The sequence below is a fragment of the Acinetobacter sp. TY1 genome, assembly GCF_048551395.1.
Lineage (GTDB): Bacteria > Pseudomonadota > Gammaproteobacteria > Pseudomonadales > Moraxellaceae > Acinetobacter.
Genome location: NZ_JBLYZK010000008.1, coordinates 1 through 115,343, shown reverse-complemented (window position 1 = coordinate 115,343; position 115,343 = coordinate 1). Strand labels below are relative to the sequence as shown.

110 protein-coding genes and 1 pseudogene (1 of these 111 running past the window's edge) are annotated in these 115,343 nt (G+C 37.7%); 47 read left to right on the top strand and 64 right to left on the bottom strand.

Annotated elements, in window-relative coordinates; all coding sequences use genetic code 11:
* From ACK2M2_RS07345 to ychF, 6 genes are all read left to right on the top strand, one after another.
* On the top strand, nt 1-92 hold the 3' portion of the coding sequence (locus tag ACK2M2_RS07345) for a LysR family transcriptional regulator (protein WP_409511492.1). Its footprint begins 808 nt before the window's first position; only the last 92 of its 900 coding nucleotides appear in the window; its start codon lies beyond the left edge, outside the window; it ends in the stop codon at nt 90-92.
* Nucleotides 93-219: 127 nt separating this feature from the next.
* Complete coding sequence (trmA, locus tag ACK2M2_RS07340) at nt 220-1,305, top strand: tRNA (uridine(54)-C5)-methyltransferase TrmA (RefSeq protein WP_419347080.1); 1,086 nt, start codon at nt 220-222, stop codon at nt 1,303-1,305.
* 250 nt (nt 1,306-1,555) lie between these two features.
* A complete protein-coding gene (locus ACK2M2_RS07335; RefSeq protein WP_409511494.1) occupies nt 1,556-1,783 on the top strand; it encodes a hypothetical protein in 228 nt (75 codons plus the stop codon).
* 316 nt (nt 1,784-2,099) lie between these two features.
* Nucleotides 2,100-3,347: a transporter gene (locus ACK2M2_RS07330; RefSeq protein WP_419347077.1), complete on the top strand. Its 1,248-nt coding sequence runs from the start codon at nt 2,100-2,102 to the stop codon at nt 3,345-3,347.
* Nucleotides 3,348-3,585: 238 nt separating this feature from the next.
* Nucleotides 3,586-3,831 (top strand): hypothetical protein, encoded by a 246-nt coding sequence (locus ACK2M2_RS07325; RefSeq protein WP_419347074.1) that lies wholly within the window; start codon nt 3,586-3,588, stop codon nt 3,829-3,831.
* Nucleotides 3,832-4,141: 310 nt separating this feature from the next.
* Nucleotides 4,142-5,233, top strand: a complete 1,092-nt coding sequence (gene ychF / locus ACK2M2_RS07320) for a redox-regulated ATPase YchF (protein WP_409511497.1) — start codon at nt 4,142-4,144, stop codon at nt 5,231-5,233.
* A gap of 88 nt (nt 5,234-5,321) precedes the next feature.
* Here the strand turns inward: ychF and ACK2M2_RS07315 are convergent, their stop codons facing one another.
* Complete coding sequence (locus tag ACK2M2_RS07315) at nt 5,322-5,804, bottom strand: hypothetical protein (RefSeq protein WP_419347071.1); 483 nt, start codon at nt 5,802-5,804, stop codon at nt 5,322-5,324.
* 101 nt (nt 5,805-5,905) lie between these two features.
* On the opposite strand from ACK2M2_RS07315, the gene ACK2M2_RS07310 reads away from it, so the two are divergent.
* The 6 genes from ACK2M2_RS07310 to ACK2M2_RS07285 all read left to right on the top strand — a co-directional run bounded on the left by ACK2M2_RS07310 (nt 5,906) and on the right by ACK2M2_RS07285 (nt 13,717).
* Nucleotides 5,906-6,646, top strand: coding sequence for an AzlC family ABC transporter permease (locus ACK2M2_RS07310; RefSeq protein ID WP_419347068.1), 741 nt, complete (start codon nt 5,906-5,908; stop codon nt 6,644-6,646).
* Nucleotides 6,646-6,987 (top strand): L-valine transporter subunit YgaH, encoded by a 342-nt coding sequence (gene ygaH, locus ACK2M2_RS07305; protein WP_409511500.1) that lies wholly within the window; start codon nt 6,646-6,648, stop codon nt 6,985-6,987. Before ACK2M2_RS07310 ends, ygaH begins: the two co-directional genes overlap by 1 nt.
* A 282-nt stretch (nt 6,988-7,269) precedes the next feature.
* Nucleotides 7,270-8,478, top strand: a complete 1,209-nt coding sequence (gene purT / locus ACK2M2_RS07300) for a formate-dependent phosphoribosylglycinamide formyltransferase (protein ID WP_419347064.1) — start codon at nt 7,270-7,272, stop codon at nt 8,476-8,478.
* A 26-nt stretch (nt 8,479-8,504) separates the two neighbouring features.
* Nucleotides 8,505-11,171 carry a [protein-PII] uridylyltransferase gene (gene glnD / locus ACK2M2_RS07295; protein ID WP_409511502.1) on the top strand — a complete coding sequence of 889 codons (2,667 nt, stop codon included), beginning with the start codon at nt 8,505-8,507 and terminating at the stop codon, nt 11,169-11,171.
* 530 nt (nt 11,172-11,701) lie between these two features.
* Nucleotides 11,702-12,352, top strand: coding sequence for a potassium channel family protein (locus ACK2M2_RS07290; protein WP_419347060.1), 651 nt, complete (start codon nt 11,702-11,704; stop codon nt 12,350-12,352).
* Between the two features lie 12 nt (nt 12,353-12,364).
* Complete coding sequence (locus ACK2M2_RS07285) at nt 12,365-13,717, top strand: TrkH family potassium uptake protein (protein ID WP_419347058.1); 1,353 nt, start codon at nt 12,365-12,367, stop codon at nt 13,715-13,717.
* Nucleotides 13,718-13,811: 94 nt separating this feature from the next.
* Here ACK2M2_RS07285 and ACK2M2_RS07280 read toward each other — a convergent pair whose 3' ends face one another.
* From ACK2M2_RS07280 to ACK2M2_RS07265, 4 genes are all read right to left on the bottom strand, one after another.
* Nucleotides 13,812-14,966, bottom strand: coding sequence for a phospholipase A (locus tag ACK2M2_RS07280; protein ID WP_409511505.1), 1,155 nt, complete (start codon nt 14,964-14,966; stop codon nt 13,812-13,814).
* A 140-nt stretch (nt 14,967-15,106) separates the two neighbouring features.
* Nucleotides 15,107-18,046: an insulinase family protein gene (locus ACK2M2_RS07275; protein WP_419347055.1), complete on the bottom strand. Its 2,940-nt coding sequence runs from the start codon at nt 18,044-18,046 to the stop codon at nt 15,107-15,109.
* A 163-nt stretch (nt 18,047-18,209) separates the two neighbouring features.
* The gene (locus tag ACK2M2_RS07270; RefSeq protein WP_419347052.1) at nt 18,210-19,004 is read right to left on the bottom strand and encodes a hypothetical protein; all 795 of its coding nucleotides are present in this window, start codon (nt 19,002-19,004) and stop codon (nt 18,210-18,212) included.
* A gap of 252 nt (nt 19,005-19,256) precedes the next feature.
* On the bottom strand, nt 19,257-19,709 hold the full coding sequence (locus ACK2M2_RS07265; protein ID WP_409511508.1) for a GNAT family N-acetyltransferase: 453 nt from the start codon (nt 19,707-19,709) through the stop codon (nt 19,257-19,259).
* A 140-nt stretch (nt 19,710-19,849) separates the two neighbouring features.
* Between ACK2M2_RS07265 and ACK2M2_RS07260 the strand changes: the two genes are divergently transcribed.
* The 8 genes from ACK2M2_RS07260 to ACK2M2_RS07225 all read left to right on the top strand — a co-directional run bounded on the left by ACK2M2_RS07260 (nt 19,850) and on the right by ACK2M2_RS07225 (nt 25,736).
* Nucleotides 19,850-20,854 (top strand): adenosine kinase, encoded by a 1,005-nt coding sequence (locus ACK2M2_RS07260; protein WP_409511509.1) that lies wholly within the window; start codon nt 19,850-19,852, stop codon nt 20,852-20,854.
* Between the two features lie 15 nt (nt 20,855-20,869).
* Nucleotides 20,870-21,181, top strand: coding sequence for a Rieske (2Fe-2S) protein (locus ACK2M2_RS07255; RefSeq protein WP_409511600.1), 312 nt, complete (start codon nt 20,870-20,872; stop codon nt 21,179-21,181).
* 51 nt (nt 21,182-21,232) lie between these two features.
* Nucleotides 21,233-21,847: an OB-fold-containig protein gene (locus ACK2M2_RS07250; RefSeq protein ID WP_419347049.1), complete on the top strand. Its 615-nt coding sequence runs from the start codon at nt 21,233-21,235 to the stop codon at nt 21,845-21,847.
* Nucleotides 21,848-22,388: 541 nt separating this feature from the next.
* Complete coding sequence (gene cydP, locus ACK2M2_RS07245) at nt 22,389-22,580, top strand: cytochrome oxidase putative small subunit CydP (protein ID WP_409511511.1); 192 nt, start codon at nt 22,389-22,391, stop codon at nt 22,578-22,580.
* Nucleotides 22,580-24,169: a cytochrome ubiquinol oxidase subunit I gene (locus ACK2M2_RS07240; protein WP_409511512.1), complete on the top strand. Its 1,590-nt coding sequence runs from the start codon at nt 22,580-22,582 to the stop codon at nt 24,167-24,169. Before cydP ends, ACK2M2_RS07240 begins: the two co-directional genes overlap by 1 nt.
* Entirely contained in the window at nt 24,166-25,311 is a 1,146-nt protein-coding gene (gene cydB, locus ACK2M2_RS07235; protein ID WP_409511513.1) for a cytochrome d ubiquinol oxidase subunit II, read from the top strand. The genes ACK2M2_RS07240 and cydB overlap by 4 nt, the downstream gene beginning before the upstream one ends.
* Before the next feature lie 23 nt (nt 25,312-25,334).
* A complete protein-coding gene (gene cydX, locus ACK2M2_RS07230; RefSeq protein WP_004653762.1) occupies nt 25,335-25,436 on the top strand; it encodes a cytochrome bd-I oxidase subunit CydX in 102 nt (33 codons plus the stop codon).
* A gap of 3 nt (nt 25,437-25,439) precedes the next feature.
* Complete coding sequence (locus ACK2M2_RS07225; protein WP_409511514.1) at nt 25,440-25,736, top strand: cyd operon YbgE family protein; 297 nt, start codon at nt 25,440-25,442, stop codon at nt 25,734-25,736.
* A gap of 53 nt (nt 25,737-25,789) precedes the next feature.
* Here ACK2M2_RS07225 and ACK2M2_RS07220 read toward each other — a convergent pair whose 3' ends face one another.
* From ACK2M2_RS07220 to ACK2M2_RS07190, 7 genes are all read right to left on the bottom strand, one after another.
* Nucleotides 25,790-26,323, bottom strand: coding sequence for a GNAT family N-acetyltransferase (locus ACK2M2_RS07220; RefSeq protein WP_419347043.1), 534 nt, complete (start codon nt 26,321-26,323; stop codon nt 25,790-25,792).
* Nucleotides 26,324-26,470: 147 nt separating this feature from the next.
* Nucleotides 26,471-27,166 carry a DUF2057 family protein gene (locus ACK2M2_RS07215; protein WP_419347040.1) on the bottom strand — a complete coding sequence of 232 codons (696 nt, stop codon included), beginning with the start codon at nt 27,164-27,166 and terminating at the stop codon, nt 26,471-26,473.
* A 183-nt stretch (nt 27,167-27,349) separates the two neighbouring features.
* Nucleotides 27,350-27,943 carry a nitroreductase family protein gene (locus tag ACK2M2_RS07210; RefSeq protein WP_419347037.1) on the bottom strand — a complete coding sequence of 198 codons (594 nt, stop codon included), beginning with the start codon at nt 27,941-27,943 and terminating at the stop codon, nt 27,350-27,352.
* 227 nt (nt 27,944-28,170) lie between these two features.
* A complete protein-coding gene (locus tag ACK2M2_RS07205; RefSeq protein ID WP_419347035.1) occupies nt 28,171-28,863 on the bottom strand; it encodes a nitroreductase family protein in 693 nt (230 codons plus the stop codon).
* 216 nt (nt 28,864-29,079) lie between these two features.
* Nucleotides 29,080-30,177 (bottom strand): signal recognition particle-docking protein FtsY, encoded by a 1,098-nt coding sequence (gene ftsY / locus ACK2M2_RS07200; protein WP_419347032.1) that lies wholly within the window; start codon nt 30,175-30,177, stop codon nt 29,080-29,082.
* A 239-nt stretch (nt 30,178-30,416) separates the two neighbouring features.
* Nucleotides 30,417-30,740: a hypothetical protein gene (locus ACK2M2_RS07195; RefSeq protein ID WP_419347029.1), complete on the bottom strand. Its 324-nt coding sequence runs from the start codon at nt 30,738-30,740 to the stop codon at nt 30,417-30,419.
* Between the two features lie 146 nt (nt 30,741-30,886).
* Nucleotides 30,887-31,240 (bottom strand): hypothetical protein, encoded by a 354-nt coding sequence (locus ACK2M2_RS07190; RefSeq protein WP_409511522.1) that lies wholly within the window; start codon nt 31,238-31,240, stop codon nt 30,887-30,889.
* A gap of 243 nt (nt 31,241-31,483) precedes the next feature.
* On the opposite strand from ACK2M2_RS07190, the gene ACK2M2_RS07185 reads away from it, so the two are divergent.
* The 3 genes from ACK2M2_RS07185 to ACK2M2_RS07175 all read left to right on the top strand — a co-directional run bounded on the left by ACK2M2_RS07185 (nt 31,484) and on the right by ACK2M2_RS07175 (nt 33,009).
* Nucleotides 31,484-31,717 carry a hypothetical protein gene (locus tag ACK2M2_RS07185; RefSeq protein ID WP_409511523.1) on the top strand — a complete coding sequence of 78 codons (234 nt, stop codon included), beginning with the start codon at nt 31,484-31,486 and terminating at the stop codon, nt 31,715-31,717.
* 302 nt (nt 31,718-32,019) lie between these two features.
* Nucleotides 32,020-32,397, top strand: a complete 378-nt coding sequence (locus tag ACK2M2_RS07180) for a DUF2750 domain-containing protein (RefSeq protein WP_409511524.1) — start codon at nt 32,020-32,022, stop codon at nt 32,395-32,397.
* Nucleotides 32,398-32,577: 180 nt separating this feature from the next.
* Nucleotides 32,578-33,009 (top strand): CBS domain-containing protein, encoded by a 432-nt coding sequence (locus ACK2M2_RS07175; protein ID WP_409511525.1) that lies wholly within the window; start codon nt 32,578-32,580, stop codon nt 33,007-33,009.
* Between the two features lie 84 nt (nt 33,010-33,093).
* On the opposite strand, the gene trpB is transcribed toward ACK2M2_RS07175, so the two are convergent.
* From trpB to ACK2M2_RS07130, 9 genes are all read right to left on the bottom strand, one after another.
* Nucleotides 33,094-34,302: a tryptophan synthase subunit beta gene (gene trpB / locus ACK2M2_RS07170; RefSeq protein ID WP_419347025.1), complete on the bottom strand. Its 1,209-nt coding sequence runs from the start codon at nt 34,300-34,302 to the stop codon at nt 33,094-33,096.
* Nucleotides 34,303-34,357: 55 nt separating this feature from the next.
* Nucleotides 34,358-35,545, bottom strand: coding sequence for a vWA domain-containing protein (locus tag ACK2M2_RS07165; RefSeq protein ID WP_419347022.1), 1,188 nt, complete (start codon nt 35,543-35,545; stop codon nt 34,358-34,360).
* Nucleotides 35,546-35,560: 15 nt separating this feature from the next.
* Nucleotides 35,561-36,412 (bottom strand): AAA family ATPase, encoded by an 852-nt coding sequence (locus ACK2M2_RS07160; protein WP_419347019.1) that lies wholly within the window; start codon nt 36,410-36,412, stop codon nt 35,561-35,563.
* Nucleotides 36,413-36,432: 20 nt separating this feature from the next.
* Entirely contained in the window at nt 36,433-36,849 is a 417-nt protein-coding gene (locus tag ACK2M2_RS07155; RefSeq protein WP_409511529.1) for a hypothetical protein, read from the bottom strand.
* The gene (locus ACK2M2_RS07150; protein WP_409511530.1) at nt 36,842-37,144 is read right to left on the bottom strand and encodes a YcgL domain-containing protein; all 303 of its coding nucleotides are present in this window, start codon (nt 37,142-37,144) and stop codon (nt 36,842-36,844) included. Before ACK2M2_RS07150 ends, ACK2M2_RS07155 begins: the two co-directional genes overlap by 8 nt.
* A 153-nt stretch (nt 37,145-37,297) precedes the next feature.
* Nucleotides 37,298-38,440, bottom strand: a complete 1,143-nt coding sequence (locus tag ACK2M2_RS07145; RefSeq protein ID WP_419347015.1) for a ribonuclease D — start codon at nt 38,438-38,440, stop codon at nt 37,298-37,300.
* Between the two features lie 290 nt (nt 38,441-38,730).
* Nucleotides 38,731-39,327, bottom strand: coding sequence for a recombination mediator RecR (recR, locus tag ACK2M2_RS07140; RefSeq protein ID WP_409511532.1), 597 nt, complete (start codon nt 39,325-39,327; stop codon nt 38,731-38,733).
* Nucleotides 39,328-39,339: 12 nt separating this feature from the next.
* A complete protein-coding gene (locus tag ACK2M2_RS07135; RefSeq protein ID WP_409511533.1) occupies nt 39,340-39,669 on the bottom strand; it encodes a YbaB/EbfC family nucleoid-associated protein in 330 nt (109 codons plus the stop codon).
* 27 nt (nt 39,670-39,696) lie between these two features.
* A complete protein-coding gene (locus ACK2M2_RS07130; protein WP_419347012.1) occupies nt 39,697-40,884 on the bottom strand; it encodes an O-succinylhomoserine sulfhydrylase in 1,188 nt (395 codons plus the stop codon).
* Nucleotides 40,885-41,024: 140 nt separating this feature from the next.
* Between ACK2M2_RS07130 and ACK2M2_RS07125 the strand changes: the two genes are divergently transcribed.
* From ACK2M2_RS07125 to ACK2M2_RS07105, 5 genes are all read left to right on the top strand, one after another.
* Nucleotides 41,025-42,116 carry an alpha/beta fold hydrolase gene (locus ACK2M2_RS07125; protein ID WP_409511535.1) on the top strand — a complete coding sequence of 364 codons (1,092 nt, stop codon included), beginning with the start codon at nt 41,025-41,027 and terminating at the stop codon, nt 42,114-42,116.
* Between the two features lie 72 nt (nt 42,117-42,188).
* Nucleotides 42,189-43,064, top strand: a complete 876-nt coding sequence (locus ACK2M2_RS07120; RefSeq protein ID WP_419347009.1) for an NAD(P)-dependent oxidoreductase — start codon at nt 42,189-42,191, stop codon at nt 43,062-43,064.
* A gap of 147 nt (nt 43,065-43,211) precedes the next feature.
* Entirely contained in the window at nt 43,212-43,478 is a 267-nt protein-coding gene (locus ACK2M2_RS07115) for a YARHG domain-containing protein (RefSeq protein WP_409511537.1), read from the top strand.
* A 32-nt stretch (nt 43,479-43,510) separates the two neighbouring features.
* Complete coding sequence (locus tag ACK2M2_RS07110) at nt 43,511-43,924, top strand: HIT family protein (protein WP_409511538.1); 414 nt, start codon at nt 43,511-43,513, stop codon at nt 43,922-43,924.
* Nucleotides 43,925-44,180: 256 nt separating this feature from the next.
* Complete coding sequence (locus tag ACK2M2_RS07105) at nt 44,181-45,260, top strand: porin (RefSeq protein ID WP_419347006.1); 1,080 nt, start codon at nt 44,181-44,183, stop codon at nt 45,258-45,260.
* Nucleotides 45,261-45,350: 90 nt separating this feature from the next.
* On the opposite strand, the gene ACK2M2_RS07100 is transcribed toward ACK2M2_RS07105, so the two are convergent.
* The 4 genes from ACK2M2_RS07100 to ACK2M2_RS07085 all read right to left on the bottom strand — a co-directional run bounded on the left by ACK2M2_RS07100 (nt 45,351) and on the right by ACK2M2_RS07085 (nt 49,608).
* A complete protein-coding gene (locus tag ACK2M2_RS07100; protein WP_409511540.1) occupies nt 45,351-45,692 on the bottom strand; it encodes a hypothetical protein in 342 nt (113 codons plus the stop codon).
* 50 nt (nt 45,693-45,742) lie between these two features.
* The gene (locus ACK2M2_RS07095; RefSeq protein ID WP_419347002.1) at nt 45,743-47,020 is read right to left on the bottom strand and encodes a serine hydrolase domain-containing protein; all 1,278 of its coding nucleotides are present in this window, start codon (nt 47,018-47,020) and stop codon (nt 45,743-45,745) included.
* A gap of 76 nt (nt 47,021-47,096) precedes the next feature.
* Nucleotides 47,097-47,954, bottom strand: a complete 858-nt coding sequence (locus ACK2M2_RS07090; RefSeq protein WP_419346999.1) for a MaoC family dehydratase — start codon at nt 47,952-47,954, stop codon at nt 47,097-47,099.
* Between the two features lie 262 nt (nt 47,955-48,216).
* Nucleotides 48,217-49,608: a 3-oxoacyl-ACP reductase gene (locus ACK2M2_RS07085; RefSeq protein ID WP_419346996.1), complete on the bottom strand. Its 1,392-nt coding sequence runs from the start codon at nt 49,606-49,608 to the stop codon at nt 48,217-48,219.
* A gap of 241 nt (nt 49,609-49,849) precedes the next feature.
* On the opposite strand from ACK2M2_RS07085, the gene ACK2M2_RS07080 reads away from it, so the two are divergent.
* Together ACK2M2_RS07080 and ACK2M2_RS07075 are read left to right on the top strand one after the other, a co-directional pair.
* The gene (locus ACK2M2_RS07080) at nt 49,850-51,379 is read left to right on the top strand and encodes an acetyl-CoA C-acetyltransferase (RefSeq protein ID WP_409511544.1); all 1,530 of its coding nucleotides are present in this window, start codon (nt 49,850-49,852) and stop codon (nt 51,377-51,379) included.
* Nucleotides 51,380-51,599: 220 nt separating this feature from the next.
* A pseudogene (locus ACK2M2_RS07075) lies at nt 51,600-52,086 on the top strand (hydrolase); the annotation flags it as partial.
* A gap of 115 nt (nt 52,087-52,201) precedes the next feature.
* Here the strand turns inward: ACK2M2_RS07075 and aceI are convergent.
* The gene (gene aceI / locus ACK2M2_RS07070) at nt 52,202-52,633 is read right to left on the bottom strand and encodes a chlorhexidine efflux PACE transporter AceI (RefSeq protein WP_409511545.1); all 432 of its coding nucleotides are present in this window, start codon (nt 52,631-52,633) and stop codon (nt 52,202-52,204) included.
* A 121-nt stretch (nt 52,634-52,754) separates the two neighbouring features.
* Here aceI and ACK2M2_RS07065 point away from each other — a divergent pair, with 121 nt between their 5' ends.
* From ACK2M2_RS07065 to ACK2M2_RS07050, 4 genes are all read left to right on the top strand, one after another.
* Nucleotides 52,755-53,645 carry a LysR family transcriptional regulator gene (locus ACK2M2_RS07065; RefSeq protein ID WP_409511546.1) on the top strand — a complete coding sequence of 297 codons (891 nt, stop codon included), beginning with the start codon at nt 52,755-52,757 and terminating at the stop codon, nt 53,643-53,645.
* Between the two features lie 89 nt (nt 53,646-53,734).
* Nucleotides 53,735-54,724, top strand: coding sequence for a transaldolase (gene tal / locus ACK2M2_RS07060; RefSeq protein WP_419346992.1), 990 nt, complete (start codon nt 53,735-53,737; stop codon nt 54,722-54,724).
* A 156-nt stretch (nt 54,725-54,880) separates the two neighbouring features.
* Nucleotides 54,881-55,540 (top strand): leucine efflux protein LeuE, encoded by a 660-nt coding sequence (gene leuE, locus ACK2M2_RS07055; RefSeq protein WP_419346989.1) that lies wholly within the window; start codon nt 54,881-54,883, stop codon nt 55,538-55,540.
* A 239-nt stretch (nt 55,541-55,779) separates the two neighbouring features.
* Nucleotides 55,780-56,952, top strand: coding sequence for a benzoate/H(+) symporter BenE family transporter (locus tag ACK2M2_RS07050; protein ID WP_409511549.1), 1,173 nt, complete (start codon nt 55,780-55,782; stop codon nt 56,950-56,952).
* Nucleotides 56,953-57,614: 662 nt separating this feature from the next.
* Here ACK2M2_RS07050 and map read toward each other — a convergent pair.
* Nucleotides 57,615-58,409 (bottom strand): type I methionyl aminopeptidase, encoded by a 795-nt coding sequence (gene map, locus ACK2M2_RS07045; protein ID WP_409511550.1) that lies wholly within the window; start codon nt 58,407-58,409, stop codon nt 57,615-57,617.
* A 320-nt stretch (nt 58,410-58,729) separates the two neighbouring features.
* Between map and brnQ the strand changes: the two genes are divergently transcribed.
* Together brnQ and ACK2M2_RS07035 are read left to right on the top strand one after the other, a co-directional pair.
* The gene (gene brnQ / locus ACK2M2_RS07040) at nt 58,730-60,022 is read left to right on the top strand and encodes a branched-chain amino acid transport system II carrier protein (protein WP_419346986.1); all 1,293 of its coding nucleotides are present in this window, start codon (nt 58,730-58,732) and stop codon (nt 60,020-60,022) included.
* Between the two features lie 423 nt (nt 60,023-60,445).
* On the top strand, nt 60,446-60,688 hold the full coding sequence (locus ACK2M2_RS07035) for a hypothetical protein (protein WP_409511552.1): 243 nt from the start codon (nt 60,446-60,448) through the stop codon (nt 60,686-60,688).
* A 108-nt stretch (nt 60,689-60,796) separates the two neighbouring features.
* Here the strand turns inward: ACK2M2_RS07035 and ACK2M2_RS07030 are convergent, their stop codons facing one another.
* Nucleotides 60,797-61,255 (bottom strand): hypothetical protein, encoded by a 459-nt coding sequence (locus ACK2M2_RS07030; protein WP_419346984.1) that lies wholly within the window; start codon nt 61,253-61,255, stop codon nt 60,797-60,799.
* A gap of 144 nt (nt 61,256-61,399) precedes the next feature.
* Here ACK2M2_RS07030 and ACK2M2_RS07025 point away from each other — a divergent pair, with 144 nt between their 5' ends.
* The gene (locus tag ACK2M2_RS07025) at nt 61,400-62,257 is read left to right on the top strand and encodes an alpha/beta fold hydrolase (RefSeq protein WP_419346981.1); all 858 of its coding nucleotides are present in this window, start codon (nt 61,400-61,402) and stop codon (nt 62,255-62,257) included.
* A 132-nt stretch (nt 62,258-62,389) separates the two neighbouring features.
* On the opposite strand, the gene ACK2M2_RS07020 is transcribed toward ACK2M2_RS07025, so the two are convergent.
* Nucleotides 62,390-63,943, bottom strand: a complete 1,554-nt coding sequence (locus ACK2M2_RS07020; protein ID WP_419346979.1) for a TerC family protein — start codon at nt 63,941-63,943, stop codon at nt 62,390-62,392.
* Between the two features lie 542 nt (nt 63,944-64,485).
* Here ACK2M2_RS07020 and ACK2M2_RS07015 point away from each other — a divergent pair.
* Nucleotides 64,486-64,803, top strand: coding sequence for a hypothetical protein (locus ACK2M2_RS07015; protein WP_419346976.1), 318 nt, complete (start codon nt 64,486-64,488; stop codon nt 64,801-64,803).
* 144 nt (nt 64,804-64,947) lie between these two features.
* Nucleotides 64,948-65,412 carry a MarR family winged helix-turn-helix transcriptional regulator gene (locus ACK2M2_RS07010; protein WP_409511556.1) on the top strand — a complete coding sequence of 155 codons (465 nt, stop codon included), beginning with the start codon at nt 64,948-64,950 and terminating at the stop codon, nt 65,410-65,412.
* Between the two features lie 138 nt (nt 65,413-65,550).
* Here the strand turns inward: ACK2M2_RS07010 and ACK2M2_RS07005 are convergent, their stop codons facing one another.
* From ACK2M2_RS07005 to ACK2M2_RS06995, 3 genes are all read right to left on the bottom strand, one after another.
* A complete protein-coding gene (locus tag ACK2M2_RS07005) occupies nt 65,551-67,713 on the bottom strand; it encodes a malate synthase G (RefSeq protein WP_409511557.1) in 2,163 nt (720 codons plus the stop codon).
* Nucleotides 67,714-68,098: 385 nt separating this feature from the next.
* Nucleotides 68,099-69,253 (bottom strand): cell division protein ZapE, encoded by a 1,155-nt coding sequence (gene zapE, locus ACK2M2_RS07000; protein ID WP_409511558.1) that lies wholly within the window; start codon nt 69,251-69,253, stop codon nt 68,099-68,101.
* Nucleotides 69,254-69,332: 79 nt separating this feature from the next.
* Entirely contained in the window at nt 69,333-70,373 is a 1,041-nt protein-coding gene (locus ACK2M2_RS06995; RefSeq protein ID WP_419346973.1) for a helix-turn-helix domain-containing protein, read from the bottom strand.
* A gap of 228 nt (nt 70,374-70,601) precedes the next feature.
* Here ACK2M2_RS06995 and ACK2M2_RS06990 point away from each other — a divergent pair, with 228 nt between their 5' ends.
* Nucleotides 70,602-72,125, top strand: coding sequence for a flavin-containing monooxygenase (locus tag ACK2M2_RS06990; protein ID WP_409511560.1), 1,524 nt, complete (start codon nt 70,602-70,604; stop codon nt 72,123-72,125).
* Nucleotides 72,126-72,167: 42 nt separating this feature from the next.
* Nucleotides 72,168-73,076 carry a lysine exporter LysO family protein gene (locus tag ACK2M2_RS06985; protein WP_419346970.1) on the top strand — a complete coding sequence of 303 codons (909 nt, stop codon included), beginning with the start codon at nt 72,168-72,170 and terminating at the stop codon, nt 73,074-73,076.
* Nucleotides 73,077-73,761: 685 nt separating this feature from the next.
* Here ACK2M2_RS06985 and pyrF read toward each other — a convergent pair.
* The 28 genes from pyrF to ACK2M2_RS06845 all read right to left on the bottom strand — a co-directional run bounded on the left by pyrF (nt 73,762) and on the right by ACK2M2_RS06845 (nt 96,339).
* Nucleotides 73,762-74,442, bottom strand: coding sequence for an orotidine-5'-phosphate decarboxylase (pyrF, locus tag ACK2M2_RS06980; protein ID WP_409511562.1), 681 nt, complete (start codon nt 74,440-74,442; stop codon nt 73,762-73,764).
* 180 nt (nt 74,443-74,622) lie between these two features.
* Nucleotides 74,623-74,988 carry a lipopolysaccharide assembly protein LapA domain-containing protein gene (locus ACK2M2_RS06975; RefSeq protein WP_409511563.1) on the bottom strand — a complete coding sequence of 122 codons (366 nt, stop codon included), beginning with the start codon at nt 74,986-74,988 and terminating at the stop codon, nt 74,623-74,625.
* A gap of 18 nt (nt 74,989-75,006) precedes the next feature.
* Nucleotides 75,007-75,312, bottom strand: a complete 306-nt coding sequence (locus tag ACK2M2_RS06970) for an integration host factor subunit beta (protein ID WP_409511564.1) — start codon at nt 75,310-75,312, stop codon at nt 75,007-75,009.
* Between the two features lie 159 nt (nt 75,313-75,471).
* Nucleotides 75,472-77,154: a 30S ribosomal protein S1 gene (gene rpsA, locus ACK2M2_RS06965; RefSeq protein ID WP_409511565.1), complete on the bottom strand. Its 1,683-nt coding sequence runs from the start codon at nt 77,152-77,154 to the stop codon at nt 75,472-75,474.
* Between the two features lie 121 nt (nt 77,155-77,275).
* The gene (cmk, locus tag ACK2M2_RS06960; protein WP_419346965.1) at nt 77,276-77,965 is read right to left on the bottom strand and encodes a (d)CMP kinase; all 690 of its coding nucleotides are present in this window, start codon (nt 77,963-77,965) and stop codon (nt 77,276-77,278) included.
* A 12-nt stretch (nt 77,966-77,977) separates the two neighbouring features.
* Nucleotides 77,978-78,409: an SRPBCC family protein gene (locus ACK2M2_RS06955; protein WP_409511567.1), complete on the bottom strand. Its 432-nt coding sequence runs from the start codon at nt 78,407-78,409 to the stop codon at nt 77,978-77,980.
* A gap of 69 nt (nt 78,410-78,478) precedes the next feature.
* Nucleotides 78,479-79,030, bottom strand: a complete 552-nt coding sequence (gene tadA / locus ACK2M2_RS06950; protein WP_419346963.1) for a tRNA adenosine(34) deaminase TadA — start codon at nt 79,028-79,030, stop codon at nt 78,479-78,481.
* A gap of 61 nt (nt 79,031-79,091) precedes the next feature.
* On the bottom strand, nt 79,092-80,213 hold the full coding sequence (locus ACK2M2_RS06945) for an enoyl-CoA hydratase/isomerase family protein (protein WP_409511569.1): 1,122 nt from the start codon (nt 80,211-80,213) through the stop codon (nt 79,092-79,094).
* Entirely contained in the window at nt 80,210-80,923 is a 714-nt protein-coding gene (gene ung, locus ACK2M2_RS06940; protein ID WP_419346959.1) for a uracil-DNA glycosylase, read from the bottom strand. Before ung ends, ACK2M2_RS06945 begins: the two co-directional genes overlap by 4 nt.
* A gap of 136 nt (nt 80,924-81,059) precedes the next feature.
* Nucleotides 81,060-81,656 carry a 6-pyruvoyl trahydropterin synthase family protein gene (locus tag ACK2M2_RS06935; protein ID WP_419346957.1) on the bottom strand — a complete coding sequence of 199 codons (597 nt, stop codon included), beginning with the start codon at nt 81,654-81,656 and terminating at the stop codon, nt 81,060-81,062.
* Nucleotides 81,657-81,842: 186 nt separating this feature from the next.
* Complete coding sequence (gene gspK, locus ACK2M2_RS06930; RefSeq protein ID WP_419346954.1) at nt 81,843-82,841, bottom strand: type II secretion system minor pseudopilin GspK; 999 nt, start codon at nt 82,839-82,841, stop codon at nt 81,843-81,845.
* Nucleotides 82,842-83,585: a type II secretion system minor pseudopilin GspJ gene (gspJ, locus tag ACK2M2_RS06925; protein WP_419346951.1), complete on the bottom strand. Its 744-nt coding sequence runs from the start codon at nt 83,583-83,585 to the stop codon at nt 82,842-82,844.
* The gene (gene gspI, locus ACK2M2_RS06920) at nt 83,582-83,971 is read right to left on the bottom strand and encodes a type II secretion system minor pseudopilin GspI (RefSeq protein ID WP_419346948.1); all 390 of its coding nucleotides are present in this window, start codon (nt 83,969-83,971) and stop codon (nt 83,582-83,584) included. Before gspI ends, gspJ begins: the two co-directional genes overlap by 4 nt.
* Before the next feature lie 21 nt (nt 83,972-83,992).
* Entirely contained in the window at nt 83,993-84,568 is a 576-nt protein-coding gene (locus tag ACK2M2_RS06915; protein ID WP_419346945.1) for a prepilin-type N-terminal cleavage/methylation domain-containing protein, read from the bottom strand.
* A 7-nt stretch (nt 84,569-84,575) separates the two neighbouring features.
* On the bottom strand, nt 84,576-85,196 hold the full coding sequence (locus ACK2M2_RS06910; RefSeq protein WP_409511576.1) for a TetR/AcrR family transcriptional regulator: 621 nt from the start codon (nt 85,194-85,196) through the stop codon (nt 84,576-84,578).
* A gap of 71 nt (nt 85,197-85,267) precedes the next feature.
* Nucleotides 85,268-86,041 (bottom strand): TatD family hydrolase, encoded by a 774-nt coding sequence (locus tag ACK2M2_RS06905; protein WP_419346943.1) that lies wholly within the window; start codon nt 86,039-86,041, stop codon nt 85,268-85,270.
* A gap of 30 nt (nt 86,042-86,071) precedes the next feature.
* Complete coding sequence (locus tag ACK2M2_RS06900; RefSeq protein ID WP_409511578.1) at nt 86,072-86,416, bottom strand: PilZ domain-containing protein; 345 nt, start codon at nt 86,414-86,416, stop codon at nt 86,072-86,074.
* Nucleotides 86,417-86,448: 32 nt separating this feature from the next.
* The gene (locus tag ACK2M2_RS06895) at nt 86,449-87,429 is read right to left on the bottom strand and encodes a DNA polymerase III subunit delta' (protein ID WP_419346938.1); all 981 of its coding nucleotides are present in this window, start codon (nt 87,427-87,429) and stop codon (nt 86,449-86,451) included.
* A 14-nt stretch (nt 87,430-87,443) separates the two neighbouring features.
* The gene (gene kdsB, locus ACK2M2_RS06890) at nt 87,444-88,205 is read right to left on the bottom strand and encodes a 3-deoxy-manno-octulosonate cytidylyltransferase (RefSeq protein ID WP_419346937.1); all 762 of its coding nucleotides are present in this window, start codon (nt 88,203-88,205) and stop codon (nt 87,444-87,446) included.
* A gap of 11 nt (nt 88,206-88,216) precedes the next feature.
* Nucleotides 88,217-89,233: a tetraacyldisaccharide 4'-kinase gene (lpxK, locus tag ACK2M2_RS06885; RefSeq protein WP_419346934.1), complete on the bottom strand. Its 1,017-nt coding sequence runs from the start codon at nt 89,231-89,233 to the stop codon at nt 88,217-88,219.
* A gap of 6 nt (nt 89,234-89,239) precedes the next feature.
* Nucleotides 89,240-90,964 carry a lipid A export permease/ATP-binding protein MsbA gene (msbA, locus tag ACK2M2_RS06880; RefSeq protein WP_419346933.1) on the bottom strand — a complete coding sequence of 575 codons (1,725 nt, stop codon included), beginning with the start codon at nt 90,962-90,964 and terminating at the stop codon, nt 89,240-89,242.
* 3 nt (nt 90,965-90,967) lie between these two features.
* A complete protein-coding gene (locus tag ACK2M2_RS06875) occupies nt 90,968-91,393 on the bottom strand; it encodes an ExbD/TolR family protein (protein WP_409511583.1) in 426 nt (141 codons plus the stop codon).
* 14 nt (nt 91,394-91,407) lie between these two features.
* A complete protein-coding gene (locus tag ACK2M2_RS06870) occupies nt 91,408-92,046 on the bottom strand; it encodes a MotA/TolQ/ExbB proton channel family protein (RefSeq protein WP_419346931.1) in 639 nt (212 codons plus the stop codon).
* A 113-nt stretch (nt 92,047-92,159) separates the two neighbouring features.
* Complete coding sequence (locus ACK2M2_RS06865) at nt 92,160-93,047, bottom strand: ParB/RepB/Spo0J family partition protein (RefSeq protein ID WP_409511585.1); 888 nt, start codon at nt 93,045-93,047, stop codon at nt 92,160-92,162.
* Nucleotides 93,044-93,826, bottom strand: a complete 783-nt coding sequence (locus ACK2M2_RS06860; protein WP_409511586.1) for a ParA family protein — start codon at nt 93,824-93,826, stop codon at nt 93,044-93,046. Before ACK2M2_RS06860 ends, ACK2M2_RS06865 begins: the two co-directional genes overlap by 4 nt.
* A 26-nt stretch (nt 93,827-93,852) precedes the next feature.
* Nucleotides 93,853-94,485, bottom strand: coding sequence for a 16S rRNA (guanine(527)-N(7))-methyltransferase RsmG (gene rsmG / locus ACK2M2_RS06855; RefSeq protein ID WP_409511587.1), 633 nt, complete (start codon nt 94,483-94,485; stop codon nt 93,853-93,855).
* A gap of 139 nt (nt 94,486-94,624) precedes the next feature.
* Complete coding sequence (murU, locus tag ACK2M2_RS06850; protein ID WP_419346925.1) at nt 94,625-95,326, bottom strand: N-acetylmuramate alpha-1-phosphate uridylyltransferase MurU; 702 nt, start codon at nt 95,324-95,326, stop codon at nt 94,625-94,627.
* Nucleotides 95,326-96,339 carry an aminoglycoside phosphotransferase family protein gene (locus ACK2M2_RS06845; RefSeq protein WP_419346923.1) on the bottom strand — a complete coding sequence of 338 codons (1,014 nt, stop codon included), beginning with the start codon at nt 96,337-96,339 and terminating at the stop codon, nt 95,326-95,328. The genes murU and ACK2M2_RS06845 overlap by 1 nt, the downstream gene beginning before the upstream one ends.
* Before the next feature lie 123 nt (nt 96,340-96,462).
* On the opposite strand from ACK2M2_RS06845, the gene ACK2M2_RS06840 reads away from it, so the two are divergent.
* From ACK2M2_RS06840 to ACK2M2_RS06815, 6 genes are all read left to right on the top strand, one after another.
* Complete coding sequence (locus ACK2M2_RS06840) at nt 96,463-98,970, top strand: LPS-assembly protein LptD (RefSeq protein ID WP_419346920.1); 2,508 nt, start codon at nt 96,463-96,465, stop codon at nt 98,968-98,970.
* Nucleotides 98,970-100,283, top strand: coding sequence for a peptidylprolyl isomerase (locus ACK2M2_RS06835; protein ID WP_409511591.1), 1,314 nt, complete (start codon nt 98,970-98,972; stop codon nt 100,281-100,283). The genes ACK2M2_RS06840 and ACK2M2_RS06835 overlap by 1 nt, the downstream gene beginning before the upstream one ends.
* Nucleotides 100,284-100,483: 200 nt before the next feature.
* Nucleotides 100,484-103,135, top strand: a complete 2,652-nt coding sequence (mutS, locus tag ACK2M2_RS06830; protein ID WP_419346917.1) for a DNA mismatch repair protein MutS — start codon at nt 100,484-100,486, stop codon at nt 103,133-103,135.
* A 322-nt stretch (nt 103,136-103,457) separates the two neighbouring features.
* Entirely contained in the window at nt 103,458-103,781 is a 324-nt protein-coding gene (gene fdxA / locus ACK2M2_RS06825) for a ferredoxin FdxA (protein ID WP_409511593.1), read from the top strand.
* 140 nt (nt 103,782-103,921) lie between these two features.
* The gene (locus ACK2M2_RS06820; protein WP_409511594.1) at nt 103,922-104,638 is read left to right on the top strand and encodes a peptidase M15; all 717 of its coding nucleotides are present in this window, start codon (nt 103,922-103,924) and stop codon (nt 104,636-104,638) included.
* Between the two features lie 281 nt (nt 104,639-104,919).
* Nucleotides 104,920-105,585, top strand: coding sequence for an O-methyltransferase (locus ACK2M2_RS06815; protein ID WP_419346913.1), 666 nt, complete (start codon nt 104,920-104,922; stop codon nt 105,583-105,585).
* 373 nt (nt 105,586-105,958) lie between these two features.
* On the opposite strand, the gene ACK2M2_RS06810 is transcribed toward ACK2M2_RS06815, so the two are convergent.
* The 4 genes from ACK2M2_RS06810 to ACK2M2_RS06795 form a co-directional block, all read right to left on the bottom strand.
* Complete coding sequence (locus ACK2M2_RS06810) at nt 105,959-106,801, bottom strand: universal stress protein (protein ID WP_409511596.1); 843 nt, start codon at nt 106,799-106,801, stop codon at nt 105,959-105,961.
* A gap of 120 nt (nt 106,802-106,921) precedes the next feature.
* Nucleotides 106,922-107,563, bottom strand: a complete 642-nt coding sequence (locus tag ACK2M2_RS06805; protein ID WP_419346910.1) for a DapH/DapD/GlmU-related protein — start codon at nt 107,561-107,563, stop codon at nt 106,922-106,924.
* On the bottom strand, nt 107,532-108,143 hold the full coding sequence (locus ACK2M2_RS06800) for an IMPACT family protein (protein WP_419346908.1): 612 nt from the start codon (nt 108,141-108,143) through the stop codon (nt 107,532-107,534). Before ACK2M2_RS06800 ends, ACK2M2_RS06805 begins: the two co-directional genes overlap by 32 nt.
* A gap of 168 nt (nt 108,144-108,311) precedes the next feature.
* A partial coding sequence (locus tag ACK2M2_RS06795) for an Ig-like domain-containing protein (protein ID WP_419346905.1) occupies nt 108,312-115,343 on the bottom strand: 7,032 nt, incomplete at its 5' end.

The following is a 115,343-nucleotide window of genomic DNA, read 5'->3' as shown; positions in this document are numbered from 1 at the left end:
TTCTCCATGCAGTTTATCCATCACGCCGTGGACAACTCCCTGCTGTGCGGGTGTTTATTGACTATTTAGTTGAGCATTTGACCAAACGCTAAATTTGTCCAAGTCGTATACATTTATATTAAATCCTTGATCGCAAATATTTGCAGTCAAATTAAAGAAATTGACTGCATTTTTTGATACCATCGCTACTGCTTTGTCTCAGTATGTATCTAAATTTTTATGACTTCAGTTTATCAGCAACAGCTTGATGCCAAAATCGACCGTATCCGTAATCAATTCAGTGCGTTCAATCCACCTACATTAGAGGTATTTGAATCTCCTGAACAACATTTCCGTATGCGTGCCGAATTCCGCATTTGGCATACTGATGATGACATGTTTTATGCCATGTTCGAGCGCAGTGAAGATAATCAGCAAAAAACTGTGGTGCGTATTGATGAATTCCCCATTGCAGATCAAAGCATTAACTCCTTAATGCCAATTTTATTGGCTGAACTGAAAGCCAACCCAGTTTTATCTAAAAAATTATTTGAAGTACATTTCCTTGCGACACTCAAAGGTGAAATGTTGGTGTCTTTGGTTTATCGTGCGCCACTCACTGATGAATGGGATACTTTAGCCAAGCAGTTGGCAGAACAACTTAATGTTAAAATCATTGGTCGTAGCCGTGGTGTTAAACGTGTTTTAACTGAAGAATATATAGTTGAAGAACTTCAAGTTTTTGACCGTACTTTCCAATATCAACAAATTGAAAGCAGTTTCACACAACCGAATGCGCAAGTGTGCCAAAAAATGTTGCAATGGGCATGTACAGCTGCTGAAGGTTCAAGCAAAGATCTACTTGAATTATACTGTGGCAATGGTAATTTCACCCTACCTATGTCTTTAAAATTCAACCGCGTATTCGCAACTGAATTGGCTAAATCATCAGTTTATGCAGCACAGTGGAATATTGAAAAAAATAACATTGATAATATTCAAGTTGCACGCTTATCTGCGGAAGAATTTACCCAAGCTTATAATGCAGAACGTGAATTCCGCCGTTTACAAGAAGCTAATATTGATATTCAAAGTTATGATTTTGATACTGTTTTTGTCGATCCACCACGTGCGGGTATTGATGATGACACCTTAAAATTATTGCAAGGCTTTGAACGTATTATCTATATCTCATGTAACCCAAATACTTTACATGACAACTTAAAAACATTAGCGCAAACTCATAAAATCAGTAAATTTGCCATGTTTGATCAATTTCCATATACGCATCATGTTGAATCAGGTGTATTACTCGAAAAGATTTAAACAATTTATTTCAAAATCAAATCATGAAAAAAAGGTGTTGTTTCTATAGCACCTTTTTTCTTATATTTATTTCATTGATAATTATCATTATAAATTAAATATTACAAAACTCCTGTCAACTTTCATTCTTTTGTCACAATTATTCCATCATTTTTACGTTCAATTTATGACGGATGGTTCAGTTACAAACTTGCATTTATATTTAAACTCGCTATATTTCAAATCATGTTAGGTTGCGAATGAATGCTCTATGAGTTTTTGGCATACGTTGTTCTCTCCAAATGAACAACAAAATGAACATAAGAATCAAGTTGCTTGTATTGAAAATGATTGTTCATGTAAAACAAATGATCAGCTGTTATCTCTGTTAACCCAAGCCACCGATGAAGATGTCATTGCTGGAATTAAAAAAGTTTTAGTCTCTCGAGGCTATAGCAAAAAAGAGTTAAATCAACTACAGCATCCACCGATTCAATAGTCATGGATGACAACAGTCGATGAAAAAAGGCATTCAGTTTACTGAATGCCTTTTTTATAACAGAAATAATCAAGTAAATGCATTTTCAATAGACAATACTTCAATCAGCAAAAAATACCGATACACGACATTAAAATCTAAAAACAATTCTATGACCGATGCGCCCCCCATTAAATGGTCAATCTCCCCCTTTCGTATGATGATTAAAAATGATTCACTTTGTTTTATAAGATTTTTTTCAAATTTCTTAAAAGATATTAAAACTAAGAAGATATAAGTTTCTGCATAACAACAGCATGATACAAGGAAGAACATCATGAAAATAAAACCACTACTACTCGGTATGCTCTATATCATGCCCGTAATGTACAGCGCGACAAGCCACGCATCTGCTATGGATCAATCGGGTCAGTCTATTTTGGCTTTTCTTGAAGATAAAAATTATTTTGAAGCAAATATTACAGTCGCTGATCCTGATGTTTCAGGGAAGGTCCGCAGTAATCGCCCAGATTTGGTCAATAGCACCGACCTCAACACAGGTGATATGGCAGAGTCATTTCAGTATTACAATGCTGCCTTAAAATTACAAATTGCACCACAAGTTTCATTTGGTCTGATTTACGATCAGCCTTTTGGTGCAGATGCTGCCTATCCCTTACGTAGTAACAATACTTTGTCCGATAATGAAATAACGATGCAAGGTACATCTGCTGATGTCGATAGCCAAAATATCAGTATGCTTTTTGGTTTCCAACCCCACCCATCTTTTAACCTCTATGCAGGTGGTGTATACCAAACAGTAAAGGGAAAAGTTTCTCTTCGGGGTAACTCAATGAGTATCTTTAACGGTTATGATGCTAGTTTTAAAGAAGATAGCTCTGTTGGTTGGTTAGCAGGTATGGCTTATCAAAGCCCCGAGATTGCACTCAAAGCAGCAGTTACCTATCGTTCTGGAATCAAACATCAACTTGATGCCAATGAAACCATTTTTGGACAACCTCTTAAGTTAACGGGTTTATCCACCACTGATATTACTACCCCTCAATCGGTCAATATCGACTTTCAAACAGGAATTTTTAAAGACACTATTGCCTACTTAAATGCACGTTGGGTCAATTGGAAAGATTTCACCATTCGTCCAACACAGTTTGGTGCTCTTAGCGAGCTTGCAACAACTGAAATGAGTCAAGGCACTTATACAGGCGGTTTTAATTTAGACGATCACCAAAAAGATCAATGGAACGCAACACTTGGTATCGGTCATCAATTTACTGAGAAATGGAGTGCATCCACTGATGTGAGCTGGGATTCAGGAACAGGAAATCCGTCTAGTGTGCTGAATCCAACTGAGGGCGGTTGGGGTGTGGGCTTAGGCATACAATATAACCCCGCACCAAACTACTTTATAGCAGGTGGCATAAAATATTTTTGGATTGGTGATGCTGTTGCACAAGATGGTACGTATCACATACCTGTAGCAGGTGCTGCTGAAATGGCTGAACATGCGGATTTTAATAAGAATAACGCAATGGGGTATGGCTTAAAAATTGGCTATCGCTTTTAAGGCTAATGACATTTTCACTTTTCTATAAAAAGAAATATTCAAAAAATTGTTTAATCAAAACAATATGGGCAGCTCACTGAATTACTCATATTGTTTCCGATGAAATTCAATTTTTTTATCAAATTCATAAAAATAGCTAAAATCTTCTGTTATGATCGACGCATACATTGAACGAACTTATCTCAATAATAAAATCAAAGATTTAAATGAAATAAACACTAAAGACAAGGAAAATTAAATGAAAAAGTCTGCCGTTATACTACTTACAGGCTTAAGTATTCTACTGACAGCCTGTAGTAAAATGCCTAAAGAATGTGAACAATCTTGGGAGCATATTGCTGATATAGCAAAAAAAAGTGGTATTCCAGATGATGCCATTGAAACACAAAAGAAAGAATTTGAACGTAATGTTCAAGAGATGCCAAAAGATAAAGCCATTGAAGTATGTAATGCTCAAAATTCTATTTTTGGTTTGGTTAAATAATTTAAGATACCTAATTTAGGCATGTATTTAGATACTATTCGATACATGCCTAAATTCCTCACTACTCACTAAAATAAATCACCAATCCATGACTGTTATGATTATCCCTAATATTGTCGCAACAATTTTTCTTCATCTTTTCAATTTAACACTAATATTTAGCCATATTTTAGCCTATTGAACCCTCATAAAAATTAAGTCAATTAAGTACTATTTTATAAATTTTCAATCTTCATACTTTCACCTGACTTTATCACGGCTTTCATGTAAAATCATGGGCAATTTTTATAGAACACTTTGTGAGTTTTTCATGGGTTTTAATTGCGGTATTGTCGGCTTGCCGAACGTTGGTAAATCTACTCTTTTCAATGCATTGACTAAAGCTGCTATTGCTGCAGAAAACTTCCCATTCTGTACGATTGAACCTAATACAGGCATTGTACCTGTACCTGACCAACGTCTGGACAAACTTACTGCCATTGTAAAACCACAAAAAGTTATTCCAACAGCAATGGAATTTGTTGATATTGCAGGTTTAGTTGCAGGAGCATCTAAAGGTGAAGGCTTGGGTAACCAATTCCTTGCAAACATCCGTGAAACTGATGCGATTGCGCACGTAGTTCGTTGTTTCGAAGATGAAAATGTCATTCACGTCAATGGTAAAATTGATCCCTTAGATGACATTGCAACTATCAATACAGAACTTGCACTTGCCGATTTAGACACAATTACTAAAGCTATTACACGCTTAGCAAAATCTGCAAAAGGTGGCGATAAAGATGCCATTGCAACCAAAGCTGTTTTAGAAAAAATCTTACCTTTACTTGAAGAAGGTAAACCTGCTCGTGCAGCTGATTTAGATGATGATGAACGTAAATCGGTACGTGGTTTTGGTTTAATGACTTTAAAACCAACCATGTACATTGCCAACGTAGCCGAAGATGGTTTTGAAAACAATCCACACTTGGATGCTGTTAAAAAATTAGCGGCTGAAGAAAATGCAATTGTTGTTCCACTTTGCAACCAAATTGAAGCTGAAATTTCATTGCTTGAAGATGAAGACCGTGCCGAATTCCTTGATGCTTTAGGCATGGAAGAACCTGGTCTAAACGTCGTAATCCGTGCAGGTTATAGCCTTCTTGGTCTTCAAACTTATTTTACAGCAGGCGTCCAAGAAGTCCGTGCTTGGACAGTTAAAGTCGGTGCAACTGCGCCACAGGCAGCAGGTGTAATTCACACTGACTTTGAAAAAGGCTTTATCCGTGCTGAATGTATTGCCTATGATGACTTCATTCAATACAACGGTGAAGCAGGTGCAAAAGAAGCTGGTAAATGGCGTTTAGAAGGTAAAACTTACATCGTTCAAGACGGTGATGTTCTACACTTCCGTTTTAACGTATAAGCCTTCTTAAACACCGTTTAGATACGATAAAAAATGCCCTGATTCTTCAGGGCATTTTTTTAGGTAATGATCTTCTATAATCGTGGATTTAAAAAAGATTGTTATACGCTTTGGTATTCCCTTGGCTCGGATTATCAATTGCATCTTTACACTGTGCTTTATCACGTTCATATTCTTGTTGTTTTTGCACAAGTGAACCATCTTTTTGCAATGTTGAACGTGCAAAATTATCAAGAGATGTTAAGGCTTTACGACATAAAGCATATTTCCCCTCTGTCACTGAATCTGTCATTTTTACATTAATGCGCCAATCTGTACTAAGCTTACGAATAGGTTTACGGACATTTTCTTCAATTAAATTCAATTGCTTACGATAGACAAAGGGTTCAACCTGATTAATCAATTTCCATGCTTCTTTAGCATAAGTCGTTGCATCATTGGTCAGTTTCGGTGCAGTTTTAATTTCAACCTGCTGTTTTGGTTGTTCAGATGATTGACCACAACCTTGCAGTAAAAATATTATTGAAATTAAGCCCATCATCAAGATGGACGGTAACTTAATCACAGACATATATGCGCCTAATGGATGAAAACGATTCGCTAATATGCTAATAAATTCGGGTACAATACTCAACTTCATTTTATCCTTTGATCAATTCTTCATGGTGTACCGTGTCTGAGCACAAAACTCCTCCAGTCGATCCTGCTGGTTTTTGGCAAGGCGCTAAAGATAGTCAAGCCATTATCTTTACTTACCTCCCAGTGTCATTTGCCTTTGGCGTATCTGCAACCCAATTTGGTTTTAGTGCTTGGGAAGCTCTATTTTTATCCTGTTCTATGTATGCTGGTGCAAGTCAATTTCTTGTTGTTGCATTACTTGGCAGTGGAACCTCCATTTGGATGACCGCTTTAACTGTCATCGCTTTAGATATTCGACATGTTCTATATGGCCCTGCTCTACAAAATCTCATTCAAGATCGTTTGAATATGAAAAAAACTGCAGTTTGGGCGTGGGGCTTGACCGATGAAGTGTTTGCAGCAGGCATGATTAAACTGTCACAACGTCGTCAGGAATGGTCTGAATCTTGGATGTTAGGTTTAAGTTTATTTAGTTGGCTTTCATGGGCATTAGGCTCATTTTTAGGTGGTTTATTTGCCGATCAGGTCAGTAATATGCCTCAATTTTTACAGGCCGCACTCGACTTTTTACTTCCTGCACTGTTTTTGAGTTTCTTACTTGCAGCCTTTGAAAAGAAACATACTTTTGTCGTTGCTGTATGTCTTATTGTTTCTGCTCTTGCGTGTTATTTCATCAATATGTCTGCCGCTATTTTTATTGGTATTACATCGGGAATTTTAGCAGGCTTATTTAAACATTATGTTTTAAAGCAACATAATGAGGTTAATATCTAATGGATTTACAGATTATTTTAGTCGGTATTTTGGTGGGTATTGCCAACTTTGCATCGCGTTTTGGCCCCTTTTACGTGATTCAAAACAGTCAAAAAACTTCTCAGAATCGTGGCTCAACTTGGCTCAAAATTGCATTAGGTAGTATAGGAATTTCAGCAATTAGTTCTATGCTCATTGTCGCAACACTGCCACCACTCATTGAAACACCGAATAAAAGTTTTGCCATGTTGGTCGGTTTTGTTGTACTGATAGGGTTATATTTTAAATTTAAACGGATTGTTTTGGCGACATTAACGGCAGCTTTGGCATATGGCTTGGTTTATACTTATTTACCTCTTTAAATGATGATATGCCAATAAAATCGTAAAACTAAATAAACAATAATAGGCTAAATATCCAATAGTTTTTAGCCTATATTTTTCCGATTTATAAAATAATAAGTTAAATCAAATGATTAATTAACATTCATAAATATTTACTTATGAATGATGTTGTAACTCAAAGTCAGATTCATAACCATTGGTTGTCTAACAAAATCTATTATTTTATGTGAATCTGCCCTTAACACAGCGATCAGTTCTGCTATGCTTAAAGCCCCTAGAAATCAGGCATGGAAGAATAACATGAGCGTCACTTTGGGTACTCCACTTCAATCATCAGCATTTAAAGTTCTACTTCTTGGCTCTGGTGAGCTTGGTAAAGAAGTGGTCATTTCACTACAACGACTTGGTGTGGAAGTCCATGCTGCTGACCGCTATGAAAATGCCCCTGCCATGCAAGTTGCTCATTTTTCTTATGCCTTAAATATGGCAGATCCTACAGAACTCAAAGCACTGATTGAAAAAGTAAAACCTAATCTTATTGTTCCTGAAATTGAAGCAATTGCAACCGAAGTTCTTATTGAGATTGAACAACAAAATATTGCAACTGTTATTCCTTCTGCAAAAGCGGTCAACTTGACCATGAACCGTGAAGGCATTCGTCGTTTGGCTGCAGAAGAGCTTGGTTTACCGACCTCAGCTTATCGTTTTGCAGATTCATTAGAAAGTTTCCGTGCTGCGTGTGATGACATTGGTTATCCAAATTTTGTTAAACCCGTGATGTCATCTTCAGGCAAAGGACAATCTCGTGTTAAAGAATATGCCGAAGTTGATGCAGCTTGGGAATATGCGCAAACAGGTGGCCGTGTCAATCAAGGTACAGTCATTGTTGAATCGCAAATTGATTTTGATTTTGAAATTACCTTACTCACAGTTCGCGCTAAAAACGCACACACGGGTGATATTGAAACCCATTTCTGTGATGCCATTGGACACCGTCAAAATGCTGGTGATTATGTTGAAAGCTGGCAACCACAACCGATGAGCGATGCTGCACTGACTGAAGCCAAACGGATTGCCAATAAAGTCACTGTTGCACTTGGTGGTTGTGGCATCTTTGGTGTTGAACTGTTTGTCAAAGGCGATAAAGTATGGTTTAGTGAAGTTTCACCACGCCCACATGATACGGGACTTGTGACACTTGCATCTCAATTTCAGAGTGAATTTGAACTACATGCTCGTGCCATTTTAGGTTTACCAGTCAATACTGAGCGTCATAGTATCGCAGCAAGTGCCGTAATCTATGCTGGTGTGGATGCAAGTAATTTGTCTTACAGTGGTCTAAATCTTGCTTTAAAAAATCCTGCGACCGATTTACGTTTATTCGGTAAACCCGAAGGATTTAAACGTCGTCGTATGGGCGTAGCAACTGCGCGTGCAGAAACCATAGAACAGGCACGTCAACTAGCTCAGGAAGCAGCCGATGCTGTCACTGTCAACTTGAACAACTAATTGATAAATTTGCGGACAATTTTTTCATGATCGATACTATTCCACTGTTATCCTGCGTTGCAGACATTCACGATATCAAAGCCATTAACCAATGGCGCACAGATGTCGAAAAGCAATTACAGGAAAGCTTTGAGTCGGGTCACTCTATTCGAGAAATTGTCCGTAGCCGTTCAGACATTATTGATGAAGCACTGATTTTTTTGTGGAATCATGCTGAACTTGATCAAACTGACTTAAGCCTCTTTGCAGTCGGTGGTTATGGTCGTCGGGAAATGTTGCCTTATTCTGATGTCGATATCATGGTCTTATCGGAAGATGAACTCACACCTGAACAAGAAGAACAAGTCACTGCCTTTATTGCGTCACTTTGGGATGTTGGTAATTTTAAACCAGGAATTAGTGTACGTACCATTAAGAGTTGTTTTGAACAAGCCACCAATGATTTAACGGTTGCTACGGCATTAATTGAAGCACGAACAATTATTGGCAATCCGCACCTTGCCAAATGGCCACGTCGTATTGTGTCGCAAACATGGACAGATAAAACCTTCTTTGATGCAAAAATAGCTGAACAAGCGCATCGCTATGCGCAGCATAACCATACCGAAAGTAATTTAGAACCTGACATTAAAAATGCACCCGGCGGTATTCGAGATATCAACCAAATTGGTTGGATTGCAAAACGTCATTTCCGAGTCAATCGTATTTATGACTTGGTGCATTTGGGTTTTATTTCTGAATTTGAATTGCGTGTTTTAGAAGAAGCTGAAAACTTTTTATGGGAAATTCGCCACCATTTGCATCGCATTACAAAACGTGACGAAAACCGTTTATTATTTGATTATCAACGTGAAATTGCAGCAAAATTTGGATATACCCGCACTGAAGATCAACATCCAAATTATCCTATTGAACAATTTATGAAGTGTTACTATCGTACTGCACAGTCGGTTTCGACACTCAATGAAATGTTATTGGCGTATTTTAATGAGTCCGTCATTACCCCTCGCCTTCCTAATTATGAACGTAAAATTGAAAACATCAATGAGCGCTTCAAAGTTGTCGATGGCAAACTTGCCGTACAACATCATAAAGTTTTTTCAGAAAAACCAAGTGCGATTTTAGAAATTTTCTATTTGCTTGCTAATACACCGAATGTGGAAGGTATACGCGCCCGTACTTTACGTTTACTGATTTTAGCCGCTAAACGCATTGATATTAATTACCGTAATCATCCTGACAATCAGGCATTGTTTATGGCAATTTTACGTTCCCCACAGCGTCTATATGAAACATTAGTCGCCATGAAACGCTATAGCGTTTTGGGTAATTATATTCCCGCATTCGGTCAAATTATGGGACTCATGCAATATGATCTATTCCATATTTATACCGTTGATGCACATACATTGCTTTTATTGCGCAATTTAAGTCGCTTCAAAGAACCTGAATTTGCTAAAGATTATCCTGTAGTCAGTTCTGTGTATCAGCGTTTACAACGTCGTGATTTAGTCCTTCTAGCTGCACTATTCCATGATATTGCCAAAGGTCGTGGTGGAGATCATAGTGAACTCGGAGCTGCCGATGCCATTGAATTTTGTCGTGCACATGGTTTGACTGAACGTGAATGTAATCTTGTCGCATGGCTCATTCAAAATCATTTACTGATGTCCATAACTGCACAGAAAAAAGATATATCAGACCCTGATGTGGTAAAAACATTTGCTGAAAAATTAGGTGATATGGAGCATCTCGATCATCTATATACGCTGACAGTTGCTGACATTAATGCCACCAATCCAAAGTTATGGAATACATGGCGTTCTTCACTGATGCGTCAACTGTATACGCATGCACGTGACATCATCCGTTCAGGTTTAGATCGTCCTGTGGATTATCAAATGCTGATTGAAGATACTAAATTTGCAGCAAGTGAAAGTTTAGTGAATGAATTTTCATTTGATCAAGTCCAAAGTGTGTGGAAAGAACTCGGTGATGAGTACTTCATTAAAGAATCTGCCGATGAAATTGCATGGCACACACGCGCCATTTTACAACACGGTGATAATCCTGCACCTTTAGTGCTCATGCGTGCGCACCGAAAAGCAGCACAAGATGCCGTTCAACTATTCATTTATACCCGTGACCAACCCAATTTATTTGCAACCACTGTCGCTGTACTCGACAAAATGAATCTTGATGTTCAAGATGCACGTATTATTACTGCAAGTACGTCATTTAGCCTAGACACCTATGTGGTTCTTGATCGTTTTGGCACTTTACTGACCGATCCTGATCGTGAATTAACCGTTAAAGAAGCACTCGTCAAGGCATTGAGTAATTCCGATGTTTATCCGGGCTTAATGCAACGACGTATACCCCGTCAGCTACGTCACTTCGAAATCGAAAATACAGTTGATGTCACGCTCAACGAAGTATTACAACAAAATATGGTCGAAATTTCTACGCTTGACCAACCCGGTTTACTTGCAAAAATAGGCGGGATCTTTATGATGCAAGGGCTTGATATTCATTCTGCACGTATTGCGACACTCGGAGAAAAAGCCGAAGATATTTTCTTTGTGACCAAAAAAGATGGCATACCACTTAATGCAGAAGAAGCACAAATTTTTGCTGAGCAACTAAAGTCTGCACTCGATGAAGCATCGAGTCAGGTCTTTAGTCAGCACTAAGACTTTGGCTTGAATATTCAAGCTAAATAAAATGACTTAAGTATTGTTCATAAAAAAGCGAGTCAATTAAAATGCCTCGCTTTAATTTTCTAAACTTTATATCAAGGCACTTTTATTGATTCCGACACTTGTATTCATTCCAATGTAACTTGCCATCAAACTTCACGCTATCAATGCCTATCCAACCATTTGATTCGTTGCATCCTTAACCATCTTCATACCAAGATAGACCGCAGAATATAGGGTTATGAAATGGATATCGTTTAAGGTTTTAATAAATATCAGGTTTAAATTTTTTTAGAATCAGGTGATTGGAATTCACGAGACCAAGTCGCATTACTAATTATAGGAATAATAATCAATACCTAAAATCCTATACGACCTCATCCAATCTCTATCCACATCTATTTCTCTGTGTCAATTGATTCCAATTGCACTGAAAAATACTTAAAATGCCAACAATTGTTAAAACATTAACGCATTGATATACAATTCAACAGAGTATGGCGTGAGTAAGGATTATTAAGTATATGGCATTATTTGCAGTCATTGGTTTAGGTAGTTTCGGGGAAGCGGTTGCACTCGAACTCACAAACTTAAATCACGATGTCATCGGAATTGATACACTCAAAAAAAATGTAGAAAATATTGCCGATAGAATCAGTCATGCCGTCATTGCTGATGCAACTGATGAGCACGTGCTGGACGAACTGAATATCAAAAATTGTGATGCCGTTGTGGTCGCGATTGGTGAGGACATTGAAGCAAGTATTTTATGTGTATTACATTTAAAAAATCTTGGTATTGAAAAGATTTTTGTAAAAGCCAAATCAAAATCTCATCACATGATTTTATCGCATTTAGGTATTACTAAAATTATTCATCCTGAAGAAGATATGGGAATCCGTATTGCGCAGAACCTGAGTTATCCGATGGTTCGACGCTATATGGCGCTCAACAATGAACACTATATTGTGAAAATTGAAATTGGAATCAATTTACAAGGTGCTCAATTTGCAACACTAATGGAAGAAGCTGACGGACTTAAAACATTATTATTACAACGTGGCTCGCATGTACTATATGAAATTGCACCAGGAACAATTTTGCAGGAAAAAGATATTCTGATTATTGAAGGGCCTGTCGAAATGCTCCGTAAACTCTCCACACGTTTCCTGTAAATAAGGAAGACTATGAGATTATCTAAACATGAGTTGATCGATAAAAAACAAAACCGCATCAATCTCAGCCCACCAAGTCTACTTGCATTCGGCTTTTTAAGTTTTATCATTGTTGGAACAATTTTACTCAAATTGCCTTTTGCCAATCATGGCGATGTCGATTGGATGGAAGCCCTTTTTACAGCGACTTCTGCAACGACAATTACAGGCTTGTCAGTAGTCAATGTAGGTGATGCTTATACCTTGTTTGGCAAAATTATCATCATGCTACTCATTCAATGCGGTGGCTTAGGTTTTATGACTTTTGCCATTTTAGCAGCACTTAGTTTGTCGCCTAAAGTGGGCTTAAAACAACAAATTATGGCGCAAGAAACCATTGGGCAGACAAGTCTTGCTCGAGCAACCTTCACTGCAAAAGGCGTACTCATCTATTCTTTATTTTTTGAAGGCGTAGGGACGATTATTCTCACCATGGCATGGATGGAACATTATGATTTTAAGCATGCTTTCTTCTATGCCTTGTTTTACAGTATTTCAGCTTTTAATAATGGTGGATTTTCCCTTTTCCCCAATAGCTTGATGAGCTTCTCCGATCAATATATGGTCACATTTACCATCAGTATGCTTTATATGGTGGGTGGTTTAGGCTTTCTTGTCCTCATGGATATTAAGCGTGCTAAACGATGGAAAACGCTTTCCACCAACAGTAAACTCATTTTATCGACCATTGCAGGACTTAATCTCTTTGCATTTATCACCATTTGGGCTCTTGAAGCAGGAAATCCACTGACGCTTGCTCCAATGTCGATTGGCGACCAAGCTTTAAATGCATGGTTCCATGCCACAGTACCACGCTCTTCAGGTTTTAACAGTCTAGAAGTCAGTAGCATGACCGATGCTTCAACGCTCGTTACCATGATGCTGATGTTTATTGGTGGTGGTTCACTCAGTACCGCAGGTGGGATTAAAGTCGGTACATTTATTATTATGGTACTCAGCGTAATCACCTTTTTAAGGCGTTCAGATGAGTTAACTGTCTTTAAGCACAGTATTCCCCATCATACAACCTTTAAAGCCTTAGCGGTAATTGCCATTACGTCTACACTTATTTTGATTGGCTTTTTTACTCTACTCATTCTTGAACCCAATAAACGTTTTTTAGACCTATTGTTTGAGGCTGTTTCCGCTGCCTGTACTGTTGGTTTATCTCGTGGTGTGACCGAAGATTTAGGGCATGCCAGTCAATTTGCCTTAATCCTACTCATGTTTGCAGGACGACTTGGACCGCTTACCCTCGCCTATCTAATTGCAACACCGAAAAAGAGTCGAGTCAGCCATCCTTCGACAGAAATTCAGATTGGTTAATCATCTAACTATTCACCTAATCAAAATTAAAGATATAAAAATACCGCTACAAGACTTTTTCTTATAGCGGTATTTTTATGCAATATAATTCAGATTAATAAGCATTCATCAAAGAAACACCCAACCCGACATAAGTCGCACGATGGTTATAATCAATTAGACTTTCACCATATCCATCAAAGATTTGGAAGTTACCACGCAGTTTACCTTTAATTGGGAATGTCCAATCAAATTGCACTGCACCATGTGAATCATCACCACCTTTAAGTGAATGACGCAACATCAAGGAGAAATCATGTTCATTCCAACGGTAGAATCCAGTGATATCACCACGCCCGACATAATCTTTAATATCAGGATTATTATCATCCTTAAAGTCTTCATCAAGACGATACCAAGGACGCACCATTAAGGCAAAATTATCTTTTTCAAAACCGAGATTTAACATTACACGGTTCCAACTACGTGACAGTGGATCTGAACGACCATTAGATTGATGGTTCAATGTCAAACCAAGTAAGCGACCATTTAAACCTAAAAGATTATAATTTGTACGGAAAATTAAGCTTGCTTCAGGTTCATAATTGGTTTCACGAAATGGACGAGATTCGTCTTCATTATAAACCTGCCAACGTGATGACTGGGTATAACCAATCCACAAATCACCATTATCTCCAATCAAATTTTCAACCGCTTTAGTTTTCAAAGAAATTTGAAACTTTGCCTCAGTCGATTTTAAATCTTGATCTTCTGTCACCGTATTGTCAGGATTTGGGCTATGTGGAAATTCATTTTTATTGCTCGTCCAAAACGCAGGCAATAAATAAACAGGTTGATTAGCACGAATATTCCATGTCCCCAATTTACTATCTGCTGCAAGCTCCCATCGTTTATCCAATAGCGATGAGTTGGGATCTAACCGATCACCATGAATGGCGAATAAGTTTTCAACCTTCTGTCCAATTTTACCTTTCAAAGTATCTGGTTCTGACTTCACAACTTCAGTTGCTAACACTTCAGCTGCACGCTGTTCAGATACAATCACGGGGGCAACAACATTCGGGGTACGAAATATTTTATCGTAACACACTAAACGATCTGCATTTGACTCCAAAGCAGCACATGCTTGGCTACTCGCTGGGTTAATCAATATAGAATCATCTGCATGTGTTGCAGTCACAAAACCAAAACTGAGCATCATTAAGACGCTCAGATTTAATGGTGTGCGTTCAAAAGTGCTGAACGACATAAGGCTCTCCTGATATAAATATCAAAGAATAGGCACACTCTGTTCCATCCTCTATTTTCTTCATGCTGCTTTGAAAATTTTCCAAAGCAGCATCAAGAAAAATAGAGCAACGATTAACCCTGATGGATGGTGCCTAATAATTAATTTACTTTTTTAATTTCAAAGCCAAGTTGTTCCAGTGTTTCTTTGCGAGCAACGGGAGCAACCACAGCTTTTACCGGTTTTTGTTCTACTAAATACGTCTGTGTAACACGCTTTAAATCTTCTAACGTTACATTCAACAAGCGAGCACGTAAGGTTCTACGGAAAGCTGGCGTTCGACCATGTAGTAATGCATAACATGCTGTAATTGCCTCACCTGCAGGCGAACCTGGTTTATCCATACTTGAAACAAGACCCAAAATTGCTTCTTCAAGCTGATGTGGTTTCTGTTCTGTATTGAGCAGCCAATGAACACTTGCTTCAAAATCTGCAAATGTTTCTGCTAAACGTGGATCACGGTAGCTATAAAAACGGAAAGCACAAGCATTGCCGTCATAGCTTGCACCACCGCCATAAGCACCACCTTTTTCACGAATGGCGCTATGCAAGAATCCATTACGTAAATAACCTGCTAAAACCATCAGAGGTGCAGCATCTGCATGTGCAACTTCCACAGCAGGATATGCCGATGCACAAAATTGTACATTGGCTTGAATCAACCATGCTTGGTCATTCTGACTAACTTCAGGCTCAACTTCAGTCAATAATACAGGCGAACGATCTACCGCTAATTTATTCCAAACTTCCTGAACTTCTTCAACAAGATGTTCAGACTGATGTTCTTCACAAACGAGTAAAAATTGCTTTGGTGCAAGAAGTAAACCACGGTGAATGGCTTGTAACTCATTGATCAAGTTTTGATAAGCCGATTCATCTTGCTCAATATTGGTCACTAATTGGGTTAACCAATTTAATGCACCCAAACCCGTATTATCATAATCACGCTTTGCGAGCGCACTCATATTACGCGAGGCAATTTGCATCGCATAACTATGTCCTGAATCTGACAAACGTGATGCCCAACGTGTTTTACGTTGCTGCAATAGTTCAACTATACGATCTTTCTCATCAAAACGTAGTTGCTCAAATGCCAATTTCAACAGTTGAATGGCATCCAACTTCCCTGTCAATGATTTTGTGGTTAAGGTCAACCAAGCGGTAATTTTACCTTTATCATCAACTTTTGAACGCAGTGATGCGCCCATGCCTAAACCACCACTCACTGCAGTTTGTCGTTGTTGGAATTCTAAATAACCATATTCACCTGCTCCCACTTCTCCCATCAAAATAGACAGTAAATTGAAATATGGTGACAATACAATTTGCTCAGGAATCTGTACCAAAACTTGTTGATAATAGATACCGTTAGTTCCCGCATGATACAAATTCAGTGGAAAATCTGTGCCATTAGAAATAATTTCACGCAATTGACCTGAAACAATTGCCAATTCAGCAGGAATATCATCTAAACCCACTTTAGGCAATAAATCTAAATCATCAGGCGTTTCTTGACGAATTTTCAATGCTTCAGTCTGTTTAATGATTTCAGCTTTTTCTTGCTCTGTTAACTTTTGACCCAGTTCAGCTAAACGCGCTTTTTCAGCAGCAGCTTCTATTGCCGATTTTTCAGCATCAGGCACTAAAGTCATTTGTACACGGTGAGGATTATCTAACAAATAGGTTTGTATCAAATTTGACAACCACATTGGGTCTTGCAATTCTTCTTTCACACTCGCAATTGCGGTATCAACATCCCACACATCTACAGGATCATTGTGGTGAATTGCACTACCTAAACCATTCAGAATTAGGCTTAAACCATATGGAGTACCATCACCATTAATTTCACGTTGATGTAATTCTATTTGATGTAAAATTGCGTCAACCATTGCAGGGTCGGCAGGTTTTGATGCCATATCTTTAAGGACATCCAACACACCATTTTTAAAGGTTTCAGCATGTTCAGGGTTAGAACCTTGTACAGCACAATAGAACGTCATTTCAAAGTTGGAATCATCCACACCCATGAAAGGTCCTGTCGACTGTGCATAACCGCATGTTTCTAAATAATGACGCAGTGGTGAAGCTGAATCTTCAAGTAGAATACCTTCCACCAAACGCATACCTAAACGCAATTTGATTTCACTCGCTTTAGGTAATAACCATGCAAGTACATGATAGGTTTTATCTGTTAAATCTTCGGCATCAACTGCATAATTTTCAGTGACTTCAATTGGTGCAACCAAACGTTGTTCTTCAACCGAATAAAGCGTTTCACCTTTTTCAAAACGTGACAATGCCAACTGTTCAAACTGATCTTGCAAATGATATGCCGTTTGATTACCAAAAGTCATAAACACCGCATTGCTTGGGTGATAATGCGATTTGTAAAAATCGACCAATTCCTCATAAGTTAAATCAGGAATGTCTTTTGGATCACCACCTGAATTGTAGTGATAAGTCGTTTTAGGAAATAAATGATGCGCCAATTGATGATACAACTGATCTGAAGGTGAGCTCATTGCCCCTTTCATTTCATTGAATACGACACCTTTATATACAGGCTCGCCATTTTCAAGTTCAACACGAATGCCTTCTTGAGCAAAATCAAGCGGATTTAAATTGGCTGCAAATGCTGCATCCATATACACTTCAAGTAAGTTTTGAAAGTCTTTTTTATTCTGCGTTGCAAATGGATACGCAGTCCAATCTGCTGCAGTAAATGCATTCATAAACGTATTAAGTGAACGACGAATCATTAAAAAGAATGGATCACGTACGGGAAACTTTGCTGAACCACACAATGCTGTATGTTCTAAAATGTGCGCTGCACCCTTAGAATCCATAGGTTGCGTGCGAAACGCAACAAGAAAAACATTTTCATCGTGCTCAGTCGCCAAATGAAAATGCATTGCACCAGTCACTTTATGTTTATATTCGGACACCAATATGTCTAAAGCGTCTACATGGTGTTGACGTACCAGCTGAAACGCAGGATGAACAGTTTGAGTTAAGGTTTCAGTGACATCTACAGTCATGCGATCTCCAATAGGAATGATTATTTATTATCGATCAGTATACCTTAAACTCTAATTATTGGGCTTCATTGTTATGATTAATTCATAGTTGAATTGTCAAGATTTAATCTAGATAATTTAATCTGTCTAAATCTTACGATTACTGAGATTTCAAGATCACAGTTTAACCCGCAGATTCTCGTAAATCTGGGTTGGGATTAAACTTTTCAGCCATCCAAATACACAGTAAAATTGCCAATAAAAGTACTGCTGATGCAGTGAAGCGGCTTAAAGCCAAACCACCATGATCAATCGGCTTATCAAGAAAGTCCCCAACTACTGCACCAAGTGGACGAGTCAATACAAATGCACTCCAAAACAACAAGGTTCGTGAAATATTCGTCCAAAAATATAATGCAAGAATAACTAAAATGAGCCCTGTATATAAGAAGATTCCGCCACTATATCCCAAACCTGCAGTATCAGCAGACCAATCACCCAAGGCTGTACCGAGCGTTTGTGAAAAAGTAATAGTTAACCAATAAAATAATTCTGCTCGTGGATAATTGACACTATGCGGTGAAATACTGCCTTCGACTTTGTACCATATAAACAATGATATCAGCACTAGACTGAGTAAAAGTGAACTTCCTCCAACATAACCAATGCCGAGCGAACGATCGACAAAATCTGCCAAAGTTGTACCCACAGTGGTACTTGCAATAATGGTGAACCAATACAAATACGGATGATAGCGTTTCGAGCGGATTTGTGAAAAGACCAGTCCAATAAAAATCACCGCGAATATCAGTGTCCCGACCAAATATCCCAAATTTAACGACATCGATACCGCATCACCTGCGGTTTCACCGAAAGTAGTAGCAAAAATTTTGGTCACCCAAAACAAAGCGGTAATTTGCGGGACTTTACTCAACAGATTTGAAAAATCGGGTTGATTTAAAACAGTTGTATTATTCATTTTTCTAACCACTGCATACATCATTATAAATTATAATTATTTTGATCTACTTTGCTTAAACGAATATGAAGCTATCATGAAAGCCACATGAATACGGTCATTGCTCAATATTCACAATCAAACCAAAAAGTGAACTATAAAAACAAAAAAATCAGCCTCATAATAATGAAACTGATTTTATGAATGAACCTTTAATAGGCTTAAATATTAGCCTAAAATCATTGAATCAACTCAATATATTTTGAATTAAAATTACTGAATTAAGTACTTGAAATAATTATAGTTTGAGTGATTTTCCACATAAACATAATTTTGCTTTTGATAAAAAATTTCCGCTTGCTTGGTGTGCGTATTTAGACACAAAGCTGAAAACTGCGGTTTTGCCATACTTTCAAGTTTTAACAATAACTGTTTCCCAATGCCATGCTTACGATACTCAGGCAATACATAGAACAAGCGCACACGACCAATACGGCTTGGCTCACCATTATCGCTGTGTTGAATGTTTAAACCACCACATGCCACTAATTTTTCATCATCATATGCCGTTAAAAAAAATTCACCCGTCTCTGTAAAACGATTTTTACCATTTGTATAATCTTCAATTAAACGATGTAAAAACTGAAAACCATCCTGTGCAGCACTGTCCGCAAGTACTTGCATTTGTGTAGGTAAAGTTTCAGCTTTTTCAATCACGATATTCATTTGCCTATATCCCTAAAGACTTCCGTCGCCTAGATTACTCAAAAAAACAAAAGCAGTGCTGAATTTTATTCAGCAAACTACAGTAAAAGTTAGCATTAGTGTAAACTTTGCTTTTTTAACATTATTGTGTGATGACGAACATGGCTACAGTTGACTTTTTTGCAATTGGTAACGCGCTTATCGATCAGGAATTTCGAGTATCTGACGACTTTTTAAATCAACAGAACTTGCAAAAAGGTACAATGCAACTGACAGATGGTGATACACAGGCGACTTTATACCAACTATTACAAGCAAACCAACAATACAAAGGACAAGCCTCAGGTGGTTCTGCTGCTAATACAACCGTAGCATTTAGTGCGCTTGGCGGTTCAGCATTTTACGCATGTCGTGTCGGTAATGATGACTTGGGCACTTTATACTTAGATGGTTTGAATGAAGCAAAGATTCAAACAACTGAAAAATCAATCAGCGAAGGTGTTACAGGTACTTGTATGGTACTCGTAAGTGATGATTCTGAACGTACAATGCATACTTATTTGGGTATTACCGCAGAACTCAGCGCAGATCAAATTGATTTTGAACCACTCAAAACTGCAAAATGGCTCTACATTGAAGGATACCTTGCAACGAGTGATACCGCTCGTTTAGCCGTAAAACAAGCGCGTCAAATTGCTCGTGAATGTGGCGTCAAAATTGCATTAACACTGTCTGACCCTGCTATGGTGCAATATGCACGTCAAGGCTTAGATGAATTGCTAGATGATGGGGTTGATCTAATTTTCTGTAATGAAAATGAAGCTTTATTGTATACAGAAACTGACCATATTGATGTTGCTCTAGAAAAATTGAAATTACTAAGTAATGATGTTGTCATTACACTAGGTAGTAAAGGAGCTTTAGTGGCCAATACTGAACAGCACCTTCAAGTTGCTGGTCGTAAAGTAATAGCTGTCGATACCAATGGTGCTGGTGATGCATTTTCAGGTGCTTTCCTTTATGCTCTAAACAATGGCGAAGATATTCAAACTGCTGCTGAATTAGCGATTCTAATTTCAAGCGAAGTTGTTTCTCAGTTTGGTCCACGCCTTGATATTCAAGACTATGCCAAGTTACAGGCAACACTTAAAAGAGAAGCTGTATAAATGAATAAGATTGCCATGACAGAAGAAATTCCAGAGCGTGAAGCACGTGCATTTGATACAGATGATGGTAGAACTATTTTCATCACACAACGCGATGGTGCGTACTATGCCTATAATAATTTATGTCCGCATTTACAAACTGAATTGGAATTTCTCGAAAACCAATTTTTAGATCGTGATGGTGAATATATCGAATGCTCAACTCACGGCGCACTCTTTGATGTCGAAAGTGGTGAATGTATTTCAGGGCCATGTCAGGGTGATTTCCTTGAAAAAGTCAAAATTGATGTACATTCTGATGGCGGTATTTATATCGTTAAAGACTAAGTCTAAACTAGCCCATTTCATATAATGGGCTTTCATTTATATAGGACAGCCATGCTTGAATTCTTTTTAGAACCAGACTTAATGCCTTTTCATATCAGTGTATTGATATTAATTCTACTTAGCATGGCGGAAACCTTTGGTTATTATATTGGATTACGTCCAAGCACATTCCTCAAGCGAATTTTACCCGATTGGCTCACCCACTCCCCCCTGATTCAGGTCAAATTTGCCAGAGTACTGATTTTTGTTTTCTTACTCATCAATTTCAGTTTTGCTGGCTACTTTTTACAACTAAGCCTTTATGCCATACAAAATCAATTTTCGACTTGGTACTACGTCATTTTACCTGCATTATTGATTGCCATTTTCTTTACTGTTTTTATGATCCACTGCCTAGATCAGGTTATTAAGCCCAAGCTATATGCAACTCAGACTAATCTACTCGGTCGCTTAGCCACAGTATCGAGTGGCAATGCCCGACCGGGCTTTTCTGCTCAAGCACGCGTCCGAGATGAATTTGGACAACTGCATTACATTCAAGTTGAACCTGAATTTGGGGAACTTGAATTTCAATCTCAAATCATTTTAATTCGCTTTAAAAAATCACATTACATTGCGAAAAAAATCTCACATTCAAATGAACTTTCAAACCTAGACCAGTTCTAAATGTTTTGTCATTTTTATAAAACAATACTATGCATATCAGTACATCTATCTTTTTCAGCACTACAATTATATAAGTTTTAAACATATAGCAGTGGGTTTTGGCTGCAATTCAATAAACTCAAAGCACAAATTTGTTTAAAATACAAACAAATTTTAAATTACTGATACTAAAGACAATAAAAATAATTCATTCAAATTATTATTTAATGTGTCTAATTTTATATTTTAACTTACATTCAATCTTCCTCAATTTAAATAGGAAAATGAGCTCTACGTGTGCAAAAAAATCACATATCAAACCATTTTAGTTGGTTTTAATTTTTTAAATATAAGCATTTTAGTCGGGTTTATATTCATTAATTCCAAGCAATTCAATCAACTTTAAAAACAAATACTTATAGTATATTTTTTATTTTAAAAAACCATAACACATTGAATTAAATAACAAAAATAATATAATTTTATTTTAATTATTTTATCTATTTATTTTATATCTCATTTCGTTTAATAATATAAATATATTCAGACAGTAGGCTTAATCATGAGCTTAAAATCCCCTGATTTAAATCGCCAATTAGTCAAAGAAATTACAATCATTTTAATAATTAAGATTGTGCTTTTAATGACTATCAAACACATTTGGTTTGATGCACCGACGATTCCAAAAAATTTTGATAACCAAGTTGCTGAGCGTATTGCTGGCAGTCCTTCCCAAATCAAGGAGACACGTTGATGATTTCTGAAAGCGTGGTCGATCTTTCGCGGTTCCAATTCGCAATGACCGCAATGTATCATTTTATTTTTGTACCTCTGACTCTAGGCCTAGCTTTCCTGCTTGCCATTATGGAAACGACTTATGTCATTTCTGGCAAAGAAATTTATAGGGATATGACTAAATTTTGGGGCAAACTCTTCGGTATTAACTTTGCCTTAGGTGTGACGACTGGTTTAACCATGGAATTCCAGTTCGGTACAAACTGGGCGTACTATTCCCACTATGTAGGGGATATTTTCGGTGCGCCACTTGCTATTGAAGGATTAATGGCATTCTTTTTAGAATCAACTTTTATTGGTTTATTCTTCTTTGGCTGGGATCGCCTGTCTAAAGTTCAACATTTAGCGGTAACTTGGCTTGTTGCATTAGGTTCAAATTTATCTGCATTATGGATTTTAGTTGCCAATGGTTGGATGCAAAATCCTGTCGGTTCAGAATTCAATTTTGAAACCATGCGTATGGAACTGGTAGATTTTGGTGCACTGATTTTCAACCCTGTTGCCCAAGTAAAATTTGTTCATACAGTTTCTGCGGGTTATGTCACGGGTGCAATTTTTGTATTGGCTATTTCAAGCTATTACATGTTGAAAAAACGTGATTTACCCTTTGCTCGTCGCTCTTTTGCAATTGCCGCAATCTTTGGTTTAGCGTCGACACTTTCTGTCATTTTGCTCGGTGATGAATCTGGCTACGAGTTAGGTGATGTACAAAAAACAAAATTGGCTGCAATTGAATCTGAATGGGAAACACATCCAGCACCTGCACCATTTACATTGTTTGGTATTCCAAATCAGGAAGAACAACGTACTGACTATGCTATAAAAATACCTTATGCAATGGGGATTATTGCCACTCGTTCACTTGACAAAGAAGTGACCGGTCTGAAAGATTTGATGGTTCAACATGAAGTCCGTATCCGCAATGGTATGATTGCATACAGTGAACTTGAACAGCTTCGTGCTGGCGATCGCTCTCCTGAGCTGATGGCTTCTTTTAAAGAAAATCAAAAAGATTTAGGCTATGGCTTACTTCTGAAAAAATATACTGACAAAGTAACTGATGCTTCTGAAGATCATATCAAAGCAGCAACAAAAGATACGATTCCAAATGTGACTGCATTGTTCTTCTCTTTCCGTGCCATGGTTGCTTCTGGTTTCCTTATGCTTTTACTGTTTATCCTTGCAACCTATGCAGTGGCAAAACGTAATGCAGAAAATAAACCCTGGTTACTCAAATTTGCTTTGTTTGCCCTACCACTTCCTTGGATTGCAGCACAAACAGGTTGGTATGTGGCTGAAGGTGGTCGTCAACCGTGGACGATTGGTGAAGTACTCCCTACACACTTATCAGCCTCTAGCTTAAGTACGGGTGATGTATGGGGCTCAATCATCGCCTTGGCAGCGTTCTATACCGTGTTACTGATTATCGAAATGTATTTGATGATTAAGTTCTCACGCCTTGGACCAAGTTCGCTACATACAGGAAAATATCACTTCGAAAAACTTGAAGCGGCACAACAAGAAAAAGTTGAAGGAGCGCAATCATGATCGAATATGAACTGCTCAAAATAATTTGGTGGGTGTTGGTTGGTGTATTGCTTATTGGTTTTGCGCTTACTGATGGCTTTGATATGGGCTCAATGGCACTTATGCCATTTGTCGGTAAAAATGATGAAGAACGCCGTGCTGCAATCAATACGATTGCACCACACTGGGAAGGCAACCAAGTTTGGTTTGTGACTGCAGGTGGTGCTCTCTTTGCTGCATGGCCAATGGTTTATGCAACAGCCTTTTCTGGGATGTATTGGGCGCTATTATTGGTTTTATTTGCACTGTTCTTACGACCAGTCGGTTTTGACTACAGATCTAAACTCCACAATACACAATGGCGCACATCTTGGGATTGGGGGTTATGTGTAGGTGGTGCTGTACCCGCTTTAGTCTTCGGTGTAGCCTTCGGCAATATGTTCTTGGGCGTTCCATTTACCCTAGATGAAACTGTTCGCTCAACCTATACTGGCAGTTTCTTTGCACTCCTCAATCCATTTGCATTGGTCTGTGGTCTAGTCAGCTTATCTATGCTGTGTGCACATGGTGGTGCGTGGCTCATGCTTCGTACAGATGGTGATTTACGTAAACGCTCTGCGAAAGCAACACAATTGATGGGTATCATCTTTCTTGTTTGCTTCTTAGGTGCAGGCGCATGGTTATACTTCGGTAATATCGAAGGTTATACTTTAGCGCAACCCTTCAACACCAACGGTGTCGCAAACCCACTTGCAAAAGAAGTATTAACAACAGGCAACCATGGTTGGATGAATAACTACACACTCTATCCAATCACTATGCTTGCTCCTCTTGCTGCAATTTTAGGTGGAATTCTCATCGTCTTAGCTGCAGGTAAAGACAAAGCAGGCTTGAGCTTTATGGGTTCAACATTAGCAGTGACTGGTTCTATTTTAACAGCAGGTTTTGCTTTATTCCCATTCCTCATGCCTTCGAGTATTAATCCGACTGCAAGTTTAACCATGTGGGATGCTGTTTCTAGTAAAAATACACTCACTGTAATGACCGTAGTTGCGGGTATTTTTGTTCCACTGATCTTGCTCTATACAACTTGGTGCTATTATAAGATGTGGGGCGTAATCACAAATAAACATATTCAAGAAAATACACACACCCTCTATTAAGGCTGTGTTCAAGGAGAATAAATATGTGGTATTTCGCTTGGATTCTTGGAGTTTTGATGGCATGTTTCGCAGGTGTATTGAGTGCACTATATATCGAGCATCATCAAGACTTAGATGAGGAATAAAATATGACTGAAGTGACAATGACAACTGAAGAAAAAAAGCCGAATAAGATCGCAATGGCCGTTTCATTTTTGTTGGCATTGCCTCTTGCAGCTGTATTATTAATACATCCAGGTGCCATGTTGGATGCGAATGGTGAATATAGCCACAGTGCGATGATGTATATCATGATCGGCATTTCAGGTGGCTTTATTCATGGTGTTGGTTTTATTCCTAGGTTTTGGCTTTGGAAATGGTTATTTAGCCCATTTGTTGCATGGCCACTCATGTTATGGGGCTATTACACTTGGTTCTTTGCCTAGTAGTACATTAAATAGAAAAACCCTGATAATTCAGGGTTTTTTTACAGTCTATTTTAAATTCTATTTTTTGAAATCACTTTTTTCATCTCGACCAAATATAAATCTACAATTGGAGTTCCAACATTAGCATTTAAAGGATACTCATCCACCACACCTGTTAATACATAACCACGGCGTTCATAATAGGATATCAACTCAGAACGTACACTAAGCACCCACATTACCAATACGTTTATATATTGATGCTCATTCGAAACATAATCTTCTGCAAATGCCAGTACTTTTCTACCTAAACCTAGGTTTTGATGATTTGGCGAAATAGCAAAAGTACCTATTTCCACATCTACTTGGTCAAATGTCAGACCTATACAAGCAACAATTTCATTAAATGACTCAACCACCCATAACTGAAAATGCTCCTGTTCAAGTGACTGCTTCAACTGCACAAAGTTAATTCTCTCTCCAACAACAATATCAGCCTCACTCGTCCAGCTATGACCTTCAGTCTGCCGATAAGCCAAATTAATCAGCTTAACCAAATGATTTAAATCGGATGATTGTGCAATGCGGAATTTTAGTTCGCTCATATTAAATCTTTATTTTTTGCAAAATTTAAGAATAAATATCACAACTTCATAACTAATTAAAAAGAATGATAAAAATTAAATACTGTTCTTCAACTTATCGAAAAGAAAAAAAGACCACGTTCATGGTCTCAAAACTTTATTCAATTGTTATTGAGTTGCAAGCCAACTCATAAATTTCTGGCGTTCAACTTTGGAAGCTTTTTGCCAAATCTGAATCAATTGCTGATCTGCAGTAGAAATTGCACTACGTGAACCACCTACTACCACTGGGGTCACTGTTTCTACAGCAACAGGTACATTCGCATTAACTGTATTATTTGCATATATGGGTGCAGGTTGATTATTGGCTGTTTTATTTGTTCCTGTTAAGTCTACAACTTTAGCAAAGATACCCGAGCTGAGCCACGACTTTGCTTCATTATTCACACCTGTTTGCTGCACGATCATTTTTTTATTTTTATCATAAATTGCAACTGTAGGTTGTATTGCAAAAGCCTTGCCTTCATCAAAATTACGAGGTGCATTAACCAACGCCAATTGATAAGTCTGCCCATCTTTTAAATCTGGCGCAGTTACTGTGACGATACCTGATTTCAAAATATCGTGCTCGCCACTTAAATGTTCAAAATACTGCTGATAACGCACACTCAGTGCAACCTGTCCAGCATCTACTTTATATTCATTTTTTTTTGAACGAAATAATCCCGTATTCACTTCTTGATCATTCACTGCCAATAATACAATTTCTTCAGGTGCAGAAATCGTCACTGCTGCAAAAACCGATCCACTCAGTAGCGAACCACAAACTAAACCTAACGCTGCAATGCCGTATTTAAAACCCATATCATTTTTCTCTTTTGTCAAAAAACTTTAAAAATCACATTATGCATGGCACTATGCCTCGTCTGAATGACAGTTTTATGACAATCTTAAAATCTGAAACAGCTAGATAAAATAATCTATACTTTTTAAATACATAAAAAAGAGTGCCTAGGCACTCTTTGAAATTCATAATATCAAACTAAATTAGTTAAACGTTTTAAAACGATGTTCATCATTAATAAAGGCTTTTTCACCTGCAGGTGCTTCAATTGAACCAAATACTAATTGTGCACGAAGTTTCCAATCAGCAGGAACATTAAATGTTGCAGCAACCTCAGCATCAACGATTGGATTGTAATGTTGTAAAGATGCACCAACGCCTGCTTCAGACAATGCTGTCCATGTTGCAAATTGTGCAATTGCTGTTGAATGCTCAGACCATACTGGGAAGTTATCTGCATAAAGTGCAAACTGTTCTTGTAAGTTTTTGATCACACTTGTATCTTCATAAAATAAGACTGTGCCAGCGCCTGCAATAAAGCTATTAATTTTTGCACTTGTACTTGGAAAAGCAGCCTCAGGAACCATTTTACGTAAAGTTTCTAACACGATTGTCCAAAATTTAACGTGAGAGTCACCAAATAAAATCACAGCACGAGAAGACTGCGAGTTAAAGGCTGATGGGCTTTGTTTAATTGCTTCTTTTACTATAGTTTCAATTTTTGCATGATCAATTGGAACATTTTTACCAATTGCATAGATTGTACGACGTGCTGTAATTTGATCGATAAATGACATTGGTTGCTTCCTATTTTATAACCTTATTTCGGTGTTCGTTTTTAAGATGAAGTCAGTGTATGCGATGTTAATGACACCGTCAGCAGTATTCAAATAACAAAGTGTTCTATTTATGCAACAATATTGTTATCACTTACAATCTAATCGGCTCAATTTATTTAGAAGCAAATACTATATACGTGACTATTTATACTATTCATTTGAAATATAAATTATCATCTTCCAAATTAAACTGAATCACTAAAGACTTTAAATAAACAATCATCCTCCAATTCAGATTTAGCAATAGCAGGTTTTACAATTGAGCCAAAAACCAACTGTGATTTAAACTGCCAACTATCAGGCAAATCAAACATTTTTGCCGTTTCATGATTAATATTAGGATTGTAATGATGTAGTGATGCACCTAATCCTGTACTTGATAATGCTGTCCATACTGCAAATTGCACCATGCCTGAGGTTTGTTCAGACCAAATTTCGAAATTATGTGCTTGTAGAGGCTTCTGTTTTTGTAATGTTTGAATGACCGCCTGATCTTCAAAAAAGAGTACCGTCCCATATGCCGAACTACAACGATCCAATTTCACCGATGCGCCTTCAAATATACGTTCAGGTAATTGGTTACGTTGAATATTACGTACCATTTCCCAAAATTTATAATGTGCATGTTCAAGTAATATAACAACACGCGCACTCTGTGCATTTTGTGCCGAAGGACAACAGCGTACAGCTTGCTTAATTAATTCAGTTAAATATTCAGGACTATGACTCACACGATTACTTAAGGCATAAATACTGCGACGCTTACGCATATCAGCTAATAAATCATATTCTTTTTCTTCAATATTTTTCTTTTTAAAAATTACATCGGTCGATATATCAGTTTTGAGTACTTGCCCCAAGCGCGTTAAAATTGTCATTTAGAATCCCTCTCAGTCAGGCAAATAAACCCATAAATTTTATATGGATATATTAGCTTGAATGTGAATATTCAACTAATTAAAGCACAATCTAATGTATATTTTTAAAGCAGTTAAATCACTCAAAAACAAAAAACCCCACTATTTGTAGGGTTTTTCATCAATCAACTATTTTATTTATCTTTTAATGCATTAAGCACCATTCAAAACAATCAATTATTTATCCGTTTCAAATAATGCAGCAACAAATGCTTTTGCTGAGAATGGGCGTAAATCATCAATTTTTTCACCTACACCAATGAAACGAATAGGTACATGTGTACGACTTGCAATATTAAATAACACACCACCTTTTGCTGTACCATCCAACTTAGTAATGGTTAAACCCGTCAAACCGACCGCCTCATCAAATGTTTCCACTTGATTTATGGCGTTTTGACCTGTTCCAGCATCAACAACGAGCATTATTTCATGTGGCGCAGTCGCATCAATTTTTTGCATCACACGTTTCACTTTAGTCAATTCTGACATTAAGTTACTTTTGTTATGTAAACGCCCTGCTGTATCGGCAATAAGAACATCAACACCCTTAGCACGCGCGCTTTCAAATGCATCAAAGATTACAGAAGCTGAGTCAGAACCATGTCCCTGCGCAACCACAGCAATGTTGTTACGCTCACCCCAGATTTGTAATTGTTCAGTTGCTGCAGCACGGAATGTATCACCTGCTGCTAACATAACTGTTTTACCTTCACCTTGTAGGCGTTTCGCAAGTTTACCAATAGTCGTAGTTTTACCTACACCATTTACACCTACCACCAAAATCACATATGGACCTTTATTTGGATCAATATGTAAAGGTTTCACACGTGGTGCAAGTAATGCAACCAATTCTTCTTGCAGTGCTTTATATAAAGAATGCGAATAAATCAAATCACCACGCGCAGTACGCTCAGTCAAATTGGCAATAATCGTTTTGGTTGCTTCAACACCAATATCAGCAACCAATAATTGCTCTTCAACTTCTTCAAGCAATTCGTCATCAATCTCTTTACCGCCAATCAGGATATTGACCATGCCATCAGCAAGATTTTTACGGGATTTCGTTAATCCTTCTTTCATACGGCTAAAGAAACCACCTTTAGATGAACTGTCTACCTCAGCTTCAGCCTTCACCTCGGTTGTTGCTTGTATTGCAGTTTCTACCGTTTTATTTTCAATAATTGGCACATTTACAGCGGGTAAACCTGGTAAAGTGACATCTTCATCACCCATGTCCGCATCTATCAAAAACTTATTTTGCTGTTCTTGCATGCCGAATCCTTGAAAAGCATTATGATCAAAAAATTGATTTTAACATAAATCAAAGGCTTTTTAATTGACGTAAAGGATTAAAGCGCATCACATAAATAAACACGTTTATTTTATAGACATAAAGAACTTAAACATTTGTTTATCATGCTGATTTAAATACATTTGAAATAGATTAAACTATAACTCAAACTTTACATTGCGTTTTCATTTTTTACTTAAAATATAAAGATATCCAAACACTATTGATCTTCACTTTCTATGGCTGGATATTGTTTAACGCTCATTTCTTCACGTTGGTAGGCATGCATTAAACGGAAATAATCTGCAGCACAAATATCAGGAGTTTTCATTAAATTTTGTGCCATTTTCTGTGTGTATGGATAAGTCGCCTGCTCTGAAAGTTGTTTAATTTTTTGAAAGTGCACAACACTCACAGGACGTACCAATGCGAGCCCTGCAATGATCAATATTGCAAGAATCATCGCTAAAACTACGCCATTTAACACAGTTTCTAGCTTAAATTGAGTTTTGAATTTTGAATAAATATCTTTAAAAATGAACATGAACTACCTCGAACACTCGGTAGTCTAATCGTGCGAGCACTAAAAATATAGTACTGAATGAATTGATGAGCCTAAAAACTTAGACTCATCAGGCAGATTTAAATTTTGTACCTGTACTCTATATCGTTTATAGATCATTGATTAGATCAATGAATCACCGTTTGAGCAAATAGATATAAAACAACTGCAAGTGCAATAATACAAACTGTAACTGCAAACATTGACATTGGATTGTCATATGAGTCTGCATGTAAAGTGGGATCGTTTAAGCCTCGCATCTGATCGTCATAAACATGTTCCAAAGCTAGCCGTTGTGTTGGTTGTAAATTTCGTGTATAATCGTGCAGTATTTTGCGCTGTTCGATGCCTAAGTTACCCAAATGGACGCCCTGATGGAAGACCGCATCGTGAAGCTGCTGATGATGGTACTGAGCTAAAGCATTTATTTGCAACTCAGTCGGAGGTACTTCAAAATTAAAACCGTTTAATGTGTTTTTCATATTGTTCTCCTTTTATTTGTATGTCCCATCTTTATTTTAATAAAAATTACGACCGATTAATGTTTAATCATGTAATCTTGAAATATTTCAGCCCAGCCCACATATTAGTTGACAAGTTAAGCAATTTGTCATATTAGTTTAATATAACTTGTTTATATTTTTGAAAAGACTTGTAGATCAGTCTTTAAAATTAAACAGTTTTGCAAACAAAGTAGCAATCATAATTACAATAAGGAGTTATCTATGATTCATCAATTTTCTCAACATGATCTCGAGCATGTTTATGCAACAGCGGTAAACACAATTCAATGTGAAATGAATTTTACCAACGCTGTAGAACAACTCGAAGATGTTGCTCGTGCAGGTCACGGCAAATCAGCTACGTTCTTAGCTGAACTTTACTTTCAAGGTTTCCGTGTAGAACGGGACTCAATGAAAGCACAATATTGGCAGAACATGGCAACCATGCAAGCATAAAAAAACGTCACTCAGGTGGCGTTTTTATTCCCCTTTTAACTGTAGTTTCAATTTTATTATTAATCAAACCAACACAACATTTACTCATCCCATCTCAAACAAACACATAACACTTAAATACTTTCTTCAATTTTAATTTATTGCGTTATGCAAACCACCAAATCGGTGGTTTTTTTGCATTTTAATCAGAATTAACTTTGTTAAAATATATTTACTTACGATTCGATACCACTTTGTCACTGTCTTTTTCATATGAATCGCTATCCTGTAACAATCCAGTCAACATTGGAGCAAGACCGAACATGAAAAAGTACACTGCAATCCCGCCTGTATCACGAGAAGCCTATATCAAAATTTCAATTTTCAAATCTATGATGTATTGTGGTGTTTTATGGGGACTTTACAACGAAGGATGGGCTATTACGTCTGACCAAGACAACAATATCTTTCCATTTTGGTTCAATTCAGTACAAGCACTACAATACGCAAAACAACATTGGCCACAATATACCCCACGTAAAATCAGCTCAAAGGATTTTAAAGACTCACTACTTCCACTGCTTCTAAAAATGGAGGTCGTACCTGTGTTGTATAATGCATCTAACCAAAAATTTAAACTTTCTACACCACAGTTTCGACATTTCTTTTTCAAACAGAATATTGCTTTCATGACAGCTTAATATCTTTCTAAATCAAAGCATTAAGTATATTTCAACACTAGGCTTTAAAATAATGACTGCAAAGTATTTGCAAAATTTTAAAATCGAGCTAATTTAAAAGAGGTAATACACAAAAAATACCAAAATAAGCAGCATAATAAGCCACATTATTTAGCATCAAACAAAAGAAGGACACATAAGATGACCACAGTCGCACAAGTCATTCAAAATAAATTAGGTCAAGAAATCCACACGATTTCACCTGATTCTACCGTATTACAAGCCATTACACTCATGGCTAATAAAGGCATTGGTGCTGTTGTGGTCACTGAAAATGATAAGGTGGTTGGCATACTTTCTGAACGTGACTACACGCGTAAGATTGCTTTAATGCAACGAACATCAGACCATACCACCGTCGCAGAGATTATGACACCCAAAGTTATTTCGGTTACACGCCACAACACTGTAGATGAATGTTTAGGTTTAATGACCGATCGTCATTTGCGCCATCTTCCTGTAATGGATGGAGAAACCTTAATTGGATTTATTTCAATTGGTGATCTTGTGAAAGCTGCAATGGAAGATCAACACAAACTCATTGAACAATTACAGCAATACATTTCAGGCTAAGGCTGGAAATACAAAATATAAAAGTCAGACATATAAAAAAACTGCTCAATTGAGCAGTTTTTTTATGATCAAATTTTTGAAAAATTAATACAAACCCAACTTAGCAGCAACATAATCTGAATCTTTATCACCGCGACCTGATAAATTCACGACTATTCTAATCTCTTTTGCCATTTTTGGTGCTTCACGCAATGCCCAAGCAACTGCATGTGAACTTTCAAGCGCAGGTACAATACCCTCCACACGTGACAACGTCATAAATGCATTCAAACACTCTTCATCTGTCGCCGTTGAATATTCCACACGACCCAAATCTTTCAAGAAGCTGTGTTGCGGTCCCACACCAGGATAATCCAACCCTGATGCAATCGAATGCACAGGCAAAGGTTCGCCCCGCTCATCCTCAAGCACATAACACGCCATACCATGCAATTGACCAGGTTTACCAAGTGTTAACGTTGCAGAATGCATGGCTGTATCCAAACCAAAACCTGCCGGCTCTACACCCACAAGTTTAACTTCAGGCTCATTCAAGAATGCTGTAAACGCACCCATCGCATTTGAACCACCACCAACACATGCCACAATATAATCAGGTGCAGAACCAAAACGATCTTGAGTCTGAACTTTAATTTCATCACCAATAATCGACTGGAAATCACGAACCATTTTTGGAAACGGATGTGGTCCAACCACAGACCCAATCGCATAAATAAAGTTTTTTGGATCTTTCAAATATTCTTCAAAAGCACTATCTACAGCGTCTTTAAGTGTTGCTGTACCACGTGTCACCGAAATTAAATGCGCGCCCAAAATTTTCATTTTTACAACATTGGGATGCTCTTTTTCAATATCAACTTGACCCATATGAATTTCACATGGAATACCGACCAATGCACACGCTGTCGCCAAAGCCACTCCATGCTGACCCGCACCTGTTTCTGCAATCACTTTACTTTTGCCCATATACTTTGCAAGTAAAGCCTCACCCAAACAGTGATTGATTTTATGTGCACCAGTATGGTTTAAATCTTCACGCTTCAAATAAATTTGTGCACCACCCAATTGTTCAGACAACCGTTTCGCATGAAATAATGGACTTGGACGACCGACATAATGAGTGAATAAATCATTCAATTCATCTTTAAACTCAGCAGTGTGGCGAATTTCCTCATAAGCCACATTAATTTCATCCATCGCTTCTTTTAAGTGCGGTGGAATAAATTGACCACCATATTCACCAAAGAAACCTGCTTCGTTTGGTAATGCAATTCCATTAATTTGATGATCCATGTCAGCCTCTGTACTGCGTTTACTGAAAAAAATTAACGAACTTAAATCTATCCGATCAACGTGCCAAAAGTTTGGTTAAATCTTCAATTCCCTTCAAGGTCATTGGATACATATGATCTTCAAAAATCTGTTTAATCTGGTTAATGGTCTGCGTATAGTGCCAATAGTTCTGTTCTTCAGGATTCAGCCAAGCTGTTTTTTCAAAATGATTTCGCAAACGATGTAGCCACACTTCGCCTGGCTCTTCATTCATATATTCCACTGAACCACCAACAGACTTCAACTCATACGGCGCCATACTCGCATCACCAACCACAATCACACGGTAATCACGACCATAAGAATTCAACAAATCCCATGTGTTCATTTTGGTTGATGAACGGCGAAAATTATCTTTCCACACATAGTCATACAAACAATTATGAAAATAAAAATATTCAAGGGTTTTAAATTCTGTCTTAGCTGCACTAAAAAGCTTTTCACACTGTGCAATGTGTGAATCCATTGACCCACCAACATCAAACAACATCAGCACTTTGACACGATTACGACGCTCAGGCACCATCTGTACATCTAAAATGCCCTGCTTCGCCGTTTCATAAATCGTGCTGTTAATGTCGAGTTCTTCTGCAGCACCTTGACGGGCAAACTTGCGTAAACGGCGTAAAGCCATTTGCATTTGCCGTGTTCCCAAAATTTGTTCATCATCTAAATTTTGATAATTACGCTGTTCCCAAACTTTAACCGCAGACTTTTTACGGCTCGGCCCACCAATGCGCACACCCTCAGGATGATCACCAAATGCACCAAATGGCGATGTGCCACCTGTGCCAATCATTTTATTGCCACCTTGATGCTTTTTATGCTGCTCACGCAATCTCTCTTCAAGCATTTTCAATAGTTCTTCAAGCGAACCAGCTTTAAGCAATTCAGCACGTTGCTCAGGTGTCAAATGTTTTTCAAGTAGCTCAAGATCAAACCAATCTTTTGGCAATTGATGGACTTTTTTTAGTAAATCATCCAAATCAAAAGTTTGGATACCATCAAAGTAGTCTTTCATGGCACGGTCAAATTTATCAAAAAAACGCTCATCTTTAACCATGACCGTTTTAACAAGCTGATAAAAATCGTTTTGATCTGCAAAGACCAAACCCTCACTGACCGCTTGATTTAAGTCGATCAGTTCACGTGTCGATACAGGAATGCCATATTTTCTAAGGGTATAAAATAATCGCACAAACATGTTGCGATCTCCCCATTAACGACGCGACATAAAGGCTAAACGTTCAAGTAATTGAACATCTTGCTCATTTTTAATCAAAGCACCATATAAAGGTGGAATCGCTTTTGATTTGTCATGGTTACGTAATACATCTTCAGGCATATCATCTGCCATCAACAAACTCAACCAATCAATCAACTCAGATGTTGAAGGTGGTTTTTTCAAGCCAGGTACTTGACGCAATTTGAAAAATACTTGTAAAGCTTCATTGACCAATGTACTAGCTATATTAGGGAAATGAACCGCAATAATTTCTCGCATCGTCGCTTCATCAGGGAATTCAATATAATGAAAGAAACAACGACGTAAGAATGCGTCAGGTAACTCTTTTTCATTATTTGAGGTAATGATCACGATTGGACGCTGAGTCGCTGTTATTGTTTCACCTGTTTCATAGACAAAGAATGACATTTTATCGAGTTCATGAAGTAAGTCATTTGGAAATTCGATGTCCGCTTTGTCAATTTCATCAATCAACAATACACAACGCTCTTCACTTGTAAATGCTTCCCACAATTTACCTGGTTTAATATAATTTTTAATATCATAAACACGGTCATCACCCAACTGACTATCACGTAAGCGTGATACCGCATCGTACTCATATAAGCCTTGCTGAGCTTTAGTGGTCGACTTAATGTGCCATGTGATGAGTTTTAAACCTAAATTTTCTGCAACCTGTTCAGCCAACAGGGTTTTACCCGTTCCCGGCTCACCTTTAACCAATAATGGTTTTTGCAGTGCACGTGCAGCCTTAACTGCAAGTTTTAGACTATCCGTCGCAATATATTGCGCCGTACCAATAAATTGTTGTACATCAACAGACATAAATAACCTTTATTTTTAATTTAAAGTGGTGAAATATTTTTCGCTGTGCTGCTTTTTTCTAGTGTGGTTTTATTAGATTTGTATTTTGACCAACAATAGCCAATGAGCAAGCCTAAGCCAATGACAAAGCTAATTAATGCTAAATTAGACCAAATGAGTGGTGAGTCTTTGGTTAAAACCCCAAAGAGCAAGCCAAAAGTTGCTGGTGCTAACGCAGAGTTTGGTCCTTCAGAAATCGTAGGGGTTGCAATCACTGCAAATACAATAATCCATGTAATACCACCTAATGGTGCGGGTAAGCGCTTACAAATACCCGCCCAACACCATAGAATTATCAATGCCCCAAGAATATATACAGTGACAGCGATACTGTCTTCTGGAATGGTATCTAACAATTCCAAAAAATTTGCCCATATTCCGGATAATTGATCAAGCACCGCGTAATCCTTCTGGCTCTACCGCATTTGGATTGATTAATCCTTCTGGCGGTACTTGGATAAAGAAACCTTTGGTTTGCAATGAGTCCATCACATGCAGGACATTGACTCGTGCAAGTTTTCGAGTTTCGCTGAGTTCTAAATGCATCACGAATGTTGCACGACCAAATGCCGTACGTAAAGCATCAGAAAGAACATCTAAAGGATCTGAGTTGTCATCTTCTAAAATTGCCGGGCGGGCAACGTAAAGATACATCTCATCCTTCTTACTCGACTTATAAATATTACAATGCATATCAAAAAACAGCGTCTACAAAATCAACGAACAGCATACATCAAAACAGCACAGGATTCATTAGCGTTTGTTAACCTAAGTGTCGAGATTTTTGCTAGTTGATAATTGTTTAATCAATTTAGCATGCTATTTATTTTGTAACATCCATCTCATTTATTCAATTACTTGCATTTGTGTTGTCAAATATAAGGCATCTTTTTTAAGTAATTCAATCAGTGGCTTGGTCAGTATTTCATAACGCCAACCGAGCAAATATGCTGGTAAATTTTGCTCATCACCATGAAAAACCACATGCTGATATAAAGTATTTAACCACTTTTTACGTATTAATACTTCTTTTGGAACAATGCATTGTTGCGCAATTTGTTCAATCAACTCATCGACCGCTTGCGTAATGCCTTGTGATGAATGACGAATTGGACGTGCCAAACGCAGTGGCCAACTTTCAGCTTCTGGTATAAATTTGAGTAAATCTAAAATAGTCTTGCCATGCTCACGAATAACATTTTGGCGAATATCTTTAATACCTGACAATTGAAAAATATTTTTGGGATTTTTTTCAACCAAATCAATCATTGTCGAATTTTTTAAAATAAAGCTACGAGGCTGATTAACCGCTTTGACCATTTCTTCACGCCATACAGACAATTGTTGCAATTGCATCAATTGTTTACGTGAATGACGATAATTTCCAACATCGGTATATAATTTTTCTTGCGGGGTTTCAAGCGCAATTTCTTGAGTTAAATGCTGACAATCTTCAAGCACACATGTATAAAGATTTTTAGCTTCAAGTTCAGCTTTCAGCTTATCTGCCAACTGCATAATATATAGCACATCATTGGCTGCATATTCCATTTGTGCAGCACTCAAAGGACGAGCAAGCCAATCTGAACGTGTCTGATCTTTATCAATTTCAATATCTAAAACGAGTTTAAGTGCATTTTGATAACTCACTTGTAAGCCATGCCCTAAAAATGACAATGCAACTTGCGTATCAAAGACATTGATAAGCGGTTGTTTGTCGGCATAGTGATAAATGAGATCAATGTCCTCACCACAGGCATGAAAAATATTTTGTTGTGCTGCAAAAATTTTTTGCCAAAAACAAGATAAATCTAAGGTTGTGCCATCCAATAAAAAAACATGATCATTCACATTAATTTGAAATACACCAAGTTTCGGCCAAAATGTATCCACTTTAATAAATTCTGTATCTAGCCCATACACACACCCCTGCGCCATTAAAGCGATTACAGTGTCAAGGTCAGCCTGTTCGGTGATAAATTTGGACATATCAGGTTCTATCAAAATCTTACATTTAAACTATGTTTATTTTACAACATTATATAAAATATGAATATATTTTTTTGGGCAAATTACTGGTCAAACATAGCTTATAAACACCTTATTGATCGCTATCATCTATAATAAAAAATAAACAAAGCAGGCTTTTTATTTCAAAATTAATTGCTTTTTCTCTTTAAGATATTTCAAGTAATCTTTAAATCAAAATACAGCGCTCTCATCATTGCCAATTTAAAAAATGAATACAAGTTATTTATAAAAAAAGCACTTTACAGTGCTTATTTCATTTTCATCCGATTATGCAGTGCCTGGCTAAGTGTATGACTATCAACATATTCAAGCTCTCCACCTTGTGGAACACCTTGTGCAATCCGTGTCATTTGAATATTCAAATGTTTGGTAGCTTCCACCAAATAGTGCGCAGTTGCTTGTCCTTCAACAGTAGCATTGGTTGCAAGAATAACTTCATCCACCTGTCCTGAACTTAAGCGTTGTAACAAATATGGAATACCAATTTCCTCAGGTCCAATCCCATCTAAAGGTGATAAATGTCCACCCAATACATGATATTTCCCACGAAAACTGCCACTTTGTTCAATCGCCATGACATCTGCAGGTGATTCAACCACACATAACACTTGTTCGTCACGATCTTTGGAAGCACAGATATCACAGACTTCATTTTCAGTCAGTGAATGGCATAGTGTACATTCATGAATATATGAGGTTGCTTCATTGAGCGCATGCGCCAAAGCAACAGCACCTTCACGATTTTTCATGATTAAATGCAATGCCATGCGTTGAGCCGATTTTGGCCCAACACTTGGCAAAATACGCAAGGCTTGTACAAGTTGATCAAAACGATCACTAAACACTAAGCGTATTCCTTAGAACATACCTGCAAGACCTGGTGGCAAGCCCATACCTGAGTTTGCGCCTTTCATTTTTTCTTCAGTGATCGCTTCTACTTGACGAGCAGCATCATTCATTGCCGCAGCAATCAAATCTTCAACCATGTCCGCATCATCTTGAAGTAATTCAGGATTAATTTCGATACGCTTAACCACGTTACGGCAAGTCATCGTCACTTTCACTAAACCACCACCAGCTTCTGCATGCACTTCTGTTTGCGCAAGCTCTTCTTTGGCTTTTTTAACATTGCCTTCCATGTCTTTTTGCATACGTTGTGCTTGTTGCATTAACATATTGATGTTCATAAAATTCTCCGAACATAAATTAAATAATTAGATAAGGTCTAAACCACGTTTAATATCACGAATAATATCATCAATATCTTCAAGACCAACAGAAATACGAATTAAACCTTCAACAATTCCTGCGGCTTGTTTAGCTTCGGCTGACATTCTGCCATGCGATGTCGTTGCTGGATGGGTAATGGTTGATTTTACATCACCTAAATTACTCGTAATAGATAAGAAGCGTGTATTATCAATCACAGTCCAAGCCGCTGTACGTTCACCTTTTACGATAAACGAAACAACTCCACCAAAACCACTTTGTTGTTTTTTTGCCAATTCATGACCTTCATGATTTGGTAAACCTGCATAATAAACTTTTTCAACTTTCTCATGTTGATCAAGCCATTCCGCAAGTTTTTGCGCGCCAATACAATGTGCTTTCATACGTAGGCTTAACGTTTCTAAACCTTTCAAGAAAATCCAAGCGTTAAACGGACTCATAGAATTGCCAAGTGTGCGAATCACACCATTAATTTCTTCTACAAGTTTATCTTTACCAACAACCGCACCACCTAAAGCACGACCTTGACCATCAATATATTTAGTTGATGAGTAGATAATCAAGTCCGCACCAAATTTAATTGGTTGCTGTAAAATAGATGTACAGAATGTATTATCAACTGCAAATAATGCATCATTAGCATGAGCAATATCTGCAATTGCTTGCATATCACCCACTTGTGCCAATGGATTTGATGGGGTTTCAATAAAAAGTAATTTTGTATTTGGACGGACTGCTTGTTTCCAAGCATCCAAATTTTCTAATTCAACAAATGTAACGTCAACACCAAATTTCACAACATATTTTTCAAAGAGTGAAATAATCGAACCAAATACAGCACGTGAACACACAACATGATCACCGGCTTTAAGGTAAGCCAAACAGATCGCATGCACAGCCGCCATACCTGAACTAGTTGCAACGGCACGTTCTGCACCATCCAATATAGCTAAGCGTTTTTCGAAAGCCTGCACCGTTGGATTGGTATAGCGTGAATAGGTATTTCCTGCGATTTCACCTGAAAATTTAGCAGCGGCATCGGCAGCATTTTCACAGACAAAAGAAGAGGTCAAGAAAATAGGTTCACTATGCTCACCCTCGAAAGTGCGATCATGCCCCGTACGAATGGCTAAAGTATCCAGTTGATATTCAATTTCGTCGTGTTGGCTCATCTCTAAACTCAGTCCGAAAACTGCCTTTGTAAATTATTGCCAATATTTTGAGCGTCTAATGTATTTAAGGTCAAGGTAAAAACGTAAATTATCGCTTAGACTTCGAACAAACTTCCACTCATCTGAGTTCAAAATTCATTATGGAACAACTCAAAAGTAAATTTCAGGAACGTAAGGCAAAAATTAAAAATTTGTCGACTCGAATTTTCAATGGAAAATCATTAGTTTTATCACAAAGTACACCTTATGAAGTGATTGCAGAACGTCATCAAACACGTGTACGCTACTACGCATCAGCAAATAAAAAATATAAAGAACCTTTAGTTTTTGTTGCACCTCTTGCAATTAGTATGGCGATCTATGACCTTTATCCGTATCGCTCATTGGTCAAATATTTTTCTGAACAAGGCTTTGATGTCTACCTGATCGATTGGGGAAAACTCACCTACAATGACCGTAACTTAACCTTCCTCGATTTTATTAAAACATCAATTCCATACTGCATCGAACACATTCGCAATCATTCTAAAAGTGAGCAAATTTCACTTCATGGTTGGAGTATGGCGGGTATTTTTGTATTGCTTTATACCGCACTCCATCAACCCAGTTATATTAAAAATCTTATTGTTTTAGGTAGCCCTATCGATAGTTATAAATCTGGTGGTATTGGACGTTTATACCGTAAAATCAATGCGTATTTAGCATATAATCAAAAACTTAAACATACACTTTATAACGGTGGTATTCCTCGAACATTCTTGCATACCCCTGGTATTATCAATGCGATTGGTTTTAAAGTTTTAGACCCTAAAGGTTGGTATGATGGTCACAAGAACCTATTGCAAAATTTGGATGATCAAAAAACCTTAATTGAACACGCCACACTTGGACATTTTCTCAATCATATGATTGATTACCCAGGTGGTGTAAACCAAGATATGCTATTTAATGTTTGGCTACAAAATCCACTCAAAGATGGAAAAATCACACTCGGTAAAACCATAATTGAGCTCAATAAAATTGATTGTTCACTCATGATTGGTGCTGGTAAAGGCGATCAAATGGTCACTGTAGCTTCTGTTCAACCCTTAGTCCAATTGACAAATAGCCAAGATGTCACGTTTACTCTCATTCCTGGTGGACACTTGGGTCTGATGTCGAATCAGAAAAGCGCTGATGAATTTTGGCCAACACTCTCAACGTGGCTATCGAAACGATCAAGTCCAATTTAAACAATCACTTCTCAGTTTAAATTGCGCTGATGATTTATTTAAATAATTTTAATTCCTGATTCGGGTGATGTCATGACGCAAACAGTTGCATTTATTGGTCTAGGCGCTATGGGTTGGCGTATGGCTGCGCACTTACCTCAACATTTCGATAGTGTTTATGTATGGAATCGAAATTTTAGCAAAGCTGAGCAACATGCTGAACAGTTTGGCACCATTGCGGTAAAACTAGAGCAAGCAGTACAAGCCGACATTATTTTTTCTTGCTTACCAACGAGTCAGGATGTTGAAGATTTGATTCAGCCTCTCAAGCTAAAAGCAGGCTCTATTTGGGTCGACTGCACAAGTGGCGTACCCGAATCTGCCAAAAAACTACAAACAACACTCGCAACACAACAGGTGCAGTTCCTTGATGCACCAGTCAGTGGACAAACCATTGGTGCTGAAAATGCAACCCTCACTTTTATGGTGGGTGGCCATCAAGATGCATTTAATCAAGCACTTCCTGCTATGCAAACGATGGGTAAATTAATTAAACGTGTGGGTGATGCAGGTGCAGGTTTTGCAGTCAAAGCTGTCAATAATATGATGATGGCAATTCATTTATGCGCAGCAGCCGAGGGCTTTACCACACTAAAAGCACACGGCGTAAATCTTAATGAAGCACTCGACTGTATTAATGCTTCAAGTGGTAAAAGTGGCGTGACCGAATCTGCATTACCACAGCGCATTTTAAACCGCAGTTTCCCTTTGACATTTGCTCTACCACTTCTCGCTAAAGATACAGGTATTGCGATTGACTTGATTCGTGAAGCACGTTTATCTGCACCTGTGACGGGCTTAACTTACAGTTTAATCCAATCTGCGAATGCACTTGCCGAACCTAACAGTGATTTTTCTACAGCAGTCAAACTTTATGAATCTTGGAACAATATTATTTTAGAATCATAATCTTAGAACTTTAAGTATAGAATTATCTTACTTATATCTATAAAACTCATCAAAACAACATAAGGATAATTTTTCACCATTGTATTCAGAAGAATCATCCTTATAATAAGATGAGACAATGTAATATGTCAGTTTTGAGGGAAACTCATGAAAAAAATTTCAATTGCATTACTAAGCATGGCAACTTTATGTGCCAGTTCAGTCTATGCTGCGGATGCAGCACAAGAATGTAAGAAATTACAAGATGACTCAAATGTCATTTATGCAGCAAAAGGTTTTTGTTTTAAAGACCCAGAGGCTAAAGCTAAGTACGGCAATGATAATTGCTTTACAAGCAAACCAAAATTTTCTGAAAAAGAGCAACAACGACTTGACGCGATCAAGGAACGTCAGAAAGAATTGAACTGTAAATAATTACAGCACAATTCAACTTTTAAGGAAAAAACATGTCATACGATGATCAGAATATTTTTGCCCGCATTCTTCGTGGTGAACTTCCTGCAATCAAGGTCTATGAAGATGATCAAGTTTTGGCATTTATGGATATTATGCCTCAAGCCGAAGGTCATACTTTGGTGATTCCAAAATTACCTGCGGTTACATTACTTGACCTTACCCCTGAGGCAGCAGCATATACCATTCAAATTGTACAGAAGGTTGCGAAGGCAATGGAGACTGCACTTGATGCAAAAGGTATTGTCTTAATGCAATTATCAGGTGTTGCGGCAGGTCAAACTGTTCCACATGTTCATTTCCACTTAATCCCCTCTTCGATTCATGAGTTGGGCCGCCATGCAGCTCAAATGGGTGATCAAGAGAAAATTGCATCGCTTGCAGAGAAAATTAAAGCCGCGCTCTAAGTACCTTATCTGATTCATAAAAAATGAGGCTCAATGCCTCATTTTTTATGTTCAAAAATCATCAAACGTCTTTTTATTTTAAAGTTTAAAAAATCCTCCATGTAATCAACGTCATCAAACTGTCATTGAACTTTCACTTTTTAGTAACACTGTTTGCAGATACTGCATGCACGTTAGTCAGTACCCACCTGCTGATCAACGCCATAAAAAGCGAAATAAATAAATGCCGTTTTGAACATGTTTTGGAGAATTTTGAATGAAAAAAATGCTACTCGCTGCAACAATTGCATCACTAGGCTTAAACGCAGCGCAAGCAGCGCCAACCATCTACGGTAAGCTCAACGTATCTTTAAACCAAGTAGACAATAAAGACTACAAAGGCACAGATGAAACTCAATTAAATTCAAATGCTTCCCGTATTGGGATCAAAGGCGAAGAAAAGCTAACTGATAATGTCGGTGTGGTCTATCAAGCAGAATGGGCTATTTCTACGGATGGTTCTGGTTCTGATACAGACCTCAGTGCACGTAACCGCTTCCTTGGCTTAAAATTTAAAGATATTGGTACAGTAAAAGCAGGTCAATATGACTCATATTTCAAGACCTCTGCTGGTAAATATCAAGATATTTTCAATGATGACACTAATCTTGATATCACCAAAACCATGTATGGCGAAGAACGTTTAAAAAACGTTGTCGGTTTTGAAACTGATAAAAACCTCATCGTTCCAGGTTTACAATTTAACGTTCAAGCACAAATGGGTGAGAATAATAACTCAGTATACTCAAGCAAAGAACGTGACAGCATTAATGGTGTTTCTACATCGTTAACCTATGAAAATAAAGACTATGGTATTGCGGCTGGTCTAGCAGGTAATTTTGCAGTTGCAGGTGCATATAATGCCCTGAGTTTAAAAGATATTGAATCGGATGCTTACCGTATCACGGGTTCCGTTGATTTAAGTACAATTGGTGCAAAAGGTCTAGTTTTCGGCGCATTATATCAATTTGCAGAGCCTTCTAACTCTCCTTCTGCAGATGCCCTTACAGCTGCAAAACTTGATACTCGCGTTGCTACACTCGAAGAAAAAGCTTGGTTGATTTCTGCTGGTTACACCATTCCAGAAACACCTTGGACAGTAAAAGGTCAATATCAATCTGCTGAAACACAATGGTCAGGTGGCGACCGTACCATTGACCAATATGGTCTCGGTGTTGACTATAACTTTAACAAACAAGCGCGTTTCTACGGTGTAGTTGCACAACAAAAACGCGATTGGCAAACTGATGATGACAAGAAAACGGTGTTTGGTTTAGGTATGGAATACAATTTCTAAATCAACCATTCCATTCAAAAAAAGGAACTCACCATAAGTAAGTTCCTTTTTTATATTCAGCTAGTAACTAAAAAATAACTCAAAAATGAATTAAGCATCAATCGCTGTTGCTGAAATACCAATATAACGCGACATGTCTGCAGCACCTAAATCTGACTGATAAACCACATAATCCGAATAAGTTGCTTGTTTTAAATCTTCCAATATATTGATTTGAATATCATGTGCGTGAACATCATCAACCGAGCGTTGCATAGTCGATTCATAAGCATCCGATATATATTCAAAACCTAAATCAAATGCAACAAATAAGGTATGTGGGCACGGTTGTACGTACTGCTCTTCTGCCCAATTGATAATATTTTGTTGGCAATGTGGACAGGCAATATTGCTATCTGCCTGAATGTCGAGCTTGATTAATTGAAAACTCATCGCAATATCATCAAAATTTAAAAATGCATTGTAAAAGATTCAATCGGTGATTAAAACCAACCTTTATGTCCTTTAATTACTGCATCTGCACAGCGTAACGTTTCCTGTGTTAAACCCCACAAACGATAATCCCCTGTAATTGAACCTGTCATAAAGTTATGCGTATAAGCAAAACTTAATTGACGCTGTGGATCACACCATGCACCTGAACCGTTATAGCCAATATGCCCAAAACCTTGTTTGGCTCGTTTCCCCATACTAATCACACGGTGATAACCCAAACGCCATTTCATTGGAATTGGCATCACACGGTCACGGCGGATACTTTGAATCTTACTCAACTCTGAAAATACGTGCGGTTGTATGAGTTGTTCCCCTTGCCTCTCCCCACCGTTTGCCAACATGGCATACATTTTCGCAAGACTGTGCGCATTAAATACACCATTGGCAGCAGGAATAATCGCTTGTAAGCCTTGATCACTAAAAAAACTAAAATCTTTCATGCCTTTCGGCACCATTGCATCTAAAAAATCTTGCGGATTTTGTCCACTAAACTCCGCCAATCTATCTGAAAAACTTGCTTTATGATGCTTTTTGACTTTATTTTTCGTTGTTTGCTTTGCACTTTGAGCAGCGTGCTGTTCAGGCGATTTTTCTTTAGGCAATATTCGAGCAACTCGACTTAATTGATCTTGAGGTACACCAAAATATGCACCATCCAACGCTAAAGGCTCAACCAAATAATGTTGCATCAAACCCTGTAAAGACTGACCTGTAGCCTTTTCCAATACTCCCCCGACTAACCATCCAAAAGTTAATGCTTGATAGGCGATATCCTGCCCCACAGCAAAACGAGGTGTTGCTTGCTCCATTACATGTAGCATATGTGCCCAATCAGCCATTTCTACAGCGTTTTGAATTACATTACGGATATCATATAAACCCGATTGATGGCTCAAAATATGACGCAAGGTCATCTCAGCTTTACCATTTTGAGCAAACTCAGGCCAATAGTGACTGACAGGAGTATCATAATTGAGTAAACCTTCACTTACGATAATATGTGCAAGCGTTGCAAGTACACCTTTACCAGTGGAATAACATACAGATAAAGTATCACTGCTCCACTGCTCAGTCAGAGATTTACGACCCGTGCAGATATCGACAACCTTTTCACCCTGAAAATACACCGCCAATGCAGCACCACCGTGCATCGTTCGACTGTCCTGCAAACGACTGAATTGCTCAGCAAGATCTTTAAAACGGTCATCTACAGTCCCTGTATAGTTGTTTTTGACTGCAAATAAAATATCCGTTAAACCACTCATGCCCTTTCACCTTTTGTTTTATGTTGATTATCCATTCAATTGAAAAAGCCTGCATTTCACAACGCAGGCTCTTGTCTTATAATTCTTTTAGAATACCACTGACATGTGGTTTTTGCGATGACTGATTTCGAATCAAAAAGGCTGTTTCGGTTTTTCGATTTTCGGTGAGTAGCTCAACTGTCGATGGTAAATAAATTGGCAACTTAAAAGACACATCAGCTTCATAAGCATCAGGTAAAGTTAGACTTGCTAAAGCCCGTGCTTTACTCCACATACCATGCGCAATGGCTTGTTTAAAGCCAAAAGCTTTTGCTGTTAATGCATGAATATGAATTAAATTATAATCGCCCGAAATACGTGCATAACGGCGACCTGTATCTTCTGAAATATTCCAACTTGTTAACACTTCATATACAGGTGTAGATGCTTCTTGTTTATTTTTTGATACACTTGAACCATCGGTTTTTTGACGAATTAAATAAGTGGTTACGCCTTCCATCACCACATCACCTGAAACTTTTGCTATGGTTAAGAAGTCAAACTGTACACCTTTGTCATGTGGCTTCAACTCACCAAATGTACATGTAAGCGTCAATTGCTCATTAACACCTACTTTACGGTTTTGTTTTACAGTATTACGAATATGCACCAAGCCTAAAATTGCAAATGGAAATGGCTCTGAAGTCATCATATGCATTTGTAAACTTTGCGATAACACTGCCAAATAAATTGCAGGAATATAGCCATTATTTTTAAAACCACAAACTTCGTTATACGATTTTAAATGATCGGTATCAATTTTGAATGAATCCACCACATACTCAATCTGTGGCAAAACTTTTTCACCTTTAGGCTTTTTAAAAATCAAACCTTGAATGACTTTTGGATATGCTAAGTAAGGCTTAGGCAATTGATTAAAGTGACGGCTATTCATATTTTACCTTTCTAATATTTGATCAATTTTGATTCTATTAAATAAAAAAATCAGGGATGTTTCAAGCACAGCCCTGACTCTTCTAACATTTAATGTGATGGTGTGGATAGGTTAAAATACTGTATTCTAGAAAATACAATCTAACCACTATTCTAATAACCATCACCACTAAAAATTTCTAATCTGATATTTCATGATCCATGAAAAAAAAACAATCACATCACATGAAATATCTTAGGACTTTAAATCTTTATATAGAATTTTATGCGCCCAATAAGCTCTGACCGCACACACGAACCACATTACCATTTAAACCAGTAGATGCTGATGATGCGAACAATGCAATCGTTTCAGCAACATCAACAGGCAAACCACCCTGACTCATCGAGTTCATACGACGACCCGCTTCACGAATAGCAAAAGGAATCGCCGCAGTCATTTGAGTTTCAATGAAACCAGGTGCAACTGCATTGATCGTAACGCCTTTTTTCAAAAGTGGTGCAGTAAATTTAACTAAACCAATAACACCAGCTTTCGATGCTGCATAGTTCGTTTGACCTAAGTTACCCGCAATACCTGAGATAGAAGATACACAAACAATACGACCATTTTCGTTCAGACCACTGTTATTTAACAAGTAATCATTAATACGTTCTGCCGCAGACAAGTTAATATTGATCACGAGATCCCACATGTCTTGTTTCATATTGGCAAGGGTTTTATCACGTGTAATACCCGCATTATGCACAATAATATCGAGTCCACCTTGTGCTACCGCAGCGGCTTTAATTTGTTCACCTGCATCTGCTGCTGTAATATCAAGAGCCACAGCAGAACCACCAATTTCACTAGCAACACGATCAAGATCAGCTTGTTGTGGTGGAACATCTAAACAAATCACATGTGCACCATCACGTGCCAATACATGGGCAATCGCTTCACCAATACCACGGCTTGCACCTGTTACCAATGCTGTTTTTCCTGCTAATGGTTTTGCCCAATCGACATTCACTACAGCCGCTTTAGATACACGAATCACTTGACCTGAAACATATGCAGAACGCGGTGAAAGTGCAAAGCGTAAAGACGATTCAAGGTTTGCAGCCGCATCTGCATCGACATGAATGAGATGTGCAGCAATGCCTTTTTTAAACTCTTTACCGACTGATTTAACAAAACCTTCTAAAGCACGTTGTGCAATAGCTTGCTTAATGGTTGATGCTGTTTCAGGCGTTAAACCGACAACAATAACACGACCTGAAGGTGCAATTTGGCGTGCTATCGGGCTAAAGAACTTGTGTAATTCATTCAACTGTTCAGAATTTTGAATACCTGATGCATCAAAAATAACCGCTTTAAATTTTGACTCTTTATCGCCTTCATTGAATGCATTTAAAGTTAAACCTGATTTTGCTGCTGCTTGTTGCAGTTCAACATTATTCCCTGCATAACTATTTGCATGCACATTGCTAAGTACTTGAGAAATTGAATCAGACAACATACCACCTGGCGCAGCACCAACAAGTACAGCACCTTTAATTACAGGTGTTGCAGATTCAAAACGATCTAGCGCAAGTGGTGATGGCAAACCTAAATTTTTAATGACAAATTTACCAATTGGAGATTTTGCAAATACTTGGTATTGGTCAGACATGTTTATTATCTCTCTGAAAATTAATTTTTGAATGAATCTGTTTATATGTCCGAACTTCAATGTAATGTCAGATACTTATATTTCAACAGATGCATGATGCTTGTTCTGAATCATACTTGACTCAGCTACTATATGTCTTGACCTGAAAGCATCCGTAAATGTCATTTCAGTCAATACGACCCTCTCAACAATATGCTAATGTACGTCTTAAGAATAGCGTAAACATGCTTGGAAAAGCCTTATGAGCAAAACAACTCAAGAAAATCCAACAGTCGAGGATTCTGCTGCGGAAGCGGTGTCAAAACCATCAAAACAGCGTACGAGTGCCAACAAAAGTACCACAGTTGCTTCTAAATCAGAAAGTACTTCACGGACACCACGTACCCGTGCTGCTACATCGACTCGAAAATCCACAGCTTCAGATACCAATAAAGTAAAAGTAGATGCGCCTTCAGCACCTACAAAACAAACATCCACATCTCAGGGAAAAACCATGACTCAAACTGTTCGTCGTGTAGCCATTCTTGGCGGTAACCGTATTCCATTCGCTCGTTCAAATGGTCCATATTTCCAAGCATCCAATACAGATATGTTTACTGCGGCGTTAAATGGCTTAATTGAGCGTTTTAACCTTCAAGGTCAATGTCTTGGTGAAGTTGTTGCAGGTGCAGTATTGAAGCACAGCCGTGATTTCAACATGACCCGTGAATGTGTTTTAAATACTCAACTTGCACCTGAAACACCTGCTTATGACATTCAACAAGCATGTGGTACGGGTTTACAAGCAGCATTCCTTGTGGCAAATAAAATTGCTTTAGGTCAAATTGAAGTGGGTGTTGCAGGCGGTGTAGATACCACGTCTGATGCGCCTATTGCATTTGGTGATGGCTTACGTAAAGCAATGCTTGAACTAAATATTGCTAAAACTGCAAAAGACCGTTTAAAAGCATTGTCAAAAATCAATGTTAAAGATTTACTTGATGCCCCTAAAAATGGTGAGCCACGTACAGGTTTATCAATGGGCGAGCACCAAGCTATTACAACGCTTGAATGGGGTATTTCTCGTGAAGCGCAAGATGAACTTGCAGCAACTTCACATCAAAAAATGGCAAAAGCCTATGATGCTGGTTTCTTTGATGACCTCATGACACCATTTTTAGGTTTAAGCAAAGACAATAACTTACGTCCTGATTCTTCAGTTGAAAAATTAGCTAAACTAAAACCAGCGTTTGGTAAAGGCGAAAATGCAACCATGACTGCGGGTAACTCTACTCCGTTAACCGATGGTGCATCGACTGTATTACTTGCTTCTGAAGAATGGGCAAAAGCCAATGGTCATGAAGTTTTAGCGTATTTGACTTTCACAGAAACTGCTGCTGTTGACTTTGTAGGTAAAAAAGAAGGTCTATTGATGGCACCTGCTTATGCTGTTCCACGTATGCTTGATCGTGCAGGCATTACGCTGCAAGATTTTGATTATTACGAAATTCATGAAGCATTTGCAGCACAAGTATTGTCTACACTCAAAGCATGGGAAGACACAACTTTCTGTAAAGAGCGTTTAGGTCGTGATGCACCATTGGGTTCAATCGATCGTAGCAAACTGAATGTCAATGGTTCTTCTTTAGCAGCAGGTCATCCATTTGCTGCAACAGGCGGTCGTATCCTTGCAAGTGCTGCAAAACTACTTAACCAAAAAGGTTCAGGTCGTATCCTTATTTCGATTTGTGCTGCTGGTGGTCAAGGTGTAACAGCAATTATTGAAAAATAATTCGATCATTACACAGCGAAAAATATTAAGCACCTCTCAGTTCGCTTAGAGGTGCTTTTGTTTTAAAACATTAATGCAAAATAGTTACCGTTTTGTAGTATTAAATACCCAATTATTTTATTTATCTATAGCGATTACTAAGGTCAATATTCCAATAACACTCACTCACAATAGGATATAAAATGACAAGTGAAGCTATTCGTAATCAGTAAGATGATTTTTATTAACTAACCCAAATTCAGTATTTATTTGTATCGACTTTCAAACCCATTCAAGTCAATTCGATTGCTTCAATTGATCGCCAATTACTTGTCAACAACATTGTTGGTGAAGTAAAGGTAGCACTTGTATAAGATTTATCAATCACTCATTCTACGTTAATGTTTCAACCAGTTTAAATAAGCCACCGATTCCGCAATTACGTAAAGTATTAAAAGGCATTCCAACCTATGACTGCACTTTAAACAGAGGCATGTTTAATCTTCCATGCACTTGATGCACTCAAAAGGTTTGAAGTATATGTTGTTGTCGATGCTGGAGGTGGCACATCTGTTACGATATATTAAGCAGCTTTACGCCGAATTGAATTATTCTGTGAATTACAACTTGATTGGAAACGTGCTAAAACCGTTACACAATTTATGGATCTATTCATCAAAATAGATGGCACGGCGGGTATTCAATTTGTATCTAAAAAACCAGATTAATTTCCCTTTAATTGCTGTAAAAAAACCGTATCAATGCCTATCGATACGGCTTTTAGCGAAAGATTATCTATAAATTTTAAAATAAATACATTCATTTTTCTAATATGACAATTTCTTATTTCATAGTCACCATAGAACTAACTCCCAAACGTGCCTCAATGTAGTCATAACACCATTGGAAAATAAAGGTATATACCAAAATACACATCGTCATACTAAAATCGAGCAAAATAGCTTCAAGTAGACTCATATTCAAAGCATAAGCAACCATTGGAATAGTCGCCAACATTAAACCACCTTCAAAACCAATCGCATGCATAATACGAACAGGCACAGTACGTTTAAGCTGATGCTTCTTTTCATACTTTTCAAAAAAATGATTGAAAATCATATTCCAAATCACAGAAGTGACCGCCATAGCGATACCTAAAGTTCCTGTAATTTCCATTGGTACTTCAAAAATAAAACTTAATGCAATTGCGATGATCACTAGAAGAATAATCTCATAAGTCAACGCATGCACGACTCTTCTTTTTGAAATCATCATAAATCATTTCCTCTAAACTACAGATGGAATCATTTTATGTGCTTATTATTGATTAATCGAGTTAGATTCTTTCAATTTTTTTGATAGGATAGATGTTAATATTTTTACTCACTTACGACCAATGAACATCAACCAAGAACAATTAATCATTTTCAAAACGGTAATGGAAACAGGTTCATTCTCTGCAGCGGCACGTAAGCTCGGTAAAGTTCCCTCTGCCGTAAGTATGTCAATTGCGAATATGGAAATTGATCTCGATTTAAAATTATTTAGCCGTGAAGGTCGTGAGCCACTGCCTACAGCACAAGCACAAACTTTGTTTGAACGTACCGAACAGCTACTCACAGAAATGAATCAATGGAAACAACATGCCTATGCGCTAAGTGTTGGGCTTGAATCGGCATTAAATATTGTGGTGGTATCTGAGTTACTACATACTGATTGGACAAGTTATATTGCACTGCTTGAACAACAATTTCCCGAATTACAGATCAATATTTTTTCTGCACCGCAAGAAGATGCTATTAAAATGCTGATGAATAAATCAGCTCAACTTGCGCTAATGTTTGAGCGAGAGCAACTTGAAACAAGTGAGCAATTTGTTGAATTAAAACGTGAAGCTCTGGTTCCTGTCGCATCAATACAACATCCTCTTGCCCAATTGGAATATATTGCATTTGAAAAAATTCTGAAAAATCGTCAAATAGTAGTGGCAAGCCGTGACCGCACGATTAAACCCGAACTGCTCTACTCACAAAAATATTGGCGCACTGACAATCATCATTCAGCTTGCGTGATGATTTGCCAAGGTCTCGGTTGGGGTGTACTCCCTCTGGAAATGCTGAATGAAAACCCACTGTTACAGCAACAATTAAAAATTTTAAACTTTTCTGATTTCACACCGAAATTTGAATATTATGTCGATTTGGTTTGGAGTCGTGAAAGTGAACTCGGGGCTGCTGCTCGTTTTTTGATTGATTACATCCGAAATCAAAGAATTCAAGCAAATTAAAAGCCGTTTCAAGACTTTTTTTACTTTTGCTCAAAGCACAATGTGCTATAAATAAATACACAAGTATTTTAACCAAGAATTAAATCGTAATGACACAATCCTCTTTAGCACAATTAAAAGCACTCACAACTATTGTTGCCGACACAGGTGATTTAGCTGCAATTGAACAGTTTCGTCCATTGGATGCTACCACCAATCCATCTCTGATTACGGTTGCAGCCAATCAACCTGAAAACCGTGTACTCATTGAAGATGCATATACTCAAGCCAAAGCAGAAGGTTATCTGCATGATGAACTTATTGAACGCACCATCGATATACTTACGGTTAAACTTGGAGTTGAAATTTTAAAGATTGTTTCAGGGCGTGTTTCAACTGAAGTCGATGCCTCTTTATCTTATGATACAGATGCAACGGTTGCCAAAGCACATGAGTTATTAAAACTATATAAAGAATATGGCGTTGAACAAGATCGTATTTTAATTAAAATTGCTTCAACTTGGGAAGGTATTCAAGCAGCAAAAATATTAGAAGCTGAAGGTATTCATTGTAATTTGACATTACTCTTTGGTTTACACCAAGCCAAAGCCTGTGCAGATGCAGGGGTAACCCTAATTTCACCGTTTGTGGGACGTATTCTAGATTGGTATAAAAAAGCTGAAAATGTTGATCATTACCCTATCGAAAAAGACCCTGGTGTTTTATCAGTTAAACAAATTTATCATTACTACAAACAGCACAGCATTAAAACAGAAGTGATGGGTGCAAGCTTCCGCAGTGTCGATCAAGTCCTTGGGCTTGCAGGTTGTGACTTATTAACCGTTGCACCGAATCTGTTGGCAGACTTGAACAATGAGCAACGTGTAGTCACAGCACAATTGACTGTTGATCATGTCCACTCAAATCATGAAGAAACACATCAAGTAATTCAAAAAGATGATTTTAAGTCACAACTTGAACATGACTTGATGGCATTCCAACTGCTTCAAGGTGGCATTGATGGTTTTATTCGTGCCCGTGATCAACTAAGTACCTTATTGCGTCAATCTTTTGGTATTGATGCAACAATTCACCACTAAACAACCATGTAAAATATTGATATAAAATTACGTTATAAATACCCTAAAAATGTACGCTTTATGTGTACAAGTTAGCCGAGTTTGTTATGATGCTTCTCGGCTTTTTTATTGAATGAGCCAATAGCTTTCCAATATTTTATCAAAAGGTGAGACATAGTGTTTGGCGTTATAGATTATTGGACCTATATCATTGGAACCATTTTCATTGTTATTTTACCAGGTCCAAATTCATTGTATGTCATGTCCATCGCCTCACGCTTTGGTGTGAAAACTGGCTATATTGGGGCGCTCGGTGTTTTTACAGGCGACTTAATTTTAATTTTATGCACTATTTTAGGTGCAGCATCATTATTGCATGCATTTCCTTGGCTCTTTATTTTACTTAAAGTCGTTGGTGCAAGTTATTTGGCATATTTAGGAATACGCCTTTTAATTGCAGGTTATCAGACATGGTTCAAAAAAGCCGAAAAGATCGTGGCTTCCACGACAACAAATCAAACTGAACAACAAGACTTTCATCCCTACCGTACAGCGCTGACTATTAGTGTGTTGAATCCGAAAGCTATCTTTTTCTATTTATCGTTTTTCGTACAATTTGTAGATCCAAACTATCCGTATCCTGCAATGAGTTTTGCAGTACTGTCTGTCAGTTTACAAATCATTAGTATGGGCTATTTGACTCTGCTCATTTTTTCAGGTGTGAAACTCGCAAACTTTTTTAATACCCGTTATAAAATTGTAGCTATTGGTGTTGCCTGTGTCGGAATCTTATTCTGTGGCTTTGGTCTAAAACTTGCAACCTCGACTATGGTTTAATTTTTTGTTTCTATTTCCACCAATATTCCGATGATAATCAAAAAATATCATCCTGCTCATTTTTATGTATATTTCCAATGATGACTTTTACATATTTTGCGCATATGCGTGATGTTCATCGGTTATGCTTTCGCTCAGTACTATATTTTGGCATCGCTGAAAGTAAGTGAATATCAAGCTTGATTAAATCTAAAAATTGAATATTTGTTAAAATTTAAACATGTAAGCAGAAAGGAATCATGCAAAAAATCATTCAAGACTTCTCCATCCCCGCCGTATTTGCAGGTTTTATTACTTTTCTAATTGGCATTAGTGTTTCCGCAGTATTGGTCATTCAAGCGGCACAAATTTTAGGTGCATCTGCGGAGCAAATTACTTCTTGGTTTTGGGCTTTAGGCTTAGGCATTGGTCTTAGTGGACTCATTCTCTCTTGGAAATTTAAATACCCCGTTGCAACAGCATGGTCAACCGCAGGTCTTGCCCTCATTATGGCAACAGGCAGTGGCTACAGCTTATATGAAGCTATTGGCGCATTTTTAGTCTGTGGATTATTAACAGCTATACTCGGTTTCATGGGTATTTTTGAAAAAGTCCTCTCTTATATTCCGCAAAGCCTCACGAGTGCTATGCTTGCAGGTGTATTGCTCAAATTCGGCATCGCACTTTTTACAAGCATGCAAACCGATTGGGCTTTTATTTTATCTCTCTTAGCCGTTTATATTATCTCGAAACGCTTATGGGCACGTTATTGCATTGTTATTACCGTCATTGCAGGGCTGATACTCTGTCCAATATTTATGGAATTCCATATGCCTATTGTACATTGGTCATTGGCAAAACCTGTATGGATTAGCCCTGAATTTACATGGTCGGCTATTCTTGGACTTGCTCTACCTTTATTTGTCATCAATATGGCTTCTCAGTACCTTCCAGGGATTGCAATGATTAAAAGCTATGGTTATCAACCGCATGTTAAACACCTCATTGGCTGGACAGGTCTGACCCAAGCTTTACTTGCACCTTTTGGTTGTTATAGCGTAAATATTGCTGCCATTAGTGCAGCAGTTAGTCTTGATGATCAAGTCCACCCTGATCCAAGCAAACGCTATATTGCAGGTATCAGTTGTGGATTTTTTTATATTATCATGGGCTTATTTGCAGCAACACTAACTAGTTTGTTGATGTCATTCCCTAAATTATTTATTATTGTACTTGCAGGAATCGCACTTTTTGGCACCATTAGCCACAATATTGCCATTGCCTTTCAAGATGTCGCAGATCGCGAAGCGGCATTACTGACCTTTTTATTTTGCGCGTCAGGTGTACAGTTTTTCGGTATCGGTTCCGCATTTTGGGGACTATTGTTTGGATTTTTGGTTTCATTCATTCTGAAATTTAAAAATAAAACCTAACAAATTCTCAATACGCTTAACAACGGCATATTCATCACATAAATTTTGAATATAAGATAATCAAGATTCAGGTAAATCATCTTCACAATTTTAGTTGAAAATGACTGCCTGATCTTGTAGTTACGAACATCCAAGCAAGGGTATTGTGCGTGATTAGGCTCAATTGGCAATACATTCTATAAGCTACTACAATAATTACTTAAATTAATATCTACATGGTTCAAAGCACATATGTAAAATAATAAATATAGATTCAAATTTGAACACACAATGGATTGATCTATCTGTTCAGGAGAAACCTGATTTAAAAAATCTTATCATATTGGACAAATAATCTAATTCATTTTTATTATGTAACTTTATTCATTATGATTTTTATAATAGAAAAATAAAAATATCGCCTAAATTTAGGTCAAAAAAAAGCTTATCCAGTGATGGATAAGCTATAAAACTTGAATACAATAAAAAGAAACTACAGCTAGATTCTTGAGATAATTATATAAAATTTAAACTATATTGCCAATATTTAAAAACTATAAAATGAGATAGATTGGATATTAAAAAGTAAAATAACCCAAAATAATGTGATGCAAATCACATTATAGTAGCTTTGGATTTTAAAAATACAATTACATAGACTAAAGTCTAGTTAAAGTAATAATCTAAATCGCTGGATAAATTCCTGTACCTTCAGGCCAAGGTGATAACAATTCAAAACCATCGTCTGTGACCAAAACCATGTGCTCCCATTGTGCAGACCATGATTTATCTTTGGTAACCACTGTCCAACCATCATTGAGCTCTTTCACAGCCGCCTTGCCCATATTGACCATAGGTTCAATGGTAAAAACCATACCTTTTTTCAAGACCATACCCTGTCCTGCTTGACCATAATGCAAAACATTCGGCTGTTCATGATAAACCTTACCAATACCATGACCACAATATTCACGTACAATGGTATAACCATCTCTCTGTGCAACTTGCTGAATTGCATGACCTACATCACCCAACGTTGCTCCTGGTTTTACCGCATGAATCCCTGCAACCATTGCTTCGTATGTTGTATTAATGAGTTTTTTTGCTTCAGGTTTGACATTCCCAACACAGTACATACGGCTGGTATCACCAAAATAACCATCTTTAATAATCGCAACATCAATATTAATAATATCGCCATCTTGTAAAACAATTTTTGCCGATGGTATACCGTGACACACGACCTCATTTGGCGAAATACAAGTCGTTTTGGTATAACCGTAATAACCAATATTGGCAGGTATGACTTTCAATTCATTGACAATAAAGTCATGGCACAAGTCGTCTAAATATTCTGTCGTCACACCAGGTTTGACATAAGCTCCGATCATTTCTAGTACCTGAGCAGCAAGACGCCCCGATATACGAAGTTTTTCAATATCCTGTTCAGTTTTAATAGTGACTGCAGAAGCTTTCATGACTTAACCCTCTTTTGAGAAACATAAGTATACGCTTTCCTATCCAATAGGGCGAACCGAATATATAAAGTACATATTAAATGGGAAATAGTATGTATTAGTCTAATTTGTCCAAACAAAGTACATACAAAAATAAATTCGCATATTCAATAATCACTCATTTTCAACTTCAAATATCATATTTTTAGCTTAGATATCATTTGTTTATTTAGAATTTAATGGAATAATACATAACTAAATTATATGTGATTGATAAAATAAAATACAAAAGTAGTTGTATTTACTCTAAAATTATTTCCTTTTGCAATATCTTTCCTTTTATGACTAGTCTCCGCACACGGGATATTATTGCATTAGGGTTCATGACCTTCGCCTTATTTATTGGGGCAGGCAATATTATCTTTCCACCGATTGTTGCTCAGCAAGCCGGTGAACATGTTTGGTTAGCTGCTTTTGGTTTCTTAATCACAGCCGTTGGCTTACCCGTTTTAACGATTATGGCGCTGTCTAAAACAGAAGGTTCCATCGCTATTCTAAGTTCTCCGCTTGGAAAAGTGGCAAGTCTACTCTTGACTGTAGTTTGCTATCTTTCTGTTGGGCCATTATTTGCAACACCACGAACAGCCACTGTTTCTTATGAGATTGGTTTTTCTTCGTATTTTGGTGATTCAGCAAGCAGCTTATTCATTTATAGTGTTATTTATTTTGCGATTGTCACAGTCGTATCGCTGTATCCAAATAAATTGCTCGATACTGTTGGACATTTTCTTGCACCGCTTAAAATTATCTCCCTTGCGATTTTAGGTATTGCTGCATTTATTATTCCAGCAGGATTAGTCCCACCAGCAATTAACAACTATGTTACAAGCCCGGTATCTGAAGGTTTCGTCAATGGTTATTTAACCATGGATACTTTAGGTGCATTGGTTTTCGGTATTGTGATTATTCATGCCATCCATTCACGTGGCGTTACTGATCCTAAACTCGTGACTAAATATGCCATTATTGCAAGTTTAATTTCAGGTGTAGGCTTAACCCTTGTTTACTTAAGTTTATTTAAACTTGGGCTTGGAAGCCATGAAGCCGCACCAAATGCCGCTAATGGTGCCATAATTTTACATGCTTATGTACAGCATGCTTTTGGTGATATGGGATCAATCTTCCTCACCATTCTCATTTCTCTTGCCTGTATGGTCACTGCAATTGGCTTAACCTGTGCTTGTGCTGAATACTTTTCGGAACTTACTAAAATTCCCTATAAGATTTTAGTTTTCATTCTCGTATTATTCTCCTTAATTATTTCAAATCTTGGTTTGACTAAATTAATTGCAGTATCTGTACCTGTACTTAGCGCAATTTACCCACCAGCAATTGTGGTTATTATTTTAAGTTTCTTTTGGAAATTCTGGAAAAAACCATCACACGTTGTTGCACCTGTAACAGCTATTGCATTTGCATTTGGAATTATTGAAGGCATTAAAGTTACTGCTTTTGCAGATATTTTACCCGATGCTTTACAACATCTACCACTTAATGCACAAAATCTCGCATGGTTATTACCTTCAATTGCTGTATTGATCGTTTGTATTGTGATTGACAAAATTCGAAATTAAGACATTTCTTATTTTTATGCCGTAAAGTTAAATCTTACCCCGATTTAATTTGATTTGTGACCAATACTTGCCATTTTACCCAAATGTGCAACTATTGCTTACACTCGGTGCAAGTGCTACGATCCAAATATCAGATGAAAATACCCCCGAATATCGAGATCAACCCATTTAGGATTGATGCTTTGGTATTTCTCTTTTTCAGTGATTTTGTTTTAACTTAACTTATTGTGTAATTTTCAATCAAAATAATACTAATTTAGTAAATAAATAAGCTATTCCATTTTTGTCATAAATATGTCACAATTAATTCACATAATAGTAGTATTTTCTCTTGAAATATTCCCATATTGTGGTAAAACTAGAATACAAATCAGACTAAAACACATGGTTTTTTAGTCAAACATAACAATAGGAGGTATGGAGATGTTATCAATACATTTCAACAAGCAATTCTTCATTAATTCTTTAAAGACCAATAGCAAATTGGTCATTTATATAAGTACGACGCTTGCCATTTTTTTAATGATTCTTATGCATGGTTTAATTCAAGGCAATTTACAACCTGAATTCTTTGGTTATGCACTTATTGTAACTGCTGTCTTTTATATTTGGGACATCATTGACCACAGCCAGCGTAAACAACGTCGCATCAGTCCTTCTGATTAAAAAAGGGATGACTTTGTCATCCCTTTTTTGTAGCACAAATTGAATAATAAAAATTCAAATACTTTTTTCATCTATTTAATTTTCAATCTTTTTTTCTTAGCTTTACATTTAAATCAAAGCCAATGTTGCACCCCACAATAAACCACCTGTTGCAACAATCTCTCCAATGACCAATAACAACATCGCACAGCGCATCAACCATACAGGTAAACTTAATTTTCCTAATTTATGCGGTTGACGAAATTGGTTTGTCGTATCTTGTAAAAAGCCATGCACAATATAGCTTAAGATTGAAAAGCTAAAAAACAGGACATTAATCAATACAAAAGCAAGATTAAGTTCTGCCGACCATACTGAAAAATAAGCTAAAACCGCTAAAATTAATGTCGCAGGTGCATACAGCAGACTACTTCTATGTGCAATATCGACATAATAATGTGCCTTAGCATGTACAGAACGACTGATCTGCCAATACTTCCAAACTCCTGTGAGCATACCGACCCACAAATATAGACCACTAAAAATAATGGCAATCTTAACGGCAAAGCTCAATTGTTCAACATCCATATCATTTTCCTCTTTATTTTTTATGCCCCATCTTAACAAGCTCTGCAAATATTTTATGACTTTTCGGTCACACTCAAACCTCAGTTTCTTTTTAGAACTCATGTATGTTTAAGCTATCTTCTCTAGTACAATACGATGATTATTATGAGCAGTTATGAAAACATGACCATTACTTGTAAAGATGGTTATACCCTAAATGCAAAATTTTACCCATCACAAGGTGACACAACCCAACTGCCTATTCTACTTTGTCCCGCCACAGGAATCACAATGGGTTTTTACCACTCATTCTGCGAGTGGTTAGCAACACAAAATTATCATGTTATGGTGTTCGACTTTCGTGGCATTGGACAATCTTTATATACGGAATTAAAAAAGAGTGAAGCGAGCATTCAAGATTGGGGAATTTTAGATATTCCGGCTGCCATTGATAGCTTACTGAACAAGACACAACAACAAAAAGTTATTTTGATTGGTCACAGTGCAGGTGGACAGTTACTCGGAATTACACCTAATTTTCAGAAAGTTGCTCGATTAATTGCAATTGCAGGTTCAACAGGTCATGTTAAAGGACTCAAAGGACGTACCAAAAAAATGGCGCCTGTGATGTTTAATGTTGTGTTCCCCGTATCGATTGCGCTGAAAGGTTATGGCGCAACTCAAATGCTAGGCATGGGCGAAAATTTACCAAAGAATGTTGCACGCCAATGGGCACAGTTCTGTAGTAAGCCTGGTTATGTAATCAATGCTATTGGTAAAACCATTTTTAATGATTATCATCAGCAAATTCAATGCCCTATCACAGCTATTTATGCTTCAGATGATGAAATTGCTACCGAAGCTAATGTCAATGATTTACTGCGTTTATATCCAAATGCGAAAACAAATAAAATTGAACTTCAACCGACTCAGTATGATCAAAAAGCCATTGGTCATATGTTGATGTTTAAAAAATCACATCACCATATTTGGGCTGTTATTGCCGAACAAATTGCAGCCTAAGTTTTCTATAGTTTTCTTTAAATCGACTTTAAAATAGTCTTTTACATATTTCTAAATAAAAAAAATGCCTCAAATTTTGAGGCATTTTTAATATCAATTTTAAAATTAAATTATTTCAATGAGTTAAATACCTTAACCTCTAGATTCAGGCTTAGTGATTTTTACCCATTTAATACGATTTTCATCCATTTCCAGAATTTCAAACCAAATACCATCGTGTTCAATCTGTGTGCCTTGTTTTACTTCACCTTGAGTTTTATCCAAGATTAGACCTGCAACACTAAAGTATCCTGAATCTTCATGTACCAGATCTAAATCAAGCATACCCATTTCAAGCTCAAGCTGATACAGATCAAGCATTCCCGATGCTTTCCATGTATTTTCATCAATTTTCGTGAGTTCAAGCTGCTCATCGGCATCAGGAAATTCACCTGCAATTGCTTCAAAAACATCGAGCGGTGAAATCAAACCTTGGATATTACCAAATTCATTACTAACTAGAACCAGTGAACCTTTTGAACTACGCAATGTATTAATCGCATCAATCACTTTCATTTTTTCAAAAATGAAAATCGGACGACTGCGTTTTAACAGTTTTTGCAATTGTTCTTCGTCATCCAAAGCATCAATCAATTCTTTAGCACGCGCAATAGTCACAACTTTATCTAATTGACCACGACATACAGGAAATAGACTGTGCGGAACGGCTAGAATTTGCTCACGAATTTTTTCATGATCATCATCAAGATTAATCCATGAAATTTGCAGACGAGGTGTCATAATTGAAGCTACGCTTCGTTCAGCAAGTGTTAAAACACCACCAACCATATAGCGCTCTTCATCACCAAAGGCTTTTTGTGCAGCCAATGATTCACCTGTTTGCAACATCAAATCATCATCAAGCTTACTTCCCATCAATTTCAAGATGGAGTCTGCAGTACGGTGACGCAGTGGAATTTTAGACTGATGCTTTTCTACATTTCGGTTTGTAAATTGGTTAAATGCTTCAATCACAATCGCAACCCCAATACCTGAGTAGATATACCCTTTCGGAATATGAAAGCCAAAGCCTTCAGCGATTAAACTAATACCAATCAATAATAAGAAACTTAAACATAGAATAATGACGGTCGGATGACGATTTACAAAGTTGGTTAATGGTTTCGATGCAACTAACATAACAACCATTGCGACAATCATCGCAACCATCATTACATAGATATTGTCGACCATACCAATTGCAGTAATCACTGAATCTAAAGAAAAAACAGCATCAAGCACGACAATTTGAGCAACAACTGCGGCAAAGCCTGCATAGACAACATTATTTGTTGTTACCTGAACTTCAATTTTACCTTCCATTCGCTCATGCAATTCACTGACTGCTTTATAGAGTAAGAATAAACCACCAAATAGAAGAATTAAATCACGCCCAGAGAAGGTCAAGTTAAAGACCGTAATTAACGGCTTTGTAAGCGTAACAAGCCAAGAAATGGCAAATAATAAGCCCAAACGCATAATTAATGCGAGGCTGAGACCCAAAATACGTGCTTTATCACGTTGTTCTGGAGGAAGTTTATCTGCCAAAATGGCAATAAAAACAAGATTATCAATACCAAGTACAATCTCTAACACAATCAGCGTTAACAGACCAACCCAAATACCGGGATCCATTAAAAATTCCATTGATTAGAACCCCTGCACTGTATTTTTTTACAGCTAAAACAATTTAACCCACACGGCGATGGATCCATGAAAGATACCTTTTTCAATAAAGTGACTTTTATTATGCATAAATGGATACATTTGTAATTCTTTTTTTTTGAAATGTTACATTCTGAAATAATAATATTTTAACCTAGACCCAATCTGAGCTTTGCACGCCATCTTCATGTTGTTTTTAAATGAAATATCACTGTACAAATCGATAATATTTAAACATCTGATCATTCATCCATTTTTTTAAATCTTTTTTCATTTTGATTAATACATAAATGACTTTTTTATTTATATAAAAATATCCTATAAATATTTTTGATATTTCATTTATGTATATGACTTTCTAGACATCATTTTTTGACCATTGACCAAATATTAAAGTGCTTAAATTCCTGTAAAATAAAAAATAGTCCTCTTAATGATGATTAGAAATATTTTCTCAACTCACTTAAAGTTTTTAATTTATTTTTAACTTTAAATTAATCATAAACCTAATGGAATTTTCAGCCATGACAATTGCTCATGCCTTAACGTTCAAACGCATATCAAAGGACATTACACATACATGTTATGAAGGCACCTATCTCAATCATGATGAGGTTTTAGAACAACATCAGATCAACATTAGGGTAATGCACAAGAATCAACAACAAGAACTTACGTATCAGGTTATTCTTGAAAATACACAACCGACAGCACAACTGACGCAAGTGAATATTATAAATTCTCAAATACTTACAGAAGCAACACGATTTGCGCAAAGTATTATCGCATTCCATCAAAATCATGACAGTTATGCCCTGTCATTACTGAATGAACATGTGTAGTTTAATGCCTAGGAGAAATCTTTATAGTGGATTTCTCCTGTTTTTTCAGATAAATGACTGAACAATTATTGATACATCTATCTAATTTCAAATAATATAAGTAATATAGCGATCAGACGATAATTAAAAAAATGGGATTTAAGAATGTCTAAGAAGTACTCGAAATTTTTACCTACATCAGACGAATTTAATTTGGAAGAATTTCCATTTTATTGGGTAACGCAAGTGCATGCACAATACGTTTTAAATGTAGATCATGCTTTGAAAAAATATGGCGTTGATAACTCTCGCCGTCGCTTGCTACTTGCTCTCAATGCAAAGCCACATGCGAGTGTTTCCGATCTTTCAGATATGATTGTGTCTAAAATGTCGACCACTACAAAAATCGTGTATCGTTTGAAAGATGAAGGTTTTGTTGACACCTATTCATGCACCGAAGATGCACGTATTACTCGTGTACATTTGACAGATTCAGGCAAAAAAATGACTGAGAAAATCAATGATCTCATGAGTGTTGTACTTGAACAATCATTTGAAGGCTTAACACCATTACAAATTGAAAAAATGATGGAATCGTTAAAACATATTTTTAAAAATCTTGCACATTAAAACAAGCATATAAATGTTTGACCAAAACTGCTTTAAATCAACCAGGATTAAAAGCAGTTTTTTATTTCCTTTAATGTAAACGAAATAAAAAAACCTCCGAAGAGGTTTTTTTATTTATTAAAGATACAACAACTCAAATTAGTCGCCTGTATACCCTTTTAACTTTAAACGGTAAGCATGTAACAATGGCTCTGTATAACCTGATGGCTGCTCTGCACCTTTGAATACTAAATCATAAGCTGCATCATAAGCATAACAATTAAATGCTGGACCCATTGGTGTATATAAAGGATCATCCGCATTTTGACCATCAACAATAGTCGCCATACGTTGCATTACTTCTTCTACTTGTTCTTTGGTTACAATACCGTGACGCAACCAGTTTGCAACATGCTGAGAAGAAATACGTAATGTTGCACGATCTTCCATTAAACCAACATTATTGATATCTGGAACTTTAGAACAACCTACACCTAAATCTACCCAACGAACAACATAACCTAAGATACCTTGAAGGTTATTTTCAAGCTCTTTAGTTTTTTCTTCATCAGACCAATTTGTATCGGTCGCCAATGGCGGTGTTAATAAGTCATCTAAAGGTAAAGCTTCTGTTTGTAAAAGCTCTTTTTGGCGCTCAGAAACATTACATTGATGGTAATGAATCGCATGAATCACTGCACCTGATGGTGATGGCACCCAAGCACAGCTTGCACCCGCTTCAGGATGTTCAATTTTGGTATTATACATATCAAGCAATAAATCTGGTTTTGGCCACATGCCTTTACCAATTTGCGCTTTACCACGTAAACCAGCTTTAAGACCAATCATTACGTTACGGTTTTCGTACGCTGGGAACCAAGTTTGCGCTTTCACTTCGCCTTTACGAACGAATGGACCTGCTTCCATAAAGGTATGAATTTCGTCACCAGTACGATCCATGAAACCAGTATTAATGAAGATAGTACGGTCTTTCGCTTGCGCGATACAATTTTTCAAGTTTACAGATGTACGACGCTCTTCATCCATAATACCGATTTTAAGTGTCTTCGCAGGTAAACCAAGAGCGTGCTCAGAACGCTCAAACAATTCAACAGCAAAAGCAACTTCTTCAGGGCCATGCATTTTCGGTTTAACGATATACATCGAACCTTTACGAGAGTTATGATTTTCGTTCTGACCTTTAATGTCAGCGAAAGACAATAACGGTGTAATTAACGCATCCATGATTCCTTCGTAGATTTCAGCACCATCTACAAGAATCGCAGGATTCGTCATCAAATGACCTACATTACGAAGAAGCATCAATGAACGACCATGAAGTTTCGTTTCACCGCCAATAAGGTTTTTGTGCGTACGGTCTTTGTTTAAAGTACGCGTAACTGTTTTACCGTTTTTCACGATAGACTCAGTTAAATCACCTTTCATTAGACCTAACCAGTTACGGTAGCCTTCAACTTTCTCTTCTGCATCTACTGCTGCAATTGAATCTTCTAAATCTTGAATAGTCGTTACAGCGGCTTCAAGAACCAAGTCTTTAACGCCTGCAGCATCAGTTTGACCAATCGGGCTTGTTGCATCCACTTCAATGATAACGTGCAAACCATTGTTCAATAGAACAATTTCAACAGGTGCAGCTTCATCACCATTAAAGCCAACAAATTGTGCTTCTTTTGCAAGTGTTGTTGTAGAGCCATCTTTCAAGCTTACAACTAATTTTTTACTTTCCACCGCATATTTGGTCGCATCTGCATGCGAACCTGCGACAAGTGGGAATGTTCCATTTAAGAAATTTTTAGCAAATGCAATAACTTTTTCGCCACGTACAGGGTTATAACCTTTACCTTTTTCTGCACCACCCTCTTCTGGGATCACGTCAAAACCGTAAAGTGCATCGTAGAGTGATCCCCAACGCGCGTTTGCAGCATTCAAGCAATAACGTGCATTACGCACAGGTACTACAAGTTGCGCACCAGCAAGCAATGAAATTTCTTCATCTACATTTTCTGTGCTGATTTGGAAATCTTCTACTTCAGGTAGTAAGTAGCCAATTTCAATAAGGAAAGCTTTGTAAGCTTGAAGTTCAAATTTATTATTACGGTGCCATTCATCAATTTTAGCCTGAAGATCATCACGCTTCGCAAGTAATGTCTTGTTCTTAGGACTAAGATCGACAACAACCTGTTCAAAGTTTTTCCAGTAGGTATCACTGTTTAAACCTGAACCCGGTAAAGCTTCATTTTCTATGAAATCATAGAGTTCTTTAGCAATCGCTAACTTACCTTTTTGAATACGTACAGTCATTGTCTTTCCTGATATTGCTATTTTTTATAACAAGAGTTTCTAGTATACCGAATTATATTTAGCTGAATAGTACTATAACTTTCCTAAATAGTGATCATTTTAAATAAAGTAAATGTACTCATATATTTAAAAAATGACACTCAGAAAAGCAACATTATCACCAAGCTAAATACTCTTTTACAGTGTATAAAGTTTTTAAAATGTCCATATTAGACTTAAGTGCTGAAATGAATAATTTTCACGCTTTTTTCATTTCATTTTCCACTCAACGCTCAAAGATTAAGCCATGAATGCAACAAAAAGTCGACCTATCTACTGAATTATTCTATTAAATTTTACAATCAAAAAAGCACTCCGAAGAGTGCTATCGTTTTACATCTAAATATTATGATTCAACTTGAAGTTCGCTGTTATCGTTAATCAAACGATGTGCTTCTTGCAAGTATTCATCTGACTGCATTTCCAAAAGTCGAGAACGAGTTCGTTCAATCTCAAAAGCAAGTCGCTCACCTTCATAAATATTAATAATCGAATCTTCCGAAGTAAGTAATAATTTAACACCTCGGTCATAAAACTCATCTACCATATAAATAAAACGGCGTGTCCCTTCTGATAGTAAGTCCGTGAGATGTGGAACATTACTCACCAAAATCGTATTATAAATATTTGCAATTTCAATAAAATCGGATGGGCTACGCGGCTTCATACATAACTCACGGAAATCACACCATAGAATATCTTCTGTATGTCCTAATGTTTCAACCACACGATTATTAATCATAATTGGTTCTTCAGAAACTTTTTGTGATGCAGTTAATGCTGAAAAACGTTGTGCCATCCACACTTTATTATCATCACTAAGTGGAGTCTTAAACAATTGTGCCTGTTTTAACACACGTAAGCGATAATCAACACCTGCATCTACATTTAAAACAACGCAGTTTTTCTTCACCAATTCAATGGTTGGAATAAAGCGATCACGATGGATTCCATCTCGATACAAACCATCTGGTGCAATATTTGATGTCGCAATGAGCGTGATGCCACGATCAAATAATTTCTGGAATAAATCGCTTAAAATCATTGCATCTGTGACGTTTGAAACAAAAAATTCATCGAAACAAATGACAACGGCTTCTTTATAAATCTGATCCGCAACCAAATCTAATGGATTTCGCTGACCTGAAAGCTTATTTAACTCACGATGAACATACTGCATAAAGTGATGAAAATGCATCCTTGTTTTACGGCGAAATGGAACAGAATCATAAAATTGATCCATTAACCATGTTTTACCACGCCCAACACCACCCCACATATACACACCACGTGGTGCAGTTTGACGGCGAAAACGGCGAAAGGCTTTTTTAGAAGCTTTATAGCGGTTAAGGAGTTCCTGCCAAACTCTCTCCAACTCATGCACTGCCTGTGCCTGTGCATCATCAGGCATAAATTGCCCCGAAGACAATGCCTGAGCATAACGCTCACCAGGTGATAATGGAGTAAATGAGGTGCTGTGTGTCGTGTTCTGATCTAACATATGGCTTAGGTACTTTTTCTGGTCCAAGTGGAGTATATCGGATATTGAACAGCTATAAATAAAACTTTAGACGATCATTTTATTTTTTCAGCTTAGGCTGTTTTGCATACTGCCGTGGGCTGTGTCCAAACCATCGTTTAAATGCATGATTGAATGCAGCAGGTTCAGAATAACCCAATAAGTCTGCAATTGCTTCAATCGAATATTCGTTGTATTCCATCAACTTCAGTGCTTTATGTTTAATCAATTGCTCACGAATTTCTTTATAACTTGTGCCCAATTGTTGCAACTGATAACGCAATGTTCGCTCTGCAAGATCCAAAGCATGTGCCGTTTCTGCCATACTTGGAATCACACCTTGCTGTAATTCTAAATAATCCATTACATGCTGAATTAGTGAATGCGGATGTGACACATCATTGTTTAAACGTTCCAATTCAGCAATACATTTATCTTCATACACTCGAAATGTCATCAAATCTGCCGATGGAATTCGCACATTCAATACATCTTGATTCAGCTGAAAAACTGCGCAGTCAGCTGAAAAATGCAAATCATGCCCATAGTAGGCATAATATTCCTCAAGTGTAGTCGTATCTTTTGGTGCAGAAAATGGTAATTCCACACGAATTTCTGGTGCAGATAAACCCATCATCCGATAAATATCGAGAATAAATTTATAGGTTCCCGATATTTCACATTGTGCCCGAAGTAATCCCATATCCGTTTCAAGATCAACAGGTACATAAGTCAAAGCAACCCGCCCACCCTGTGTTTGATTTTTTTCAAGCAAAGCCAATTGACCAAACAAATGTGTCAAACCTTGAAAACGAATACCACTTTTCAAGGCATCTTGAATCGTACCGCAAGTCACCAACAACATGAGTAAAGGACCGTAACCGGCCAGTGCGTAATGCTGTCCAATGAATAATCCAATCTCTGGACGTACATCATGCCCAATTGCTTTAAGAATATCCCACTCTAGGTCGGCATGAATAATCGTACCCATATCAATCGCATCGGCTTGAATACCAATATTTGCTAAACGTGCATCGACATCAATGCCTGCATTACGCATACCTTGAATCAAATACATCAAACCGAGAATGGATCGTTTCATTAAATTTCAAGCAACTCTTGAATCTACGCTGAACTGTATTCCAATTAATGACATTCTATTAGACATAGAATTCATCAAAATAAATTGTTAGCTCATATTTTTACCCGAAAGTAGCCTCATTGCAAATTGCCGAATATATCAATTTTTACGTCTTTACAATCATATTCATTTTTGACCAACCACATTATGCTACGCAATAAGTACAATAAATGTTCAGGATGAAAATTAATGTCGCGCCAAACTCAAAACAAAGATCTATCACAAAAAATACGTGTCGCCATTATTGGTGCAGGTTTTGGCGGCATAGCCATGGCAATTCGCTTACTCCAAGCAGGAATTCAAGATTTTATTATTCTCGAAAAAGCCAATGATGTCGGTGGTACATGGCGTGAAAATCAATATCCAGGTGCAGCATGCGATGTGCAATCACATATGTACTCCCTCTCATTTGCAGCAAAAACCAATTGGTCTAAACGCTATGCTGAGGCTCCTGAAATTTTTGACTACATCCAAGATTTAATTGAACAATTTAATCTTAAAAAATATATTCAATTCAATCAAGAAGTCATCTCAACCACCTATAGTGAAACGAATTTTAACTGGGCTATTCAACTTAAAGATGGCTCAAGCATTGAATCACAATTTGTTATTTTTGCATCAGGCCCACTGCATGTTCCACAAATACCAAATATTAAAGGCATCGAAAAATTTAAAGGTGAAGTCTTCCATTCTTCACATTGGAACCATACATATAACTTAAATGATAAAAATGTTGCCTCAATTGGTACTGGTGGTAGTGCGATCCAGTACATTCCTGAAATTGCACCTAAAGTTAAAAATTTGTATGTCTTACAAAGAACTGCTGCTTGGGTCATTCCAAGAGATGAACGCACATATAACGATTTAAATAAAAAACTTTTCGAAAAATTTGAATGGTTCCGCAAACTACATCGTGCACGTTTATATTGGTCAAATGAATCTCGTGTTGTTCCAATTGTTCAACCACAAATGATGAAATACGGTCAGAAACTTGCCGAAATATTTATTAAATATCAGGTTAAAAATAAAAAAATTGCCAAAAAACTCACCCCTGATTACATTATGGGCTGTAAACGTATTTTGATTTCGAATAAATATTTTCCAACATTCAACCGTACCAATGTTGAGCTAGTCACAGAGCAAATTCAGGAAATTACTGAAAATAGCATCATATTCAAAGATGGACAAAAACGTGAAATTGACTGTCTTATTTACGGTACAGGCTTTATTACAGACCCTCGTATCTATTTAAAATCATTTGAATGTTATGGTGAAAATGGTCTTGAACTTAAAGAAGCATGGAAAGATGGTGCAGAAAGTTATTATGGTATCACCACTAAAAATTTTCCAAACTTATTTCAGCTATTGGGACCAAATACTGTACTTGGACATAATTCAGTGATTTTCATGATTGAATCACAAGTGAATTATATTTTACAATTGATTCAAATGGTTGAAAGAACACATATTCAAGCAGTTACGATTAAACCTGAGGTTCAAGATCAATTTAATACATCTATACAACAACAACTCCAAGGTACGGTATGGCAATCAGGCTGTGTCAGTTGGTATCAACAAGATGGCGGTAAAAACTTTTCACTTTGGCCAACCTATACATGGAAATTTTGGCTTAAAACACGTAAAGCCAACCTGAATGATTATCAGCTTTTAGGCAATCAAAAACAGCCCGTAAAAGGCTCACAAGCAGCTTAAATAATGACTATAATAGGCAAATAATTTTATTTGCCTATTTTCATGCAATCACTTTGGCTTATTTTCCAACTTCTTTTTTGTTTATTTCTTGGATTTATTTTTGCACGCCGTGTACCTCAATGGCTCGAAAAAATTGCGTTTAAAATCCTACCTTATTTTACCTATATTTTACTCATTGCAATCGCAATAGAGTTTTCGCAAACAATGCATAGTATTGCGAGCCCCTCACAAATTTTAGGTAATGCTATCAGTATTGCACTTGCAACATCAATTGGTGCTTTTTTATGTTGCTATATTTTATTTAAAGCTATTGGCTATAAGCCAACGCAAGGTAAAGTTTCTGCCGAATTACTAGTCGGCTCGTTACTTAATATTAGCTATGCATTCATTGCTCTTGCCATTGGTTATGGAATTGCAGAGCTTGCCAATCATCATCAATATACACTACATGTTAGCACATGGAATTTATTGTTAATTTACATGATCTTAATTGGTCTTGATTTAGCCTATTCCCCCCTTGATCGCTCATGGCTCAATTGGAAAATTATGCTCGTGCCTGTGGGCTGTATTATTGGTTCAATTTTAGGTGCTATTGCTGTTTCATCCATGACCAAAGACATTAGCCTCAAAGATTTAATTATGCTTTCTCAAGGTTATGGTTTTTATTCTATGACTGGCATTGTGGTGACAGAGCTCAAAAATGCTCAGCTTGGTAGTATTGCCTTAATCAATGATTTATTTAGAGAAATTTTTGCCATTTTATTTATGTATATAATTGGTTGGCGCTATCCTCGTTCTGCTATTTCATCTGCAGGTGCAACTGCAATGGATGTCACATTACCCATGGTCAAACAAGCTTGTGGGAATGATTTTATTCCTCATGCCATGGTCAGTGGATTTATACTTTCGGTACTTGCTCCAATTGCAGTCAGTGTATTGGCGGCTCTTTAAAAATTTTAAATGTCAAAAGTTATATTTTTTTAGTGACCATACATTCAGCCTAATGCAGAATTTTTATTCCCACGACTGGTCGTGTTACGGTGTTTCTGGTAAAGCTCATATACCATACGTTCAGGTTCATTCAGTCTGGGAATCGTGTTTATAAACTCATTTCTCATAAATAGATTGCACCTAAAGACATTTTATCCTCCTAAAATTTAATATTTACTAAAACGGCAAATACCAACTTATAAATTTATGTTTGACTTTGCTTTAAAATTTTTTAATTTTATGAAACTTTCAATTTAAACACTTTTTACCACGTAATCACATATAAAGAAAAGTAGCTTTAAATCATTCATACATTGAAATACTACCCTCAAATTGACTAAAAGTTAATTTCAATTCCACTCAGCAAATCACCCAAAAAATCTAAAATTGAACTACCTAGATCTATAGTATCTGAAATACCTATTTGGATAATGGCTTCGAAAGCAATATCGGAAGCCATACCATGTTGATTCTGTTAGCTCTCTTAATTTTCTTACGCTTCTAATTGCCCTAGACTTGCATTCAAATCAAGACGATCTAGTCGCATAGTCACACCTTTTCAGTGGAATGAAAAATGCATCCATAAGGTATAAAAAAACCTTTCGATTGAAAGGTTTTTTACGTAGATTCTACACAATTGCTTAAATTATAGCGTTGCAAGAATATCTTTTAATGTTTGTGCAGGATTAGCCGACTGTGTAATTGGACGACCAATAACTAAATGAGTTGAACCATCGAGCATAGCTTGCTTTGGTGTCACAATACGTTTTTGATCATCCGCACTTGAACCCGCTGGACGAATACCTGGTGTCACTAAAGCAAAATCTTGTCCTAGAGTTTCACGCAACATTTTCGCTTCTTGCGCTGAACACACTACACCATCTAAACCACTGTCTTGAGTCAGTTTTGCAAGACGCTGAACCTGTTCAAAAGGCTCTATATCTAAACCAATATCGCGTAAATCTTCACGACCCATTGAAGTTAAAACAGTTACTGCAATCAATTGAGTTGCATAGTTTCCTGCTTTTAAACGCTCTACACATGTTTCCATCATCTTGCGACCACCAGAAGCATGAACATTAACCATCCATACCCCCATATCTGCCGATGCACATACTGCTTGAGCAGTTGTATTTGGAATATCATGGAATTTAAGATCTAGAAAAACCTCAAAACCTCGATCATGCAGTGCCTTAACGACAGATGAACCTTCGTGCGTAAAAAGTTCTTTACCCACTTTTAAACGACATAAGGATGGATCAAGTTGTTCAGCAATTGCTAAGGCGTCATATTGGCTTTTTGCATCAAGAGCAACAATAACACTCATGTTTCTTAATTCCATCACTTAAAAATTACCGCATTATAAATGCGTATGACAAGCACTGCAAAACATGGATGAATCTTTTCAGCTTTTCCGATTATTTACACAGCATATTTCCACTCATTTAATATGCACAAAAAAGACCTTACCTATAAGGTAAAGTCTCTTTTGAAATAGCAAGGCGTATTATAGAGGATTTGAACTCTTACTTTCAGGGTTTACATCCAATACGGTCTTTTCATGGCGTACATTTGCAGCAGCTTCAGCAGCAGCCTGTTGTGCACTTTGAATCTGCTCTTTACGTAAATGCTCAATATCTTTGCGCAAACGCTTAATTTCCCAACTGTTTTGAAAAACACGGAAAACCTGAACACCCAACAACAGACCAAGAACAATGCCAATCACTAAGGTAAATAATAACAATAAACCTAAGCGCATAGCAGGAACTTGTGTAAACCACAAATCTACAGCTAGTTCAGTACCATTAAGTAAAACCAAAGCTAAAGCATAGCCAAAAATTGCTATCAGCAGTAACACCAAGACATAGCGCATAGACACCCCATTCGAATTTTATTTATCGGCAGATTCGTTTACTGCATCACGTAGTGCTTTACCAGGCTTAAAATGTGGAACTGCTTTTGCAGCAACTTCAACAGATTTACCTGTTTTAGGATTACGACCAACACGTGGGTCACGGTGGTGTAATGCAAAGCTACCAAATCCGCGAATCTCAATACGATCATCGCCAGATAATGATGCAATCATTTGATCGATCATAATTTTAACAGCTTCTTCAACTAAAGGCTCTGCTAAATGTGGGTTTTTCAACGCAATGCGTTCTATTAAGTCAGACTTATTAAGTGCTTCATTTGTCATAGGTAACCTCATAAATTTTAATGCTATTTATCAACCTACAAATAATATCCTTTTTAAATACAAAAAGGTAGCGCAGTCATCGAATACTACGCTACCTTTTACAGTATTTGTATAAAAAGTATTAATTAATTACATTAAATAATACTTCTTTACAACACCTTAGTTACCCATTTGCGCTTTGATCAAGTCACCAATAGTTTTTGGACCATTGTCTTGACCATTTGCAGCAACTGGAGCTTTCAAGTTAGCAACTGCTTCTTTTTCTTCAGCTTCGTCTTTCGCTTTGATAGACAAGTTGATAGAACGAGATTTACGATCAACGTTGATGATTTTCGCTTCAACTTCTTGACCAACTTCTAAGAATTTAGTTGCATCTTCAACGCGATCGCGATTGATTTCAGATGCTTTCAAAGAAGCTTCAACTTCGTCAGCTAACTTAATAGTTGCGCCTTTAGCATCAACTGCAGTTACTGTACCTTTAACCAACGCACCACGTTCGTTAGTTGCAAGGAAGTCATTGAACGGATCGTTGTTCATTTGCTTGATACCAAGGCTGATACGGTTGCCTTCAGCATCTACTGAAAGGATAACCGCTTCAACTGTGTCACCTTTCTTGTAACGACGGATAGCTTCTTCGCCTTGTTCGTTCCAAGAAATATCAGACAAGTGAACTAGACCATCAATACCGCCTGGTAAACCGATAAAGATACCGAAGTCAGTGATAGATTTGATCGTACCAGAAACTTTTTCGCCTTTATCGTGGTCTTTAGAGAACTCTTCCCATGGGTTAGCACGAGTTTGTTTAATACCAAGAGAAATACGACGACGCTCTTCATCAACTTCAAGAACCATAACATCAACTTCATCACCAATCTGAACAACTTTAGATGGGTGGATGTTTTTGTTAGTGTGATCCATTTCTGAAACGTGTACTAAGCCTTCAACGCCTTCAGCGATTTCAGCAAAACAACCGTAATCAGTTAAGTTCGTTACACGAGCTTTAACGATAGAACCTTTAGGATAACGGTTCATGATCGCTAACCATGGATCTTCACCAAGTTGTTTAAGACCTAGTGAAACACGGTTACGTTCTTTGTCAAATTTAAGTACTTTAACAGTAACTTCTTGACCAACTTCAACAACTTCTGAAGGGTGCTTGATGCGTTTCCAAGCCATATCAGTAATATGAAGAAGACCATCAATACCGCCAAGATCAACGAATGCGCCGTAGTCAGTAAGGTTTTTAATTGTACCAGTAACAGTTTGACCTTCTTCTAATTGAGAAAGAAGAGCTTCACGGTCAGCTGAAGATTCAGCTTCCATAACTGCACGACGAGATACAACAACGTTGTTACGTTTAGCATCAAGTTTGATAACTTTAAATTCTAACTCTTTACCTTCAAGGTGAGTTGTATCACGGATCGGACGAGTGTCTACAAGTGAACCAGGAAGGAACGCACGTACTGGACCGATGTCAACAGTGAAACCGCCTTTAACCTTACCAGAAATAATACCAGTAACGATTTCGCCGTCTTCAAAGATTTTTTCAAGCTTAGTCCAAGTTTCAGCACGTTTCGCTTTTTCACGAGAAAGAACTGTTTGACCCATACCGTTGTCAAGCGCTTCAACAACTACATCAACTGTGTCGCCAACCTGAACTTCAAGCTCACGCTGTTCATTTAAGAATTCAGCACGTGAAACAACGCCTTCAGATTTAAGGCCAGTGTCAACAGTAACCCAATCAGAGTCGATGCTAACAACGATACCTTGGATAACGGCACCCTTTTCAACGTTGAGGTTTAATTCGCTTTCTTCAAAGAGGGCTGCAAAAGATTCGGTCATGATATACCTAGTAAGTCTTCAGTCTTGGATCAGACAAGGCTGGTTTAGTTAAGCGTCCACATAGTCCCTATAAGAACTGATCAAGCTATGCATCTGCTGATTTTAAAAATTGAAAAACAGTTTATTTAGAAAATTTTGAATCGGCATACTCAGTCATCATTTTAAAGACTTCTTCAATGCCAATTTCGGAACTGTCAATGATGTATGCATCTGACGCAGGTTTCAATGGAGCGACTGTGCGTTCCATATCCCGCTTATCCCGAGTTTGTATATTTTCTAAAATATCGTTTATTTTAACATTCAGCCCCATGCCCTGCAACTGTTTTACTCGTCGCGCTGCACGAGACTCCGCAGAAGCAGTCAAATAGATCTTTACTTGTGCATTTGGAAAAATCGCTGTAGCCATATCACGACCATCTGCAACTAAACCTGGCGCTTGTGCAAAAGCCAATTGGCGTTCAACTAGAGCCGCTCTAAGTTCAGGAATAGCAGCGACTTTTGATGCATACTCACCAACTTGTTCAGTGCGAATGGTTTGACTTACATCTTGACCATCTAGTAATGTTACGATGCCTGATTCTGTTGTTTCAAAGATGATGTCAAGTTTTGTTGCAATTGTAACGCATTGTTTGAGGACATCTACATTATCTAGCGATTCAAGTAAACCTTGTTGATGTAATGACAATCCAAGTAGACGATATAAAGCACCCGAATCCAATAAATGAAACTGATAATGCGCTGCCAATCGTGCCGCCAATGTTCCTTTTCCTGAACCACTTGGACCATCGATGGTAATAATTTGAATTGTCATTGAATTTCCTGTTTATACAGACTTTGCAAGTTTTCTAAAACCTAGTGTAATCGCTACTTTTAACTGTGCAAGTATTAATTTGCTGACAAATGGCGCACGTGCTTGCAATTCAATCGTATAATCAACACGGGTTTTATGATCACCTAATGGCGTAAATTCAATAATCCCAATATGATGTTTAATTAATGGATTTTTAATTATTTTATATTCTATGCGATTATTCACATCAACAAAGGTAATTTGTTCTTGAATCGGTTTGATCGGCCCTAAACCCATACGACGAATGGAACCTAAACCATCAGGACGTTCAGGATCAGTTGAATCCTTCACACGCACCACTTGAATTGGTGCAAATGCCACATTATAAGTTGCATGTTTAGATAGTAAATCGAAAACCTGTTCTACAGGCGCATTAAACTCTTGTTTTACTTGAATCGAATTCATTGTTATTTCCATTGTTGTGTAAGTTTAGAACACTATGACAACACTCATTGTCAATTTCAATATAATAAATTATTCAGTAGCGTCATTTAATGACTTTTTTAGCTGTATGGCTTGTTTTTTTTGTTCACGGCGCATTTTAAAGAAATTTGAAAGTTGTTCGGAACACTGGTCCTGCATACAACCACCTTCAAATTCAAATACATGATTGTAATAGCCTGAATTAAGCAATTGACGTGCGCTGACCAATGAACCTGCTTTCGGTTCAGTTGCAGAAAAAACAACACGTTGAATGCGAGAGTGAATAAGCGCACCGACACACATGGTACACGGTTCAAGAGTTACGTAGAGTGTAGCATCATTAGGTAAACGGTAGTTTTTAATGCTTTGACATGCTTGGCGAATTGCCAAAATTTCCGCATGTGCTGTAGCATCATGAGTCGAAATGGGGCTATTAAACCCCTGTCCAATGATCTGTCCTTGACTAACAATCACTGCACCAACAGGAATTTCTCCCGATTCAGCAGCCTCAGCAGCTTGCACATAAGCAAGCTGCATCCACTGTAAATCTATTTTTTGCTGATCACTTAATGCTTCATTGAGTGAGTCATGCAATTTAGACATAAAACTTTCCATAACATATACAATAAATTTGACTACTTATGAGTAATCAAATTTATAATCATCAAATAATTTCGTACTGCTTTAACAGTGCATTCCAACTTTCAATATTGGTCACAGGCGGGTTTTTACTCAGAATCCCTTTTAAGGTCATTGACTCTGCCTCCTCCCATTCAGGTGAAAGGTCTTTATCAACAAGACGTGCGCGCACACCTTCAACAAAATCAGGATGTCGAATTTTCCAATCTGAAATTTGCACCTCAAGATCAAAAACTTCATTCCAAGCATGTACTTGGCGACCCCACTGCCACAACAACCAAGTAATGGCGGCGGTACTTGGCGATCCTTTTTGTAAGTTTTCACTCGCTTGACGCAACCAATCACTACGTGCATCACTTAAACCAATAATCGCAGCATAATCACTTTCAAAGTTCACACCACGACATACGCTGTGAATCACGTCCAATGAATTTTGTAGTGGTCCTGGTGAAACAGGACGATGCATGCCATTTAACGTGTCATCTAGCGCACGGAAATCACCCGCAGGGTAATGCCCCCAATCAATATCAATTAATTTTTGTAATACAATATCACGCTGTGCATCACAAATATGCGTCGCCCAACCAATGCCATAACCGCCAGCAGCAGTCATAATTGAACCTGTCAAACCCGTAAATAAGCCAATCGGACCACGATCTGCAAGAAAACGTGTTGCACCAACATCAGGATATAAACCAATATTCACTTCAGGCATTGCCAGACGGGAGTAAGGTGTCACTAAGCGGAATGGTGCAGCCATAAATAGACCTAAACCACCACCCATGACATAACCTTCACCCCAGACTACAATCGGCTTCGCATAGTTATGTAACAATAAATCAAGTGCATATTCAGTTTTAAAAAATTGATTTGCAACATCAACTTCATTATTAATCACAAGTTGACGTAATTTACGTACATCCCCCCCCGCACAAAATGCCTTCGGTGTCGTCGAATCTAACCAGATCGCTTTAACTGTCGGATCGACATGATAGTCCTCAAACAGTTTAAGCAATGCTGCAACAATGGATTCATCCAAAGCATGCAACGATTTTGGGCGGTTCAGGCGAACAATGCGCCATCCATTTTTAGATTCCTCAATAATCAAATCGGGATGATAAGCGTTCATTTCGGGAGTGTTAGTCATGCGTCCAGCTGCCAGTCAATTGGCTCAATGCCATGTTGTTTCAGATAATTATTTGATTTTGAGAATGGTTTACAACCAAAAAAACCACCACGGTTTGCAGCCAAAGGAGATGGATGCGCTGCTTTTAACACTAAGTGCTTATTTTGATTGATGCGTTGTCCTTTACGCTGAGCATATGCGCCCCATAAAATAAAGACTACATTCTCTCTTTGCTCATTTAGCACATCAATTACAGTATCGGTAAAATCTTCCCAACCTTGTTTTTGATGTGATGTTGGCTGCCCTGCTTCAACGGTTAATACACTATTTAGCAATAAAACACCCTGTTGTGCCCACTTGCTCAAATCACCATTTTTAAATACAGGAATACCCAAATCGGTATGTAATTCGTGAAAGATATTACGTAAAGATGGTGGTAAAGCAAGTCCTTTTTGTACAGAAAAACTTAAGCCTTGCGCCTGATTCGGACCATGATACGGATCTTGCCCCAAAATCACCACTTTTACTTGCTCTAAAGGTGTCGTATTAAATGCATTAAAAATCAATGCATTTGGTGGGTAAATCGTTTTCTCTGCAGTTTTCTCCGCAAGCAGAAATTCACGCAACTGATCCATTTTCGGACTCAACAAAAACTCTGTTAGACTGATTTTCCAACTTTCATTCAATCGAATCTGTCTTAATTTGTTCAGCTCCTGCTCGGTGTGCAGCATTAATCTTTCATCCTAAATCTATCGCTCGACAACGCAATGTGTCTACTCTATACCACTATTACTTTTACAATATTTGTGAATTATCTTCACAATCGACAGTTTGACTGAAGCTCAAGCCCTTCTCAATCAAACCATTTTAAATTTTTACTTGCAAATCTACTTCAGGGTTTTGAAATTGAATCCCTTGTTGTAATTTTTCATACATTTCAGGATCAGCCCATTCGTTCTGTACCTGTTCTGAAAATACAATTTGATCCAATGTCAAAATACCCATTTGCTCATTTTCAATATCTTCTTGAAAACTTTGTGCATAGCCTGTATCCGTTTCATGCACAATGACCGAATACACCTCAACATCGCCTTCACCATTTTGGGTAATAGTCGATTTCATCACTTCTTGTGCAAGAAAAAAGAAAATCCGTGAAAACTGTTCTGCCGATGGTGATACAGGCAAAGCCACCCAACGCGCACTGAATGTTTTACATGCCTGAATATATTCAGGATCATCATTTTGCCAAAAACAAATGGCATGATCAAAACTGTCAAAAATATCCTTAATAACACCTTTCAACAAACCAAAATCGTACACCATCTGACCATGATCGAGCTTCGAAGCTTTTAGCAACAATTCAACCTTATAGCTATGCCCATGAATCGAGCGCTTACAGCGGTCAGAAGTACAATTACGCACAATGTGTGCATTTTCAAACTTAAATAACTTTCGAATTAACATATGCCAGTACATTCAACAAAACGTTAAGAAATTTAATTATAAAGCAAAATGCTGAGCCTGAGCATTAATTTTACCGTTCAGCACTATAGGTCAAATACATCATGAAGATATACATACCATATTCCAACCTTTGAAAGAAAACCTATAGATTCTTAAGAAAGTAAAATCGTTTGTGAATGGGTTAGTTTAAGGCTGAAAAATAAAAGGTGCCATACTTCGTGCATAAATAGTCACCTGTTTATCTTTACGAAAAACATGGCTACTGAGCTGTCGTTTTCGATTACTCAATATCACCTCAACTTGAATTTTAAAATAATCCGATTTTACATCGAGCATTTTATTGGCAAGATTTTTACCTTCATCACTCATACTATCAAAAGGCTGTACAGCAAGTAACTCACCGACATTGGCAAAGTGTTCCATCTTTTTTTGTTTTTCTTGCAATACCGTTGCAACTGTATTGACGTCCAATTTTTCATCTAAACTTGCAAGCAATAATGATGGTGCAGTATTAATATTAATTTTAACTGTTGTTGCAGGCAATGCCGAAAGATAAGGTGCAATCAAATCATAATTTCCACCTTCAAATCCACGAACTTGCTTCAGATCTTCAATTGCATTAAAGGGTGCGTTAGCAGAGGTATAACCCGGTGATAACCCTTGATAATAATTACTTTCTGCCCCCATCGAACCGACAGTCAAATCATCACTATCTATCCAATCTATTGTCGATTGACTCAATTCTACTGGTAGACCAACACGGCGTAACAATTGTTCAAATAGTTTTTTTGCATCATCATTTACCGTTGTACCATCAGCCCCTACAAGATCATTGAGATTAAATTTTCCCGATTCATCTTCAAGCCGACCCGATACCATACCATCCTCAACAGGAAATGGCGGCATCGGTTGTGCCCATGTTTCTTGTAGATAGTCCGCACCACCACTGCTATCACTGTCTTGTACTAATAATTCAGATGCAAAGGCTTCGGCACTTTTGGCATACAGTAATGCCTGATTTTGTCGAATCAAATAAGCGGTATTTTCAGCCGTATGCTTTTGACGTTTAGCAATGGTTGCCGCCAAAATCGTTGCAATTGCCACCATAACTAAAATGGTAATCAGCGCAACACCACGTTGTGAATGACTTAAAGTATATATTGGAGGAGTGCGTTTTAAGTTCATTTACTCACTCTCATTCTGCATATTATTTTGCTGCACGTTTCCTTGTTGGGAATTATTTCCATTTTGACTATTTGACTGATTGCCTGAGCCCCCTATTCCATTCTGATTATTTTGGGCTTGCTGAAGAATGAAATCAATATTAAGTAAACTAAATAACCATTCATATTCAATCTCACGAATGGTAAAACGTACCCGAATACCCCGAGGAAGTAATCGTTGATATTGTAAATTTTCGGCATCAATTGCTGTTGCAGGCCATTGATTAATTTCCGTCGGATTCATAGCCATGACTTCAAACTGATCAACATCACTCAGCAATACTGCTGATAATGGCTGTTCAGTTCGGAGTCTGTTCAAGTTATTATATTTTAAACGATATATTTTTTTATCTTGTGCATTGTATTGGTATTCAATACGTTCAAAAGCAGATCGACCTTGTTTTAATGGATCAGTAACACCTGCTTTACTAAAAGTGAATTGTTGATTAGACAAACTAAGCGCAGGTTGTACATCGCCTGCAATATTTGCCGTCACAGGCATGAGTTGCAAAGTATCGCGTTGCATTTGCTGGTAGGCTTGCTGTAATTGACCAATATTAGCTTCATGCACAGCATTACGATCTTTAACTTGAATCAAATAATCAAAAACTTTCCACCCCAATGCAGAAAGCACCGCAAAAATAGCAATGGCAACCAACAATTCAACAAGGGTAAAGCCCTTTCGTGACGTAGCGTAAATTTTCACGATTGTTTTTCTTTTGCAGGGTGGTTAAAAAAAATCAATGTTGTGACACCTGTTTCAACTTTACCCTGATCGGTATTAAAAAGGCTGACTTGTAATTCGATACGCTGAACATCAGGACTAATGGTCGATTCAGCCTTTTTGTCGACTTGCCATATTTCACCCTGCGCTGTGATTTGCTTGGATGCGGTTCCCTGCAACCATTCTCTATTAATTTCCATGAGAGCAATTTCATTTTGTGCAACGAATTGCGCTTTGGTACGTAAAATAGCATTTGATGTGGCTTGAGTATATTGCATTGCCACCTTGGTTAGCGCCATAGCCGCTATTGCAAAAATTGCGAGTGCAACCACAACTTCAATCAGGGTAAAGCCTGTCTTTTTTTTCATGGCATCGACTCAATTGAGTTGTTATTGTTGTGCATCGCTGACTTGCCCCAAATAATCGAGACGAATCAACTCACCGACAGGTTTTTGATCATAATACATTTGTATGGCAACAGGTTTGGTTTCACCATTGCCAAGCCAAATTAAATCGGGCGCATTGCGTCCAATTAAATCGGTATTCGCAGCATTATTAAACTGATGCTCTTGCGCTGTAATGTTAAATGACACACGACTAGGTAAAGTTCGCACTGAAAAATCCTGTACTGCAGTCCATTTTTTTTCATTTGCCATACGTTTGTTTGGATTCGCCAAATCAACAGTCTTGTCGTGATATTCTACCAATGTGTATTTAAAATCTGAAACATCGGTAGCAGGACTGACTTGTAAAGCATAAATGCGTCCTTGATCACTCGATTCACGCTGAATCTGTTTTAAATCAAGCATCAACACTTCTCTAGCTTGCATCGCTTTACGCTGATCGACACCTTCAACATTAAACACGACCAATGAAGCAACCACTGCAATGATCACAATCACCACCATCAACTCAATGAGGGTAAAACCTGACTGCAACTGAGATGATGATGTCTTTTGTTTCATGATGACCTTACATTGTTTGTACTGAAGCCATTCGCACTTGATGTTTTGGCAAGGACAAGGCCTGATCAATCAGTGCAACCCGAAGAGTATCTCGACAACCCAAATAACGTTGATAGAAACTTGAGTTTAAAATCGATGCACCACCTTGCGTAATTGACCAAATAGATGCCAAATAATCGCGCACCATCATATTGCTGTGAATTGACTCTAAATAACTTTCTGTCATACGAATAATCAAACGTAAGCGCTGTTTACGAACTTGATAAAGCTCTGTAAACAAATGATAAATACCTACACCTGTAGTAGATAGCCGTTCTTCAATTTGATGGAATAAAACCGCACGTTCGGGGTGATGTAGATGGTGCAGCATAAAAAATGCCAAATGCTCAGGAAATGCCTTCTCTGTATCTTTAATCATTTCCAATAACATGCGCTCGTTACGCACAATGAGCAACATATATAACTCATCTTTACTTTGAAAATGTTTATAGAGCGTCCCTTTAGCAAGATCAAGCTCAGCTGCGAGTGCATCCAAAGTCATTCCTGCTTCACCATTTTCCAAAAGCAACTGCTCAGCGACTTGAAAAATTAATGCTTCTCTTGCTCTAAACTGAGCCTGACGATCCATCTTCACCCTGTACTCTCTTCTTTCGCTGTTATTGGTTTACTGTGTTACTTGCTCTCATCACTGAGCAATCCTTATTTGCCTCGCAAAAGATTTTCAAAATTTTGTGTTGTAATCATGGCAATCTCTTCGAGTGGTTTATCATATACATCACTCAAGGCTTTGGCTACATAGGGCACGTATTTTGGTTCATTAGACTTTCCTCTATACGGCATAGGCGCAAGATAAGGACTGTCTGTTTCAATCAATAAGCGATCAAGTGGTACTTGTTTTGCCACATCACGCAAATCCTGTGCATTTTTAAAAGAAACAATACCTGAGAAAGAAATATAGTAACCACAATCTAAAACAGCCTTTGCCGTTTCTAAATCCTCAGTAAAGCAATGCAAAATACCGTGTGTTGATTTTTCTGCACGAATAATATCAATGGTGTCATGCTTGGCAGCACGGGTATGCACTACCACAGGCTTTCCCACTTGCTGTGATGCATGAATATGTCGAGCAAAACAACGCTTTTGTTCATCGACAAATTCGGTACTATGAAAATAATCTAGACCTGTTTCACCCAAAGCCCAAACATTGTCCGGTTGTGCCAACTCAACCAAGCATTCAACAGTGGCTTGTTGCATTACTGCTTCATCTTCGCAAGGATGTACACCCACGCTATAGCCAACATCGGCATGGCGGGCAGCAATTTCAGACAGCGCAATATGATCAGCTAAATCAACAGATATCCCCATAAAACGAGTTACACCCGCTTCACGTGCCTGCTGCAATGCTACATCCAAATCTCCGCCATAGGGTGCAAGATCAAGCATAGTTAAATGACAATGTGTATCTACAAACACGGCGTTACCTGTGATTTCAATTTGAATAGCTTACATTGTAAAGCTAGGACGGTCTAAAGACATACTCCCTGCAAGTAATTTTTCAGCTTCCATTTTGTAATAAACGCCTTTTTCACCAGTTAATTGAATTGCAAAACCCTGTGGTTTCAATCCTGTTTGCTTTTGTGAAATCCACACCACTTTACCCGTTAACGGTGTTTTTTGTGATTGGTCAGGCAGACCCGCAAGTACAAAAACCTCATCACCCATTTTAACTTGTTGTTTTGATGGTACAAATAATCCACCACCTTTAATATATGGCATATAACTTGCCTGCAAGGTTGCACGGTCATTAATATTGACCTGAATTAAACCGCCCATACGTGGTGGCTGCATTGTCTTCCCCTTATCATTTTACAATTTTGTCGTTAAGCGACATTCATTAGTTTTATAAAAATTTGATCCAACACCAAATTGGTCTGGACATTTTGATCGACCATTTTTTTAAAGTCATGTAAGTCTTGATACAGTGCAAATAAAGCTTCAAGCGAATATTGCTCTGCCAAAGTATCTAACTTTAAATCGGAATTTTTCACATCTTGATTCAGCTTGACACAAATTAAATCAGACAACAAGTATTCAAAAAGTTGAACAAAATCTGGAAATATCAGTGCCTTCTGCCATTTACTCGCATAAAGTAGTGGCATATTTTTATCCATCACTAATTTTTGCCAATCTTGCACAAACACTTGCCGCTGATCAATCCATGTAGATTGTGCCAATTGTATAGCTTGTAGTGGCATTTGCCCTGATAAATTCATCAACAATTGTGTTTTAACTTGATCAATTTCAGGCAAATGGGTATGTAAAAATTGTTCTGCAATAGTAGTTTCAATACGGTCTAAAGCAAAATGTTGTAAACGACTACGAATAGTTGCAGGCAGTTTTTGTGGATGCTGTGCCAATAAAATAATGATCACACGCTCACCGGGTTCTTCAAGCGTTTTCAGCAAAGCATTCGCTGATGCAATATTTAACGCTTCGGCAGGCTCAATCACCACCACCCGCCACCCTTCTACTGTTTGTTGAACAAAAGGCAATAAATCACGAATTTTTTCAATCTTAATTCGTGCATTACTTTTTTTATTCTCTTCATCTGTACTGATGTATACATAATTTGGATGTGTGTCTGATTTCAACCACAAACAACTACTACATTCACCACATGCCCCTTGAGGCTGGCGCTTTTGGCACAAAATCCACGCCAAAAAATGTTGTGCAAACGCATGCTTACCACAGCCTTTTTTGCCATAAAATAATAAGGCGTGACCAATTTGTGGAAAACGCCCCGTCAGCGTACTCCACATCTGTTGTTGCCACGGATAAACCTGAGAGGTTGATGCATCCATAAATCCTGCTCTACTTATTCAAAGGTCGAAACAGGCAAAGTATTTAAACGATCTAAATCGGCTTGTGTATCTACACCTGGTGGTAAATTCACTTGTGCAACAGCAATAGCAATACGGTGCCCATTTTCAAGAACTCGTAACTGCTCTAAACTCTCAAGCTGCTCAAGCACCCCCATATCCCACTGCACATATTCTTGTAGCAACTGCACACGATAGGCATATAATCCCAAATGACGATAAGCTTGTGAGTGTAATTTCGGCTCAGTCACTTTCGCGCCATCACGATCATAGGGAATCGGTGAACGACTAAAATACAACGCTTGATTAAGCTTAGACATCACTACTTTGACAATACTATCACGCTGAAATTCTTCGAGAGAATGAATCGGTTCGCATAAAGTTGACATAGAACAATCTGTACGTTGAATCAATAAATCAGCGACTTGGCGTACCAATAGTGCAGGAACTAATGGCTCATCCCCTTGAACATTGACAATAATGTCATCGCTTGCCCAACCTTTTATACGTGCAACCTCACTCAAACGATCCGTACCCGATGGATGATTTGGATTAGTCATCACAACATCGACACCTTCAGCACGACAAACATCTGCAATACGAGGATCATCGGTTGCCACACACAAATCATCAAAACCTTGAACCTTTTTGGCTTGATCAACCACACGTAAAATCATGGGACGACCATGAATTTGCAATAAAGGCTTACCAGGCAGTCGAGAACTTGCGAAACGCGCAGGAATGACGATATGTTTCATTCAATTAACCTTTAAACTTCATCTACAACAATACCCACTTGCATGAGTTGCTGATCGAGTAATGTATAACACTGTTCAGAAAGCACCGCTTCAACTGGAATAACCCATATTTCACGGTGAAAAAGCGGATTTTTTTTCAATAATGGTAAAAGTTTAACAGCATCTTTTTCAGTAGTCACAATCGGATTACTATCTTCAAACTGCAAATCATCAATTTCATAATCATAGTGATCTGCAAATTCATGACACTGAAACTGTTGCACGCCTATCGACTCAAGCGTGTTATAAAACCGTTGTGGAAAACCAATTCCAACCACAGCGTAATAATTTTGTGTTGGATCAAAATCAACTGCTTGATCATACAATGGATTGAGTAAATATGGCTCACCGACATCCAAATGCATATTTAAATCTGAATTAGGCTGTGTTGCATGCTCAATGACTGTCCCTATTTCAAGCCGAGAAATAGGTTCGCGTAAATAGCCTTCGGGTAGGAGTTTTTGATTACCTAAACCACGATTTTGATCAAGTACAATCCACTCAATTTGCCGTGCCAATGCCCAATGCTGTAAACCATCATCACTAATAATGAGGTCAAGCTCATGTTGCTCAAGCAACAATTCAATCGTCTGTTGACGATTTGAGCCAACTGCCATCGGCACACCTGTAGACTGCACAATCAAACACGGTTCATCACCGACAAAATCTGGTGTTGCATCTAAGCCCACCAATGCGGGGAATGGCCCTTGACCACCATAGCCCCGACTAATCACACCCACTCGAATTTCATTTTGCTGTAAATACTTCACCAATTGAATCAGCAATGGTGTTTTCCCACTACCACCAACTGTAATATTACCAATCACCATAACAGGGACAGGCGCTTGGTAAACTGCTTTCAACCCAAGCGTATATAATTTTTTATTAAATGCAAATGCACCACCATACAACCAAGACAGCGGTCGCAATAAAACCAACCACTTCGCCTGACGATTCCAAGCATCCTGAATGGTCTGTGCAATTGACATAACAGATTATTCCTCAAAATTGCGTGCATGCAGTTGATAATAAGCCCCATGCGCAGCCAATAACTCAGTATGAGTACCCTGCTCAATGATACGCCCTTTATCCATAACCACAATTACATCTGCATTTTCAATGGTCGATAATCGGTGTGCAATCACAATCGTCGTACGATGTTGCATCGCCTCATCAAAAGCTTTTTGAATATAATGTTCAGACTCATTATCGAGCGCACTTGTAGCTTCATCCAAAATCAAAATTGGTGCATTCTTCAAAATTGCACGCGCAATTGCAATACGCTGACGTTGTCCACCAGATAAGCTTAAACCTTGTGCACCGACTTCGGTGTCATAACCATTGGGTAAACTCATAATAAAGTCATGTGCATAAGCGGCTTTTGCTGCTGCAATCACTTCTTCATCCGTTGCAGACTCTAACTGACCATAAGCAATATTTTCACGAATGGTTCGATTAAACAGCACGACCTGTTGATTCACCATTGCAATTTGTGTACGTAGACTACTGACTTCAATATCTTGAATGGCAATACCATCAAACAATAGACTACCTGAATTAATCTCTTGAAAACGCATAAGTAAATTAACGAGCGAGCTTTTACCTGCACCCGAACGTCCGACCAAAGCAACCGTCTGCCCTGCTTCAATTTTTAAGGTGAAATCTTGGATGGCATGATAACCATCTGCATACATCATATTGACGTTTTTAAATTCAACATTACCTTTTAATACTGGAGTGAGTGTTCCATTATTTTTTTCTTCTGGTAAATCGAGCAATTCAAAAACTGAATGTGCTGCTGCCATGCCTCGTTGTAATTTTTCATTCACATCTGTCAGGGTTTTAATCGGCTTACTCAGCATACCCGCAGCGGTAATATAGGCAATAAATTGACCTGCTGATGTATCTTGTAAAATTTCAGGACGTAGCGCAATGTACATAATAATACTCAGCGCAATGGACATAATCAGTTGAACAATCGGGCTATTCAATTGTTGTACTATGACCATTTTCAGACCACGTTTTAAATTTTCCAACGAATGTTGTTTAAAACGCTCTTGCTCATAAGGCTGTCCACCAAAGCCTTTAACAACCAACTGTCCACCCACGGCTTCTTGCACCACATGGTTTACATCCCCCATGGTGTCTTGCACTTGCACTGACAGTTTACGCATTCGCTTAGATGCTTTGCGAATAATGATCCCAATCAGTGGGCCAAAAATAAGAATTACGGCTGTTAAACGCCAATTGGTATAAAGCAGATAACCTAACAAGGCAATGGTAATCATCCCCTGTTGCAAAACTGTTTTTAATGACTCTGTTGACGCTGCGGTAAGCTGTTCAACGTTGTACATAATTTTTGCCGTAATATGCCCACTACTATTATCTAGATAATACTGCGCAGGCAAACGCAATAACTTTGCAAATACTTCCTGACGAATATTAAAAATTAAATTGCGTGAAATGACGGCAGTAAAATAACCACCAATAAACAATCCGACACCGCGGAAAAACATCAGTAAAACAACAAGAATTGGAAATAAGGTCGTAAAACTTTGATCTCGAGTTTGAATGGCATTAATGATTTTTTCCAACAATTTAGCGACTGAAACTTCAGTCGCTGCATTGAGAGCAAAACCCACCACAACCAAGACCATAATCCCAACAAAGGGCTTTAAATAACTTAAAAGGCGCAGATAGACCTTAAAATCCTGCTTCACTGATTAATAACCTCGGGAGGGAACTTTTGTGCTGATATTGATATTAACAAAGCCAAGCTGACCCGCAACATCCATCACACGAATGACATCTTGATGGGTTGCTTTAGCGTCTGCGGCAATAATAAACATTAAATCACGTTTATCGTGTGCCGTCTGTTTAATTGCTGCACTTAAATCGGCAACTTCTTTACTCGAAAGAGCTTGACCATTGACTGCATAATGTCCAGATGCATCAACCATCACCTCAATTTTATGCTGAAAGTCCTTCGGTGGAACACCCTGTGCATCGGGTAAAGATAAATTAATTCGACTTTGTTGATTGAATGTTGTCGTAAGCAACAAAATAACCAATATAAATAATAGACAATCGATCATGGGTGTTAGATTGATATGAATATCTTCAACAGTATTCGATCTTTTAAATTTCATCTGCCTATCCCCAATCAGCTCGCTTGTTTTTGTTCAACATCTTTTGGCTGCTGTTTACGATAGAACAATGCTGCATGAAATAGTGTCGATTGTTGTTCTAGCTCAGATATATATTCTTGAACCAAGCGCTGAAAATAACGGTAGGCAAATAGTGCAGGAATTGCAATCACCATACCCGCAGCAGTGGTAATCAATGCTTTGGAAATACCTGGAATCATCATAGTTGGATTACTATTAGTACCAAAGTCCAAAACTAAAAATGATTCAATAATCCCAAGTACAGTCCCCAATAAACCAAGCAATGGCGCAACAGCACTGAGTGTGCCTAAAAAGTTAACATTCTTTTCCAAATATCCAATTTCACGCGATGCAGTCGCTTCCATTTGTGCACGTGCATAGGCTTCACCTTGTGGAAATGCATCTATGCCTTCACGCAAGATATAACCCAAAGTTGAATTTGCCGCGACTTTATCTTGCTCAAGCGTATCAAGCACTGAATCGAGTGGACGACCTTTTTGCAATAATAAATTTTTGGGTAATACATTCGCCCGCTTCAAACGAATTAAGCGTTCAAGCGTAATAGCCAAAGTAAAGATCGAACACAACACCAACGGCAGCATTAACCAACCGCCCGCTTTCACCAATTCCCACATAAACCTATTCCCCAAACTTAAGTTTTAACGCTCATTTTCAGGGCTTCCTTTGTGACTATGCATCATTTCAATTTTTAATACTGTATTTTGCGACACAAAAGAAGCCTATTTTCTTATTCTGCTAGACAGATATTTAAGATCCCGTCTAATTCATCAAGTGAGTTATAGCTAATCACAAGTTTCCCCTTACCTTGATTATTATAATCAATTTTAACATTGGCACTAAAACGCTCAGACAGCTTCTGAGTCAATTGCTCAACATCAGCCACCAAAGGTGCACTTGCTTTCTCTTGCTTTGGTGTATTCCAATCACGTACCAATTGCTCGGTTTGGCGTACAGATAAGCCCTTATCCATTACAATTTTAGCAATTTGTAATTGATCTTTAGCCTTTAAAGTCAAAATTGCACGTGCATGTCCCATATCAATTTGACCTTGTTGCATCAAGTTTTTCACTTCATCGGTCAGGCTGAGCAAACGTAATAAGTTACTGACTGTAGTACGTGCTTTGCCTACAGTGTCAGCAATTTCTTGATGACTTAAACCAAACTCTTCATGGAAACGCTGCAATGCAAGCGCTTGATCAATTGGGTTTAAATCTTGGCGTTGAATGTTCTCAATCAATGCCAAAGCAATCGCAACTTGGTCAGTCAAATCACGCACAATTGCAGGAATTTCAGTTAGTCCCGCAATACGTGCAGCTCGCCAACGACGTTCACCTGCAATAATTTCATACGCATGTTCAGCATCATCAATCGGGCGAATAACAATCGGTTGCATCACACCATGTTTTTGAATAGAGGCTGCAAGTTCTTGTAAATCAGCTTCATCAATAAAACGGCGTGGCTGATATTCTCCACGTTTCAACTGATTGACATCAATTTGTTTTAACTGACCATGATCTAACGCTTGTACTTCAAGCTGTAATTTTTCTTTTTGGATTGATCCGAGCAACGCATCTAAGCCACGCCCTTTCGCCAACCCTCGTTTTTTTACAGTCATGCGTGACTTCCTTTTTTCACTTTACTTTTTTTCAACATTTCGGCTGCCAAATTTAAATAAGCGATTGCACCCTTGGAGCTTTTTTCAAAATAAATAATCGGTAAACCATGCGCAGGTGCTTCAGCCAAACGTACATTTCGAGGAATTACCGTATCGTACAATTTTTTGCCAAAATACTGTTCAAGCTCCGCAGAAACATCACGTGTTAATGCATTACGCGAATCATACATGGTACGAAGTACACCAATAATTTCCAATTCAGGGTTTAAAGCCTGTTGGATCTTATCAATGGTTTGCGTTAAATCAGCCAAACCTTCCAAAGCATAATATTCACACTGCATTGGAATCATCACACCATGTACAGCAGACAAGGCATTGACTGTGATTAAGCTTAAACTTGGTGCACAATCGACAATGATATAATCAAAATCTTGATCAATTCGTTTTAATGCTTCACGTAAAATAAATTCACGCCCGTCTTGATCTGCAATCGCAAGCTCTACACCTGCAAGATCACGATTTGAACCCAAAACCTTATAGCCTACTTCAGCTTTGGTAATTGCTGTTTCAATCGGCACTTCACCCAATAAAACGTCGGTCACTGAATATAATAAATCATTTTTTTGGATTCCCGAGCCCATTGTGGCATTACCCTGAGAATCCATATCGACCAAAAGGACACGTTTTTTTAATACTGCCAATGAAGCAGCCAAATTCACCGCTGTAGTGGTTTTACCTACGCCGCCTTTTTGGTTAGCGATCGCAATAATTTGAGCCATGGTAACCCCAGTCCTTCATTTGTTTTTTAAATACGTTTTAATAAAAGTAAGTGACGTTGCTCATCTAAGCGTGGCACGTGTAATTCTATAATGTCGCAACTGAATTGATCTTTAAGCGCATCAATTTCATCTTGCGGAATCAAACCTTTCATTGATGCAATAATACTATTGTCATGCATATAAGGGCTTGAAGCTTCAACAAAATCAGTCAATGATGCAAAAGCACGACTGGTAATGACATCAAACTGACCCAATTCTTGGATCATATCTTCATTTTCAACTCGTGTTTGAACAGCAATCACATTTTGTAATTTTAAATCAGCAATAAACTGCTTTAAAAAACGAATTTTTTTACCATTAGAATCGAGTAATACACATGAACGCTCAGGCTGACATAGCGCAATAATCATGCCAGGCATACCACCACCTGTACCAATATCGAGCAGACGACCTTGAGGCAAATCATTTAAAATACTTAAACTATCCAACAAATGCTTTACAAGCATTTCTTTCGGATCACGAATGGCGGTCAAATTGTAAGCTTTGTTCCACAAGACCAATGCATCTTGATACTTTAACAACAAATTCAGTGATTCATCACTCAACTGTAGACCAAGCTTGAGACTGCCTTGTTTTAGCTCTTGAAAAAATGGATGCATAGAGAATGACATCTTCAAAAATTTAGATGAAAGTATACCGATTTCCTGTCCGTGGAACAGTACTTAATGACGAGTTAATACGCAGTTAAGCGTATTAACAAGCACTAAAGCCTTTACTTAGACATCTTAAGACACCGTCTTAAGCATAATCACCTTGTCTAATTTGTAAATCCAATGCCATTAAACGCTCAGGTGTACCCACATCGACCCAAGCACTTTGCATTTTTTCTGCTGAAATTTTATTATCAAGCATGCCTTGTTTAAGTAAAGGTGCGAGCGGGCGCTTCCCCGACTCTAAGCCCTCAAATAGACGAGGATGAATCACTGATACTCCACTAAATGTCAGATTTTCACCTGTTTGCTCTTGATCAAAGGTATACGCACGACCATTTGCAAGTGTGAAATCACCATTAGGATGTTGATCAGGATTATCAACAAAGACCAAATGAGCCAAGTCGCCATCGGTACAATTGCCCAAATCAACATTCAACAAAGTCGAAAAATCAAACTGTGTCCAAACATCACCATTGATTAAAATAAAAGGCTCATCACCGAGTAAAGGTAAGGCATTAATAATGCCTCCTGCGGTTTCAAGCCCTTCATCTTCACGTGTCCAACGGATATTGACACCAAATTGTGAACCATCGCCAAGCGCACCAATAAGTACATCGGCAAGCCATGCTGAATTAATAACAATATCAGTCACACCAATTTGTTTGAGTTTTTCAATGTGCCAAACAATCAATGCTTTTCCACCCACTTCAAGCAAAGGCTTTGGCTTATACAGCGTCAATGGACGCATGCGATTGCCAAGCCCTGCGGCTAAAATCATTGCTTTCATTAAGCTACAACCTCGTAAGTACCGTATTTTTCAGTAAATGCAGGCATGACTCTAGCATTGATAAAATCCATAAATGGTTGCAATTCTGCATATGGTTTAGATTCTTCTAGTAAATACCACATCACACGAGGAAGATCTTTTAAGTAGCCTGATTTACCATCACGTTCAAATAGGCGGACAAAAATACCTAAAATTTTGATATGACGCTGAATCGCCATCAGATCGGCATCTTGCTTAAACTGTTCAAAATCACGGTCTTCTTTGGCGCTTTCAGGCAACAAATCATAAAATACTTTAAACCAATCGTAGACACGTACTGCATTCCACTGCACATACGCATCACGGGTAATCGAAATTAAGTCGTAAGTATCCGCACCGATTACAGCATCTTGGAAATCAATAACACCTTGCTCTGTTTCACCGTCTAAAATCATCAGATTTCGACTATGAAAATCACGGTGTACAATGACTTGAGGTTGAGCAAGTGCTGCATTTGCAAGAATCGCAAATGTGCGTTTAATCAGTGCTTGTTCACTTTCAGTTGGCTGAATCTTTAAAGATGGTAGTAACCAATCGGTTAACAAATCCATTTCTGAAATTAATTTTTCATAAGAATATGCTGGAAATTGATTCTGACCATCAATCGATTGCAATTGAATCAACTGCTTAAAGCTTTGTGCATAATGTGCATCAACTGTTTGATCATCTAACAGCGTAGACAGTAAAACATCACCAAAATCTTCGAGTAATAAGAAACCATTTTCTAAGTCTTTTGCAACGATATGCGGTACACGCACACCATGACGATAAAAGAACTCGCCTATAGACACAAAAGGACGACAATCTTCTTTCTCAGGAGGTGCATCCATGAGCATAAATGTTTTATTATTCAATATAATTCGTGCATAACGACGGAAGCTCGCATCGCCTGCTAAAAAGTTGATTTCAAATTGATCTGAGTTGAGTACAGATGTAATCCATGTTTGTATCAATTGTTCACGTTGTATTTTCATTTGCAATTAAATCTATTACAGGCTGTTTTTTTGAAGTTCTAAGTGTAGCCACTTATCAACTTTTTCTCTATGATGCGACAATAATTAATTGCTATCTGCATACTTGGTTGGTTAATGAGACAAATGAAGCATCAGTTTAAATTTAATCCTCTCGCAACTGCTATTTTGACACTTCTATGCGGAAGTTCAATGGCAAGCTATGCAGACCCAATTGACGCTGTCACGACAACTGGAGAAATCCCTGTTGCTCCACAAAACAATGTCGACAACCAAAAACTGCAGCAAGCACTGAAAGAAAGTTTTCCTGGGCAAAACTTTTTTGAACAATATTATGTCGATAAAAACTCAGCCGAAGCGCAAATTCGTGATGATGTAAATACCGCAACCAATCGCTATTGCGATGGTGTTTGGGTAACACCATTTGATCAGCAAAGTAAATCGACCTCACCTCAAGATGGTTCATCGGTCATTACTGCCGATCATGGTTATTACAATCCCAATGGCGACTCAGTACTTTCGGGTGATGTGGTCATTGACCAACAAGGTCGTATGATCCGTGCCGATGAAGTCATACTTGACCAAAGTCAAACTATTGCCAAAGCCAAAGGCAATGTACAAATGGCTCAAGGTGGTCTTATAGCGCAAAGTGATCAAATTGATTACAACTTAAAAGAAGAAACAGGCGAGCTAAACAACAGTTTCTATATTGCAGAAGTCACCCATGCACATGGCCATGCAAGCAAAATTTCTAAAGTTTCACCGACCAAAGTCGTACTAGAAGATGCCAGTTACTCAACCTGCCCACCCGATCAGAAACCGACATGGAAACTACAAGCAGATACCATTGAACTGAATCAAGATACGGGACGTGGTGTAACACGCGGTACAAAATTATACGTTAAAGATGTACCTGTACTAGCTGTACCCTATTTCAATTTTCCCATTGATGACCGTCGTACTACAGGGGTTTTAAACCCAACCTTTGGTTTTTCCAATGACGGTGGTTTTGAACTTGCTGTTCCAATTTATTTAAACCTTGCACCTAATTATGATGCAACAGTAACACCCCGTATTATTAGTGATCGTGGTGTAATGGCATCGGGTGAATTCCGTTATTTAACCGAAAATTTCGGTGCTGGTCGTTTATGGGGATCATATCTTCCATCCGATAAAGAATATGAAAATGATGCTTATCGAATTAAACATGATTTAAGTACAGACCGTGCAGATTTTCACTTTTTACATAATTGGCAAATTAATGACCAATGGTCAACCAATGCTGAATACAACTATGTTTCTGACAAAGACTTTTTCTCTGATCTGAATGCAAGTTCAGATTCAAGAACCGAGTTAAACCAACGTCGTGCTTGGGAACTTAATTATGCCAATGGTGTTCCTGGTTTAAAAGCACAATTAAAAGTCGAAGACTTCCAGACCCTTGATAAAGACATCAACGACATTGATAAGCCATATGCACGCCTCCCCCAGTTCCTGTTGAACTATGTTGGTGGTAACCCACAAGGTTTTGAATACGAATTTAATAACGACACCGCTTACTTTAAAAAGAATATCTCTGACTTTACCGATTTAGCACAACCTAACGGTACACGTTTATACAACCAAGTTGCTGCGCGCTATAACTTCCGAAATCAGTGGGGATTTTTTATTCCTGAGGCATCTATCCGTACATTAAATACGTATTATGATCAGGATACAAAAACATCAAGTAACTTTAGTTCAGATTCTCAAAATAAATCTGTAGTTGTACCGCAATTTACATTTGATTCAGGCTTAACCTTTGAAAAAGATGGAAAATTCTTACAAACACTGACTCCACGTGCATTCTATGCTTATGCACCGTATGAAAATCAGCAGAACTATCCAAACTTTGATTCAACAACGGCATCAATCAACTATGATCAATTATTCAGTCCTTATCGTTTTTATGGACATGACCGTCTAGAAGATAATAACTTCTTATCTTTAGGTTTAAGTTATAGCTTGTTTGATACACAAGGACTTGAGCGTATACGTGCAAGTGTGGGTCAAAGTTATTTCTTTGATGATCGCAAAGTTAGTTTACTCAATCAGTCAGATGATTTTGATACCGAAAAGAAAACTGGCCCCGTTGTTAGCCTAACCAGTCAGCTATCACAAAATTTCAGCGTTGGAGCAAATGGCGCATGGATGTCAAACGGGGATAATGTTCAGCGTGACCTACAAGCCTACTATACAGGCGATCAAGGTAACCTATTCAATGTTGGCTATTTTTCTCGCAACAATCTACCTGACCGCCAAAAACCATATGATCAAGTTGTTGCTTCATTTATTCAACCTGTAGGCAACAATTGGCGCATCATGGGCCATGCCCAATACGACATTGACAACAATGTTGCCCGTGAATACTTGCTCGGTGTCAATTACGAATCATGCTGTTGGGGTATCTCCGTTTATGGTCGTGAATACTTTAACGACCTTGACGATGTCAATGCATCTGATGTAAAACCAAAACGCGCTGTAATGGCTGAGTTCACCCTGAAAGGACTCGGGGGCTTAAACAACAAATTAAGCTCATTACTTGAAAACCGTATTTTAGGTTTCGACAAAGTTAATCAATCTTGGACCCATTAATGAAGACTCAGAATTTAAAAAAACTCTTTAAAGCGACTGCACTCACACTCTTGATTTCTTCATCAATGTCCGTATTTGCTGAACCGACAGATCAAGTCATTGCGGTTGTAGGTAATAGTGCCATTCTTCAAAGTGATTTAGAGCAAGGTATGGCTGAAGCTGCGCATCAATTACAAGCGCAAAAGAAAGAAGTTCCACCGACTGAATATTTACGTGTGCAAGTTTTAAATCAGCTCATCACCCAAAATGCACAGATGGAACAAGTTAAACGCTATGGTTTGAAGGCAGATGAAAAGAGCCTCAATGAAGCCGTTTTAAAAGTTGCAAATCAATCAGGCGCAACTAGCCTTGAAGCTTTTCAACAAAAGCTAGATAGTGTTGCACCAGGAACGTATGAAGTGCTACGTAACCGTATTGCAGATGACTTGCTCATTCAACGTCTGCGTCAACAACAAGTGATGTCACGCATTAAAATTAGCGATCAAGATGTTGATAATTTCCTCAAATCACCTGAAGGTCAAGCCGCTGTCGGTAGTCAAGTACATGTCATTCACATGCGTATTTCAGGCTCAACAACACCAAGTGAATTGACTCAAATCGCTCAGCAAGTAAAAAATGATCTCAGCAGTAACAATGATTTCAAAACAATCGAAAAAAAATACAGCACTGAAACTGTCAAAGTTGATGGTGCTGATATGGGATTCCGCCCACTGTCTGACATTCCATCAGAACTTGCAGCACGTGTGAGTGTACTCAACCCTGGGCAAGCGACTGAGCTGATTCAAGCCAAAGATGGCGTTCACGTTTTAAAATTACTTGAACGTAAAGGCAACGAACAGAAAGCACTTGTTCCTCAGTTTGAAACACGCCATATTTTGATTAAAACATCTGAAGTGGTAAGCCCTGAAAGTGCGAAGCAAACGATTGATAGTATTTACAACCGTATTAAAGCAGGTGAAGATTTTGCTACTTTAGCAGCAACTTACTCGAATGATCCTGGTTCTGCACGTGATGGTGGTAGCTTGGGTTGGGTCAGTCCTGGCATGATGGTGCCTGAGTTTGATGCAAAAATGAAAGCAGCTACTGTGGGACAAGTGACTGAACCTTTTGAAACTCAATTTGGTTGGCATATTTTATTGGTCAGTGGTACACGCCAACAAGACATGACCCAAGAATATCAACAACGCATGGCACGTCAAATTTTAGGTGAGCGTCAATTTGACTCTGAACTTGACAGTTGGTTACGTGAACTTCGTTCAAGCACATACATTGAAGTTAAAGACCCTGAACTGAGCAAAGCAATAGGTAAATAATTTACATCGTTAAATCAAAACCCTATCTTCTGATAGGGTTTTTTAATTCTAATTACTACGTATTATTGCCCTATACTGAATATTTCTTTCACTTTTAAAATGGAAATATATCAATACAATATTCAGTATCTATAATTTTCGTTAAAATCTTTTTGCTAAATTATTTTAGCAAGGTTTCCTTTTTATTCTCCGAGCATTTTATGACTGACAATCAACTCATAGCCGACTTATCTACTCTCACCCCGATGATGCAACAATATTTAAAAATAAAAATGCAAAATCCACATTCAATCATGTTTTATCGCATGGGAGATTTTTACGAGCTATTTTTTGATGATGCACGTAAAGCGGCTAAATTACTCGGTATTACACTCACCCATCGTGGTAAAGCCAATGGTGAACCGATTCCAATGGCAGGCGTTCCCTACCATGCAGCAGAAGGTTATCTCGCTCGCCTAGTCAAGAAAGGCGAAACTGTGGTGATCTGTGAGCAAATTGGTGAAGTGACAGGAAAAGGGCCTGTTGAACGTGGCGTAGTTCGTATCATTACACCGGGAACACTCACTGATGATGCGCTATTAACTGCACATCAAGCATCGAATTTGGTCGCCATGTGTTTTCAACAAAATCAAGTTGGTATAGCACTCCTTGACCTCAGCGCTGGGATTTTTAAAGTTCAACAGCAAGATTTTAATTCAGAAAGTTTACCGCTTGAACTTGCACGTTTGATGCCAAGTGAAATATTAATTGATGAAGATTTGGTTGATCCAAATATTATCGACTCAGTTAAAAAAAATATTGATTGCCCTATTACAAAACGTCCAAATGTCGATTTCAATTTAAATAATGCACAAAAAACCTTATGTGATCAGTTTGCCGTTTCAACACTCTCAGGTTTTGGCGTTGATCATCTTCCTTTAGCCAAAGCTGCGGCAGCTGCACTAATTCATTACGCACGTGAAACACAAAAAACGGCTTTACCCCATATTCGCTCCTTAAAACTCGAACAAAGTACAGATTTTATAGCCCTTGATCCTGTTACACGTCGCAATCTAGAAATTATTGATCCATTATTTGAACATGGTACATCACTCTTTTCTCTGATTAATGATTGTCAAACAGCTATGGGGGGACGTTTACTCAGCCGCACCCTAATGCAACCGTTACGTGACACAGCACTACTCGATCATCGCCTTGATGCCACAGAAAATCTACTGAAAGGCTATCATGAATCACCTGTTCGACTCGTCCTGAAAGACATTGGCGATATTGAACGTGTGCTCAGCCGTGTGGCTTTAGGTAGTGCTCGCCCACGTGATTTAGTGCAACTGCGTCAAGCATGTGCGCAAATTCCATTTTTACGCCATGCATTACAACCTGTATTAACAAATAAACAATCGCAGCTAATCACTCAACTCAATGAGGAATTAGGTGATTTTAATGGCTTACATGAACGCTTAATGTCATCCATTGTTGAAAATCCACCTGTTTTACTACGTGATGGAAATGTCATTGCAGAAGGTTTTGACGCTGAACTCGATGAACTGCGTAAAATCCGTGATCATGCAGGGCAATTTCTGATTGACCTCGAAATTCGCGAGCGTGAAGTCAGTGGGATCAATACACTGAAAATCGGCTATAACCGTGTCAGTGGCTACTATATTGAACTGACTCGCTCACAAGCAGAACAAGCCCCTGAGCATTATATTCGCCGTCAAACCCTAAAAAATGCTGAACGATATATTACCCCCGAATTAAAATCATTTGAAGATAAAGTCCTATCTAGTGAATCTCGTGCGCTTGCACGTGAAAAAATGCTATTTGAAATGTTACTTGAAGAATTACGTCAAAATATTGGCGATTTACAAATGATGAGCAGTGCCATTGCTCAGATTGATTTAGTAGCCAATTTTGCCCATCAAGCACGTTTAAACAATTGGAATCGTCCTGAATATAGTCCTGAATCGGGTATTAAAATTAATGCAGGTCGTCATCCTGTCGTGGAATCACTAAGTAAAACACCATATACGCCCAATGATACCCTGCTCGATTTTAATCATCGTATGGCGATTATTACAGGTCCCAACATGGGCGGTAAATCGACATTCATGCGCCAAACAGCACTAATTAGCCTGCTTGGATATTGCGGTAGTTTCGTGCCTGCACAATCGGCAAAACTCGGTCCCATAGATCGTATTTTCACGCGTATTGGTTCAGCCGATGATTTATCTTCAGGTAAATCGACATTCATGGTAGAAATGACTGAAACTTCGCAAATATTACACCACGCAACAAGTCAATCATTGGTACTGATGGATGAAGTGGGTCGCGGTACAAGTACCTATGATGGTCTTTCACTCGCTTGGGCATGTGTACTTGATTTAACTCGTCGAATCAAATGTTTATGTTTGTTTGCTACACATTATTTTGAATTGACTGAATTATCGAAAGAATCAGGCATTGATAATTATCACGTAACTGCAAAAGAGTTGAATGGCAATTTAATTTTATTACATAAAGTTCAGTCTGGACCTGCAAGCCAAAGTCATGGTTTACAAGTCGCTAAACTTGCTGGCATTCCTGCAAGTGTGATTAAAGAAGCACAAAAACGTTTGAAAATTTTAGAAAAACAGCAAGTACAGCCAATAACCATAACGCAAAATGATTTATTTGCTTCAATCGATGAAATCACAGATACAACTACACAAGCAGAAGTACACGTTGTTGAAAAAATCATTGAGATTGAAAAATCATCACCTGCGTTAGATGCACTTGCACAATTGGATATTGACAATCTCACACCAAGAGAAGCTTTAGCACAATTGTATCAACTTAAAGAGTTGATGCATTGATTGATTAAATAACACCCAAATCAATATTATATTTATTTTAGCAAGCAAAGCCTGCGTAATTTAGGCTTTGCTTCTTTAATCTACGGCTCTTTATTCATCTTTTAAGCATTTTCACGTTTATCTCAGCTTATTTTTAGAATTTACAATATTTTTAATGGTTTTGAAATCTCGAAATCCTGTGAAAAATAGCTATATCATCATTTTTTCTGTTCTCAGCAGGATCATCTATAACAAATATCAATAAAAGCAATTGTTACTTTCGGCTGTTTTGCCTAAAATACAGCATCATTCATTAGAACCAAATTTTTAGGTAGCTGACGCCATGACCTTTGTAGTCACTGAGAATTGTATTAAGTGTAAATATCAAGACTGCGTAGAAGTCTGCCCTGTAGACTGTTTCTATGAAGGACCTAACTTCCTCGTCATCAATCCAGATGAGTGTATTGACTGTGCATTATGTGAACCAGAATGCCCAGCAAATGCAATTTTCTCAGAAGATGAATTACCTGAAGGTCAAGAAGTCTTTATTGAACTAAATGCTGATTTAGCACAAAAATGGCCAAACATCACTCAGATTGGTGATCAGCCAGAAGATCGTGAAGAATGGAACGGTAAAGCCGACAAACTTCAATATCTTGAAAAATAAGATAGAAAAGATCAGCAAATGCTGATCTTTTTTTCAATCTGAAACGAAAAGGTACAATTGTTTGCAAAATATTCAAAATCTACCGTATATTTCAGTTTAAAATAGCCCATTATTTATTGGCAGTAATTTAAATACCTATAATGAAAGAATTCCTCAAAGGCTTGTTCGCCGTTGGTACCATGACTTTTGTCTTGGTTGGGTGTACTTCTAGCCCGAAGCATAATACGTCAGGAACACAACCCGGTCAGCGCATTCATATCCCGCAAGAACAAGTCACGCTTGATCGCGCAATGCAACCGAAAGTTATGCCTACGTCTTATCGCAATTGGTTAATGCAAGGTGAAAACCAAGCTCGCTCACGTGAATATGAACGTTTTCTTGAGCAAAATGGTTCAGGGAATATCATTCCTAGTTTTGAATTGTTTAAAACTGCACGGGCTTGGGATCAATGTGGTAAATCTGAATATATGATTCCAAATCAAGAATTATGGCGTAATCAGTTGGCAACGCTGAAAGTCTTTAAATATCTTGTTGCTTCAAAAGTATTGACTGATTTTACTGTAACCTCTGTATACCGTGATTTACCTTTAAATCAATGTGCAGGTGGTGCAGGTTCTTCGCGCCATCTATTTAACTCTGCAATTGATTTCCGTATTGGACCTGTTTCTCCACAAGCACAAGATTATGCTTATATTGAAAATACTAAATATAAATTATGTCAATTTTGGGTGCAATATGGTCAAAATCTCAATATGGGATTAGGCTTATACGCGTCGGGTCAAATTCATATTGATACGCAAGGTTACCGTACTTGGGGTCCTGATTTAACCCGTAATAGCTCAATGTGTAATTTATAAAGATATCACTTTCAACTCAACGATATTTATTATCATAAATTGAAAAATAGATTATCACTTAAGGAGATCATTCGATCTCCTTTTTTAGCTGCGCAATAGATCGTGCGATTACCACACTCGGTAACTTAAAACTTTGACATTATAGTGATCAATAAAGTGAACAATAAATCTGAGTCTTTTTGTTTAAAATGTCTGTAAAAATACGGAATAAAATTGCACTCTAATTGAAAAAGTTTACAATGCAACTCACTTCTACGCTTTAAAATATTCAGGTACATGCTATGCAACAAATGTGGTCAGATATCGATCATTACATCGAATCACATTTAATTCCAGAAGATCCAATTTTAACACAAACCCTTGAAAACACTGCTGCGCATGGTTTCCCTGACCATCTTGCCGTTGCTGCAAATCAAGGTATGCTGTTACAAATGTTGATCCAAATGAATAAATGCAAACGTGTTCTTGAATTAGGCACTTTTGCTGCCTATAGCACTATATGGCTTGCACGTGCATTACCTGAGGATGGCTATATTCTGACAATTGAAGGTCGTGATACCCATGCAGCGATGGGTCAAGAAAATATTGACCGAGCAAATTTACCACAAACAATAGAACTTAAAGTCGGTCGTGCTACAGATATTCTCAATGCTTTGCCTGAAAATACTGAAGCCTTTGACTTTATTTTTGTCGATGCCGATAAACAGAGCTATCCTGAATATCTTGAACTGAGTTTAAATTTATCACGCTCAGGAACAGTAATCGTGCTTGATAATGTCATTCGTGCTGGTGATATTATGAATCCTGAAAATGTTAAGCCAAGCATTGAAGGTATTCGTCAAATGTATCAAGCAATGCAGAATCATCCTAAAATTCTATCTTGTACAGCACTACAAACTGTAGGTAGTAAGGGTCATGATGGTTTTGCAATAGCGATTGTTAAATAATATACAAACCAAAGTTACCAATTTAAAAAATTAAATGAATATTCAATAAAAGCCACATGATGAATGTGGCTTTTTATTATAGCTAATTTACACATCCTTGAACTAACCACTTTTACTTATTAAAAGTTATCCCCTAAAGCTGTTTGTATAATTGTGGATAACTAATGTATTAAAACATAAGTATACGTATTTGTTAAATTTATTAACAAAGAATATATTTTAACCAATCTGTTTTTTACTCAATTCTCACCAACTTCAAATGACTAAAAATTCATACTTTTTTCAATCAAAAAGAGAATGAAGAATATCATGAATCATTTAAAATCAAGATATCCTTCATTTTATATGATAAAAATCACTTATTTATAGAACGCTATTTAGCCACCAATAAGGGTACTGTCGTATTCCTAAAAATGGTCGTTGTGACACTACCTAAAAAGAATTGATGAATTTTGCTATGACTAAATGCCCCCATCACCAAGAGTTGGATCTGATGCAAGTTTTGATAATCTAAAATATTGGTTGCAACATCACCATAGCGATATTCCATCACTACATCAAAGCCTGCATCTCGTAATAGTTGTGCGGGTTCATTGAGAATTTCTGGGTGATCACCCACGTATAATAAATGGCATTGCAACTGTTTTAATAAATCACTTTTAGCCACACGTTTTAGCATTTTTTGGCAGGTTTCAGAAAGCTCATAGGCAAATATAAAACGTGTCGGCGGTTTAAAATCCTCACCAACAGTCATTACTGTACATCGCGCACCACGAATAAAGTTTTCAACATTACTACCCATAGTTTTATTTTTTTCTGCAGAGCGTTCACCTAAACGCCCAATTACGACAAAATCATCTTCTTGTAATAAATTAAAACTTTGCTCTAGAAAATCACCTTTTTCTTGAATATGTGTTGTGGTTAGTCCATATTTTTCTTGAATCATATTAGAAATATGTTTAAGCAAATTATTACTATAATCGAGTGCAAGCTCACTTTGCTTTTGTTCGAGTTCTGATAGCTCTTTCAGTAACATTGCATTACTTTCAAAACCAATAACACCGCTTATTTCACCTAAATGATAACTTGCAGGATAATAGTCAAGAACTTGCAATAAAACCAATTCACGACCCGTTTTATGTGCGACCCACGCCGCCGCTTCTGCTAAGGCATTAATGCAAGGGGAAGAATCTATACATGCAATGACTCGGTTCATATCAGCCTCTCAATGACTTATACAGCCTCGTGTTGGTTATGTTTTTAACATAGCACAAGTTTTTTAAGCATATCGATGAAGAAATGTAATCAATGACTTACATTTACAATTGATGTGTTTTTAGTCACGATATCGAATCATTTTTGCAGGATTCCCCACAACAATTTCTCGTGTAGCGACATCTTTTGTCACCATACTATTCATACCGACAACCGCTTGATCTGCTATACGTACACCATCTTTAATCCCCACATGTGCGCCAAGCCAAACATCTTTGCCAATTACAATCCCCTTAGATGTGACAGCTTGCTGATATATTGGCTGACCTAAATCCATACCATGATCAAATGCATATAAATGACAATATGCTGCCATACGAACTTGATTTGCAAGGATAATACCACTACGCCCACCATCTAAAATACAGTGATGATTGATCGCAACTTCATTTCCGATAGTAATAGGTCCATGTAAAGTACAATCAGCAGCAATAAAGCAATTATCTCCAATGACAATCTTCCGTCCGGGCTCCGCAAAAATATGCGCTAATGGTGAAATAAAACAATTTTCACCAATTTCTATCGTTTCCATCTGCATTAAATATTCTTGATATTCTTTTTGCCATTCATCCGCCCACAACCGATTTTTTGGCTTTAATGACCAATACAACCATGGCATATAGTTCAAACGGTGTTTATGCTGTTCTCTATATTTTAATGATGGATCTTGTTCACTCACGATTTTCACCCACCATGTCTTCATCCACTATTTTTAACTGTTCACGCCCACGCGTTACATCTTGAATTTTCAATGCCAAAGCTTGAATTTGTGGTATTTGTAATTGCAACTGAATGACAACGCCATTCTCTGTATATTGTTCTTCATATTCAATTTGTTGTTGATTCAACTCATATTGAAAAATCGCCCATTCATTAAATAGACACTGAAAATAAGCTTTTTTCTTTTCAATCAGTTCAATTTTTTCAGCGAGAAGTAAGCATTGCCCTGCACAGCCACCATAGGCACGGACTAAACCACCTGTACCAAGTTTAATCCCACCAAACCAACGATTGACCAAGACAATAACATTGGTCAACTCATTACCTTCAATGGTCGCAAGTATAGGACGCCCTGCTGTTCCTGAAGGTTCACCATCATCATTAAAACGGACATTGTGTCCAATTTTCCATGCCCAACATTGGTGTGTTGTAGATGTATCTAAATGCTTTTCCAAAAAGACTTTAACTTGCTGTTCATTTTCCACAGGTGCTGCGATCGCCTGAAAGCGACTTTTTTTAATGTCTTCCTCGAAGCTAACCTCTGTCGCAAGTGTGTATGGCATAAATTAAAATGTAATGACAATTTCATCAATTATACCTGTTTCAGATTAAACTCTCTATTGAAAAGAGGCATAAAAAATCCCTACATAAGTAGAGATTTTTTAAATTTAGAATTTGAAAAAATCAGATCATCAATCTATATATTTAAATCCATTTTGGCTAAATATAACTCAGTACAACAGGTTTTTACCATTAAGCAAATCATCAAGCGTAATATCTTGGTTTTGATTTTGCAAAATAAGGAGTTTTTCTGATTGGAATCCTGCTTCCTTACCATCACGATCAATTGATATCGTTGCTGTTTTACTCGCCGCATCATACTGAACATTGACGAAATCTTTAATATCAGATTGACCGTCTTTAAAACTAACTAGTAATTCAGAGATATCAATCATGTCACCTTCTGCAATATTGAAATCTGTCCATGTATCGAGATCATTGCCACCATGGGCTGACTGATTATTTAACAATTCGAAGAATACTAAATCAGCCCCAGTACCACCTGTGTAGGTATCAACACCTTGCCCTCCAAGCATGACGTCATTGCCTAAACCACCCATAATCGTATCATTTCCTGCACCACCAAGTAAAAGATCATTGCCTTCTCCACCATCAATATAATCATTACCTAAGCCGCCACGAACAAGATCATCTCCTGCACCTGCATGAATAATATCATCGCCATTCAGTCCATAAATTCGATCTGCATTGGCTGTTCCAGATAATGAACCATCATCATTGTCAGTACCTAATAAAATACTATCTTTGGCAGCGTTAAAGGTTCCAGCGTTTAAGAGATTTAACCCGAGTAACTGCGATACGTTACTTGAACTTGAAGCACCTTGTGTATCTGTTGCTGTAATACTGATTGAATTCAACACATCTACATTCAACAGATTACCATTTAATAATGTGCCGTCATTAGCAGTTAGATACACACTTGTGAGCAACTCGTTTACAGCAAGATTATCAATTTCACCACCACCAATTGCAGTGATAATTAATTTCGAACTTGGTGCAATGAGCCCAAGTACTCCATCATCACTTTTTACAGTAAATTCTAAGCCAAGTTCTTTGGCCAAGGCTTGCGATGCTGTGAGTGCCATTGGTGTCAAACTCAATGTAAGCAGTGGTTGATACTTAACTTCTACAGTTTTTAAATTATTATCTACATCATAAGCTGTTAGATATTGCTGACTCAGATTAATGACACCGAGTGCATCCAAGTTAATAATACCTAATAAACTACCAACTGAAACTTGTGTTGTTGGTGCGACATTATTTTCAATAAAGCCAATATTTGGAACATCAGTCGTATCAATGCTTGATGTTCCTGTGTTTTTGATATCGCCATCAGAATCTGTCACTTGCGCTGACATATCTATAGTTTTATCTGTCAATGCATCGGCATTAATATTGGCAGAATCAACCTCCAATTTTCCTTTATTGAGTAAGTCTTGAATAATCTGTTGATCGGTATTTTTCACAGATTGACCGTAAGCATTCACCCCATCTACAAGGTTAACGCCTTCTAGTACAATCACTTGATCCGTCTTTGCGGCAACTTTGGCTGAGTATCCGCCAATATAAGCTCCGCTACTACTAATACTAATTACTGTACTCGTTACACCATTTTCAGTCACCAATGCAAAGTGTAAGTAATTAGTCAAGTTACCTGTACTGAAACCTATACGACCTTCTCCAACCAATAATCCCGAAAGATCAAGGACATCTCCTCCTTCTTTCACAGATGCTTTATCGAAATCTTTAATCACATCACGCGCGGGTGTAGTTGTTGTTCCTTGATCACCTGCTTCCCATTTAAAGACATCACTAAAGCGATTTATGGAACCTTGTACATCACCCCAAAGGATATCGTTACCTTTTCCACCAATCAGAATATCATTGCCATTGCCTGCATAAAGTGTGTCATTTCCAGCGCCACCTCGTAAGATATCACTACCTTCACCTGCATCTAGAACATCATCACCATCATACCCGTATAGGCGGTCATCTTTGGATAATGTACTCTTATCACCACTGACTACATCGTTGTTTGCAGTACCTTCTTGTAAAATACCTGACTGTTGTAACTTAACGAGTTCACCTAGACCACTCAATACACCAACATCGGCAACATCTACAGTCGTATCTTTACCTGTTTCATTATTACTATCAGTCGCAGTAATTGATTCTCCTGCAAGAAGCTTCACATCCAAAATTTGACCTAAACCCGACACCAATTTCACAGTACCTAAAAACTCATTCAAGCGGTCTACATCCATTGTTTTACCATCTAATGAGGTAATACTGATCTGCGCTGGTGTAATCAGGAATGCATTAATTAGTGAAACTTTAAAACCAAATTCTGCTGCCATTGCAGCTGAATATACGTAATGAAGCCCCAAATCTAAATTGAGCAAGGCAGCTTTATTAATCACAACTTTTGAAATATTGTTATTACCATCTTGAACCGTATAAAGCTGAGTACTACTTAGATCAATTAAGCCAGCAACATTCACATTGGCTGTGCCAAGTAACCCACCTTTATCACCTAAACTTGCTTGTGGTTTTTCATTCACAATGGTTTCAGCAGAAATACCTGATGCAGTGACTTCATATACACCTGTCTTCATGTTCACTTTGACAGTATTGCCATGTACGGTGGTAACCGTCAGTAAGTTATTGGCATCATTTGAATAACTATAAGCGTAAACTGTTGTTGAACTACCCGATTGACTCACAGTGTTATTGACTGAATCATAGATATAAGTGTTACCTTCAATCGTTACTGATTTGAGATGACCTCCATCCATACCAAAAGTTTCAACAAATGTACCTGAAACCGTTCCTACTTCAGTCATGTCTATATTGACCACTGGTGAAACAACAGGCTCACCATCATGTACTACAATACTGAGCTGAGAATTTACACCATTCGTTTCTACTGGGATCTGAATAGTTGCAATATCTGAACTGAGATGATCAATACCTTGAGATAGAACAACCTCGTATTTGCCATTATTATTGGCTTTTATTTCTATCACAATTTCATTGCCGATCTTGCCAAACACTACTCCATTTTCCAGACTCCAAACAACATTTTGTCCTTTGACTTGAACTTGGGCTGTGGGAAGTTTTAAAGTCGTATTGGCGACTGCTAAATCAGTCTCTACAACGAGTGCTGTACCCACATAATTAGATTCGTTTAGTTCGACTGAATGACCAAATTTAGTATGTGCGTTTAATGTTGTTTCAAATTGATTACCCGCCAAATCTACAGCGGTAATTTTGACTGGATAATCTGTTCCATCATTTAAACCAAATAGATCTGTAGAAGTAAATTTAGCCGTCCAATCACCATTGCTATCTACGACTGCAATAACTTTCTTACCATTTATTTCAACGGTAATTATTGTCGAAATTTGATCAATATGCCCTTTAACTTCAACGCCATCTGAAATTTCTTTTAAATCAATTTCAATAATGCCTGAACTTGAATCATTGGCCACTGTATTTACATCTAAAATTGGTGCTTGAGTATCAACATGTAAATTCAGCGTTGTACTTCCAGATATGTTACCCGCTTTATCCACTTGGACAGCTTGTATTATATACGTGCCGTCTGCGAGTCCCTGAGTATATTGATAACTCCATGAACCATCGGCCTTAATAGGTAAAGTAGCAAATGGTGTAGCTGAAACAGTACCATTCACAACTAAATAGAGTTTAATGGTATTGGCAATATTACCTGTTGAACCACTATCAAAAGCATGACCCTGAATTTTAGGCGTATTATCATTGGTATGCACAACACCATTATTAATTGTAACAGTGGTATCGACACCTACATTTCCATGCTCATCTACTTGATCAACAATAGATTCAATTAATGGTGCTATTGGAGGTGTTTTATCAAAAGTCACTGGACGCGAAGCAATTACACTACCGCCAATAACCTGATTTTTAAGTACAAAATTATAATTCCCTTCTTTGAAATTATCTTTAACATTTGTAGCGTTGAGTGTCGCTGTCCATGTATTACCAGTGATCGTAACATTTACAAAATTATTTAGTCCAACACCTACATTTACATCATTACCATTCGCATCTTGAACAAATAAAAACAAGCTACTCAGTAAGTTTTTATCTGCAATTGTTCCTGTAACAATAAAACTGTTTTGTAAACCAGTCCATTCAGTTGCATTAATAATGTCATCACCCGCAATCACATTAATGGTTGCCGACTCTGTACGCGTAATAGGAACTGTACGATCTATAGATGAACTGATATTACCAGCCTGATCTTGTGAAGATACATGGATATGAGCATCACTAGAATAACCAGGAATTGATGGCAGACCCGCCACAGGTACAGTCCATTTACCATTTACATCCGCAGTAGTCGAATATTCAAAAATAGTATTATTCAATATCAAAGAATTTTTAAATAATCCTGAACTAATTTCTATTGTGATTGCTGTTCCCACTGGAATATTGGTTGGTAAATCAATAATTCCACTCGCTAGACTAGACAAATTACCAGTAATAGACTCAGTTCCATATTTAATTATATATGTTCCATTTGTGCCAGAACTTGAATGAATTTTTATCGTATTATCATCAAGAAATACACCCGAAATGTCTGGTCCTGTTAAAAAATCTGTACCGGCTGGATTTCGCCATTGTACATAAACCGTACTTCCTGCTTCCGCAGTTCCAGACAATTTGATTCCTGAAATATACTCAGCAGAGCTGATACTATTATCTCCTGTAACAGCATCTAGTGTTGGCGCTTGAATATGCGTATCGACATTTACAATATAACCCACAGATGGTGCCGAGATATTTCCAGCAATATCAGTAGATTTTGCCGTAATCGTATAGTTGCCGTCTTTTAACACACCATTTTCAAAGAAACCTGTTAATGCAGGATTTGCAGCAGAGAAATCAAACGTCCATTTACCAGTCGCATCAGCCTGAACAGGTGTTGTCGTAATCACTACGCCATTAATAGAAATTTCTACACTTGAACCTGCTTCTGCCGTTCCTGAAAGTGTAAAATCATTTTTATTTACCAATGAACCCGAAGGTATTTTATTGGTATTTACATCGCCATTTAAGTTATCGGATAGATCAGTAATAACAACAGGTTCTATTGTCATATCAATGACGAAATTAGATAAACTTTGATTAATACTCTTATTTCCCGCCAAATCTATTTGGTAAAAATTAAAAGTATTTGCTGAATAATTACCTGCTGGTAACACTAAAATATAGTTACCTTGGCTATCTTTTGTGGTGATTTCTACGGCTGCGCCATTATCTTTTGTATAGTAAAGTTTAGCGCCAGTTTCAACATTTGAAATGGTAATAATCGGATTTTTGGTTGTAACTGTTGTACCTGTTGGATCCAAGACGCCAGTATCTTCTAAAGTCACCGTCACTTGATTCGCAGTCTTATCAATAACAATTGGATTTAGATCTGAAATAACGCTTTCATTGCCCGCAACATCTACTTGTTTAAGTAAAATATCACCTTTTGCATAACTTCCTACAGGCAAGTCATAGCTATATACATTTCCATTTGCAATGACCTCAGTCCAAGCTCCACCTTTAATTTGAATATAGACTTTTGTACCTGCCTCTACATTACCTATCTGTAGCAGCCCATTACTTGTCACTCGATCACCAACTACCGCAGTATCTTCAGCAAGCGTCGCAGTCAGTGGAACTGGTGGATTGGTATCTAGAGTCAAAGCTTTATTGTAAGTAACCTCTACAATATTTCCAGCCTTATCGATCACTTGAACTTTAATATCACCAACAGCATATAGCCCATCATCTTTTAAATTAAAGGATGCGCCTTGACCAAGCTCCCATGCTCCCCCCTTAACTGAGTAGAACCATGTTGCACCAACCTCAATTTTAGATACATCGATTTGTCCATTATTGGTAATAAAATCAGTTTGATTTATACCTGTATCTTGACTCAAGGTTAATTCTGGAAGCTCAAGTTTTGTATCCAACTCATAATTAAAGGAAAGTGTATCTGTACCATCTGTAATTGTAATGACTACATTTCCCTCATTTAAAATCAAAGGAGGATTGTGTGTTTTGAAATCAAATGTCCAAAAACCTGATGCATCCGTAATAACAGTATAATTGACTGAATTAATCGTAATAGTGAGTTGACTCAGTGCAGCCGCTTTACCCGTAATAACAGGTGAAGCTTCATTGCTAAATCCTCCATTCACAATCGATTCTGGTGTAATTAATGGACTACCACCAACTTGATCAACATAATCATAAACACCTGTAATTTCTAACTTAAATTTTGAAGGGTCTAATACAGATGAATTATTAAGTCCAACATCTTCAGTGAAGCTGTTCGTGTCATTACCTACAACATCTTGGATTGCATTAACATCATTCTTACCTACCGTTGGGTCTTCGTAACTTACCTCAACTTTTTGACCACTATAAATTGGTGGTACAAAACTCAATGTCACCTCTTTACCATTGATCGTTACAGTATTTGGTATACGATCTACGCCATTCACATTCACCGTGAAATCATTAGCTTGTGGAGGATTACCTGCATTAAGCACTTCATTGAAAGTTAGAACCAATTGACCGAAAGTATTTACCTCTGCAGTATCTAAAATTGGTCCAGTAACATCACCTGCTTGAATAGTCGTATCACCAATATTTCCAGACGGATCAGTCACTGTTACCTTAATATTTTCACCATCTATTAATGGACGTTTTAAAATTACTTCTGTGATTCCATCTTTAGCTACACCGAGACCAATAACGTTACCTTGCATATCCGTAATTTCAATTAAGCCGATCTCATTTGAAGTCACGGTTATATGAGTAGCATCGTCTATAATTGCTTGTACTGTCGGTGGTGTTGTGTCTTTTTGCGTCGAACCATTGTCACCGGCATCCACCGTTTCGTTAAAGCCTGCCGTATCGTTACCGCTCGCATCTTGGATCGCATTGCTATCGTTTTGCGCTGTTGGATCGGTGTAGATCACTTGCACACTTTGACCGCTATAGATCGGTGGCGTGAAATTCAGCGTCAATGTTTGACCTGTGATCGTGATGCTGTCTGGGGTACGCAGTACGCCATCAATCACGATGGTGAAGTCTTTGTTTTGCGGTGGATGTTGTGCATCTAAGTTTTCATTGAAGCT

Bases quoted from the DNA above. Each gene is read 5' to 3' on its own strand.
- trmA (WP_419347080.1), top strand. From the start codon at position 220: ATGACTTCAGTTTATCAGCAACAGCTTGATGCCAAAATCGACCGTATC.
- ACK2M2_RS07335 (WP_409511494.1), top strand. From the start codon at position 1,556: ATGAGTTTTTGGCATACGTTGTTCTCTCCAAATGAACAACAAAATGAA.
- ACK2M2_RS07330 (WP_419347077.1), top strand. From the start codon at position 2,100: ATGAAAATAAAACCACTACTACTCGGTATGCTCTATATCATGCCCGTA.
- ACK2M2_RS07325 (WP_419347074.1), top strand. From the start codon at position 3,586: ATGAAAAAGTCTGCCGTTATACTACTTACAGGCTTAAGTATTCTACTG.
- ychF (WP_409511497.1), top strand. From the start codon at position 4,142: ATGGGTTTTAATTGCGGTATTGTCGGCTTGCCGAACGTTGGTAAATCT.
- ACK2M2_RS07315 (WP_419347071.1), bottom strand. From the start codon at position 5,804: ATGTCTGTGATTAAGTTACCGTCCATCTTGATGATGGGCTTAATTTCA.
- ygaH (WP_409511500.1), top strand. From the start codon at position 6,646: ATGGATTTACAGATTATTTTAGTCGGTATTTTGGTGGGTATTGCCAAC.
- purT (WP_419347064.1), top strand. From the start codon at position 7,270: ATGAGCGTCACTTTGGGTACTCCACTTCAATCATCAGCATTTAAAGTT.
- glnD (WP_409511502.1), top strand. From the start codon at position 8,505: ATGATCGATACTATTCCACTGTTATCCTGCGTTGCAGACATTCACGAT.
- ACK2M2_RS07290 (WP_419347060.1), top strand. From the start codon at position 11,702: ATGGCATTATTTGCAGTCATTGGTTTAGGTAGTTTCGGGGAAGCGGTT.
- ACK2M2_RS07285 (WP_419347058.1), top strand. From the start codon at position 12,365: ATGAGATTATCTAAACATGAGTTGATCGATAAAAAACAAAACCGCATC.
- ACK2M2_RS07280 (WP_409511505.1), bottom strand. From the start codon at position 14,966: ATGTCGTTCAGCACTTTTGAACGCACACCATTAAATCTGAGCGTCTTA.
- ACK2M2_RS07275 (WP_419347055.1), bottom strand. From the start codon at position 18,046: ATGACTGTAGATGTCACTGAAACCTTAACTCAAACTGTTCATCCTGCG.
- ACK2M2_RS07270 (WP_419347052.1), bottom strand. From the start codon at position 19,004: ATGAATAATACAACTGTTTTAAATCAACCCGATTTTTCAAATCTGTTG.
- ACK2M2_RS07265 (WP_409511508.1), bottom strand. From the start codon at position 19,709: ATGAATATCGTGATTGAAAAAGCTGAAACTTTACCTACACAAATGCAA.
- ACK2M2_RS07260 (WP_409511509.1), top strand. From the start codon at position 19,850: ATGGCTACAGTTGACTTTTTTGCAATTGGTAACGCGCTTATCGATCAG.
- ACK2M2_RS07255 (WP_409511600.1), top strand. From the start codon at position 20,870: ATGACAGAAGAAATTCCAGAGCGTGAAGCACGTGCATTTGATACAGAT.
- ACK2M2_RS07250 (WP_419347049.1), top strand. From the start codon at position 21,233: ATGCTTGAATTCTTTTTAGAACCAGACTTAATGCCTTTTCATATCAGT.
- cydP (WP_409511511.1), top strand. From the start codon at position 22,389: ATGAGCTTAAAATCCCCTGATTTAAATCGCCAATTAGTCAAAGAAATT.
- ACK2M2_RS07240 (WP_409511512.1), top strand. From the start codon at position 22,580: ATGATTTCTGAAAGCGTGGTCGATCTTTCGCGGTTCCAATTCGCAATG.
- cydB (WP_409511513.1), top strand. From the start codon at position 24,166: ATGATCGAATATGAACTGCTCAAAATAATTTGGTGGGTGTTGGTTGGT.
- cydX (WP_004653762.1), top strand. From the start codon at position 25,335: ATGTGGTATTTCGCTTGGATTCTTGGAGTTTTGATGGCATGTTTCGCA.
- ACK2M2_RS07225 (WP_409511514.1), top strand. From the start codon at position 25,440: ATGACTGAAGTGACAATGACAACTGAAGAAAAAAAGCCGAATAAGATC.
- ACK2M2_RS07220 (WP_419347043.1), bottom strand. From the start codon at position 26,323: ATGAGCGAACTAAAATTCCGCATTGCACAATCATCCGATTTAAATCAT.
- ACK2M2_RS07215 (WP_419347040.1), bottom strand. From the start codon at position 27,166: ATGGGTTTTAAATACGGCATTGCAGCGTTAGGTTTAGTTTGTGGTTCG.
- ACK2M2_RS07210 (WP_419347037.1), bottom strand. From the start codon at position 27,943: ATGTCATTTATCGATCAAATTACAGCACGTCGTACAATCTATGCAATT.
- ACK2M2_RS07205 (WP_419347035.1), bottom strand. From the start codon at position 28,863: ATGACAATTTTAACGCGCTTGGGGCAAGTACTCAAAACTGATATATCG.
- ftsY (WP_419347032.1), bottom strand. From the start codon at position 30,177: ATGCAAGAACAGCAAAATAAGTTTTTGATAGATGCGGACATGGGTGAT.
- ACK2M2_RS07195 (WP_419347029.1), bottom strand. From the start codon at position 30,740: ATGTTCATTTTTAAAGATATTTATTCAAAATTCAAAACTCAATTTAAG.
- ACK2M2_RS07190 (WP_409511522.1), bottom strand. From the start codon at position 31,240: ATGAAAAACACATTAAACGGTTTTAATTTTGAAGTACCTCCGACTGAG.
- ACK2M2_RS07185 (WP_409511523.1), top strand. From the start codon at position 31,484: ATGATTCATCAATTTTCTCAACATGATCTCGAGCATGTTTATGCAACA.
- ACK2M2_RS07180 (WP_409511524.1), top strand. From the start codon at position 32,020: ATGAAAAAGTACACTGCAATCCCGCCTGTATCACGAGAAGCCTATATC.
- ACK2M2_RS07175 (WP_409511525.1), top strand. From the start codon at position 32,578: ATGACCACAGTCGCACAAGTCATTCAAAATAAATTAGGTCAAGAAATC.
- trpB (WP_419347025.1), bottom strand. From the start codon at position 34,302: ATGGATCATCAAATTAATGGAATTGCATTACCAAACGAAGCAGGTTTC.
- ACK2M2_RS07165 (WP_419347022.1), bottom strand. From the start codon at position 35,545: ATGTTTGTGCGATTATTTTATACCCTTAGAAAATATGGCATTCCTGTA.
- ACK2M2_RS07160 (WP_419347019.1), bottom strand. From the start codon at position 36,412: ATGTCTGTTGATGTACAACAATTTATTGGTACGGCGCAATATATTGCG.
- ACK2M2_RS07150 (WP_409511530.1), bottom strand. From the start codon at position 37,144: ATGCATTGTAATATTTATAAGTCGAGTAAGAAGGATGAGATGTATCTT.
- ACK2M2_RS07145 (WP_419347015.1), bottom strand. From the start codon at position 38,440: ATGTCCAAATTTATCACCGAACAGGCTGACCTTGACACTGTAATCGCT.
- ACK2M2_RS07135 (WP_409511533.1), bottom strand. From the start codon at position 39,669: ATGAACATCAATATGTTAATGCAACAAGCACAACGTATGCAAAAAGAC.
- ACK2M2_RS07130 (WP_419347012.1), bottom strand. From the start codon at position 40,884: ATGAGCCAACACGACGAAATTGAATATCAACTGGATACTTTAGCCATT.
- ACK2M2_RS07125 (WP_409511535.1), top strand. From the start codon at position 41,025: ATGGAACAACTCAAAAGTAAATTTCAGGAACGTAAGGCAAAAATTAAA.
- ACK2M2_RS07120 (WP_419347009.1), top strand. From the start codon at position 42,189: ATGACGCAAACAGTTGCATTTATTGGTCTAGGCGCTATGGGTTGGCGT.
- ACK2M2_RS07115 (WP_409511537.1), top strand. From the start codon at position 43,212: ATGAAAAAAATTTCAATTGCATTACTAAGCATGGCAACTTTATGTGCC.
- ACK2M2_RS07110 (WP_409511538.1), top strand. From the start codon at position 43,511: ATGTCATACGATGATCAGAATATTTTTGCCCGCATTCTTCGTGGTGAA.
- ACK2M2_RS07105 (WP_419347006.1), top strand. From the start codon at position 44,181: ATGAAAAAAATGCTACTCGCTGCAACAATTGCATCACTAGGCTTAAAC.
- ACK2M2_RS07100 (WP_409511540.1), bottom strand. From the start codon at position 45,692: ATGAGTTTTCAATTAATCAAGCTCGACATTCAGGCAGATAGCAATATT.
- ACK2M2_RS07095 (WP_419347002.1), bottom strand. From the start codon at position 47,020: ATGAGTGGTTTAACGGATATTTTATTTGCAGTCAAAAACAACTATACA.
- ACK2M2_RS07090 (WP_419346999.1), bottom strand. From the start codon at position 47,954: ATGAATAGCCGTCACTTTAATCAATTGCCTAAGCCTTACTTAGCATAT.
- ACK2M2_RS07085 (WP_419346996.1), bottom strand. From the start codon at position 49,608: ATGTCTGACCAATACCAAGTATTTGCAAAATCTCCAATTGGTAAATTT.
- ACK2M2_RS07080 (WP_409511544.1), top strand. From the start codon at position 49,850: ATGAGCAAAACAACTCAAGAAAATCCAACAGTCGAGGATTCTGCTGCG.
- aceI (WP_409511545.1), bottom strand. From the start codon at position 52,633: ATGATGATTTCAAAAAGAAGAGTCGTGCATGCGTTGACTTATGAGATT.
- ACK2M2_RS07065 (WP_409511546.1), top strand. From the start codon at position 52,755: ATGAACATCAACCAAGAACAATTAATCATTTTCAAAACGGTAATGGAA.
- tal (WP_419346992.1), top strand. From the start codon at position 53,735: ATGACACAATCCTCTTTAGCACAATTAAAAGCACTCACAACTATTGTT.
- ACK2M2_RS07050 (WP_409511549.1), top strand. From the start codon at position 55,780: ATGCAAAAAATCATTCAAGACTTCTCCATCCCCGCCGTATTTGCAGGT.
- map (WP_409511550.1), bottom strand. From the start codon at position 58,409: ATGAAAGCTTCTGCAGTCACTATTAAAACTGAACAGGATATTGAAAAA.
- brnQ (WP_419346986.1), top strand. From the start codon at position 58,730: ATGACTAGTCTCCGCACACGGGATATTATTGCATTAGGGTTCATGACC.
- ACK2M2_RS07035 (WP_409511552.1), top strand. From the start codon at position 60,446: ATGTTATCAATACATTTCAACAAGCAATTCTTCATTAATTCTTTAAAG.
- ACK2M2_RS07030 (WP_419346984.1), bottom strand. From the start codon at position 61,255: ATGGATGTTGAACAATTGAGCTTTGCCGTTAAGATTGCCATTATTTTT.
- ACK2M2_RS07025 (WP_419346981.1), top strand. From the start codon at position 61,400: ATGAGCAGTTATGAAAACATGACCATTACTTGTAAAGATGGTTATACC.
- ACK2M2_RS07020 (WP_419346979.1), bottom strand. From the start codon at position 63,943: ATGGAATTTTTAATGGATCCCGGTATTTGGGTTGGTCTGTTAACGCTG.
- ACK2M2_RS07015 (WP_419346976.1), top strand. From the start codon at position 64,486: ATGACAATTGCTCATGCCTTAACGTTCAAACGCATATCAAAGGACATT.
- ACK2M2_RS07010 (WP_409511556.1), top strand. From the start codon at position 64,948: ATGTCTAAGAAGTACTCGAAATTTTTACCTACATCAGACGAATTTAAT.
- ACK2M2_RS07005 (WP_409511557.1), bottom strand. From the start codon at position 67,713: ATGACTGTACGTATTCAAAAAGGTAAGTTAGCGATTGCTAAAGAACTC.
- zapE (WP_409511558.1), bottom strand. From the start codon at position 69,253: ATGTTAGATCAGAACACGACACACAGCACCTCATTTACTCCATTATCA.
- ACK2M2_RS06995 (WP_419346973.1), bottom strand. From the start codon at position 70,373: ATGAAACGATCCATTCTCGGTTTGATGTATTTGATTCAAGGTATGCGT.
- ACK2M2_RS06990 (WP_409511560.1), top strand. From the start codon at position 70,602: ATGTCGCGCCAAACTCAAAACAAAGATCTATCACAAAAAATACGTGTC.
- ACK2M2_RS06985 (WP_419346970.1), top strand. From the start codon at position 72,168: ATGCAATCACTTTGGCTTATTTTCCAACTTCTTTTTTGTTTATTTCTT.
- pyrF (WP_409511562.1), bottom strand. From the start codon at position 74,442: ATGAGTGTTATTGTTGCTCTTGATGCAAAAAGCCAATATGACGCCTTA.
- ACK2M2_RS06975 (WP_409511563.1), bottom strand. From the start codon at position 74,988: ATGCGCTATGTCTTGGTGTTACTGCTGATAGCAATTTTTGGCTATGCT.
- ACK2M2_RS06970 (WP_409511564.1), bottom strand. From the start codon at position 75,312: ATGACAAATGAAGCACTTAATAAGTCTGACTTAATAGAACGCATTGCG.
- rpsA (WP_409511565.1), bottom strand. From the start codon at position 77,154: ATGACCGAATCTTTTGCAGCCCTCTTTGAAGAAAGCGAATTAAACCTC.
- cmk (WP_419346965.1), bottom strand. From the start codon at position 77,965: ATGACAATTCAAATTATTACCATCGATGGTCCAAGTGGTTCAGGAAAA.
- ACK2M2_RS06955 (WP_409511567.1), bottom strand. From the start codon at position 78,409: ATGAATTCGATTCAAGTAAAACAAGAGTTTAATGCGCCTGTAGAACAG.
- tadA (WP_419346963.1), bottom strand. From the start codon at position 79,030: ATGTCTAAATTGCATGACTCACTCAATGAAGCATTAAGTGATCAGCAA.
- ACK2M2_RS06945 (WP_409511569.1), bottom strand. From the start codon at position 80,213: ATGACTAACACTCCCGAAATGAACGCTTATCATCCCGATTTGATTATT.
- ung (WP_419346959.1), bottom strand. From the start codon at position 80,923: ATGCTGCACACCGAGCAGGAGCTGAACAAATTAAGACAGATTCGATTG.
- ACK2M2_RS06935 (WP_419346957.1), bottom strand. From the start codon at position 81,656: ATGTTAATTCGAAAGTTATTTAAGTTTGAAAATGCACACATTGTGCGT.
- gspK (WP_419346954.1), bottom strand. From the start codon at position 82,841: ATGAACTTAAAACGCACTCCTCCAATATATACTTTAAGTCATTCACAA.
- gspI (WP_419346948.1), bottom strand. From the start codon at position 83,971: ATGAAAAAAAAGACAGGCTTTACCCTGATTGAAGTTGTGGTTGCACTC.
- ACK2M2_RS06915 (WP_419346945.1), bottom strand. From the start codon at position 84,568: ATGAAACAAAAGACATCATCATCTCAGTTGCAGTCAGGTTTTACCCTC.
- ACK2M2_RS06910 (WP_409511576.1), bottom strand. From the start codon at position 85,196: ATGGATCGTCAGGCTCAGTTTAGAGCAAGAGAAGCATTAATTTTTCAA.
- ACK2M2_RS06900 (WP_409511578.1), bottom strand. From the start codon at position 86,416: ATGCAGCCACCACGTATGGGCGGTTTAATTCAGGTCAATATTAATGAC.
- ACK2M2_RS06895 (WP_419346938.1), bottom strand. From the start codon at position 87,429: ATGGATGCATCAACCTCTCAGGTTTATCCGTGGCAACAACAGATGTGG.
- kdsB (WP_419346937.1), bottom strand. From the start codon at position 88,205: ATGAAACATATCGTCATTCCTGCGCGTTTCGCAAGTTCTCGACTGCCT.
- lpxK (WP_419346934.1), bottom strand. From the start codon at position 89,233: ATGTCAATTGCACAGACCATTCAGGATGCTTGGAATCGTCAGGCGAAG.
- ACK2M2_RS06875 (WP_409511583.1), bottom strand. From the start codon at position 91,393: ATGAAATTTAAAAGATCGAATACTGTTGAAGATATTCATATCAATCTA.
- ACK2M2_RS06870 (WP_419346931.1), bottom strand. From the start codon at position 92,046: ATGTGGGAATTGGTGAAAGCGGGCGGTTGGTTAATGCTGCCGTTGGTG.
- ACK2M2_RS06865 (WP_409511585.1), bottom strand. From the start codon at position 93,047: ATGACTGTAAAAAAACGAGGGTTGGCGAAAGGGCGTGGCTTAGATGCG.
- ACK2M2_RS06860 (WP_409511586.1), bottom strand. From the start codon at position 93,826: ATGGCTCAAATTATTGCGATCGCTAACCAAAAAGGCGGCGTAGGTAAA.
- rsmG (WP_409511587.1), bottom strand. From the start codon at position 94,485: ATGCATCCATTTTTTCAAGAGCTAAAACAAGGCAGTCTCAAGCTTGGT.
- murU (WP_419346925.1), bottom strand. From the start codon at position 95,326: ATGAAAGCAATGATTTTAGCCGCAGGGCTTGGCAATCGCATGCGTCCA.
- ACK2M2_RS06845 (WP_419346923.1), bottom strand. From the start codon at position 96,339: ATGAAAATACAACGTGAACAATTGATACAAACATGGATTACATCTGTA.
- ACK2M2_RS06840 (WP_419346920.1), top strand. From the start codon at position 96,463: ATGAAGCATCAGTTTAAATTTAATCCTCTCGCAACTGCTATTTTGACA.
- ACK2M2_RS06835 (WP_409511591.1), top strand. From the start codon at position 98,970: ATGAAGACTCAGAATTTAAAAAAACTCTTTAAAGCGACTGCACTCACA.
- mutS (WP_419346917.1), top strand. From the start codon at position 100,484: ATGACTGACAATCAACTCATAGCCGACTTATCTACTCTCACCCCGATG.
- fdxA (WP_409511593.1), top strand. From the start codon at position 103,458: ATGACCTTTGTAGTCACTGAGAATTGTATTAAGTGTAAATATCAAGAC.
- ACK2M2_RS06820 (WP_409511594.1), top strand. From the start codon at position 103,922: ATGAAAGAATTCCTCAAAGGCTTGTTCGCCGTTGGTACCATGACTTTT.
- ACK2M2_RS06815 (WP_419346913.1), top strand. From the start codon at position 104,920: ATGCAACAAATGTGGTCAGATATCGATCATTACATCGAATCACATTTA.
- ACK2M2_RS06810 (WP_409511596.1), bottom strand. From the start codon at position 106,801: ATGAACCGAGTCATTGCATGTATAGATTCTTCCCCTTGCATTAATGCC.
- ACK2M2_RS06805 (WP_419346910.1), bottom strand. From the start codon at position 107,563: ATGAAGACATGGTGGGTGAAAATCGTGAGTGAACAAGATCCATCATTA.
- ACK2M2_RS06800 (WP_419346908.1), bottom strand. From the start codon at position 108,143: ATGCCATACACACTTGCGACAGAGGTTAGCTTCGAGGAAGACATTAAA.